Genomic DNA, 115,343 nt, shown 5'->3' on the forward strand with positions numbered 1-115,343 from the left:
CTGTACAAAAGTGCCACCCCATGGAGCCCCTGAACCACTCCCAGCAGGTGACTCCCTGGGTGAAAGAGGAAGAGAACAATCCCCGGATGAAAACGAAGTAGATGAATATGGAGGTGAATCTGACGATCTACGGTCCTGTCAGTGCTCGGGGGACGATGGAAGGGAAGCCGGTGGCGGTGATCACTCAACGCTTTACCTATATGAAAGAGCTGAACATTGCCATCGGGTTTAAACGGGTCAACGACCCCCGGTATATGAGCGGGGGAGCAGTCTCCTTCCAAACTGCCTTTGATCGAGTCGACCAGATTTTCAACTGGTTCTATGTGGACAAACAGGATTTCGCTTGTAAGTATTCCTGTTTGTGCCCCGTCCGCGATAAAAGGACGGATCCATTATATGAGCGGGAAAAGGGGGGACAAGCGAACAAGGGAAAGATCAGGTAACAATACACAAAAAAGTGGATCAAACACCTGCATAAAGGTGTTTGATCCGCCCTCTGACACTAATTTATTCTTACTGGTGGTGGGACGAACAGTCATCCTAGGATGAAGGGTGCCATCCTACCCAGCGGAAAAACTGGAGGGAGGGCGTTTAGGGACAACATCCTTCCTTGTAATGTTTCCGAACGGCTTTGAACACGATCTTTCTATCCAAAATGTGGCTAATCAACACGCTTGGAGTAATACTGTATTTTTCAATCAGAAGAGTCTATCTAGTTCGGAAGCTGACAATTTACTCAAGTCATTCAGCAGTAACTCGGATAGACGAAGGTCAGGGTTTTCCAATACTTGCTCTGTAATAGATACAAGATCCTGCAGCAATTCTTGAATCGTTTCATGCTTGAATACATCAGTGCTGTATTCAAATGAAACCTTGATATCATTTTTTATTTCCGTTACATACATAGTGAGATCAAATTTTGATTTTCCGCGGTCCAAATCAACAAAATCAGCCTCAATTTCAGGTAGTTTTAATTTGCCGTGGGAATCACTTTCGTATGCAAACATAACTTGAAACAAAGGAGACTGGTTTAAATTCCTCTCGGGAAAAAGCTCCCTAACCAACATATCAAAAGGTAAATCCTGGTTCCGAAGAGCTTCCAGAGTGTTTTCGCGTATTTGCTGTAGAAATTTTCGGTATGTCGGATTATCTGTGACTTCCGTTCTTAAGACCGTTGTATTTACAAAGCAACCAATTACGTGTTCTACTTCGCTTTGATTTCGGTTTGTCAGTGGAGTACCTACCACTAAGTCCTCTTGTCCACTATGGATGTAGAGCAAAGCCTTAAATAGTGACAAAAATGTCATATATAGGCTTGTTCCCTCTTGTACACTAAGTTTTTTCAACGACTCCACCAGCTCGGGAGGATACCATACAGATACTTCTGATCCATTGAAACTCGGTACGGAGGGTCTTTCAAAATCCAAAGTCAAAACAGATCCTTGCGGAAAATTGGAGAGTTTCTCTTTCCAGTAATTAAGTTGACTGAGGAGTGCTGATTGATCCCAGGTTTGCCTTTGCCAATAGGCATAATCCTTATATTGAATTGGGCTATCTTCCAGCTCAGGTATAACGTTTTTGGTATACGCACGATAAAGGGTTGAGAACTCTTGTAAAAAAATATCCATAGACCAACCATCAAACACAATATGGTGTACGACGATCAACAACCAATGTCTCGTTTCATTCAACTTTATGATTTCGAAACGAATCGGCAGCTCTTTTCTGAGATCAAAAGGCACCTTCAGTTCTCGTTTGCAATGCTCTAAGGCAATTGCTTCCCTGTCATTTTCCAAACTGGATAAATCATTGTATCCACAATCGAGGTTTTCCAATGGTAGAACAAATTGTTTTGGAACCCCATCCTTGTTCGTAAACCTCGTTCGGAGGGATTCATGGCGCTTGACAATGGTTTCCAAACTTCGCTTCATGGCAGAGAGGTTCAATTTCCCCTGCAACTCAAGAATAGTTGAGATATTATACAGCGATGATTCTAAATGAAGCTCGGACAAGAACCACATTCTTTCTTGGGTATACGACAACGGATAATAACCATCGGGAAGTTGCACCGGGTGAATAGTTTTGCTCTTTATGAATTCTTCCCCTTTATATTTCCTTATTTTTTCTCCCAACTCACTCACAGTGGGAGATTCAAATAAAACGCGAATCGGTAACTGAATTCCCCATTCATTTTTCAATCGATAAAGCACTTGAACAGCCGCTAGGGAATGTCCGCCTAATTCAAAGAAGTTTTCTCCAATTCCTACCTGATCTAAATCAAGAACCTCTGCAAATATAGCAACCAGTCTGGACTCGATATCATCTCTTGGCTTCTCACTCAGACTTTCATGGTTCACATTTGTAATCGTTAATTCGTTTAGTGCTCTCAGATCCAGCTTTCCACTCGCGTTTATTGGCAGCGAGGGTAACTTTATCACTCGGGACGGAATCATATAGGCAGGGAGAAGGCTAGACAAATGCCTTTTCAACTCTTTTTCTATCACATCGGAATCACTCGGCACGATGGCAGCAACTAGTGAACTCCCATTATCACTATTTTTCACAAAAACCACGGCATCTTTGACTCCAGGATAGGTTTCCAGAGCAATTTTAACCTCTTCCAACTCTATCCTATACCCTCGAATCTTTACTTGTTGATCGATCCGACCGATGTATTCAATCGTTCCATTCGAAAGCCACCGTGCAAGGTCCCCTGTTTTATATAGTTTTTCTCCTTCATCAAATGGATTCGGCACAAATCGCTTCCGGGTTAATTCAGGCCGATTCAAATATCCCCTGGCCACTCCTTTTCCACCAATGTAAAGTTCTCCTGGAACCCCCACCGGGACAGGCTTCATCTCCTTATCCAAGATGTAAAGCTGCTGATTATCACCGGATCGACCGATGGGAACAGAACGGCCTGTATGCTGGTTCGGATCAAACGGATACGCAGTACATATCACTGTCGCTTCTGTGGGGCCATAAGCGTTATATAATTCGACCTTATGATCAAATTGATTCAAAATTTTTCGGGCAAAGGAAACTTCTAACTCTTCTCCCCCCAATATAATCCGTTTCTTCGATGAGATTTTGATAGGATTGTGCTGGATCATTTTCAAATGGGAAGGAGTTGTTTTCAATATTCCTACTCGACTATCTTCCACCGCTTTCAACATTAATTCTTCAGCATGCTCTTCCTCATACAATACAACTGCGCTACCGGAAACCAAAGGGGCAAACACGGCAGTCACTGTTGCATCAAATGATAATGAGGTGATAACAGGCATGTTTAACGGCTCGCCCTTCATCAGCGCTTTTTTGAACCAGTAGAGATAATTCACAACCGATCGATGTTCGATTGCCACTCCTTTGGGTTTTCCGGTTGAACCTGAGGTATAGATGACATAAGCCAGGTCATTTACTTGACCAACTTTTTTCGGATTGAATACAGCTTCAGAGGTTAGATCCAATTGTTCGAAGTATAGTGTCTCACCGGAATATGAGTGAGGAATTTCCATGTGGTTGTGAAGAAGCCACAGGGAAATACCTGAATCTTCCATGATATATTCCACTCTTTTAGAGGGAAGGGAAGAGTCGATCGGTACATAACCACCACCTGCTTTTAAGATGGCTAAAATTCCCGTCACCATATCGAGTGAACGCTTTACAGAAATTCCAACTAAGCTTTCGCGATGAACACCTTTTCTTCGCAGCAAATGCGCCAGTTGGTTTGCCTTTCTGTTCAGCTCTTGATACGTGATTCCCTTCTCCTCAACGAAGACTGCCGTTTTCTCCGGGGTTTGCTCTACTTGTGCTTCAAATAAATCGACTAGTGTCAAATGATGGGGATAATCGGTTTTGGTTTGATTCCAATCCACGACTACTTGTTGTTGTTCTTTCCTTGTTAATATATCTAGTTTTGAGATTTTTTGATCTGGATCCTTAACGATTTGCTCAAGTAAATATTGATAATGACCGACCATTCTCTCAATAGTCGATCTATTGTAAAGATCCGAGTTGTATTCCCAATCAACGGTGATTCCCCATTCTGCCTCCTTCCTCTTTCCTTCATACCGAGGCGTTACAACGATATTTAAATCAAATTTGGCAGAGCCATTGTGTAATCCCGTCCATACATCAGCGCTTAATTCCGGCATGTCTAGTTCAGGGAGGGGAGAGTCGTGAAAGCTGAATGCCACTTGAAAGAGTGGATTAAAACTGAGATCCCTTTGAACTCGCAAGCTTTCCACCAATTTATTTAATGGGTATTGTTGATAATCATACGCTTCCATTACAACATCTGATACCCGATTTAACAATTCTTTGAAACTAATCTCACCAGAAAGATCCGTTCGCAATGGCACCACATTAACTAGCATGCCGATCAGATTTTCTGATTCTCGCAGGCTTCTGTTTGCAAATGCGGAACCAATCAATATATCTTCTTTGCCTGTATATCGGTACATTAAAGTTTTAAATACAGCCAAGGTTGTCATAAATAAAGTCGTTTTCAACTCTGTGCTTAGCTTTCGCAAAGATTTACACAAGTTGAGCGGCAGTTCCATTCTAATTTGTGATCCGCGAAAACTTTGTTGCTTTTGACGCGCAAAATCGGAGGGAAGTTCCAACACAGGTGGACGGTCACCTATTTTTCGTTGCCAATAATCCAGTTGCTTCTTAGCTTGATCGCTGTTGATCCATCTTTGTTGCCATCTTGTATAATCAGCAAACTGTAGGGGCAAATGTGGCAGTGTTGGCTGGTTTCCGTTATGAAGTGCTTGATAGCTGGTGTATAGCTCTCGTAAAAACTGGTGAAAAGACCATCCATCATGGAGCAAATGATGTTCCACATGCAGTAGCACATGTTGGTCATTAGACAGTTTTAATAGTGACCACCTTACTAGAGGGAGTTTTGATATGTCGAATGAACGGGATATTTCATTTTTCACATATCGATCGATTTCCGACGCTTGCTCCCTGTTGGATAACGTACTTAAATCAATCACTTTCAGATTATAACTCATGGATTGATGAACTTTTTGATAGGGTTTTCCGTTTCTTTCATGAAATGTGGTGCGAAAAATTTCATGACGTTGAATAATCAGATTTAGAGCTTTCTCTAGAGCTGGAACGTTCAAGTTACCTGAGAAAGCGATACGTGCCTGAAAATGATAAGCCAAATTATCAGGGTCGAGATGATGAGTGAACCACACGCCCTCCTGGGGACAGGACAATGGAATATCCGAGTCATCATCATTTATCGGATACATTGCAATTTTCGTTTGGGGATTTTTTCTTGCTGTTTTTTGCACTTGTTCCGCCAATAAAGCAACGGTTGGCAGTTCAATAAGAGTCCGTATCGGTAGATCGATATCAAATCTATCCCTAATTCGTGAAATCACTTGTATAACCAACAACGAGTGGCCACCCAAATCCAAGAAATGATCATGAATGCTGATGTTCTTCTTTTGCAGCACTTCTTCCCATATTTCTATAATGGCTCTCTCTATTTCATTTCTTGGAGCATGATCCTCACCTTTACGACCCTTCTTCTCTGTATCCATCCCTATTAACTGCTTTCGATCAACTTTTCCACTCGGAGTGAGAGGAAGCTCAGGAATAAATATAAAAGTGGACGGTACCATATAAGAAGGAAGTTTGGTTTTTAGGTATTTTTTCAATTCTTCAGCAACAGTATGCTTATTTTTTAATACGATATATGCGTTCAAATAGTGAGATTGGCTCAAGTCTTTTTTAGCTAGCAAAACAGCATCTTTCACATCAGGATGTTGCTTAAGAACAGACTCTACTTCTCCCAGTTCAATCCGGAAACCACGGACTTTCACTTGGTCATCGATTCGACCGATATACTCAATGTTCCCGTCCGCTAAAAATCGAGCCATATCTCCTGTCCGGTACATACGTCCTCGCTTTTGAAACGGATCGTCTAAAAAACTCTCTCTTGTCAAATCTTCTCGGTTTAAATATCCCCTTGCTACACCTTCACCACCGATATACAGCTCCCCTATTACACCAGTGGGGACTGGTTTCAATTGTGCATCCAAAATATATGCCTTTGTGTTATGTATCGGTTTTCCAATGGGAAGTTTACTGTCCTTTTCTTGTTCCCCGCTGGAAGTCCCTTTCGTGTATGTCGTAGCTGTGACCGTTGTTTCCGTAGGTCCATACGTATTGATCAATGTTATAGACGAATTGATTTTTTCCCAACGCTTCACCCGCTCTTCCGAAGCCTTTTCACCCCCAATAATAACCAAGCGAACCGAAGCCGGTGGAGATTGTGTTGAAACAGACATTTCATATACCCATACATGCCAAAAAGCAGTAGGTAAGTTTAGAACCGTAATCTTTTCTCTTTCTATAACATCTACAAAATTAGATAGGAGCTCATCTTTTGTTTCTAATACAAGCGTAGCCCCACTTAACAAAGTTGGGAAGATTTCTTCTACGGACGCATCAAAACTAACGGAAGCAAACTGCAATACACGATCATGTGGTGTTAAATCGAATATTTCTGATACGGCATTCTGGTGATTCACTACTGAGCGGTGCTCAATCATCACTCCTTTCGGTTGGCCTGTTGAACCGGATGTATAGATGATATAAGCCAAATGTTGTGGTAGTGGTAGAATGCTGAGAGGATCCGAATCCATACTGCTGATCGCATCCTGTTCCCGGTCAAGACAAATTATTCTCTGCTGTTCAATCGGAATGTTATTTGTTAGTTCAAGTTCGGTTAAAACATAAGAGATCTTTGTATCCTCAAAAATAAAGCGAATCCGTTCTTCTGGATACTCGATATCAATTGGCACATATGCTCCGCCCGCTTTTAGTACTCCTAAGATTCCGATGATAAAGTTCGGCGAGCGCTTCGTAAGGACTGCCACCAGTGATTCAGAAGAAATTCCTTTTGCACGTAAATAGCGAGCCAGTCGGTTAGTTTTCTCGTCTAGTTCTCGATATGTCATTTTCGTCCCTTGAAACGTTAATGCAATTGCTTCAGGTGTCTTTTTTATTTGCTCCTCAAACAGATGGATAATGGTTTGATCTGGATTTTCCCTTTCCTGAAAATTATTTATCATGATCATCACTCCAATTTTTTTTGGCACAGTCATTCGTTTTCAATTGAGAAGGGGGAGGGGGCATGGCTGGTTGACTTCCGTTGATACGAAGCTAGCCATACCGACCCGGAGCCTTGCCCCAGGCATATCAGACACGCCCAACATAGATGGTAGTCGTCTTTCTAATTGCTATTGTCAAAATGAAGAAGAACCACTCAACTTTTCGTTATCCGCCAAGCCGATTTTTGTTTAAAATACGGCATTACTCCCTATTTTACTTATGACGCGAATCCTCATTCCCCTCGAATTCAGTGTCATGCTCGCCGGCACCGACATGAGTCCAATACTCCTCAATTATCAGTTGGTATAAATTCCGAAAAAGGTTTGAAGAAGTCAGTTAAGTGGTTGTTATTTTTATCTCTAAGCAACAGAGATAGTATTATAAAAATCACTCTATTTCAACTATTAAATTAGTGCAAAATTCCATATAGGTAAAAATGGATATCGAACGGCGGTATTTGACTATAGACAGAAATTCTGGTTTATTGGTATACCCTAAATCAAGGGGGAATTCAGATGACTTCGATGCAACAGAAGGGTTCCAACTCCACGCCTATTAGTGACGAAGATCTTCAGAAGATTACGTTGGGGGAGCGGAAGCCGCACAACGCGCCAATCACTCTCGTCGAGTACGACCCACGCTGGCCTGAACTTTTCGATCGGGAGGCGAATCGGATTCGCTCTGCACTCGGCAACAAGGCATTGCGGGTAGAGCATGTCGGTTCGACCTCGGTACCAGGGCTGTGTGCCAAGCCAATCATCGACATGCTGCTGGTCGTGGCGGACTCCGCCAACGAAACGTCCTATATCCCGGCCTTGGAGACAGCAGGTTACACGCTATGGATCCGGGAGCCTGAGTGGTTCGAGCACCGTCTGTTCAAGGGATCCGATATCGAAATCAACCTACACGTGTTTAGCGCAGGCACATCTGAGATTGAACGAATGATACGCTTCCGTGATTGGCTACGGGCCCATGATACCGATCGGGATAAATATGCGCGGGTCAAGCGCGAGCTGGCTCAGCGTGTGTGGCGGCACGTGCAGCACTATGCGGAGGCCAAAACCTCGATTATCCAGGAGATCATGGATCGGGCGAACGCAGCCGACGGCACGCCCGACATCACCGGAACTTAAGCGCCCAGACCCTCGCAACCCTCATGTGGCGATGAAGGGGGAACAGAAGCATGCTTTTGAGAACCGGAGATTGTAACTGGATCGAGGGGAGTGTTAGGGCCGGGGATTCGCGGATCATTAAGCGGTAAATTGAAGCCAGACGGGTTTATACCCGCCTGGCCAAAAGCGCAAACCAATTTTTCCATCGTCTCCATACAGGTTAAAGGGTTGATAAAAGTTGTAATTTGTGGGTGAGATCAAATGCCTGCCCCCACACTCAGGGCCAACAGATACTGGGCGGTGAAATAGGTGCTCATCACCCCGAGGTCTCCCCGGGGGAAAGGATGGACAAACCGATTCCAGCCGAGAATGGCGTCCGAGAGATAGAAGAGCAGAGCTCCGATCAGGAGGAGGGAGGAACCGGTGAACCAGGCCGTCCAAACCATCAGGGAGATCACCAGCACATAGGAGAGGACAGCAAACTGCAATCTCCCCCCGCCTTCTTCCTTGACCCCGGGTCGTAGAAAGTAGATATAAACCGCACCGAACAAAATCAGCACCAAGGTGAACCCAACCCATCCGGAGCCGTCTTTCATCCCGAGGAAGAAAGCGGTGACATAGCAGAGATGAGCGAGAAAAAAAGAGGAGAGTCCCTGGATGAACCGATTGGACGGCAACATGAGGAAAACATCCCCGACAAGGGAAAACAGAAGGCCGATCAAAATCAGCCAACCGTAGCTTCCGGGTTCCTTCGCCAACCCGACGGCGGCGAGCAGGATGATCCAGATCATCGTTCCCGGCTTCAAAAGAAATTTCCACAGTTGCCGGTCTTTGTACAAGGCCAACCAGAGATAGGCGAGGCCGGAGACGAGGGTTGCGATGGAAAGAAACAGAATCACGCCGATGACCTCCTTCGTCCTCTTGCTAACCTGTATTCGATCCACTGATGAGATATCCTTTTCTTTTAAGAATGGGAATATTATTGATAAATGGATGGAGTCGGCTTTTCGCTTACTCAGATTATGGGCGGTGGGAGAGGGACGTGTGCTGTGTCAAGCCGGGAGCCAAGGAATCCAGAGAGACTGGGCGCCTATGGGATGCGCCGGCACACTGATTCATTCCGTGGTCTCCCTGGAATGGCTGGAACCTGAGGATTTGTAACAGCCAATAAATGTTTTGTCCATACCGGGCAGACGAATAAAGAGACGGCAACGCACCGTCTCTTTTTCTTTTAACTGTCCGCTTTCCAGGTGAGATATCTCGTCATCAGATCAATCGCTGTTGGAATGGCCTCTTCATTGGGGAGAAGGGAAGGATGATGCAGGCCGTGGGGGCTGTCGACCCCCAACCAGAACATCATGCCGGGAATCTCCCGCAGAAAGTAGCCGAAGTCTTCTCCGGCCATCGCCTCCCGGCATTCCACCACGTGAACGCCACCTTCTTCGCCGGCCCAGTCCATGAATTGCCGGGTCAGGGTCTCCTCATTTTCCACCTGGCAGTAGTTGGATCCCCAGTCAATGCGGGATTCACAGGCAAAACCGGTCTCAATCCCCCGGACCAGCGCCCGAATACGGTTTTTGATCTGTTCCATGGAATCCATGGTTAAGGTGCGGATTGTGCCCTCCAGTCGGGCTTGGCCGGGGATGATATTTTGTTTGGTGCCGATGCTCACCTTGCCCAGGGTGAGGATGGCGGCGTCCAACGGGTCGATGTTGCGGGAGATGATCGTCTGCATTTGCATCGCCAGCTGGGAGGCGGCGATCACCATGTCATTGGAGCGATGGGGCAGGGAGGCATGGCCGCTCACTCCGATCAGGTCGATATATAGTTCCGAAGTATTGGCGAACAAGATCCCCGGCCGGGTGGCGATGGTTCCCACCGGGTACTCGGGTCCGATATGAAGCCCGAAGATCTGATCCGGTTTCCAGGACTGAAATTCTTCACTCCGGAGCATGGGGAGGGCGCCTCCGGGGCCCTCTTCCGCAGGTTGGAACAGAAACAAAAGATCATCCCTGATCGGGTGTTCCACAAAGTGATGCAGGATCCCGAGGGCGATGGCCATGTGAAAATCATGTCCGCAGGCGTGCATGCGGCCGGGGTGCTCCGAGGCGAACTCCAATCCGGTCTCCTCCCCGATGGGAAGGCCGTCGATGTCGGTGCGCCAAGCGAGGGTGCGGCGGGGACGGATCCCCTTCACCTTGGCCAGCACCCCGGTGCGCCAGGTTTTCACTTCCAGCCGCTTTGGGGGATAACGGGAGAGAAACTCCAAAATGAATTTCTGCGTTTTAAATTCGGCAAATCCCAGTTCGGGAATGCGGTGAAGCCGGCGGCGGATCTCCACAAAAGGGTGCAGATTGTTGCCCATGGACTCGCTTCCCTCCTTTAAACCAAGATCTGTTGCAGTCTGGATTGCAACTTTTGGATAAATCCATCGGTCTCCTCCGGTGTGAGTGTCAGGGGCGGCAGGAGGCGGATGACGGTCTGCTGGGTGATATCGATCAACACGCCGTCAGCTGTCAGGTTCAGCTGCAACCGTGCTGTTTGTTCCGGAGTGAGCGTGGTGTCGACCCCGATCATCATCCCCCTGCCGCGGATGTCTCCGATCACCGCCGGAAAACGACCCCGGAGTTCCTTCAGTTGTTTCCAGAGGTATTGGGCGTTTTTTCTGCCTTGCTCCAATTGCCCCTGATCCAGCAGAACATCGAGGACAGCATTGCCCAGGGCGGCACTCAAGGGGGAGGGAGCGAAGGTGGTGCCGTGGTCTCCCGGCCGGAAGAGCGCCTCCAGTCTGTGTCCGGCGATGATCCCACCCAGAGGAAGGCCGCCGCCCATCCCTTTGGCAAAGAGGATTAGATCCGGCTTTAGCCCCGCCTGCTGGTATGCGAACAATGTTCCGGTCCGCCCCACTCCTGTCTGAATCTCGTCCATGACCAGGAGTATTCCCTTTTCCCGGCAGAGACGGGCCATCTCTTGCAGATAGCGAAGATCCAGGGGCTGCACTCCGCCGGAGCCGAGGATGGGCTCTGCGAGCAGGGCTGCCGGGCTTTCCCGCTCACAGACTTGCCGCAACTCTTCGATCCGGTTGGGCTCCACCTCATGCACGGGGAAATCCGGTTGCGGAAAATCCTGATAAACACCCGGCTGCCGGGTGAGTCGTACCGCTCCCAGCGTGCGCCCGTGGAAGCTCTTTTTCATCACCACAAATCCGCTTTTTCCATCTCCGTGTTTCCCGGACCATTTGTGAACCAGCTTTACCGCCGCTTCCGTCGCTTCCGCCCCGGAGTTGACAAAAAAGACCTTGCCCTCGATGCTGTGGGCGGTAAGGCGTTCCGCCAACCGGATGGCAGGCGGATTGAGAAATTTGTTGGAGATGTGGAGGAATCGATCGCCCTGCCCGTGAAGGGCTTTCAACACCGTCGGGTGGGAGTGGCCGAGAATGTTGACAGCCAATCCCGTGAACAGGTCGAGGTAGGGCTTTCCTTCTGTGTCGTACAAATAATTGCCTTTCGCCTGGGCGATGGCGATGGGTAACCGATGGTAAGTGGGCATCAGGTATTGTCGGTCCAGTTCCAGCCAGTCGGTCATCGTGGCCCCTCCCTGTATTTCGGTTCGCCGGAAATGAAAAGGAGGGCCGCCCTTGGACGGCCCGGTCTTTAAAGCTGGCGCAACTCTTGTTTGATTTCCGTTTTGGCACGGGTTTTTTCATCGATTTTCTTGATCACCCGGGCCGGGGTGCCGGCCACGACGCTGTTGGGAGGTACATCCTCCACCACGATGGCACCGGCGGCCACCACGGAACCTTTGCCGACGCGGATCCCTTCTAGGATGACGGCATTGGCTCCAACCACGACATCATCCTCAATGATGACCGGTCGGGCCGACGGGGGTTCGATCACACCGGCGATGACGGCTCCGGCGCCGATATGGCAGTTGTTGCCGATGGTTCCCCGGCCCCCGACGACAACATTCATGTCGATCATGGTACCTTCCCCGATGACGGCTCCGATATTGATGGAGGCGCCCATCATGATCACCGCATTTTTTCCGATCTCCACCTGGTCCCGAATGATGGCACCGGGTTCGATCCGGGCCTGGATGTGTTTCAGGTCCAGGAGGGGGATGGCGGAATTGCGACGGTCGTTTTCCACCACCAGATCTTCAATCCGGTCTTTGTGAACCTCCAGGATCGGCTTCAACTCCTCCCAATCCCCGAACAGGACCCCCACATCTCCCGAGATGAAGGAGTGGACCTTCTCCCCGAAATCAATCCCGTCGAGATCCCCTTTGATATGTACCTTGACCGGGGTTTGCTTTTTGCTGGTTCGGATAAACTCAATAATCTGGTTGGCATCCATCATTTCCATTTTTCAAAACACCCTTTCTGTCTTCGGAGCGGGATTCGATGTTCACTTTACCCGAGTATAGCACAACCGGGTCGACCGCTGAAGCTGTCAGGATTCCATTGGAAGCGTAGTGATTTACGATGGACTTTTTCACAACGTTTTTGGATCCATCAAGCAAGCTCCTGAATAGTCTCAGGAGCTTGGGGTGCCGATGGCCGTGGTTTTGAATCAGTTGTTGATAAAGCGTTCAAAGACAAAGCTGAAATCTTTGATCTCGTATTGTTTTTTGAGGTCCGTCAGCCAGGAAAAAGCGTTCTGGTTCAGTTCCTTGAATTGTTCTGACAGAGTTCCGTCGATGTGGCGGATATTGCTTAAGGTTTTGGATGCCAATTCCAGACTCTCTTTTCCGTAATTCATCAACACCTCATTGTCCCTTGTGATTTCCTCGATTTTGAGCAGGGACTTGTATAGGTCCTTCAACTCTTCCAAGTGTTTTTTGTGTACGTCGATGGAATAAGCCTGGGAACCGATGACGAATTTGATTTCCACATCCAAGTCGACGGTACCGGCTGTTTCCAACGTGACATTGGAGATGGGATATTTGAAGTAGTCATAACGACGAAGGGTGCGCTTTTTGCTGGTGGCACTGGTTCCATCCAAGTGGATGAGGGCTTTGTTGGTAAAGCAATATTCATCCGCTTTGGACTTGATCAGGAAGAAAATTTTCTCCTGATATTCGTGCATCACATAGTCGTCTGCATCCACTTTGTCATAATCCTGGGGCTTGATCACGGAGCCGATGTCGCTCAATCCAAGTACATCCGATGCGACTTTACCAAACATGAGATCAGTCCTGTTCTGTAAGATTCTCTCCCTTTGGGGAGTCGATACAATATTATCACAAAATGTGTCGGATCCGGTCCGGTTTTGGGAGGTGGCCGGTTTTTTATTTGTTTATAAACCCTTTAGAAATGGTTGCTACCTTGAAAGAAGGAGGGATGAGACATGAAAACCATGTTGGAAGTGAAGGGATTGACCAAAAAAGTCCAGGGTCGCACCTTGTTGCGGGAGGTCGGGTTTGCGGTTCATTCCGGGGAGATCTGTGGATTGCTGGGTCCCAACGGAGCTGGCAAGACTACTTTGATCCGGGTGATGACAGGATTGATCCGCCCCACCGCCGGCAGTATCCGGGTGGCGGGGGTGGAGGTGCACCGGGAACGGAGTCGGGCCTTACGGAAGATGGGGGCGATTGTGGAGAATCCGGTCTTTTTCCCCTACATGAGCGGACGGGACAATCTGATCAACCTGGCGCTTTTGGACCCGGGTCTTCCTAAGAACAAAATATCATCCCGTGTGGAGGAAGTGCTGAAGGTGGTAGATCTGGTCGGGCGGGCTGATGACAAGGTGGGTACCTATTCCCTGGGCATGAAACAACGATTGGGGATCGCCCAGGCTCTGTTGGGTCATCCGGAGGTGATCCTCCTGGATGAACCGGCCAACGGGCTAGATCCCATCGGAATGCGGCAATTGAGGGAGTTGATCCTGAAGCTGAATCGGGAAGAAGGGATCACCTTTTTGATTTCCAGCCATTTGTTGGATGAGATTCAGCGAATTTGCAAGCGGCTGGTGGTGCTCAAGGATGGGGCTGTGATCTGGCAGGGAGAGACCGGGGAGTTGTCCGGGTCCAGGGATTTGGAAGAAGCTTTTGTGGAGTTGGTGAGCGGATGATCCGTCTGTTTCAGGCCGAATGGAAACGTCTGTGGAAACGAAAACTTCTCTGGGCGATCGTGGGAGTCCTCCCCGTGGCGGCTTTTGCCGCCGCACTCTATTATGAAGGCGCCAACCGGGAGGTTTCTCCGGAAGTTCCCCAATACGCGGTGGTTGGAAATTTTCCGGTGTTGGCGATGGCGGAGATGTTGTTGACTCTGTTCAACTTGATCCTGATGGCCTTGGTTGCCACCCTCTGGACTGAAGAGATCCGGTCGGGACAGTTGCGGTTGGTGTTGCTGCGGGCTCAGACCTTTTCCCTGATCTGGTGGTCCAAAGTCGGGGTTTTGTTGGGAACGGTAGTGCTGCTCCTGATGATTTTTTTCGGATTCAGTTACCTGGCCGGGTATTGGATCCTGCCTCATGAGGACACTTATCCCCTCTTTTACCGGGCGGAGCCGGTGGACATGTGGGAAGGGTTTGGATATAACCTGCAGTATTATGGGCTCTCCTTTCTTACATTGGTTGCCTTTGCGGGTTTTTTGCTGCTGGCGGGAAGTGTGTGCCGGACGGTGACCGGCATGCTGGGAGCCGGGATGGCCTTTCTCCTTTTTTCTGTTTTTTATCCCGAGCTGGCAGGCTATTTTCGCCCTCTGTTCAGTGATGATCAGTTTTTTCTGCTCTATTTTTCGTCCCTTCCCATGATCCAATGGGAAGGCATTGTGAACCTGCTGGCGGATCAGCCACAGTGGCCCGGCTGGCTGATGGGAGTGCTGGCGGGGTACACCAGTATATTTGGCATTCCGGCTTATCTGTGGTTTTCAAGACGGGATCAATGGCATTGAGGAGGATCAGGATGATAAGAATCATTCAAAGTGAATGGCAACGGATGTGGGCGAGAAAAAAGACCAAGGTCCTGCTGTTTGGTTATCTGGGGTTGTTGTTACTGGTCTGTTGGTTCTTGTCTGTGTTCAGGATCTCCTTTTATGATCCGGCCCATGACGTTCCCCTCAACTCACTCAATACAGCCCCCTTTCTGTACCGGGAGCTGTCCTTTTTCCTGGTGTTCATCCTGGTGCCGCTGTTGGCGGTGGACAGCTTCAACGGGGAGGCCCGTTCCGGAGCGTTGCGGATGGCGTTGATCCGACCCCTTTCCCGGTGGAAGGTTTTGATGGCGAAGTGGGCGTTGCAAGGGATGGTGATGACGGGGTTGATGACGGTCACAATGTGGACGGGAATCCTGTTTGGGATGTGGATGATGCCGGAAGTGGACACCACCACTTTTTACAAGACGGAGGTGTTGGGTCCTTTAGGTGCGATGGGGTATATTCTTCGATATTATTCCTTGGGTCTGTTGATCCTGATGACAGTGAGCGGGGTGGCTCAGTGGTTCAGTCTGTGGATGCCCAATGCGGTCTTCTCCTACGGGGGCGTGATCGCATTTTTGATCGGTGGTATCTATATTTCCCCCCGGATGGAATTTTTACTGGGGGGTTCGGATTCGATCTTTAAACAGTTGGCTCCAAGCCCGGAAACGGATTTTATCGGGTTGGCTCTCGGATTTGTTATAATCAGTTTGACTTTCAGTTTTCTGGTTTGGACCCGGCGGGATTTCAAAAGTTAAAGGAGGAGCGGGATGGGGGAGACCATTCTGGTCGTGGATGATGAGCGGGCGATGGTGTCCATGATCCGGGAGGCCCTGGAAGATGAGGGATACCGGGTGCTAACCGCTTATGACGGCGAGAGCGTGTGGAGCATGTTGGATCAGAAACCGGATCTGATCCTGCTGGACATCATGATGCCCGGATTGGACGGAATCCAGGTGTGTCGTTGGATCCGGGATTCCGTCTCCTGTCCGATTCTGTTTTTGAGCGCCCGCCGGGAAGTGGAAGACCGGATTGAAGGTCTGGCTGTCGGCGGCGATGATTATATCACCAAACCCTTCAGTCTAAAGGAATTGGTGGCCCGGGTGGCGGCCCACCTGAGACGGGAACTGCGTTCTCCTGACCAAGAGAAGAGAGTGCTCCGCTTCGGCCGGTTGATCATCGATTTGAAAGCCTGTGAGGTGCGTTATGGAGACCGATTGCTTCCGATGACGGCCAAGGAGTTTGAGGTGGTTCGTTTTCTGGGGCTGCATGCCGGGCAGGTGTTTTCCAGAGAGCAGATTTATGAAGGAGTGTGGGGATTCGCAGAAGGGTCCGATGCGACGGTGACAGAACACATCAAAAAAATTCGGGCCAAGCTGGCCGCCGTGGACCCGGTGACGACCTATATTTCCACGGTCTGGGGGATCGGTTACCGATGGGAAAAAAAATGACGGACACACCCAAACCCCTCCGGCGTCAGTTTATCACTCAGGCGCTGTGGATTCTTTTTCTGAGTGCTCTGGCTTCCCTGGTTTTGTGGGTGGGCCTTTTTTTTCTTGTGACCCACCTGTTTCAGCCTGTCAATTATTACGAGAAAAAAATCCCGTCGATCATTCGATTGGCGGATCAGGAAGGGGGTGCCCTCCTCGACCCGGCGTTGCGCTCCCGGCTGGAAGAGATCGTTCCCCGTGAAGGAATTCTGTATCGGGTGGTTCCCTTGGCGGGGGGCACCGGTTACGGGACCCTGTCAGAGGGGGAGGTTCCCAAGAGGACGGAACTGATCCGTAATCTGAACCAATCTGACCAAAGGAATGGATATATTTATGTTTATCATCCCTTGGTAGATTCAGAGGAAGGATTGATGGGAGTGTTGCTCCTGCGCTACGCTCTCTCCCTCGTGGCCAGCAATCCCACCAAAGGGCCGCTCGCCATCGCTTTTGCAGTGGGATTCATGGCTGTTCCCTTTGTCTGTCTCGCAGGTTTTTCATTTTGGTTCGGACGCCGGTTGGAGAAAAGACTCACTCCCGCTGTCCACCTTTTGATGGATGGGGCTGAAAAAATAGAGAAGTCGGATCTCGACTTTACCTTGGGGCAAGTGGGTGGCTCCCGGGAGCTGGCAGCGATTGGTTCGGCTTTTGAGAGGATGCGCTTCGCTTTACGTTCTTCTCTGGAGAAGCAATGGCGTATTGAACAATCCCGGCGGGATATGGTGGCCGCCCTCGCTCACGATTTGTTCACTCCGTTGACCCTGATTCAAGGGCACGCGGAACAGTTGTCCAAAGGGCAAGGCCACGATGAGGAGCGGAAGCGACGGTATGTGGAGACGATCCACACCAATGCCGACCGGGCGATCCGATTGTTGGAGGAGATGCAGGAGGCGACCCGTCTGGAGTTGCCCACCTTCGTCCTGCACGGGGTTCCTGTAGAGGCAGGGGCCTTCCTGAAACAGAAACGGGATGAATATACCACACTCTGTGTGATGAGGGAGATCCAGTTGCAAACGGAGTTTCGGGATGAGCGGAAGGACCGGCAACAACTCTTTCACCTCGATGAACGAAGATTGTCTCAAGTGTTGGACAACCTGATGGCCAATGCAATGCGGTATACACCTGCCGGTGGTGTCATAAAATGGCGATGCTTGATACGGGAAGGAAGCCTGGAAATGGAGATCGCCGATTCGGGACCGGGCCTGTCGGAAAAGGATCTTCGCTTTTTATTCGATAAATTTTACCGGGGTGATCCAGCTCGCTCCCTGGATCAAGGCCATGCAGGCCTCGGCATGTTTATCGTCAAGACCCTGGTTGAAAAACACGGCGGCTGGATCACCGCCGGCAATATGCCCCAAGGGGGTGCCTGTTTCCGTTTCCGGATCAGGGAGTTGGACGGAGAAAGGGTATAAAGGCAGGCTTTTCGCGCTGCCTGCCTGTATGATAGATACATGTGAGTTCCTCCGATTGCGGGGGATTTTTTTATGTGATTCGGCTCAGGTTTTGGTACCATTAGAAGTGTTGTGATTTAGTCTGTTTTCAGACGATCGGGATTGGGTTTTCCACTGCGTTGCGTTGTTCTGACGAGCCAAAGGCACTCCGTGGAATCCTAACCCTCCCTTTGATGGACTTTTTCACCACGCTTTTCAAATGGCAGACATAGCCTTGAGGAGATCGACTGTCATATTTGTGTGCTTTTTTGCTGACTCGTGATCATAGGGATATCATAAGGCATGGTTTTGGATAAAAGTGATAAAGGGGACTATCATTGAATGACGATATTCAAGGAGTTATTTCAAAACCAGGGGATCAGAAGGTTTTTGGTCTTGGTGATCTTGGTGCTTTTCCTTCTGGCATTCAAAAGCATGCTGAATATGATGCTGATCACATTTATCATCGCCTATTTGATGAACCGTATCAGCACCTATCTGACGGGACGGCTTCAGAATGTCATCCGGGTGGGCCAAAGGGCAGTGGCTGTGGGGCTGTATATTTTCCTGCTGACGCTGATGTCAATCGCCATCTATTATTATATTCCGAAGCTGGTTGCCGAGTTGCAGGAACTGGTCCAACAATTGATATCATTTTATAAGAAACCGGCTTTCACCGGCAATAATCAAGTTTTCAAATATGTGATGGATTCACTGCAGGAAATGGATCTGGCCCATTATATCAATCAGAGTCTGGACTTTCTCGTGAAACGGATTTCCGATATCGGGAAATGGAGTCTCAATTTTTTCATCGCGGTGATTCTCAGCTTTTTCTTCTTGATGGAGAAAGAAAAGGTACGCCGTTTTATTTCCAATATGAAGCGGAGTAAAGCGGGTTGGTTTTTTCGGGAACTGGAGAGTTTCGGGGGGAAATTTCTTCAGTCCTTCGGCAAAGTGATTGAAGTGCAATTTATGATCGCAACAGTGAACTGTATTTTGTCCACTCTGTTGTTATGGTTGATGGGATTTCCCCATTTAATCGTTTTGGCCGTGATGATTTTCGTGCTGGGTCTCATTCCTGTCGCCGGAGTGATTATTTCCCTGATCCCACTCTGTGTCATCGCCTTTAAAATCGGAGGGATCATCAAAGTGGTGTATGTCATTTTGATGATTGTGCTTCTGCATGCCTTTGAAGCATATTTTCTCAACCCGAAATTCATGTCCTCCAAAACCCATCTGCCTGTTTTTTTCACCTTGTCGATTCTGATCGCCTCTGAGCATTTATACGGTGTATGGGGGTTGATTCTCGGCATTCCGATTTTTATCTTCTTGTTGGATTTGTTTGAGGTGCCTATGGTCGACGGGAAGAAAGAAGGTTGATTCTGGCGCCGGCATTTTTCAGAAAACACTCGATTCTGCAGGTGATTTGGATCCGTTTTTTCACTGAAATCTGATGGATTCATGAAAGGCATTAGGCTCCCTTTTGTGGGAGCTTTTTATTGTTCTTCCGTTACTGCAAATCCATCAGAAGTGTTGTGATTCAGTGTTTTCGAGTCGGTCGGAATCGGATTTTCCATTCCTCGCCCGGCTTCATGTGAAACCCAAACTTCCGGGTGACGCACTTTTCACAACACTAATGTGGGAAGTCAGGTTCAACAACCGCCTGCTGGATCAAAATCACACCTGTTATATCACAAGGGAGCCGCTCTTTTCGGGGTTGAATCCCTTTTTACAGTTTAAATGGCTAATAAAAAAGGTTTTTTGTAAAGAGGGGAAAAAGTCTTGTCAATTTCAGCATCTCTGTTATATAATACAACACAAGTTAGTTAGTCTGTATCTTAACAGAAGCTCACCCGCAAAGGAGTGACTCCCGTGAACGCACAAACCCATTCCATCCCGGGGGATGTGAAGATCAAGGGAAGGATGACCGATGAATTCAAGGAGATTCTGACTCCCGGGGCGCTGGAATTTGTGGCGAAGCTCGCCCGGAATTTTACGGATCGCCGGGACACCCTGTTACATAACAGGGGACAACGTCAGAAAAAGCTCGACGCAGGTGAAAAATTGGATTTTCTGAAGGAAACAGAAGAGATTCGCAACAGTTCTTGGTCGATCGATCCGCTTCCTCATGACTTGCGGGATCGGCGGGTGGAAATCACCGGCCCCGCCTCCGATCGGAAGATGGTGATCAATGCCCTTAACTCCGGCGCCAAGGTTTTTATGGCAGACTTTGAAGATGCCAACACTCCAACTTGGGAGAATTGTATCCGGGGCCAAATCAATATGCGGGATGCCATCAACAGGAACATCGATTTTACAGAACCCCGGGGAAAAAGGTACGAGCTGAAGGAAAAGACGGCCGTGCTGGTGATCCGCCCGAGGGGGCTCCATTTGGATGAGAAGCATGTCACCGTGGACGGACGGCCGGTTCCGGGAGGCTTCTTTGATTTTGGACTCTACTTCTATCACAACGCAAAAACATTGCTTAAAAAAGGATCCGGTCCTTATTTATATCTTCCGAAATTGGAAAGCCATCTGGAAGCCCGTCTGTGGAATGAACTCTTTGTCTTTGCCCAGAAGGAGCTGAAGATCGCCCAGGGAACCATCAAAGCGACGGTTTTGATTGAAACCATCACTGCCGCCTTTGAGATGGACGAAATCCTGTATGAGCTGCGGGAACACTCCGCGGGTCTCAACTGCGGTCGCTGGGATTATATTTTCAGTTTTATCAAGCGCTTCTCCCGCCACCCCGAGGTAATTCTGCCTGATCGGTCCCGGGTGACGATGACGGTGCCTTTTATGCGGGCTTACACCCTGCTGGCAGTGAAGACCTGTCACAAGCGGAAGGCTCCCTGCATCGGAGGAATGGCGGCCCAAATTCCGGTGAAGAACGATCCGGAGAAGAATGAAGTTGCCCTCTCCAAGGTTCGGGCAGATAAAGAGCGGGAGGCACTGGATGGTCATGACGGAAGTTGGGTGGCTCATCCGGCCCTGGTGCCAGTCGCCATGGAAGTATTTGACAGACACATGTTGCAGCAAAACCAGATCGATAAAAAGCGTGAGGATGTGGAAGTGACCGCCGCAGATCTCCAAGAGGTTCCCGAAGGTCCAATCACCGAAGACGGACTGCGCGAAAATGTGAGCGTCGGACTGCAGTACATCGAAGCTTGGCTCCGGGGCTTCGGTGCAGTGGGGATCAACCACCTGATGGAAGATGCGGCGACGGCGGAAATCTCCCGCGCCCAGATCTGGCAATGGATTCGCCACCCCGAAGGGAAGTTGGAGGACGGCCGTAAGGTGACGGTGGAACTGTTCCGGCAAACCCTGGAGGAAGAGCTGGTCAAAATCGAGGCTGCGATCGGAAAAGAACGTTTTGCCGCCGGTCGTTTCCAGGAAGCGAAAGAGCTTTTTGACAAGCTGACCGTTTCAGACGAATTCGTTGAATTTTTGACTTTGCCGGGGTATGAATTGCTTTGACCTGACAGCACGGATGATTTAATCATGATCAATCCAAAAGGAGAGATGGAGAATGACTTACCAAGAGGAAGCCAGAAAGCTGAAGGAAGCCTGGGAGAAGGAAGCTCGTTGGCAGGGGATTGAACGCCCCTACAGCGCAGAGGATGTACTGAAGCTCAGAGGATCGGTTCAGATTGAGTATACGCTGGCCCGTCGCGGCGCGGAAAAGTTGTGGAAGTTGCTTCATGAGGAGCATCATGTGAAAGCCCTAGGTGCTTTGACCGGGAATCAGGCGGTGCAGCAAGTGAAGGCCGGTCTGAAGGCGATCTACCTCTCTGGATGGCAAGTGGCCGCTGATGCCAACCTGGCGGGACAGATGTATCCGGACCAAAGTTTATATCCGGCCAACAGTGTTCCCCATGTGGTGAAGCGGATCAACCAGGCCCTGCAACGTGCGGATCAGATCGAACATGCCGAAGGAGGCGCCAAACGGGACTGGTTTGCGCCGATCGTGGCTGACGCCGAGGCCGGGTTTGGCGGACCGCTCAATGTGTTTGAACTGATGAAGGGCATGATTGAAGCCGGTGCCGCAGGGGTTCACTTCGAGGATCAACTCGCCTCGGAAAAGAAGTGCGGCCATTTGGGAGGAAAAGTGTTGATCCCTACTGCTCAGGCGATCCGCAATCTGGTTTCCGCCCGTCTGGCAGCTGACGTGATGGGAGTACCCACTCTCCTGGTGGCCCGCACCGATGCCAATGCCGCGGAAATGATCACCAGTGACGTCGATCCCCGGGATCATAAATTCCTCACTGGAGAGCGGACTTCGGAAGGTTTCTTCCGCCAGCGGGCCGGTCTGGAAACGGCGATCGCCAGAGGGCTTGCCTATGCACCCTATGCCGATCTGATCTGGTGCGAAACCTCCACACCGGACCTGGAGGAAGCCCGTCGTTTTGCGGAAGCGATCCACGAGAAATTCCCAGGCAAGATGTTGGCGTACAATTGCTCTCCTTCCTTCAACTGGAAGAAACATTTGGATGACGATACTATTGCCCGTTTTCAAAATGAACTGGGTGAGATGGGTTATAAGTTCCAGTTCATCACGTTGGCAGGGTTTCATTCCCTCAACAACAGCATGTTTGAATTGGCTCACAGCTACAAAGACCAGGGAATGGCCGCCTACTCCATACTCCAGGAGCGGGAATTCTCCAATGAAGCGATCGGTTATACCGCCACCCGTCACCAGCGGGAGGTGGGAACCGGATATTTCGACGCCGTCTCCATGGTGATCTCCGGCGGCACCTCTTCCACCACCGCTCTCAAGGGATCGACAGAAGAAGAACAGTTCACCGCTGCCAAATGACGAAACAGTAAACCGACCGCCACTCCAAAGGGGTGGCGGTTTTCCCTTTGCTGATGTTATGCTGGATATAGACCTTTTTCCCTAGTGACGAACGGATGAAAATTCCATAGGATAGAGATGGGAATTCTTACTTTGATAAAGAGGTGTTTGGATTGCCGTTCAGATGGCTTGCTGTGATGATCGCGATCTCCGCGTTGGTTCTTGGTAGCGGTTGTTCTCTGGTAGCCAGGGAATGGATGGATCTCAACCAAAAACAGATCGCGGAACAGCAACAGGAAGTCAAGAAAGAGAAACAGCCGGATGAAGAAGATCCCGCCGGCGAGGAAGCTGAGCCGCAAGCTCCCACCAATTCCGGAGGGACGGATCCGCTGATTGATGGGAAAGAGTTGGAAGTCAGCAACATCACCATTTTGGCAGACGACAAGGATTGGGAAAAGGCGGACCATGGAACCGTGGATTCCAAACATGAATACACAGCGTTCACGCCGAATGGGGAATCTCCGGATCGGGCTGAGGAATTGTTGGGGGTTCACTATTTTGAGGGGTTGCAGAAACAGGCTACAGTTGCCCAAACCGCCATGTTGATGAGAAAGGGAATGGAGGAGGAAAGCAAGGGTACTCTGGAGTGGAAGGTCATCTCCCAAAGCCGGGAAGATCAGCTCGTTGGGTTGAAAGTCAAGGATCAGAACCAAGGGGAGATGGAAGGGTTTGCCCGCTTTTTCGCAACGGATGATGGAATTTATATGGTGATGTATCTGAGCGCTTACACCTTGAGCGATTCGGAAAGGGAACAATGGATGCATCTGCTGAAACAGGCTAATAACACAAATCTGACATTGTAAACCAAAAAGGGACCCTTCGGAGGAAGGGCCTTTTTTCCTTGGAGTGGCTAATACCATCACTTTTAGATTCGGGGGGGAGAGAAATGAATCGTCTGGCTGGCAGGGTTGCCATGGTGACAGGCGGCGGAAGAGGCATCGGCAGAAAGATTGTTGAAAGCTTCGCTAGGGAAGGGGCAAAAGTGTGCTTCATAGACATCCATGAGGAAGCATTGAGCGCAACGGAAACAGAGTTTCGGAAACAGGGTTTGGATGTGTTCGCCTGCATGGCCGATGTGACGAATCGAGCTCAGGTGGAAAAAACGGTGGATTCCATCATTGCACGATGGGGCAGGCTGGATATTCTGGTCAACAATGCGGGTCTGATCCGTGACAATCTGTTGTTCAAAATGACGGATGATGACTGGCACCAAGTGTTGAACGTTCATCTGACGGGCTCATTTTTGTGCAGTCAGATCGCGCAAACACAGATGGTGAAGCAAAATTATGGACGCATCATCCAACTTTCCTCCACCTCGGCACTGGGTAACCGGGGACAAGCCAATTATGCCGCGGTGAAAGCAGGGTTACAGGGATTCACCAAGACCTTGGCGATAGAGTTGGGAAGGTATGGAATCACCTGCAATGCGATTGCACCGGGCTTCATCGAAACCGATATGACCCGGGCGACGGCGGAGCGGATGGGCATCTCTTTTTCGGATTTCTCTGCTGAACTTGGAAAACAGATCCCTGTCGGCCGGATCGGCAAACCGGAGGATGTCGCTCATGCAGCTCTCTTCTTTGCTTCAGAAGAATCCTCCTTTATCAATGGACAGGTGCTCTATGTTGCCGGCGGTCCGGTGGGATGAGGGGCTATATGAATGGGGGAAGGTGCGATCCAACCCGAAATCAGGAGCCGGATCACTCCTTTAGACCGCGAATATCCTGCGCTCCGGGTGGCAGCAGGTCTTGATTCACCGGATGGGGATGTTTTGTCAGCCGGGTTTTGTGTTGATTTTCAATGGCGGACAAGGAGCCTTCGAGATTTGGCCCGTCATACCCTTTGGTATCTGGCTCAGGCCTGTCGGTTTTCTTTTGATCCAATTGAAACGCCTCCTTCATAAGGGAGGATTTCCTGGTGTAGGTGCAATATGCATGATTTTTAAGAGTTCAGTGGAGGAGATAGAATGACCATCAGGGAACTGACGACGGAAGCAGAATAGTGCCGGGCATATTCGGTCATGAAGGAACTTCGGACACACCTGGATCTGGAGACATTTCTCCAACTGGTACAGGAGATGAGGGAGGAGGGATACCGTCTCTTTGCCTTGGAAGAAGCCGAGGAGATCTAGGCGGTGACGGGAGTGACGATTCGGACAACTCTCTACTATGGGAAGCATCTGTTCGTCCATGATCTGGTGACCCGGGCAGATCATCGGTCCCGGGGCTGTGGGAGACAGCTGCTTTCTTGTGTAGAAGGATGGGGTCGAAGCCAAGGGTGCGGATCGCTGGTACTCACTTCCGGCCTGGTTCGCCGGGATGCTCATCGATTCTATCAGGAACGGATGGGGTATGACCGGGTTAGCTATGTGTTTCGGAAAATATTTTGATTCTGCTCCATGATTTTGTGGAATTTTTGGATCAAGAGTTTTCTTAATTACCCAAATTCGATTATAATCTGTGATGGTGATCACATGTATAAAAAGGATTTGGGGGTGCTCTTTTGTCTACCACCATTGGAATGACGTTGAGGAACCGGGCGGTGATGAGTCCAGAACTGGAAGCAGTCGTCACTGCGGAAGTTCGCTGGACCTACAGGGAATTTAATGAACGGGTGAACCGTCTGGCCCATTTCCTGTTGGAATGCGGAATCCGGAAAGGAGATCGGGTGGCACTATTGTGTCTGACGGACCATCCTTTTGCCACGATTTTCATGGCGACGGCCAAGATCGGGGCGATTGCTGTTCCTCTGAACTATCGGTTGCAACCGGCGGAATTGGAAGGGATTGTGGGGGACAGCAAGCCTAAAATTCTTTTCTACGACGGTGAATTTTCGGACCAGGTGAAAGGACTGGAATCGATAGATTCCTTGAAGCATTTGGTACAAGTGAGCTTTGGGGAGGAACTTCATCCGGATTACACCGTCATTTTTGGGAAATATCCGGTGACGGAAGCCGGGGTGGAAGTATTGCCGGAGGATCCCTTCTGTCTGACCTATACTTCCGGTACCACCGGAAAGCCGAAAGGGGTGATCACCACTCATGAGAATTGGTTCACCTCGTCGGTCAACACCTTTGTTCCCATGGGTTTTCGTTATGGGGACCGGTTCATGATCCCCACCCCCCTCTTTCACATCAGTGGGATCGTCATCTTGACCAGTTTGTCTATCGTGGGCTATACCTTGGTTTTAATGCCCCGTTTCCACCCTGTTCACGTCTGGGAATTGGCGGAGAAGGAACGGGTGACCCATATGTTTGCCGTGCCGGTGATGCTCAAATTCATGTTGCCAGCACTCATCGAAAGTGAGCGGGAAGTGGAGAGCCTGCGGGAGATTATCACCGGCGGTTCCCTTGTTCCCGTCGAACTGATCCAGCAGTATGAATCCTTGGGCTTCCCATTGACAGTGGTTTACGGAGCGAGCGAGTTCTCGGGGCTCGCCACTTTCTGGAATCAGGGAATGGGAGAGGAGAAGCGGGGATCCGTCGGGAAAATATTGATTGGTGAAATCAAGATCATCGACCCCGAGAGCGGGGAGGAACTGCCTGCAGGTGAGATTGGGGAAGTGTTGCTCAAGGGACCGCAGATGTTTAAAGGCTATTGGAACAACCCGGAGGAGACCCGCAAGGTGATTCGGGACGGCTGGTATCATACGGGGGATGCAGGAAAACTGGATCGGGACAGATTTCTCCATGTGGTGGATCGATACAAAGATGTGATCCATGTAAGCGGGGAAAAGGTCTTTCCGGTTCAGGTGGAGGCGGTGATTGGCGAGATCAAAGGCGTGTCGGAGGTGGCCGTAGTCGCGGTCAAAGACCGGATGTGGGGAGAGCTCTCCAGGGGTTATGTGGTGAAGCAGGCGGATGTAAATTTAACCGAGGAGGAGGTTCTCCAGTATACCCACTCCAAATTGGCCCGATATAAACTTTCTGAGGTGGTTTTTGTGGACGAGCTCCCCAAGAACAGCGTCGGAAAAGTGTTAAAGTACCGATTACGGGAGCAGGCGGATGCGGAAAAGGGAATTTCGGCTTCATAATGGATCAGCACGTGGCTTCTGCGGAAGCACGTGCTTTTTTGTGGTTCCCGGGGGAGAAAGGAAAAACGGGACTTCGTCTGTCCACAAAAAGAGCAGGACGGTACAATAAGAAAGGATAGATAATCGAGAAAGGGGAATTCCGTTGAAGGATAAAGAGAAGTTGAGTGACTGGATAAAAAGGATTCCATCGTTGGATGCAGAGGCACAAGAGTTGGCCCGGGTCCATATGGATCAGTTGACAAAACCCTTGGGGGCATTGGGGGAGCTGGAAACGATCTGGATTCGACTGGCGGGGATCACTGGGCAAATCCAGCCACAGATCGGGAATAAACGGGTGGCCGTCTTCTGCGGGGATCACGGAGTGACAGCGGAGGGAGTCAGTGCCTATCCTGCTGAAGTGACAGCCCTGATGATGGAAAATTTCAGCAGGGGCAAAGCGGCGGTTCATGTATTCGCCAGCCGTTGTGGAGCTCGAGTGACGGTGGTGGATGTGGGAAGCCGGTCAGAAAGCTTGCCGGATGGGGTCATGGACCGGAAGGTGCGCCAGGGTACGGCCAATATGGCTCAAGGTCCCGCCATGAGCAGGGAAGAGGCTCTTGAATCCATTCGCATCGGGATGGAAATCGCCGCGGATCTGAAGGAAGAGGGTGTGCAACTGGCGGCGACCGGAGAGATGGGAATCGGCAACACGACCCCTGCCGCCGCCGTGGCCAGTGTTCTGACCGGGAAACCGGTGGAGCGGGTGACCGGCCGAGGCACCGGTCTGGATGAGGCAGGGCTGCGGCGAAAGCAGGAGGTGATCCGCCGCAGTCTGGAGGTGAATCATCCGGACCCGATGGATCCTCTGGATGTCCTGGCCAAGGTGGGGGGGCTGGAGATAGGGGGGATGGCCGGCTTTGTTCTGGGAGCAGCCCGCCACCGCATGCCGGTGGTGTTGGACGGGGTGATCTCCACTGTGGCTGGATTGGTGGCAGTTCGGATCGCTCCACAGTCACGTCCGTATCTGTTTGCTTCCCATCTGTCAGTGGAGCCCGCTCATGGTGTATTGCTGGAAGAATTGGGTCTGCAGCCGCTGATCACAGCCGGAATGCGGTTGGGAGAGGGAAGCGGTGCAGTGCTCGCTTTTCCATTGTTTGATGCGGCAGAGACGGCGGCCCGGGAGATGGCCACGTTTTCGGAACTGGGATTGTGAAAATGAAATGCGGGGAAAGACGGGAGGAGTTCGACTCCCGTTTCCCGGACGCTTTCCCGACGGTGGAGATTTTTTTACGGTGGAGAGGATGTGATGACATGGATGGACTGGAGCGGTACGGTCACGGAGGGGATCGGTGGACTGCCGGGGAGCGCTTTGGTAAAGATCCGGACTCTTTTCTCGACTTCAGTGCCAATATCAATCCCCTGGGGCCACCGTCTCAGGTGGTGGATTCCCTGAAAAAAGCATTGTCGGAGACGAATCTGCCGGTGATTTCCCGATATCCCGATCCCATCTGCCGTGGACTGACCCATCAGCTGGCCCGGCGGTTGGGTGTAACTCCGGAAGAAGTCCTGATTGGAAACGGCGGAGCGGAATTGATCGATGGGATCCATTCGGTGGTAGCTCCTCGGCGGGTGGGGGTAATTCATCCCTCCTTTATTGAATATGAGAGGGCGGCTAGCAAACGGGGGCTGGAGATTCTTCCATTGAAAACCGGCTGGGAAAGGAGATTTCTCCCCGAGAGGGGGGAACTGTTGGACTGGATCCGGGAGGTGGATCTGGCTTGGGTGGGCCATCCCAACAATCCATCAGGCACCCTGTTGTCTCTGGAGGATCTGGCCGCCGCTGCTGAAGAAGCCGCCCGGTGGGAAACTGTACTGGCGGTGGATGAGGCCTTCCTCGATTTTCTGCCGGAGCCGGGGGAAGCCAGCTTGCTACCGCAGTTGCGGGAGTTTCCGACGACGATCCTGTTTCGGTCCATGACCAAATTTTATGCTTTGCCGGGGTTGCGGTTGGGGTATGCTGTCGCCTCCGAAGAGTGGATTCGTCGGTTGAGGCGACGGCAGGCCTCCTGGAGTGTCAACGGTTTGGCTCAGTTGGCGGGAGAGGCGGCACTTCAGGATCGGGAGTTTGAAGAGAAGACCCGGGCCTGGCTGGCGGCGGAACGTCCCTTTCTGTTGGAGGGTCTTCACACTCTTCCACAGGTAGAAGTGCTTCCGGGAGAGGTCAATTACCTTTTGTTCCGGTTGGAGCTGTCCGATGCGGGGTCGGAGCCTCCTTCCCTCTGGTTGCAGCGGAAGTTGGGAGAGCGGGGAATCATGATCCGGGACGGAGCCACTTTTCCGGGGTTGGACGGCCGCTATGTTCGGGTGGCAGTCCGGAGTCGGAAGGAGAATCGGCGGTTGCTGGAGATATTGTCAGAGGTCCTTTCCTCTGCGGGAGGGACCCCGCTGTGATCCGGCTGGTGACAGGTGGCGTCCGTTCCGGGAAGAGTCGCTTTGCCGAGGAATTGGCAGAGGGAATCGGCAAGAGGATTTTGTATGTAGCCACGGGAGTGGTGACCGATGAGGAGATGGAGAGGCGGGTGCGTCGTCATCGGGAGCGCCGGCCGAGGGAGTGGGGGCTGGCGGAGGAGCCGCTGCATCTGGTTCGGGCGCTCACCGGGCCGCAAGAGATGGATGCAATCCTAGTGGACTGCCTTTCCACCTGGGTGGCCAATCGCCTGATGCAGTTGCCGGAAGAGGACTGGGAACAGAGGCGGTACTCTTTTGAAAGAGAAATGGAAGAGGAGATGGAGCGGGTGTTGGATGTGTTGACTGGGCGGGAAGCGGTGCTGGTCACCTCTGAAACCGGTCTGGGAGGCGTGGCGATGTCTCCCTTGGGCCGCCTTTTTCAAGATACACTGGGTGGTATCAACCAACAGGTAGCGCAACGGGCGGGGGAAGTCTGGATGGTGGTGTCTGGGGTGCCTTGGAAGGTGAAAGGATGAATGCTTTTTTTTCCGCTCTCTCCTTTCTGACTCGCATTCCCGTGCCGATCCGGCCCAACTCCCGGAGTTGGGCCTTAAGTGTCCGCTATTATCCTGCCGTGGGCCTGGTGATCGGCAGCATTTTGGCAGGCTTTGATTGGGCGGTGGCGGCCTGGTTTCCTTCTTGGGTGCGGGGCGTATTGATTCTCGGGCTATGGGTGTGGTTGACCGGTGGTCTGCACTTGGACGGATGGATGGACACTGCCGACGGATTCGGTTCTTACCGCCCGCGGGAACGCACCCTGGAGATCATGAAAGACAGTCGGGTGGGAGCTATGGGGGTGATTGCGGCAATCCTCCTCTTGTTACTGAAGGCATCTGCACTGGCTTCCACTCCCGGCCCTCTGTGGATTCCCCTGGTAGTCGCCCCGGTGTTCGGACGCTGGGCGTTGTTGCCGGCGATTCGCTTGTATCCCTACTTGACTCAGGATGGGATCGGGCGGGGGTTAAGAAATGGATTAACCCCCCTTTCCCTGGCGGCAGCCACAGCACTCACCCTCTTGGTCGCCGTGGGGAGTGCCGGGTTCCGAGGAGTGTGGTTTTTTGTCATCACACTGGTCTCGGTTCTCCTCTTTGGCAGGGCTGCCCGCAAACGGTTGGGGGGCTGGACCGGGGATATGTACGGAGCCTTGGTGGAGGCGACGGAAGCGGGAGTTCTCCTGCTTTGGTTGTTGCTGACGGAGGTGTCGGTATGATTCTGGTTTGGCTTCGCCACGGGGAAACCCGGTTCAACCGGGAGCAGCGTTATTGTGGCTGGTCGGATCCTCCTCTGAACCGGGTGGGGAGAGAGCAAGCGGAACAGGCGGCGGAAGCATTGTCCGGACTACGGGTCCAAAGGCTCTGGACCAGTGACCTTCTCCGTTGCCGCCAGACTGCAGAACCGTTTCCGAAGCGATTTCCGGGGGTGGAGGTGGAACCGACGTCCCACTTGCGGGAGCTGTCCTTCGGAGAGTGGGAAGGGTGGACCTATGATGAGATTCGCTCCCGGGCTCCGGAGAGGTTGCACCGTTGGCTTTCTGATCCGCACCGGGTCTCCCCACCAGGAGGAGAGACGTTAAGCGGAATGGAGTCCCGGTTGCAACGCTGGTTGGATCAGACGACCCGGGAACTGGTCCCGGGGGATGTGGGGGTGGCGGTCAGTCACGGGGGGCCGATACGCTGGTTTATCTCCCGGCATATAGAGGGGGAGCCGGGGATGTTCTGGGATCGTTCCATCCCCCACGGTGGAATCCTGGCGGCCGAATGGGAGCAGAAAAAATGGCGCGAGCTTTCCATTATTGGGCTGAAGAAAAGAGGGGACACAGAATGATTAGGATCAGGTTGCAGGGAACTGCATCGGAGCCCGGGGTCAACTCCCCTGATAGGGTTGGTTATCGATGGGATCTCCCGGTTTTCCCGGGAGAGAGGGGGAGAAAGGGATGAGGCCGATTGTTCGTCGTTTGTTTACTGAAGACAATCTGTTCCTTCACATGGAAAAAAGCCATCTTTGCCTCTCCTCCGCCACACCACTGGCGGTGCTCTCCAACGCTCCCGTGGGCGGTGGGAGGGGATATTGGCGGAATTTGGTGAATCGCCATGTAGACAAAGAATACCGGGAATCAGATCCGATGGGTGAGACCCGACGCTGGTTGGCGGAGAAAGGCTATGATCCAAAACAGACTCCGGCCATGCTGACAGCTGCCCGGGTGGAGGACGCATCCGTGATCAAAATGGGGGATCTCCTGGTACAGGTGGCTGCCATCGTCACCGCCGGTGTGGGCAATGCCGCCAGGATGGGATCTCCGGGACCGGTTTTCACCGAGGGGCCCAATCAGGGAACGATCAACATCATTCTGGTGGTGGACGGAAAGCTGACAGAGGGAGCGATGGTGAATACAGTGATCACCGTCACCGAGGCGAAAGCGGCAGCTCTTCAGGAACTGGATGTGAAGGATGGGGAGGGGCGGGTTGCCACGGGGACGACTACGGATGCGGTGATGATTGCTTCCACCCAGCGAGAAAGAGAGGGATATGTGCATGCCTATGCCGGTGCAGCCAGTCCTCTGGGACAGGCAGTGGGGCAGGCAGTGCGGGAAGCGGTACGGGAAGCGGTGCTTCGGGAGCGTCGGCGGAGATGATCCCGGCTTTCACTTTGCTTCTCGCTTGCGCTGTGGACAGTTTGGTGGGGGATCCACGCCATCTTCCCCATCCGGTGGTGGGAATGGGGTGGCTGATCACCCGGGTGGAAGGAATCCTGCGCCGGGTGATGGAAAGCCTTCGGGAAGGTTGGTCGATTCGTCTGCTTGGTTGCCTTCTTCCCGCTACTGTATTGGGAACGGTCTATACTGTTTCTTATTTCCTGTTGGCCGGAGTGGAGTCTTTTTCCTGGTGGGCTGCCCGCCTGCTGGAGGTGTGGATGATCTCCACCACCATCGCTGTGAAAGGGTTGGCGGATGCGGGTCGTGGGATTTTTCACGCATTGGAAGAAGGGGACCTGCCGGGAGCCCGGAGAGCGTTGTCCATGGTGGTCGGACGGGATACGGATCAACTGGAGGAACCCGAAGTGGTTCGGGGGGCGGTGGAGACCGTGGCGGAAAATATTGTGGACGCCGTCACTTCTCCCCTCTTCTATGCCGCCCTGGGAGGTGCGCCTTTGGCATTGGCCTATCGGGCCGTCAACACCTTGGACTCCATGGTGGGGTACAAGGATGAACAGTATCGGGATCTGGGCTGGGCTTCCGCCCGGTTGGACGATCTGGCCAACTGGGTGCCGGCCCGCCTCACCATCTTGCCGATGCTGGCAGCCCTCGCCCTGAAAGGTCACTCCGCCCGACGAGCCTGGCGAATACTTCAAAGGGATGCCAGAAAACATCCCAGTCCCAACAGCGGGATCACTGAGTCCCTGATGGCGGGCGGACTGGGGATTCAACTGGGAGGGGAAAACCGTTATCGCGGAATTCTTTCCCGCAGAGCCACCCTGGGGGATTCCCTGTGCCCGAAGACCCCGGACAACATCAGGGAGGCTGTCGGGGTATTGATTCTTTGCAGCTGGCTTTTTGCCTGGGCGGCAGCCTTTTTCTGTTACACTGTAGAAGCATTGTGAAAAAGCTGTTCACAAGGAGGGGTGGGTTTTAAATGAAGTGATTTTGGATCCGCAAGAACAACGAGAAAGTCATGTGAAACCCTGTCCCGACCAATCGGCCAGCACTGCATAACGCATCTAGGTTGAAGAAGGGATGCACTGGTGCTGCTCCCGTCGCTCATCCGGTGCCATCCGATCCAGGAGGTGCATGTGATTTGAACAGGAATCCGTTAGTCACTCCGGAATGGTTGTATGAACATCTGAAAGACCCTGATCTGGTGGTGGTGGACTGCCGGTTCGACCTGACTCGTCCCCAGTCCGGAAAAGAGGGGTATCGCAGGAACCATATACCCGGGGCATTGTATTTGGATCTGGAAAAGGATCTGTCTGCTCCGGTTGGGATTCACGGGGGGCGCCACCCCCTGCCGGATGTGGATCGGTTTGCGGATCGGCTGGGGGAGGTGGGGATCGACCGCCGCCGGACTGTCGTCGCTTATGATGATCAGGGAGGGGCGATGGCCGCCCGTCTCTGGTGGATGTTGCGGTGTCTCGGGCATGAGGCGGTGTTTGTCCTCAACGGAGGCTACACGGCCTGGACAGAGATGGGGTATCCGGTGAATGACGAAGTTCCCCGGCCGGAGCCCACCCGGTTTGTACCCAATCCAAACAGGGATCTTCTGGTGGGGATGGAAGAAGTGAAAGCCTGGGACGGCTTGCTGATTGACTCCCGTGAGCCTGCCCGTTATGAAGGGAAAGCGGAGCCGATCGATGCCAAGGCGGGTCACATCCCGGGTGCGGTCAATCGCTTTTGGAAGGAGAACCTGGGGGAGGATGGACGTTGGAAAAACCCTGCTGAAATGAAAAAAGAATGGGCCTTCGCTTTGGGAAAACAAGCCATTGTCTATTGCGGATCCGGTGTCACTGCCTGTGCCAATCTACTTGCCCTTCACGCCGCCGGAATCACAGACGCCCGTCTTTACGCAGGCAGCTGGAGCGACTGGATCAGTTACGAACAGAATCCGGTGGCGACGGGAAAAGAAAATAACATCAGCGACTGATTAATAAGAGAATGGAAGTCGATCAGGGAGTCGTGTACAGTCGTAGCGAGAGCGGGAGCGAAGAGAACCAGGCGAAACTGGTGCCTATAGGTGCAAGGGTCGCGGGGTAGAACAGGACTATCCCAAAATATGGTGACCAACACGCTTATGGAATCAGGAAAATCCATCCCTTCGACGAAATAACTATGAAACAAGTGAAGAAAAAGATCAAATCCTCCCGACAGGGAGGTTTTTTGGCTCACAGGGCTTGTTTAACTCTTGTTTATCTTCTGTTTTGCTGTCGTTCACTCTTCCTTGCTATTCTCTTTTCTGAGTGGCTGGAAGGGGGAAAAACGAAGATGAAGCCCTTGGAGATTGGTTTGTTTGTTGTCACAAGCATTATATTGTACGGATCTGTTTTCGGTTGGTTGAGGGGGAGAAAGTGGTTTGGTTTTGCTGCGTCGGGAGTCGTTTTTTTGGTTTTTCATGTGGTTGTCGATGGGGTCAGGGTGCAAATGATTCCATTGTATATGCTGTTTGCGGTATGCGGGCTCAGCTTTTGGGTCCGTCGGGTTCGGGGGAGGGGGTTGAATCAGGACACCAAGCCGAAAAGGTGGAAGTGGATCATCGTAGGAACTGCGGGAACCTTGGCGTTGGCTATTGCGCTGATCGTACCCTTGTATTTGCTTCCCATCGTGAAATTGGAAGAGCCGACAGGGCCTTATGCGGTGGGCAGGACCGATTACCATTGGGTGGATGAGCAGCGGGCGGAGGGTTTTACCACCGACCCCGACGATCACAGAGAAATCATGGTGCGGGCATGGTATCCTGCGGAGCTGACGAAAAAAGCAAAAAAAGCATCCTATGCCTATGAAGCGGAGGAAGCCAGGTTGGTGGAAAGTTCTCAACCGTTCTATATTCGGGCAGTGCTCCGTTCCGTTTTTCAGGGGAAAAATCACTCCTATGCGGAGGTTCCTGTGGCAGAGGGGGAAGAAGAATATCCGGTATTGATTTTTTCATCTGGGTATGGTTTGTCCAATTTTATGTATGCGAATCAGGCTGAGGAGCTGGCGAGTCACGGTTATATCGTTTTTGGTATAGAACATCCGTACTACACGCTTCTCCCAACGGTTTTTCCCGATGGTCGGATCACAGAGGGGATGGTGGAGTTTACTGATGATTGGAAGTCCATGGATGAACACATGAAGGTGTGGGTGGAGGATGTACGATTTGCGATCGGAAAATTGAAGGAACTGAATCAACGGGACCCGCAAGGTTGGATGACGGGAAGGCTGGATTTGGAACGAATCGGCATGTTCGGCCATTCCTTTGGAGGGGCGGCCACCGTTCAGGTGATGGATCAGGATCTCCGGATCCGGGCGGGGGTGAATATGGACGGGTTCCCGGCCGGAGCTGTTATAGAGGATGGGTTGCAGAATCCTTTTCTGTTTATGATTTCTTCAGATCTCAAAAGGCTGGAGGTGGAGCAAGTATCAAAGAAGGGATTCGACCCCGCTGGAGAAGAGTACATGAAAAGAAAAAAGGGAATATTGAAAAATGGCGGAACTGAAGTGGTAATCGCGAAGTCAGATCATATGAGCTTCTCCGATGCGATGTTATACTCACCGCTTCTCGGTAAACGGGATCTTTCCATACTGCGTGAGATCAATCAAGAGCTGTTGCAGTTTTTTGATGAATACGTCAAGGGAGCCCCGTCAGAACGTAAATCATCCAACCTCCCGATCGGGAGGTTTTTTCATATGGAACTGAAGGCTCTGTTATGGGACCCGGACTTGACAAACATATACCTATAGGGGTATATTGACCATGGAACCTTTTTTCACAAAGGGGGTTGTGGAATGAAAGCCGATTTGACTGTTGATGCCAAAGGACTCTCCTGTCCCATGCCCTTGGTGCGGGCCAAAAAAGGGATGGATCAATTAAATTCCGGCGACGTGCTGGAGTTGATCAGCACTGATCCGGGTTCAAAAAATGATTTTAAGGCCTGGGTTCAGACTGCTGGCCATGAACTGATCGATATTTATGAAGCGGACGGGGTCTACACCATCTATGTAAAGAAAAAGTAAAGGGGGGATTTCATATGACCGAAGAACAAAACAACACGACCCTGGTGGTGTTCAGTGGTGATTTGGACAAGGCGATTGCCAGCTTCATCATTGCCACCGGGGCGGCTGCCATGGGCGGCAAGGTGACGATGTTCTTCACTTTCTGGGGTCTGAATATTCTTCGGAAAGAGAATTACACCTCATCCAAGAAAAAGGATTTTATGGAAAAGATGTTCGGAAAGATGATGCCCAAAGGACCCAGTAAACTGGGAATTTCCAAGATGAACATGGGCGGAATGGGCTCCAAAATGATGAAAAAAGTGATGGAGAAGAAAAACATCTCCACCCTGCCGGAACTCATGGAAATGGCCAAGGAGTTGGATGTCAACATAGTCGCCTGCACGATGTCCATGGATGTGCTGGGGATCGGAAAAGATGAACTGATCGACGGCATCGACTACGGTGGAGTGGCTGCTTACCTGGGTGATGCCTATGAAGCCAAAGTCAACCTCTTTATCTAAATAAACAGGGCCTGGGGATGGAGATCCTCAGGCCCTTTGATCCAATTGGAAGGGAGGGATGACCTGTGAAATACGAGGAAAATGTGAGAAATCGGCTGCGCCGGGTGGAAGGACAGATCGGCGGGGTTCTGCGCATGATGGAGGGTCAACAGGGATGCAAGGAGGTAGTCGCCCAGCTGTCGGCTGCCCGTAATGCAGTGGACCGCATCATTGCCTTGCTGGTGGTTGCCAATCTGCAGCAGTGTCTGTTGGATGAATTTCAAAACGGAGAAGAGGGGGAGAGCAGTCAGATGCTGGACGAGGCCGTCCGGTTGCTGATCAACAGCCGATAAAGGTTTTTTACCTTACCATCCGAAACTGCTTTTCCAGAAGCGCTTCCCCCTGCGGGAAAAGCAGGCCCATCTGCCATCCCCCCATCCCCGCCCATCCCATATTACGAACCAATTGAAACTTGTTGGAGAGACTGCGGGCATCCTCAAACCAAACCGTGCGGGTTTTACCTTTCTCCCGGTACCGAAACCAGGAATTTCTGGATTGGACGTCAAAATGGATGACACTTCCGTGATCCACAGCCTTTTCTATGGCCTTCGACTGAGAGTAAGCCGTGCCCTGATTGGTCCCCGTCACCCATTCATAGGCATATAAGGGAATCCCCAGGTATAGCTTGTGGCGGGGAATGACGGAAGACGCGTATTTCATGGTAGCTTTCACCTCAGCGTAGGGTGCAGACGGACCGGAGCGAGTGTAGGGCGGGATGTACCAATCATAGGCCATCACAAAGATCCGGTCGGCAAATCGTCCGATCCATGGGTAATCGTAGGCTCCTGAATGGGCCGGTGCGCCGGGACTCTGTTTGGGTGGAACGGAGATGGTGACTTCCATGCCGGATGCATGCAACTTGTGACTCAATTCCCGGAGGAATCGATTGAAAATCTTTCGGTCCAGGGGTTTCAATCCTTCGATATCCAGCATGACTCCCTGAAATCGGTTGGCCTTCAGCAAGTGCCAAATACTGTCCACCAGAGTTTTCCGTGCTGTCGGGCGGGAGAGAACTTTCCGCGCTAGGTTGTCGTCAAATCCTTGGTCGGTCAGATTGGTCACCACCGGGTAGGCGAATTGACCCTGTCGCCGAATTTGAGAGGTGGCTGTCCCGAAGGAGCGAACTCCCAGGGCTCCGTTGGGTCGGATGGGAATATGGAAAAGTCCCACCCGGGAAACCTGTCGATATCGGCGGAGGAGTTGCCGGTCCTTCTCCGGAACTCCCGTCGGAACAAAAAATTGTCCGGTGGAAATGTTTCTTTTACGGGGTTGGGGAATATTCAGCCAGGTGCCCGGTCTTAAAGAAGAAAGTCTTTTACCGGGGTTTGCTTTTTTGAGCTGACGAAGATTCAAACCGTGCCGCAGGGAGATGTCCCATGCACTGTCCCCATTCCTGATTTTCAATCGGGTTCCGGGGACAAGGAGAGATTGTCCGGGAACCAACCCGTTTCGGGTCAACCCATTGATCCGTTTCAAATGCTTCCAATCCGTTCGGTAACGAAGGGCCACCTTTTGCAAGGTATCCCCTTTGCGAACGGTTTCGATCACAGTCCCCTGAGCCCGCGGAGTCGCTGACACCATCTGGAAAGGGGGGAAGATTCCGTTGAGCAACAGAGCAAAAACACTCAGAATCCGAATTGCAAACAAACCCATCCCACCTCCTCCTTGATCCGATAGTCTGAGGGATAAATGGGAAGTTCATACATCGCTCTGAAAAAATTTATTTTATGTATTGACATCATATACCCATAGGGGTATACTCTAAACCAGAGAAGGGGTTATTTTTTGCCTCACAACATACCTATAGGGGTATTTGGGGGGTGGAGAGAGGAGTAGCAAGATGTCCAATTGGAAAAATATTTTCGCCGTTGAGGTAACGCGTCGAATGGAGGCGGTCTCCATCTCATCGATGTGCGGGAGGATGAAGAGTTCGCCTCTGGGCGGATTCCCGGTTCCCGTTCGGTGCCTTTGAGCCGCTTGCCCTTGGTGTGGCGGGAAATGGATCCGGATCAGGAAATGATTCTGATCTGCCGCAGCGGAAACCGCAGCGGACAAGCTTGTGAATACTTGTCTCTTAAAGGATTTACTCGCCTGTACAACATGGAAGGGGGTCTCCTGGAGTGGACAGGGGACTTGGAACGTTGACCAGAGAGGAGTGATGGGATGTCTGCATACAAAGTGGACCACAAATTGGACTGCAAAGGATTGTCCTGTCCGATGCCGATCGTGAAGACACGGAAGGCGATTCAGGAAATCCTTCCGGGAGAAGTGCTGGAGGTGGAAGCCACCGACAAAGGTTCCCTGGCCGACATCAAGAGTTGGGCGGAGCGAACGGGTCATCAATACCTGGGTTCCACTGAGGAAGATGGTGTTCTGCACCATTTCCTCCGAAAAGCCTCTGAAGGTGAAGAACAAGAGGAGAAGAAATATCCTCATGTGATCTCTCTGGATGAGGTAAAGTCCCGTTACAAAGAGGCGGGCGTGCAGTTGGTGGATGTACGGGAACCCATGGAGTACGCTTTTGGCCATATCCCGGGAGCCATTTCGATCCCTATGGGTGAAATGGGGGAACGATTCGGTGAGCTGGACTCCAACCGGGAAATCTGGGTGATCTGCCGCAGTGGAAGCCGGAGCGATCATGCCTGCCAGCTTCTTGCGGAAAAGGGGTTCCCCACTGTTAAGAACGTGGTCCCCGGTATGAAGGATTGGGACGGGGAAACAGAGACGAACTGAAGTTTTTGGAGGAGTTACAGAATGGCTGACAAACGCGTGGCAATCATTGCAGGAAACGGTGCTCTTGACGATGCTTACAAAATCTTGAACATCGCATCGGCGGCCGCGGCCACCGATGCGGAGGTTTCCATCTTCTTCACCTTTGAAGGGCTGAATATCATCCATCGCCAAAATCATCAACATCTGCAAATGGGTTCAGGGAAGGAACATTTTGTCCAAGGCTTCAAACGGGCCCATGTGCCTTCGATTGGAGAAATCTTGGAGATCGCCCGGGAATCCGGCGTTCAGATGATCGCTTGTCAGATGACGATGGATGTGATGGGGCTGAAGAAAGAAGAGCTCATCGACGGTGTGGAAGTGGGCGGGGCGGCCACGTTTCTTGATTTTGCTTACGATGCTGACATCACACTGACTTTTTAAAATCGATAAAGGAGGATCAATACGATGGCTGTGTACAACCTTTCCGCTGAACAGCTTCGCGACAAAATGAACAAAGGTGAATCTTTGTTCATCCTGGATGTCCGGAATGAAGGGGATTACGAAGACTGGAAAATTGAGGGGAAAACTATTGAATCCCTCAACATCCCGTATTTTGAATTCCTGGATGATGAGGATGTGGCTGATGACCGTCTCCCGAAAGACAAGGATATTGTGACGGTTTGCGCCAAAGGTGGCTCTTCCGAGTACGTGGCGGAAATCCTCGATGGCAAAGGATTCCGCGCCGCTTCTCTGGATGGCGGGATGAAGGCTTGGAGCCAAGTTTACAATACCATTCTGGTTCACGAAGAGGAACAGTTGAAGTTGTATCAAATCAATCGGCTGGCCAAAGGCTGCCTCTCCTATATGATCTTCTCCAAGGGAGAAGCAGCGGTGGTGGACCCTGGTCGCCATCTCGATGTCTATACGGAACTGGCTGCCCGGGAAGGAGCCAAAATCACCCACATCCTGGACTCCCACGTCCATGCGGACCATATTTCCGGTGGGCCGGCTCTGGCCAAGAAAACGGGAGCCGATTATTTCGTCACCACCAGTGATCTCCAGGGGACACCTCCCTTCGCGTACAAGCCGCTGGAGGAGAACAAACACATCCATTTCGGGGATGTGGAAGTGGAAGTGTTGGCACTTGAAACCCCGGGACATACACCTGGAAGCGTCTCCTTTTTCATCAATAAGCGTTTCATGCTTTCCGGTGACACCATCTTTGTCGGCGGACTGGGCCGTCCCGATCTGGGAGGAAAAGCACGGGAATGGGCAGAAATGCTGTACGACACTGTGTTTAACCAATTGAATGATCTGGCTGATGATGTGCTGGTACTTCCCGCCCACTTCGCTGACCTCAGCGAGATCAATGAGCAAGGAATTGTCGGAGAGAGATTGGGAACGATCCGTCGTAACAACAAAGCTATGCAGACCACGGAAAAAGCGGCTTTCACCGAGATGGTCGCCGGAGCGGCCTCCACCGAAACCCCGCCGAACTATGAGGCGATCATTGCCATCAACCGCGGTGAAAAGTCAGTCGGCGAAGAAGAGGCCACAGAGTTGGAAATCGGCCCGAATCGGTGTGCGGTTCACCATCACGGTTAACAATCACAAGGAGGTTTTATCACATGAAAGCAGATCTGACGGTAGACGCCAAAGGACTTTCCTGCCCGATGCCGATCGTGCGGGCCAAAAAAGGAATCGATCAACTGAATGCCGGGGAAGTGATGGAGTTGATCACCACCGATCCGGGTTCCGTGAAGGACTTCCAGAGCTGGGTAAATCAAACCAGGCACGAACTGCTGGAACACAGGGAAGACGGGGGCGTCTACACCTTCTATGTAAAAAAGGCAGAGTGAATCACCGCCACCAGATCGGGAGAATCCCGATCTGGTTTTTTCACGCCGGGAAGCATCGCGAAGCGGGATTGTGTTATGTATCCTTGTAAGGTATAATATACGCATGGGGGTATATGTATTTTCGACAGGGAGCGGAGGAAAAAATATCTACAAAATCTGCGATTCTTTCATGAAAGGAGTCCGGAGGGCAAGGTTTTTGGGGAATTTTACAGGGGATTTCCGTCTTCTCACTCTCCGATATTCAATTGGAGTCTGTCGGCGCTCTCCTGCCCTTTCATTGGGGTCAAGTGAGAGAGAACAAATGGGTTCCGATTCATGCAGTTTAAAACAGATTTTATATATTTTAACGTTCAGGGAGGGTTTTTAAGATGTCGATCGAGTTGATCACAATCCTGTTTCTGATTGGCTTTATGGGTTCGCTGCTTTCGGGGATGCTGGGAATCGGAGGCTCCATCGTAAAATACCCGATGCTTCTTTACATCCCAGCCTTTTTCGGTGCGGCGTATTATACGGCCCAGGAAGTTTCGGCGCTGGCCATGGTTCAGGTGTTGTTTGCCACCTTGGCCGGGGTGCTTGCCTATAAGAAGAGCAATCTGATCAACGGCCGCCTGGTGCTGGACATGGGTGTCAGCATCGTGATTGGGAGTTTGCTGGGAGGTTATGGATCCAAATATCTTCCCGATGATCTTATCAACGTGATTTACGGCCTGTTGGCCGCTGTTGCGGCTGTCATGATGTTTCTTCCGGACCGCGGGAAGAACAGGGAGATCACTGACGGCGTGGATACCACCGATCTTTCATACAACCGGCTGATTGCCATCATTTCTTCTTTCATTGTCGGACTTCTCTCCGGAATTGTGGGGGCGGGGGGCGCTTTTATCCTGATCCCGATCATGATTTCGATCCTTCACATTCCAACCCGGGTCACGATTGCTTCATCCCTGGCGATTGTGTTCCTGTCCTCCATCGGGGGAACCCTTGGCAAGGTGATGACCGGTCATGTCCTGTGGGGACCTTCGGCCATTCTGGTCATCGGAAGTTTGTTGGGGGCACCGGTGGGTGCTTTCATCGGGAAAAAGGCCAATATCCGTATTCTGCAATATGCTTTGGCCATCTTGATTTTGGCCACGGCGGTCCAGGTCTGGTGGGAGATCCTGGTGTGACGGAAGATAGAGCTTGGGTAAAAAGTCCCATTTTTCTTCAGGGTAACTCCTTCCCTTGTTCCTCCCGTACAGGATTGGAAGAACGAATTTCCGAGCTGAACCCGGACAAAAAATATTATGTGATTTGCAGGACGGGCAACCGGCCTCCTGTCAACTGTTGAATTAAAAATGTGATCACCGGAATGAAAGAGTGGACCGGGAAAACTGAAACCGACTGAGGAGGGAACCAGGTTGGGAAACCGTCCTGTGGCCACCATCGCGAGCAACGGAGGGCTGGATGATGCTTACAAGGTGCTGAACATCGCCACAGCCGCCGCTGCCACAGAAGCCGAAGTCTCCGTTTTTTTCACGTTTGAGGGTCTGAATATTATCCATCGGGAGGGCAATCGAGCCTTGACGATGGGACCGGGAAGGGAACATTTTGTTGAGGGGTTTAAGAGAGCCAATGTTCCCGGAATCCCGGAGATGTTGAATATGGCCAGGGAATCCGGAGTCAAGATGATCGGATGTCAGATGACGATGGATGTGATGAACATCAAAAAAGAGCAGCTGATTGACGGGGTCGAAATCGGAGGAGCAGCCACTTTTCTTAATTTCGCCTATCATCGCGAAACATGGAATTACCAGACACACCCTGATAAGGAGGGCCTGAACAATCTGACAATTGGAGTGTCTGCTGTGGTATACTGTTTCTGTGGTCGAAATTATTTCGAAGGAGTTGATCGATATGATTACGGTTACATTGAACAACGGGTTGAAAATGCCTCAGCTCGGGTTTGGTGTGTGGCAAGTCGAAAACGAAAAAGTGACCGCAGCCGTGGCCAAAGCGCTGGAAGTCGGCTACACCTCCATCGACACGGCCATGATTTACCGCAACGAAACCGGTGTCGGCAAAGCGATCAAGGAATCCGGCATCCCGCGGGAAGATCTCTTTGTGACGACGAAAGTCTGGAACAGCGACCAGGGATATGAGAAAACGTTAAAGGCCTATGATGAGAGCTTGGAACGATTGGGAATGGATTATGTCGATCTGTATCTGATCCATTGGCCGACCCCAAAATATGATCAATATGTGGATACATACAAGGCGCTGGAAAAGCTTTATAAAGACGGCAGGGTGAAGTCGATCGGCGTGTGTAACTTTGAAGTGGAGCACTTGGAGCGTCTTTTGAACGAGTGTGAGATCAAGCCGGTGCTCAACCAAGTGGAATGTCATCCTTACTTGGCCCAAAAAGAGCTGAAAGAGTTTTGTGCCACTCATGATATTTTTGTTGAGGCGTGGAGTCCCCTGAACCAAGGCGGGGAAGTGCTTCATGACAAGGAAATTGAAAAGATCGCTGCCACTCACGGCAAGACCCATGCCCAAGTGATCCTGCGTTGGCACCTGCAAAACAACACCATTGTCATTCCAAAGTCGGTGACACCATCACGGATTGAAGAAAACTTTGATGTCTTTGACTTTGAGCTGACTGCAGAAGAGATGAAGGCGATCGACACCCTCGACCGTAACGCCCGCAAAGGCCCGCATCCCAACGAAATGAACGTGCGGTAACCCGTCCGTCTTTTCACTGTGCCCGACTGGCTCAGGTAAAAGACTTTTATCGGCGGATTTTCAAAAAGCAAATGGTAGCACAATAAAAAAGCCGGGAAGACCGGCTTTTGGTTTATGACTTTCCATTTCCGTTGCCGTTTTCGGTGCGGATCTGCTGATAGATCTTCCGAATCAGGTTTTGTTTGGTTTCCCACAGTTCGTCGCTCAGATCCACCGGAAACTCTTCCGGGTTCAACAGACGAAGGTACTCCTCCCAAAACAAGGTGCGCTGTTCCTGATAGTGGGCCTTGATCTCTTCCAGGGTGGGCAATTCATACACCCGTTTTCCGTTTTCAAAGATCGGCTCCAGGAGGGGGACCGCCCGAAAGTGACGCACTTTTTTCTTCCGGTAGGTGTGTATCGGATGAAACAGGGTGAGAGTTTTTCCTTCATCCACCTGTTGGCCTGCCGGGGTGATCAGGTCGGCACGGGCCTTGTTGGTGTGACGGTCGATAATGCGATAGACCGATTTCAGTCCGGGGGTGGTCACCTTTTCCGGATTGGAAGAGATCTTGATGGATGGGACCCACTCGTTATTTTGGTACCGGGCCACCAATTTATAGACGGCCCCGAGGGCGGGTTGATCATAAGCGGTGATCAAACGGGTTCCCACCCCCCAGGCATCGACCTGAGCACCCTGGGATTTCAAGTTGAGCAGGGTGTCTTCATCCAGATCACTGGAAGCGACGATCCGGGTGTCGGTCAGTCCCGCTTCATCCAACATCCGGCGGGCTTCTTTGGAGAGATAGGCCAAATCCCCGCTGTCCAGCCGGATTCCTGCCAGGCGATGCCCCTGTTCTTTCAGTTCCAGGCCGACTTGGATGGCGTGGGGAACACCACTGCGAAGGGTATCATAGGTGTCCACCAATAGCACGGAATCGTCGGGATAGGCTTTGACAAAGGCGCGAAAAGCCTCCAGTTCGCTGTCAAAATCCTGCACCCAGGCATGGGAATGGGTTCCGCTGACGGGGATGCCGAAACGTTCACCGGCCTGAAGATTGGAGGTCCCGTCAAATCCCGCCAGATAAGCGGCCCGGGCTCCCCAAAGGGCTGCATCCTTCTCCTGTGCCCGACGGGTGCCGAACTCCAGCAACGTATCATTGCCCGCCACGGACTTGATTCGAGCCGCTTTGGTGGCGATGAGGGTTTGGTAGCCGATAAAGTTGAGCAGGGCCGTTTCCACCAGTTGCAATTCCAGAATGGTTCCTTCCAGGCGAAGCAGGGGTTCATTGGGAAAAACCACAGTCCCTTCCTTCATCCCCTGAACATTCCCGGTAAAGCGGAAGTTTCGTAGCAAATCCAAAAAAGCGGGGTCAAACTTTTCCGGTTGATCCGCAAGATATTGAATCTCCTCAGGGGAAAATTTAAGGTTATCCAAATATTGGACAGCTCGTTCCAAGCCGGCAAAAACAGCGAAGCCGTTGCCAAAAGGGAGTCTGCGAAAATAAAGGTCAAAGGCTCTTCGCCGGAGGTGGGTGCCATTTTTCCAGTGGGCGTACATCATAGTGATTTGGTACTTGTCCGTGTGTAAAGCCCACCCCTCTTGGGTTTGCATTGAGTTCACTCCATTCAACTCGAGTCGGAGGCCGGACCGGACACCAGATACATGACCGGAAAGACCTCCCCGTTTTGGATACAGTAGGCGGATAATCGGGGCTCATGGTTTTTGAGAGACAGGATCCAACTGGTCAACTCGGGGTAATGCCATTCTTGAATATCCTTGGCGGAGGGACGGGGGTCTGAACAAGGATGGGAATGTACAATTCCGAGAAGATCCAGACCGAGCCTTCGCATCTCTTTCAGGGTTTCCAGATAAGCTCGTGGCTCAAAGGAAAAAGAGTGAAGGCAGGCGTCTCGATTGGGTATGGGAAAAAAGCGGGTGATTTCCCGGCCGTGACCGGCCAGGAGTCCGCAACCTTCCCGCGGCAATTCCCGCAGACAGTGTCTTTCAATTTGATGGATCACATCACTTCGGATCGAGATCGTCAAAAGAGCCACCGCTTCCACCTCATAGACAGGATCGGGAGAACCCTAACCCCCACATTTTTTCGGAGTCCGTTCATTGACTTCTCTATTTTACTCCGAAATGTCTGGTTGGGCAAAAAGGATCGAGTTTTGGAGTCGTGACCTGTGATACAATGTCGGAATGAAAAGGGGGTGAATCCCGTTGTTGAATCCGATCCAGATCGGTGTTTGCGGATGGGGGGATCACGACCTGTATCCTGCCGGGACTGCCGATCGAAGGAAATTGCCCCTTTATGCCGGTCACTTTCCAGTGGTGGAGGTGGATACGACCTATCATGTGATCCCTCCCCCGGAGCGGATGGCGCAATGGGAGGAGGAGACGCCGGAAGCATTTCGGTTCGTGGTGAAAGCTTACCGGGAGATGACGGGTCACGGCCGGCGGGAAGGGGCGCCGATCCGTTCGATGAAGGAGATATTTCAGGAATTTGCCGCATCCATCCGTCCGATGGAGAGAGCGGGGAAATTGACCGCGGTGTTGTTTCAGTTTCCACCCTGGTATGAGTGCACTCTGGAGCATGTCCGGTACATCCGGTGCTGTCGTCAGGCCTTCCCCGACATTTCCCTGGCGGTGGAATTTCGAAACCGGACTTGGTTTGAACCCCGGTTCCGGGAGCGGACGCTTCGCTTTCTCGAAGAGGAAGGATGGATCCATGTGATTTGTGATGAGCCTCAGGCTGGCATCGGTTCGGTTCCGATCGTTCCCGCTGTCACACACCCCCGTCAGGCACTGATTCGTTTCCATGGTCGCAACCGGTCGGGCTGGAACCAAAACGGCCGGTCAAATGCGGACTGGCGGAGTGTTCGCTATGCTTATCGATATACTGGGGCAGAGTTGATGGAGTGGGTGGACCGCGTTCAAAAACTGAAGGAACAGGTGGAACAGGTGACCTTGCTGTTTAACAACAACTCTCGGGGAGATGCAGCGGACAATGCTAAACAGATGATGGAATTGATGAATTTGGAGATGAAAGGATTGGCACCCCGGCAGTTGGGGATATTTTGAGGTTTTCTTCTATGGGATAACTCAGAACGTCTTGGAGGGAGTATGCTTTTAAAACTGATTCTGTTTCTTGTCATCGGTCTCGTATCCGGTACCGTGGGTACCATCGTCGGGCTGGGAGGAGGAATTATCACAGTTCCAGCCTTGCTGTTCCTCGCTTCCCGCTTTTCCGAGGTGGAACATATCACGCCTCAAATAGCAGTGGGAACATCCTTGATGCTGGTGATCATCACCGCGCTTTCATCCACTCTTTCCTACGCCCGACAGAAGCGTGTCGATTTTTCAAGCGGTTGGAGCCTTTTTTTGGGGAGTGGCCCCGGAGCGATTTTGGGGGCGTGGTTGACCCGTTATTTTACCGGGGGCCTGTTTTTTATCATCTTCGGAGTGCTGATGATTTCCATTGCGCTTCTGTTGACATTTGGCGACCGGCTGAAAGTGGGAAGGGTAAAATGGAGCGTTCGGCGGGAATTTACGGATGCGGAAGGGAATATATACCGTTACGGTTACCATCGCACCATCGCCCTGACCGGTGGTTTTGGGGTAGGGTTGCTCTCTGGTTTGTTTGGGATCGGCGGCGGAGCGCTGTTGGTGCCGCTGATGGTGCTTTTGTTCCGGTTTCCGCCCCATGTGGCCACCGCCACGTCCATGTTTGTCATTTTCCTGTCATCCATCACCGGCTCCATCACCCATCTCTTTCAGGGAAATATCGAATGGATGGCGGTGCTTTTGATCGCTCCCGGTGCCTGGGTCGGTGGAAAGTTGGGAGCCTGGATTTCCCGCAAAATGAGCAGTACCGCCCTGATGTGGGCCTTGAAGTTGGCGATCGCGGTGGTGGCGATCCGGATGATCGTCGAAGGTCTTTCCTGACCGAGGAGGTGGAGTGAACTGCATGAGTCGGGTGCATATCCTCTATACAAATGATCTTCACAGCCATTTTGAATCGATGCCGGCCATCCATACCCTTCTTCACAGGCTGTCCGAACAGTTGGAAGGCGAAGGGGAAAAAGTGTTTCGGGTGGATCTGGGCGACCATATGGATCGGTTCAGCTTGGAGACGGAAGGAACCCTGGGCCGAGCCAACCGCGCGGTGATGGATGTCACGGGGTATGAACTGGTCACTCTGGGTAACAATGAGTTGCTCACCTTTTCCAAAGAGGAGCTCCACGATCTGTATGAGAAAGCCCCGTTTGAAGTGTTGGCACTCAATGTGGAAGAGGTGAACGGACAACGTCCTCCTTGGATCAAGTCTTGGGAGATACGGGATGTGGATGGATTTCGCATCGGATTTCTGGGAGTGACGATCCCGTTTCCACAGTTTTATAAATTGCTGGGGTGGCAAGTGTCCGATCCTTTTGAGGTGCTGCCCCGGGTCGTCAGCCATCTTCGGAAGGACGTTCATGCTGTAGTGATTCTTTCCCATTTGGGTCTGGGTAACGACCGCCGGTTGGCGGAGGTGGTTCCGGGAATCGATGTGATCCTGGGCTCCCACACCCATCATCTGTTGGAGGTTCCGGAACGGGTGGGGAACACTCTGATCACCGGGGCGGGAAAATTCGGCGGCCATGTGGGACATGTCATGCTGGATTTTGATCCGGTTCGACAAAGGGTGACCGGCCGGGAAGCTCGGTGTTTGCCGGTGGCCAACATCGATCCCGACCCTCGGGTGAAGGATCAAATCGACTTATTTCGCAGGGAAGCGGAGAAACGGCTTTCCGAAGCGATCCGGGAGCTGAACCGCCCTCTTCCCATCGATTGGTATGCAGAATCCCCCCTGGGCAATTTTCTGGCGGACGGATTGCTCCAATGGGTGCCGGATTCCGACTGTGCCTTGGTGAATGCCGGCCAATTGCTGGGAGGGTTGCAGGCGGGTTGGGTCACCCGGGCACATCTCCATCGGATCTGCCCCCATCCGATCAACCCGGTGCAACTCGTGTTGTCCGGAAGACAGATTCGGAGGATTTTGGAAGAATCCCTAATCCGGGAACAGCAGGAACGGGAGATCCGGGGGTTTGGTTTCCGCGGCAAAAAGCTGGGGATGATGAACCTGGCGGGGATGGAAGCGGAGGTGAACCCGTTGAAGCCACCCGGCCAACGTTTGGAACGGGTTCAGATCAACGGGGCATTGTTGAAAGAAGATCGGAACTACCGGGTGGCCACCATCGATATGTTCACCTTTGGGGCCGGATATGGGGAGTTCAAAAAGGGAAAAGAGATAAAGTATTTTTTGCCGGAATTTTTGCGGGATGTACTGGCTCATCATCTCCGGCAAACCGGGGCGCCGGAGAGGAGCTTTCGTCCCCGTTGGCGCGATTCCGGTTGATTCAGGAGCGGGGACGGGCACCGGGAATCCGGTCCTGGAACCGCTCCATTACATATAGGAAGGGAAGGCCCAGACCGTAACAGATGACCAATTGGCCGACACCCACATAAAACATGGCCGCAGGCAGGGTGACGTCGAGATTGCTGACAGTTTTCAACAAAGTTCCGACGATGACGGCATTGACCAAAACCGGGGGCAACGGGGCCAACCACCGGGTCGGCATCCGTGCCGTCAACCAAGCGGCGATCAGGGAAGCCAGACTTCCGAAGACAACATCATAAAAACCGACTGGGCTGAACAGGTTGGCGATCAACGCTCCGACAAACAGTCCGGGGACGGCCAGGGGGGTCAGATAGGGAAGGACGGTCATCACTTCTGAGATGCGAAATTGAATCACTCCGTAAGAAAGCGGATAGAGCGTCAAGGTCAGCACCGCATAGATGGCGGCGATCATGGCAATAGGGGCGATTTTTTTTGCTGACATGCTTCGGTGCCTCCTCTCCGCCCCTTAGTATAACCCATGTTCAGGATGGTTTCTTCCCCCGAAGGGAAGATTAAACAGGGATTTTTCCGCCATCCAGCTCTTTTATCATATTTGTGCTTCGCACAGGCTTCCCAATCGGTTAGAATAACCTCAGGAACGAAGGAGGTACGAACATGCGTTTTGTGGACGACCTGTTCTCCCTTTACCGGGAGCATTTGGCGGATGACGAAGAAAACGCCGTTTCGGTGGTTCTCAATATCCTGGAAGATCAAACCCGGGAAGATATCATGAAGCTGATCCGGGAGATGGATGACGAAGAAGTGATTCAGATGGTGGGGGTTTATCTTGTGGAGATGCTCAAGATGAAAATGGCCCAGGAAGGGGAGAGAACCGACTGGGAATCGCTCTTCAACCGACCGCGTTACCACTAGAAGCGTTGTGAATTAGTGCTGGCCGGGTCGGTCGGGATTGGGTTTCACATTGTTACGCGGAATGTGAAATGATCCCGACAGATTCGGAGCACTATCTCACTGAACCACAAACTTCCTACACCCCTTCTTTCCCTTCGACATAGGGTATAAGAGATCTGAACAGGACAGGAGGGGTCGGTATGGTCCGGTTGCAACCGATGCAAGTGGAAGGGCACTCGGTGATCGGGGTGGAGGTGGATCTGCCCAAGACCCATCTCTTGATAATCACCACGGAGAAGGGGTACATCATGTGTGGTGCGTTGGATGTGGGCTTGCTGAATGAAAAATTGGCGCAACGGGGTATCCTGGCGGGTCGGGCGGTTGGGGTGAGAACCCTGGAAGATTTATTGGAAGCCCCTTTGGAGATGGTGACCACCCAGGCGGAGCAACAGGGGATTCATGCGGGAATGTCCGGGCGGGAAGCCCTGCTGAAGATGGTATAACGGTTGCGATCAAGGTGCTGGGAGAGCACCTCTTTTTTTTGCGAAAATTGTCGGGGAGCTTCAACCCCGCTATACTGAGGCTGGATGGTTGAGATTTTGGAACCGAAAGGCTGGGGACTCTGATGGCAACCTGGTATGGAAGCAAAGGCAGCCGGCCGGTGACAGGATCGCCGGAGGCCATGAAACTGATGGAAGCCTATTTTGTCGAAATCGTTGCCGCCAAGCAAGTGACCAAAGCGGAGATCAAGCTGATGGGTTACCTGGTGCGCAAGTACCTCCGCCTCGGGGAAGGGGGAGATTCCCTACGCATCGGCACCAAGGATTGGGTCCGGGAAGCGGGCCTGGCCGCCCACGAGGTGGACAAGACTTTGGCCAAATGTCAAGAACGAGGCTGGCTCTCCATCGACCCCCACTCCAAACCCGCAGCTCTCCGTCTTCGGCTGGCATCCAGGGCGGAGTAAACCGGCGAACCCCCCGGGATTTCCCGGAGGGGTTCTTCACATAAACGGATCGCTCTTTACCGAATATCCAATCCCAAAAGATCACTTTTCCTGAACACCTTGGATAATCTCCTCAATCATTTCCTGGGCGCGAATTCCCTCCCGCCCATTGACGGAGGGTGGGGTGTCTCCTTTCAGGGAATCCACGAAATGTTGAACGGCATCCACAAATCCCCGCCGTTTGAGAACAGGTTCCCAGGCTCCCGGTGGTCGGATGAACTTTTCGCCGTCCCGCTCCATTTCCATGGTTTCCAAATGGAGAACCCGTCGCGTTTTTCCGCCGGTGATCGCCTCCAGCCGTTCCATATTTGTCCCCGCTTCCCGGTGCATGGCGGTGTGGATGGAGGAGCCATTGGACAGGGAGAAGATATGGTTAGCAAACAGCAGAGATCCATCCTCTTTCACTTTCACCTCACCATGCAGGGTGAAAGAGTCCGTTTCTGCCAACCAGATCGCGGTGTCGATCAAGTGAATATAGTCATCCAGCAGGGTGAAACCAAATGGATGACGGGAGGAACGGATCCGGTGTTTGTCCAGACGGATCAGAACAGGGGGATGCAAACCGTCCTTAATTTCCTGATACAAGGGGGCAAAGCGGCGATTAAATCCGACCATCAATTTCCGTCCTGTCTTTTCACTCAATTCCACCAGCCGCCAACCTTTTTCCACAGTGGAGGCCAGAGGTTTGTCGACGTAAACATCCACACCTCTTTGCAAACATTCGGAAACAATGTGATCATGGGTGTCTGTGGAAGTATGGACAAATATGGCATGGCAATCCCGGATCAGCTCCGGAAGGCTTGAAAAATTCCGGATCCGGTATTCCCGGCAGATCCTCCGGGCTTTGGAGCGAGTCAGGGAGAAGGCACCAACCAACTCCCAATCGGTTTCCTTGGTAAGAATCGGCAAATAAGCTTTTTGTGCGATGTTTCCCAACCCGACGATTCCGATCTTGGGTCTCTCCATGGTTCCCCTCCTTTTGGGCGTGGGATGATTGCACGTATATGTTATACAATTTAGGTAGTTCCCGCGTTTTGTCCTTTTTTAGGATTTCCTGAACAAAGTGGAAGGCCCCCTCAGGCCCTCACCAAAGAAAAAATGATGTGGTCGATTCAAGACCCACTTTGGCGGCACCTGCCAGGACTGCAACGGCCCGGCTGTATGGCTTCCAGAAAACCAAGGGTGATGGCGACAGTGGTGATCCCGTGTACCTTCAAATCCGGGATCATGGCTTGGGCTGAGGATCTTGGCCAGGCAGTACACTTTTGCCGATTGTTGTTTTGGTCACCACGATTGCCGGGAGGTTTACTGGTCATCGCCGTCCCAAAAGGATTTCTTTACTCCATTGGCAGCGGCAATCTCAATTCTTTGGCCAGGCGGGTCAGGTCTTGGGGCAGGGGGGAGTGGACGGTGACCGGTTCTCCCTGGAGGGGATGGCGGAAACTTAACTGGCAGGCGTGCAGGGCCTGACGGCGGATGAGGGGACTGGTGCTCCCGTAGAGTCCGTCCCCGAACAGGGGAAATCCCAGATGGGAGAAGTGGACGCGGATTTGATGGGTCCGTCCCGTTTCCAGCTCCACCCGCACTAAAGTAGCATCAGGGTTCCGGGCCAAGACGCGGTAGTGAGTGATGGCGGGATCTCCCGACGGGGAGACCCGGCGCCGAAGGGGGTGGCCCGGCTCCCGGTCGATGGAGGCGTCGATCGTTCCCTCCGCCTCCGGGGTGTTTGTCAGGGATCCCTCCAAAAAAGCATAGTAGACCCGTTTCAGCCGCTTTTCCCGCAGTTCCCGGTCCATCAGTTGATGGGCGTAGGCGGATTTGGCCACCACCAGCAGCCCGGAGGTATAGCGATCCAGACGGTGGACAGGGCGGACCTTCCCTTCCCATCCTTGCTCTTTCCACCAGTGGACAATGCCGTGGGCCAATGTTCCTGTCTCATCGGGACGTACAGGATGGACGTTGATTCCGGCGGGTTTGTTCACCACCATCCAGTCCGCATCCTCATAGGGCACCTCCAAGGAGATCGGTTCCGGTTCCAGATCGGCACGTTCCCGGGGTCGGACGGCCACCTGAATCCGGTCCCCCTCTTTGACCACCCGTTTCAGGAAGGGCATCTGGCGATTGAGACGGATGCCGCGGGATCGAGTGAGCCGGTTGATCATCCGGTTGGAGAGGAGGAGAGGGCCTTTTAAGACCTCCTCCACAGTCCGATTGTGCCACTCTCCGGTAATAATATAGGTGATCCATTTGTTGTGTTGCATTCGACACATTCCCCGCTTTCAAGGAATTTCTTATCTACTTCTCTCAAGGTGTCCAGCTAGAAGCATTGTGATTTAGTGCGTTCTTGGACGGTCGGGATTGGGTTTCACATGTCGTTTTCGTTGTTCTTACGATCCAAAATCACTCCATGTGAAACCCAATCCTCCCTGTGAATGACTTTTTCAGAACGCTTCCAGACGGATCGGGAGAAAGCTTGCCAGTCCGTGCCATTTTGTTCCTCAGTTTAAATCCTATCTTTTTTTTCGTTTTTGGCAAGATGAAACGTCCGGGGTTTGTCACTAGGTGTCATCTGTGGTATATTGTTTGGCGACAAGGACAAAGGGGAGCCGGAGGGACCGGTTGAGAGGGTGCTGCACCGCACCGACCCACTGAACCTGATCTGGATGATGCCAGCGTAGGGAACATACGGAAGATGTGGCCAAAAGGGCCGCTGTATGCATGCGTATGGAAAACTCGCAACCAATCCGGACAGGGTTGGTTTTTTTATGTATCCAAAGGAGGGAATCCCATGGCCAATGCGAATGTCAGTCTGCAGATTCTGCCCCAGGGGGCGAGTGATGAAGAGGTGTACGCCCGTGTGGATGAAGCGATTCGGGTGGTTCAAGCATCCGGTGTCAAATACCGGGTGGGTCCGATGGAGACCACGATGGAAGGGGATTATGACCAGTTGATGGCCATTGTGAAAAAGGCCCAGGAAGCAGCGGTGAAAGCGGGGAGTTCCCGAGTGCTCTCCATCATCAAGGTGGACTATAAACCCTCCGGCGTCACCATGCAAGAGAAGACGGGTCCATACGACACCGACGATTCCCGGTGAAAAAGTGGGTGAGGAATCGGCTTCGGGGGATATTTCCCCCTTTATTGACCCTTTTTTTGCTGCTGGCAGTCTGGGAAACAGGTGCCCGCCTATCGAAGGTGGAGGCATGGCTATTGCCCGCTCCAAGCCGAATCGCAAAAACACTGGTGGATAGCTGGGAGTTGCTCCTGCGCCATACCGGACCCACTCTGACGGAAGCCGCTCTCGGCTTTGGGCTGGGAATCGGGGTGGCCCTCCTGCTGGCGGTGGGGATGGAGCTCTTTCCCTGGCTCCGGCGGGGAGTGTATCCGCTCCTGATCACTTCTCAGACGGTTCCGGTGATCGCCGTCGCCCCGCTCTTGATTCTCTGGTTCGGGTATGAACTCCTTCCCAAGGTGCTGATCGTCGCCCTGGTTACCTTTTTTCCGGTGGTTGTCAGTACGGTGGACGGGCTGCGCTCCGCCGATCCGGATATGGTGCGACTGTTGAAGTCCATGGGGGCGGGCGAGTGGCGGGTGTTTCGGATGGTCCGTTTTCCCCATGCCCTGCCTTCCTTTTTTTCCGGGATGAAGATCGCCGCCACTTATGGGATCCTCGGGGCTGTGATCGCCGAGTGGCTGGGGGCGAGTGAAGGGTTGGGTGTCTTTTTGATCCGTTCGCAAAATTCCTTCGCCGCCGACCAGGTGTTTGTGGCGATCGCTGTCATCACCTTTTGGAGTTTGATCCTGTTCGGGTTGGTACAGGTCCTGGCCCGGTGGACGGCCCCTTGGGCTTATATCGATAGAGAGGAAGATCGGAGAGGAGAGCCAAAAGGATGAACAGATACAGACGAGGTTTCCGGTGGATGGTTTTGCTGTTGGTGCTGGCTTTCACACTGACCGGCTGCGGGACTCCCGATGACAAGGGCGGAAGCAGTGGGAAAAAAGTGACTTTGATGCTGGATTGGGTGCCCAATACCAACCACACCGGGCTGTATGTGGCTCAGGAGAAAGGCTACTTTGCCGATGAAGGGCTACATGTTAAGATCGATACCCCGGCGGAAACGACAGCCAACCAGCTGGTGGGAGCGGGCAAGGCGGATTTTGGGATCAGCTCCCAGGAATACGTGATTCAGGGTCGGGCCCAAGGGGTGCCGATTGTCTCCATCGCCGCCATTTTGCAACATAACACCTCCGGCTTTGCTGCCCCCAAGGAGAAGGGAATCAAGCGGGCCCGGGATTTTGTCGGCAAGACCTACGGTGGTTGGGGAACTCCCATTGAAAATGCCTTTATCCAAACGGTATTGCAGATGGACGGGGTGAAGACGAAACAGGTGGAAGACAAGGTGAAGATCGTCAATATGGGGGAATCCGATTTCTTTGCCGCCACCAAACGGAACGTGGATTTTGCCTGGATCTACTATGGCTGGACAGGTATCCAGGCGGAGATCCAAGGGGTGGATCTCGACTTTTTGGAGTTGAGGAAGCTGGATCCAGTACTGGATTTTTACACCCCCACCCTGATTACCAATGAACAAATGATCCAAAAGGATCCGGATACTGTTAAAAAACTGGTCCGAGCAGTCAGCCGGGGTTATCAATATGCCATCGAGCATCCGGAGGAAGCGGCGGATATACTGGTGAAGGCCGCCCCCGAGACGGATAAAAAGCTGGCCCGGGCCTCCCAGAAATGGATGAGCCGTCAGTATCAGGCGGAAGCTGAGCGCTGGGGTGAACAGAAGGAAAAGATATGGGTCGATTTCAGCGGCTGGATGTGGGAGCACCGATTGATCGAGAAGAAGATTGACCCGGAGAAGGCTTATACCAATGACTTTTTGCCGGAGAAGTGATGATATGTTACAACTGGAGAAATTGACCCATTCATATCCCTCCCCGGAAGGGATGCGGCAAGTGGTGGACGGCATCGATCTGACGGTGGAGATGGGGGAATTTGTCAGCATCATCGGTCCCAGCGGGTGCGGGAAAAGCACCCTGTTCAATCTGATCAGCGGACTGGAACGCCCATCGGCGGGCCGGGTTCTGATCGGGGGGATGGATATCACCGGCTGCACCGGTCATGTCAGTTACATGCCCCAGAAGGATTGTCTGTTTCCCTGGCGAACCGTGCTGGAAAACGTCACCCTGGCTGTGGAAGTGGCCGGGGGAAAAAAACAAGATGCCCGGCATCGGGCGGAAGAGCTTTTTCCCGTCTTTGGATTGGAGGGATTCGCCCATGAATATCCCGCCCGTCTCTCCGGGGGGATGCGACAACGGGCGGCGCTTCTGCGGACGGTGATGGCTGATCAGGAGCTGTGGCTGCTGGATGAGCCGATGGGGGCCCTGGACGCTCTCACCCGGGAACGGATGCAGGATTGGCTGTTGGGCATCCTGAAGCGGTTTCCCCGTACGGTTCTATTCATCACTCACAGTATCGACGAAGCGATCTATCTCTCCGACCGGGTGGTGGTCCTCACCCCTCGCCCGGCCCGGACCCGGGCGATTCTGAATGTGGAACTTCCCCGCCCTCGACGACGGGAGCAGATGGCAACGGAAGCTTTCCTCCGCCATAAACAATGGCTGTGGGAGAAACTGAACCCAGATATGTGAACCCGGCCACCCTTTTTGGGGTGGCTTTGTATTCCGTCTGCTGCAGTCTCCGGATGGTCTTCAAAATCATCCTCAATTCAAGAGGGAACATGCCGACTTCTACGGGGTAGACCCGATTCATGCAGTGGGGGCGTTGAAAAACCGACCTCTGATCCGGGGGATTCCGCTGCCGGCAGATCTGATTCTGATGCGGCAGCCAAAGAGTTTGAGATTTACCGAATCATACACATGTGCCTGAGATGTTTTCATTCGGGTGCATGTGTGGTTTTATTGAGAAATAAAGTCAGTTTTGCGCTATAATATATCTGTTATCAAGAGTTGGAGGAATTCGTGGTACTCCCGGTGTTGAGGGGAGCTTTTTTAATGGTCGCATGTAGTTCCCCCGACTGGGATATACAGAAGATGAGGTGGTTGTATGATGAATGATCACAAGACCCGCAAGTCCACATCGGGGGAATTCGGAAGCGAGACGGATCGACGGGAAAAGCAGACGGTTTCCCCCGAGACGGAGAAAACCTATACAGCCGCCATGCAGCCTTCCGTTCCCGGCGGCAGAACCTCCACCAACAAATTGGGTGCAGTCCTGCAAAGGGAGCCGAAACCCAGCCTTGGGGAGCAAGAAGAGAAGGGGTCCATCGACTTTTCAAAACCCTTGTGGCAATCCATGATCATCTTCTTTATTCCGTTGATGCTCAGCAATATTTTGCAATCCCTTGGGGGAACGGTCAGTTCGGTCCTGTTGGGGAGAGGGTTGGGGGAACATGCGTTGGCCGCCGCCAGTGCCATCTTTCCCTTGACATTCCTGTTGATCTCCTTGGTGATCGGGCTGGGCAGTGCCAGTTCCGTATTGATCGGGCAAGCTTATGCCGGCCGCAACTGGGAACGGATGAAAGCCACTGTGGGAACCTCCCTCACCTTTGCTCTGTTGTCGGGGCTCGTCTCCGCCGTGATCGGTAATCTGTTTCTGTATGATCTGTTGAAACTGATCGGAATTCCGGCGGAAATCATGGAGGAGGCGGCCCGGTTTGGGCGGGTTCTCTTCAGTGGGTTGCCCATCCTCTTTCTCTATATCATCTACACTACGTTCTTGCGGGGGACCGGTGATTCCAAGACACCCTTTTACTTTTTGTTGATCAGCACCGCCTTGACGATTCTATTGACCCCGGCCTTCCTGTTCGGCTGGATCGGGTTTCCCAGGCTGGGAATCGAAGGAGCCGCCATGGCCAATGTGATCGCATCCCTGATCACTTTAATCCTGTTGATCATATATTTGCGCTGGACGAAACACATCTTGGCATTGGATCGGACGACCATCAAAAAATTGCGCCTCGACCCGTCGATCCTGAAACTGATGATCGGAATCGGACTGCCCACTGGTGCACAGATGATTTTTATCTCCGCATCGGAGATCGCCATCGTCTCCTTTGTCAACCGGTTTGGGGCTCATGCCACAGCCGCGTACGGAGCGATCAACCAGGTGATCAACTATGTTCAGATCCCGGCGATGAGCTTAGGGATCGCCATCGGCATCTTCGGTGCCCAACTGATCGGTTCCAACCGGCAACACCGGTTGCCGGAATTGATTAAAAACACAGTGGTCCTCAACTATGTGATCGGTCTGGCCCTGACGGGTCTGGTCTATCTGTTCAGCCGGCCGCTCCTGTCCTGGTTTTTGACCGATCCCGATACCCTGGATGTGGCGGAAATCTCATTGTATATCACTCTGTGGTCCTTCATCATTTTGGGCAATGTCATCATTCTCACGGGATTGATGCGATCCAGCGGAACCGTATTCTGGCCCACCCTGATCGGAATTTTGTCGATCATTCTGGTGGAGGTTCCCGCCGCTTACATCCTCTCTCACACCGTCGGTCTGCAAGGAGTGTGGATGGCTTATCCCATCTCCTTCAGTTTCAATCTGTTGGCTCAGTATCTTTACTATCGCCTGTATTGGAAGAATCGCACTCATCAGCGTTTCTTCGAGGAACCGGAAGGCTCCCTCACATAAGAAAACCGGGTGGATTTAATTGATTGAAATGGCTGGTCATCCACGTTATGATGGGAAAAGAATCTAGGTTTTTCGACAGCAGACGAAGGGGGAAAAACCGGATGGGAAAGAAAAAACAGGCCAAATCCAACCGGATGCAAAATCTGACCCTGGTGACCGTGATCGTTCTCTTTCTCGGATTGGGTGTGTTCGCCCTGGTGAACAACATCATCGGCGGGAACAAAGAGACGGGGGAACCCGGTCAGGAGGCGAAGGTGGATGAGAAGGTGTTTGTCTATGATAAACAGCCTGTTTTGGGAAACAGGGATGCACCGGTCAGGATCGTGGAGTTTGGTGACTATAAATGTCCCACCTGTAAAAAGTTTGCAGAAGAAATCTACCCCAAGTTGAAAAAGGATTACCTGGACAACGACAAAGCGGGTTTCTACTTCATCAACAATCAATTTCTCGGTAAAGATTCCATTACAGCGGGAATCGCCGGAGAAGCCGTCCATGAGCAAAACCCGGAAATCTTCTGGAAGTTTCATGATGCGATCTTTGAACATCAAGGGAATGAGAGTGAAGCTTGGGCTACCAAGGACTTTTTGGTGAAACTGGCCAAACAGGCGGCACCGGGGATTGACTACGACAAGTTGGAGCAGGCGATCGATAAGGAAACATACAAGCAACAGGTCGAACAGGACAAGGCGATTGCCGTCCAGTCCGGAGTCCGTTCGGTACCCACCCTGTTTATCAATGGGAGGCCGGTGCCCGACAGTTTTGATTACGAAGGGATCAAAAAGATGATCGAAGAAGAACTGAAAAAAGCCAAATAACCTTTCAAGGGAGAAGTGAGTTGTGTCCTGGGTCAAAACCTACAACCTTTATCTGGCATGGTTGGTGGCATTGATTGCCATGGGGGGTAGCCTTTGGTTCAGCGAGGTGGCGGGATATGTCCCTTGCGAATTGTGTTGGTATCAGCGGATCCTGATGTATCCTCTCGCGTTGATTCTGGGAATTGCCAGTTATCGTGGGGACCGGTCAGTCACAGCTTACGCATTGCCTTTCAGCATCATCGGTGCCGGTGTTTCACTCTTTCACTATGCCCAACAGAAGGTTCCGGGGATGGCGGACGTGGCAGGGTGCACCCAAGGGGTTCCCTGCAGCGGACAGTATATCAATTGGCTCGGTTTCATCACCATCCCATTTTTGGCATTGACGGCGTTCATCCTGATTTTGTCTTTGTTGTGGATTGGACGGAGAAAAGCGGACTAAAGTGACCGGGTGCCTCCTTTCGGGGCACCCTTTATTTTTGAAAGCGGACATTTTACCAATTTATTGGAAATCATTGAACCTAGAAGATCACTTTTGATACATTGATTTTACAAAACCGGGACAGATGTGCAGAACAAACAAAAGATAAAGGAGAGGTCGCGGTGAGCGATGCATTACTCTTGTATGTATTACGTGTGATCGATCTGGACAGAAGTCTGACCTTTTACCGGGATATGCTGAGATTCAATCCCGTCTCATACGATCCTGAACAACGGACAGCCCGGCTGTTAACCCCGGATGGCGTAACCCTGTTTTTGACCGCTGATCCGGAGCTGGATGTGGCTGCTCTGTTGAGACGGGAGGGAGCCGTCAGGCCCGGGGAGACTCCAGTGCCTCCGGAGGAAGAGGGGGAGACAGAGTCACCTGTGGCCCCTCCACCGAAAAGGGAGTTGGAGACCGGTGGTGAGGAGCCTGTCGATCTGAGGGTGACCCCGGGATCTGAGCCAGAGTCATCCCCGCCCTTTTACGAGATTCGGGAAGTGGACAAAGAGGGGGCACTCCATTTCCCCGGTGAGGATTTGTTGGTTTCCCAAGAGCGGTTGGCCGCCTTTGGAATTCCCGACTTGCTGCTGGAGGAAACCCCCGGGGTGGAGCAAGTGCTCAAAATGCAAGACCCCGATGGATATCGGGTGTTCCTTCATGAGAGTCTGCGCCTGCCCGATGAAGAGGTGATTGCTCTCTATCGCAAGGGGCCCGATTTACTGGAGGGAGCGATTCTGGGCTTGGAGGAGGAGGAGTTGGATCTGAAAACACCGGGGGGAGAGTCCCTTCGGCAACTGGTCCTGCAAATCGTCGACTTCGATTTGGAAATGATGCAAAGGGTCAAATGGGCCATGGCTGAAAATGGCCGCTCCTACACCATCCCCCTCTATCAACCGGATGAATGGGCGCATGCGCTTCGGTATGACAGTCGATCCGTTCAAGTGGAGGTCCATCTGTTTCGTCTGTTGCGGGAACACATCCTGCATCAGGTGGAAGCGGTTCCCGAAGCGATGGATCATCATTTGGTTTCTGAACAGGGGAGTGTGGAGGTTCGCACCATGCTTCAGGTGGTGGCGGAAACTGCCCGGGAGCAGATCCAGACGATCCTGAACACTCGGCATCACTATGGTAAATGAGGGATACGGATACGAAACCCGGTCCGGGACGGGCCGGGTTTTCATTTTTGATTCTCTTTCCGCAGTTGTCGGTTGACCGTTTCACGGCTCAGCCCCACCAGTTGCCCGATCTCTTCCTGTGTGAGGAGTTGTTCCACCGGCTGTCCTCGGAAGTGACGGGATAACCATTCACGGAACAGGGAGATCCGGTCCCGGGTGGGTGCGGTGACAAAGGCCATCCGTTGTTGAACAAGCCGGAGGGTGTTCTGAAGGGAGAGCGCCACCTCCCGGTATTGGGCCGGATCCTGTTCGAGATTTTTATACCAGGATTGGGCGGGGATGGGTTTCACTTGGCTGTCGGTGACGGCGATACAAGTGGCAAAGTAGGGTTGCGGGCTGATCAGGGAGTGATGAGGGAACATCTCTCCCGGAACCAGCAGATTGAACAGAAGGGAGGAACCGTCGGGCCGGATCCGGACCACTTTGAGCAGGCCACTTTCCAGACGGTACAGGTTTCCGATCTCCCCCTGTCGGAACAGAATTTCTCCCCGATGCAGTTGCAAGTGGTTTCACCTCATTGTCAAAGTTGATGTGCTTGAAATCACAGCGGGGAAAACCTTCCCTCGGTTATGTTGGAAATGGAAAGAATGATTTCAACCAAACACAAGGGGGCGCAGATTATGCTGGATTCAAAAACGATGGAGATCATCAAGAGTACTGCTCCGGTTTTGAAACAACAGGGTGCCATGATCACCCGCCGGTTTTACCAACGGATGTTTTCCCGCCACCCCGAATTGTACAACATTTTTAACCGTTCCAACCAGCGGGAGGGGAAACAGCCCCAGGCCCTGGCAGATACAGTGTATGCGGCGGCGGCCCATATTGACCGCCTGGAGGAGATTCTGCCGGTGGTGGAGCGGGTTGCTCATAAACACCGTGCTCTGGGGGTTCTTCCGGAACATTATCCCATCGTCGGGGAGAACCTCCTGTGGGCGATCGGTGATGTTCTGGGAGAAGCGGCCACGGATGAAGTAATCGACGCCTGGGAAAAAGCTTACAACGCCATTGCCGAGGTTTTCATCCAAGTGGAGGAGCGGATGTATGAAACAGCCCGCAAACAGCCTGGCGGTTGGGACGGGTTCCGGGAGTTCATAGTGGATCGCAAGGTGAAGGAGAGTGAAGTGATCACATCCTTCTATCTCAAACCCCGGGACGGGGGTTCGTTGCCCCTTTTCCAACCCGGACAGTATATCACGGTCAAAGTCCAGATTCCAGGGGATGACTATGTTTCTCTCCGTCATTACACTCTTTCCGATTCCCCGGGCCAAGAGACCTTCCGGATCAGTGTGAAGCGGGAGGACGGTGGAGAAGGAAAACCGGCAGGGGCAGTCTCCACCTATCTGCACCGGAATGTCCAAGAAGGGGATACAGTGGAATTGACGGCACCGGCCGGGGACTTTACCCTGAAACGGGAAGGAGCGGACCCGATCATTCTTTTGAGCGGGGGAGTGGGGTTGACTCCGATGGTCAGCATGCTGACCACTTTGGCGGAGGAACAGGCCGATCGCGATGTTACCTATATCCATGCGGCTCTCAACGGAGATGTCCACGCCATGAGGGATTACACAGACAAGCTGGTGAAAGAACATCCCCGCTTCCGCTCCTTTGTATGCTATGAGCAGCCGACGGAACAGGACCGGCTGGAAGGCCGGTTTGATAAGGAGGGCTTTATTGACGGTCCTTGGCTGCAAAGTATTCTGCCTGACAATCGGGGAGATTTCTACCTCTGCGGACCGCTTTCTTTCATGAAAGCGATGTACCGGATATTGAAGGAATGGGGAGTGGAAGAAGATCGGATTCACTACGAAGTCTTCGGTCCCACCCATCACCTGGATGAATCTCAGCAGGTGACCCCCGTGGCGGCGATCTAAATGATCATCTGAAACGAAAATTTTTCACCCCGGCCTCCCGCCGGGGTTTTTCAGTCGATTCGGCTTGGGATGAGGATGGGAGTTTGATGCCATGATAAAACCCAAATCCCTGCCAAAGGTGTGAGTTGGATGCTGGAGATTGTGCTTCGGGCGTTGATCACGTTTCCGGTTTTGCTTTTGTTGACCCGCCTGATGGGGAAAAAGCAAATGAGTCAATTAACTTTTTTCAACTATGTCACCGGAATCACTATCGGTACGATTGCCGCTTCGATGACGATCGATCGGGATGTTCCCTTTCTTCACAGTCTGACGGGACTGATCAGCTGGGTGTTATTAACGATTTTGGCCACCTGGCTCACCCTCAATTCCCATCGGGCCCGAGTGGTCTTGGATGGAGGTCCCACTTTGGTCATTAAAAAAGGGAAAATCCTGAAGAGGTCCTTGAAATCTTTACGTCTCAATATGGAAGATTTGGGAATGATGTTGCGGGAGAAAGACATCTTTTCGATCGCCGATGTGGAGACGGCGGTGTTTGAGGCCAACGGAAAACTGTCCGTGATCAAAAAGCCGGGAAAGCAAGGAGCAACCAAGGAAGATCTGGGGGTGGCCCTCGTGCAGCCTAAATATATTCCCACCAATTTGGTGGTGGACGGGCAAATCCTGCAACGAAATCTGCAGGAGCTCAACTTGTCCCCCGGTTGGCTGGAGACGCAGCTGAAGCAAGCCGGCACCTCCCTGGATCAGGTGTTCTACGCCCAAATCAAAAGCGACGGAACCCTTTACATCGACAAACGACAGGATCCGGCCCGGCCCACACCATAACCGATTCCCCCGAGACCAGCTCTCTGTTGAAAAAACGGGCTGGGGTCCCGCCAGCAATTTATAAAAAGTGTACGCTAAGAGGAAAATGGGAGGAGAATTTCCGCTGCTCTCTACTCAAAGACAAAGCCCCGCCAATGGCAAGGGGCTTCGGTGTTTTATGTAAAGTCACGAAGGAAACCCGCGGGAGTGTAGAGGGAAAAATACTCCCGGATCTCCTCCGTTCCGTGTGAAAATCCATGTCGCCGGTGACGAGGATATCCGGTTGGGCAAGGATCGCCGAGACCAAGATAGGACGGTCCTTCTCATCCTGGATCGGAGGAGCCTAAGTTGGTAGTGTCTGATGGGGCATAACTCCAGGCGTGATAGATACTGATCCCACAGAGGGATTTTATCCGGGAACCGGCGGTTAATCACCCGGGAGGCTTCCGAAATGGTGTAACTGCAAATCATCAGGTGATGATCCTCCATCAGATGATCCACCAGTTGATAGGGTCCCGTCAGCAATTTGAGAAAATCCTACGTTAAGCCGACGATCGGTGAAAATTTCTCTCCGATTGCTACTCTAAGAGTCTGGAAGCGAAATGAATACAGTGGAAAAAGGAAAATCGTACGCTTAAATCAATTTTTTAGCAATCCCGGGAAGGATTTTTTCGGATTCTTGCATAATAGGTTCATTGAACCGAAAATATCCAATGAAGGGATTAGATTGAAAAAAGCGCAGTCCAAAATCCTACTGGTGTTTTCTTTGACATTGGCCATCAGCTCTTTGTTTACCTTTCCAGGTGTAACATTTGCTACCCCGGATTTTTCCAAAGGTACGGCAACTCAGGCATCCTGTGGTTGTTGTTCGGAAGGTAAAACGGTACCTGACGGATCTCCGGCTAAAACTGTTAAAACGATAAGTGAACCCAGCAAAGAAATTATCGATTTGGCGAAAGAGTCTTTGCAATCCGCTGCTTCTCAGAGTCATTATCAGGTTGAAGAATTTAACTGGGATGGAATCCAAGTCACCGTGAGCGGCCTCGTTATCCATTCACTTTTTATCGCCTTTGGGCGGGGGAGGGTTTGTCCACCCTGGGAGGTGCCTTTGGAACCTTGGCCAACGGGTGGGTATTATTTGAGTTGACGGGATCGGAAACAGCCCTCAGCACCCTGTGGATTCTCTATTTCCTGCCGTCCCTGGTGGTCCAGTTGGCCGCGGGGTCTTATCTGGACCGCTGGAGACGGACCCGAATCCTCTTTTGGTCTCACGGACTCCGGGGGATGCTGTTTCTTTTTCCGGCTGCCTTGTGGTGGGCAGGTGCTCTGGAACCTTGGCACCTCTACGGGGTATCCGCCGTCTCCGGAGTGATCCAGGCGGTCTATGCTCCCGCCAGCTTGGCGGCGATTCCCTCCGTGGTCCCTTCGATGTTGCTGCAAGGGGCTAATGCCCGGTTGGACGGAACCTTCCGCCTGCTGTCCATGCTGGGTCCGGTGATCGGAGGCGGAGTGGTGGCGGCCTGGGGACCGACTCTCACCTGGGCGGCCGTCGTCTGTTCGTTTCTGGGAGGAGCGTCGTTGCTGGCGGGAATAAAGGAGGAGCGTCCCCCCCGACAGCCGCAAGGGACTACCTGGGTGAAACAGTTTCAGGAAGAGATTGATATTTTCCGCAACCAAAGTATCTTCTGGGTGCTCGCCCGCTTTCTGGCGGTGGTCCAGCTGGGGGTCGGGGTGCTGATGGTGCTGGGTCTTCCCTTTGTGTCCCGGGAACTGGAGAGGGGGCGCAGCCGCCTATGGCTGGTTTGCGGCAGGTTTTCCCCTGGGATATGCCCTCGGCTCTCTGCTCCTTTCCCGGATGGGGCCACCGGTCCACCTGCAGCGGGTGATGCTGGGCGCCAATCTGCTGGGCGGTCTCACTTTTGTCGGGCTTTCCCTGGCGGGAAATATCGGGATTGCCGTGGTGCTGGAGATCATCGCCGGGATGAGTGCCCCCTTTTTTCATGTTTACTCCACCACGCTCTTTCAGAAACTGGTCCCTCCGCCGGATGGAAGCCAAGGGAAAAAGTCCCCGAGGTGGGAGTCGGGATGAAGGTGGAGGAAGGGCTGCAGGAGAGTTACCGCAAACGTCTGTATTAAAAAAATTCCTCCGAAATTGCTTCCGGAGGAATCCCCATTCACTGCAATTGTCACTCATCCCTGGACCGGCGGTGTCCGGGATAGGGAGGACGATGCGGATAGTGGGGATGGTAGGGATGGTAGGGGTGGTACGGATAATAATGGTGGGGAGAATAATAGTGAGGGTAATAGGGGTACCGCGGATAATAGGGGGGATAATACTGAGAAATGTCGGCTCCGTTCATGAACCCCGGGGATGAGGCGATATGGGCTTCAGAGCAGGGGAAAGAATAGGAGGCCGTCCAGCCGCCGTAGGGTGTCGGCTGGGGGGAAGCTCCCGGTGGTTGCCAATATCCCTGATCATACCCGTACTGGTTGACTGAGGCATCGGGCCATCCGTTCCCATAGGGGTCCCACCCGTTTTCCGTTGACACTTTTTCCTGCCCGGCAGGGGTCTGGGCCTGTTCTCTTTCTTTTTTCTCCTGGTCCGCCACGTTGCTTCTCCTCCTTTTTTTGCAATAAAGGGTGTACAGTAGAAATGTATGTGAGAACGACCGGTTCTTGTTTGTCCCATTGGAAGTCGGAAGAGTTTTTCGATGGGCTTCTTTATACCATATTTTTTATCATAGAATGCAAGTGGGAGGGAGAACATGCTGCTCACGATCACCGCAGAGCAGTTTCGCCGTCCTGGCCCTGGAGAGCGAGCCAGTGGCCCCCCGGTTGTAGAGTCTGTCGTCAGGGAAAAATATCCCCCGCCGAACAGTATAGGATAAAAGGTGCCGCACTTTGGCGGAGGGAAAGGGGTGTTGGAGGTTGATCCTTCGGGAGCGGGAAGATCGATTCATCTTGATCCGCCAACATGACCATGGGAGGATCTCGGGAGATTTTGCCGATCGTTGGAAGGAGCCGATCGACAGGTCCACACGGATCGGGATCCGGTTCCATGATGTGGGCTGGGAAGCCTTGGATCGGGAGGTGCGATGGAATCCGGCGACGGGGAAGCCTTATTCCTTCGAAGACTACCCCCTGGACGAAAAACTTCCCTCCTATACAGCGGGGGTGGACCGGGTGGAGGCGAAGGATCTCTTTGCCGGCTGTATCTGCAGCATGCACTTTGTTTCCTTTTTTACCGATCTAAAGGAGCCGGAGGCGATCCGGTTTGTGGAGCGGGAGCAGGCCCGGCAGAAGCGGTTGATCGCCGCGATGGGGGAAGGGGAGCGGAAAAAGCTGAAGGGAAGTCTGGGGCTGTTGAAGCTGTGCGATGACCTCTCCCTCTTCCTCTGTCTGAACGAGCCGGGTCAAAACGAGCACCCCTGGTACCGGGAGGGATTTCGTCGGGAAGGTGAGTTTCTGCAACCGGTCTGGGAAGCGAGGGATCAGTTGCGAATCGATCCCAGTCCCTTCAGATGCTCCTTCGAAGTGAGGATTCCGTATCAGATGGTGGCCCGGGACAGACAGTTTCTGGAGCATGGAACTTATCGGATTCGCATCCTCAATCGGGGATGAGGAATCCAGTTTTACCTGGACATCGGTAGTGTGGACTGTTATCCTGAAAGGGATGTAAATCGATTACAGGAGGGATTTCCCTGTGTTAGCGTCCATCCGACTCCGTTTTTTTTCTTTGAGCCGCTAATTGAATAGCTCAAAGGCTCTGCCTGTGTGCAGAGTAAACGGGATCGGTCTGCCCATTTTCAGGGAAACCCTTTATATAGTTGAATAATTCAAAGGGGGGCCATCTGCCCTCCTTTTTTGGGTGTTCACCCGGATCGGGAAGTCCTCTTTGCCAAGAAGAACAGCTGGTTTTGCGTCGTGGCAAAACAAGTGTTCTATTGGCTTTTTGCAACTCTCCGTTACTCAAAACACAGGCAGACTGCCTGTGTTTTTTAATGGAACGGAGGGTGAAAATGAACAGAGATTACCGACGACATCCAAAGAAGCAAAGGCATAAAGAGGGAGCTAACTTTCCAGGTCAGCACCTGATGCATAACAAGGGTTTGATCAAGGAATTGATCAAAATATCCGGAGTCAATCGACGGGATCTCGTCCTCGAGATCGGTGCGGGAACCGGCAATCTGACCTTGCCTCTGGCTGAAAAATCGAAGAAGGTTCTGGCAGTGGAGAACGATCCTGTTTTTGCGGAAAAGTTGCAACGAAAGATCAAACTGGATTCAAATATCGAGGTGATTCAACGGAATTTTTTACAGATGAATCTCCCGCGGGTGCCCTTCAGTGTTGTTGCCAACATTCCTTACTCCATCACCACTCCGATCCTGGGGAAGCTCTTCGATCAACCGGGGCTTCCGATCCGGCGGGCTGTACTGGTTGTGGAGAAGGGAGCGGCCAAGCGCTTTACTGCTGATCCGATCACCAATCCGCGCATCCTGAAATGGAGAATGTGGTTTGAGATGAAGATGGGACGAACCATCCCGCCGAGAAATTTCTCGCCGCCACCCCGTGTCGATTCTGCCATCCTGATCCTGCAGCGCAAGGATCAACCTGTGGTCGCCCTGCACCACCATTCCCGATTCATGGCTCTGGCCACATATGGACTGAAGTCTCCACACCTGTCTGTCCCCCTGGCTCTGAAGGGGGTGTTTACCCCACCCCAATTGAAACATTTGCTGAGGCACTTAAAGATGGACCGGGACACCCCGATCTGTTCGCTGACAGAAGACCAGTGGGGGGTGGTGTTCAATACGATGATACAGGTTGTTCCGCCTTTTCGCTGGCCCAAGTGAAAAATCGGAAAAGGGGGCGTCTTAAAAAATCCCGGGGCACCTCTGATTGGATCGACTTGGTATAATGGGGGTGCAAAACATCCGTCCGGTCCGACAAGGAAACAGAGGGGGACCGGTTTCCCTGTGACGGGGTCCGTGGTCCCAATAAGCGCAAGGGGGAGGAAAAACAGGATGCTCCGAGCGGTGATCTTTGATTTTGACGGTTTGATTCTGGATACGGAGACAGCCGGTTACCGGACCTTTGTGGACATGTTTGCAGCGTATGATGTACAACTGCCTTTGGATCTGTGGGCCCGGGTGATCGGCAGTTCGGACCATCATGATGAGATTTATGACTATCTGGAAGCCTGCACAGGTCACAGTTTGGACAGGAAAGCCCTGGAGAGGGAACGCGCGGAGAAAAAACTGTCCCTCATCGCCCGGGAGAAAGCCTTGCCCGGAGTCCGAACCGTGTTGGAACAGGCCGACAAGCTGGGATGGAAAATCGGGTTGGCCTCCAGTTCCGATCGGGCATGGGTGGAGGGACACCTGGAGAAGTTGGGCCTGCGGCATTATTTTGCATGTCTTTGCAACCGGGAGGATGTGGAGCGGACCAAGCCCGACCCGGCCTTGTATCTGCAGGCGGCAAAATGTCTCGGGGTGGAACCTTCGGAGGCGGTCGCCCTGGAGGATTCACCCAATGGGGCTTTGGCCGCCAAAAGGGCGGGCATGCGATGCATCATCGTCCCCAACCGGGTTACCCGTCATCTCCCCTTTGGTGAGGTGGATCTCCGATTGTCCAGCCTGGAGGAACTGAATCTGGGGGAATGGGCGAACCGGATGAACCGGAAACTGCCTGTCAGCCCGGAGAGGAGGAGCAATCATGAAAGTTATCGGATTTAACCATGTGACCATCCGCGTGTCTGATCTGCAACAGTCTCTGGGTTTTTACCGGGAGATTCTCGGGATGGATCTGATTCACCAGGGACGTCGGGATGTCTATCTGGAATGGGGAACCGCCTGGGTCTGTCTGATGGAGAAGAAAGGGGAACGGAGAGACGACATGGCCGGGCTGGGGGTGGATCATGTCGCCTTCACCATCGCCGAAGAGGATTTCGATGAAGCTGTAGAGAAACTGCGAGAACACCGGGTGACGATCCTCCGGGGGCCGATGGAACGGGGCGGAGGACGGGTGATCAACTTTCTCGACCCGGATGGAGTCCAACTGGAGCTGTACACGGGAAGCTTGGAGGAACGGATGAAAGTTTGGGAGTAGGGAAGAAAGGGGGAAGGTTCCTTGAGGTGGAAATGGGTTTCCCTGATCATCTTTTTTATGATCAGTTTCGGGGGAGCTGGACTGAGAGCATCGATTACGGATATGGGGCCGGGATCTTGGTACGATCAGTTGCAGAAACCGTGGTTTCACCCACCAACGGGGGCCTTCCGGCCGGTCTGGATTCTTCTTCACTTTTTAATGGCGGTCTCCGGATGGCGGGTCTTTCAGCAACGGAGTTCGGCCGAACGGAGGTACGCCCTGCTGTTTTGGATGGTCCAGTTGGCTCTGCTCCTGCTGTGGACCGGCCTCTTTTTCTCCCACCATCTGACCGGAGGGGCGCTGTTGGAAAGCCTGGTGCTTTGGTTTTTCATCGGTTCTTTTGTGATCGCCGCTTGGAGTGTCGACCGGGTCGCTTCCATCCTGTTTCTGCCCTACTGGGCCTGGATCACTTTCACCGCATTGTTGAATCTGGCTATCTGGTGGCGGAACTGATCAACCAATTCGTCGGTCATCCACCCTGTCATCTGATGATCCACCATCTTCCGGCTCTCTCCGATATCTCGTACAAAAACAGGCGACGGGAAAAGTCCGTCGCCTATTTGTATTCTTGACAGGAATCCGCCGAGTATCAGACAAAAGTGGCGATGCGATCCAGAGAATGCCGGTGGTGAGGACGCCCTGGTTCCGTTCCTTTGCCCAGAGCCACTAACGCCGCGATTCGGACATGGTCCGGTAGTTGGAAGAGAGCCTTTACTTTCTCGGGATCAAACCCCAACATGGCGGAGGTGTCATACCCTTTTTCCTGGGCGGCGAGCAGCAGGAATCCCAAACTTATGTAGGTTTGCGCCACCGCCCATTGACCCCGCTGCTCCACGCTTTGGGAACCGAAGGTGTTTTGGATGGTGTTGACCAGATGATCCTTTTGTTCCTCGGACATTTCAGGATGGGCAAACTCCCGGGGATTGGCGAGCACATCCTCCATGTCACTGGCCACCACAATCACTGCCGGGGCATTTCCTACCTGCTTTTGGTTGTTGGCCGCTTCTCGGAGCTTCGATTTTTTATCCGGGTGGGTCACCACAATAAAGCGCCATGGCTGAACATTCCAGGCGCTGGGAGCCAGACTCGTCAGGCGGAGGATTTCTTCCAGGTCGGCCCGGGGAATGGGTTCTTGAACATACTGACGGATACTGCGTCGGTTTTGGATCGCTTCTGAAACGGATTTCAATCGGATGCTCCTCCTTTTACAATCAACGGATGGTTTTCTGTGATCATTATATATCAGTGTAACAACGAAACGTAACGGAAAACTCAGGTCCCGACCGACCAGGAGCTTCCGGGGGTCTCTCCATTGTCCTGTCCACAGAACATGGGGTAAAATGAAGTCCATTTCATGGACAGGGAGGGAGCAGCGGTTGGATGATACACTTCAAACCGCTCGCAGAGTGGCGGCGGAGACGGCGACGGCGGCGGGGCGCCTCGCCAGGGAACGGTTTTTCGGCGGATGGACCCGACGGGAAAAAGGGAACCGGGGGGACTGGGTGACGGATGTGGATTTGAAAGCGGATCATCTCATCGTGGACCGGATCCGGCAACACTTTCCGGATCATCAAGTGAGGAGCGAGGAGCAGGGAACCGTCGGTCCGGAGAGCGATTGGCTCTGGTATGTGGATCCGCTGGACGGGACCAACAATTATGCCATGGGACTTCCCGTCTACGGGGTGAGTATCACATTGCTTCACCGACGCCGGCCGGTATTGGGTGTCATCTATGATTCCCCGCTGGACCGGTTGTACATCGCGGAAAAAGGAAAAGGAGCCCAATGCGGGGAGGCTTCTCTCCAGGTGAACAAGGGTGACTCCCTTGCCAAGATGACAGTGGGCTGGATCCAGGGACACCAAGTGGGGAATGATCCCGCCGCCGGGATCTTGAGACAACTGATGGACCGAAAATTTAAACGGGTCCTGCGGCTGTGGGCTCCTTCACTTCTGTGGTGCATGTTGGCCCGGGGGGATTTGGACGGGATCATCCTGTATAACTCCGAAGGGGAGAATCTCTACGTGGGTCTCCTGATGGCCAAAGAAGCGGGAGCCACTGTGGTTGATTACCAGAGAAACTCTTTCACCGTGATGGATCCCGAACCTTATCTGATCGCCTGTCATCCGGAGTACAAAGAAGAGTTTCTCGCCCTGATCAGTGACAAAAGAGAGGGGGATGCAAGGGATGTTTGCACAGAGGGTGAGGGATGAGGTGAGTCTCCGCTGGTTGGAGCCGCACCATGGTGAAGCGCTGTTTCGTCTGATCGACGCCAGCCGGGAACATCTCCGTCCTTGGTTTCCCTGGGTGAATTCCACGCGGGAACCGAAGGACACAGAGGAGTTTATCCGTGGGGCCCTTCGCGGGGTGGCCGAGGGGCGTGAGGCCCATTTCGGGATCTGGGTGGATGGACAGATCGCCGGGGTGACGGGGGCCCATACCATCCATCGGCTCAATCGCCACGCCGAGATCGGGTACTGGCTGGGACAAGACTTCGAAGGAAAAGGGATGATGACCGCCTCTGTCGGAGTCCTGCTGGATTATCTGGTGGAGGAGAGAGAGATTCATCGGATCGAAGCCCGCTGTGCGGCAGGCAATGACCGCAGCCGCCGGGTGATGGAACGTCTCGGCATGCGCCGGGAAGGGGTCCTCAGGGAAGGGGAATGCCTGGCGGACGGCACCTGTGACGATACATTGATTTACGGGATCCTGGCTTCGGAGTGGAAGGGGAGGAGGGGTGCCCGATGATTCGATGGGAACCTTTAACCCCGGCGGATTTCCCCCGTCTGATTCAGTGGAGTGGTTCCCCCGAACTTCTCATGCAATGGGCGGGTCCCCGCTTTCATTATCCCTTGGATGAAACCCAGCTGGCGAAACACTTGAAAGGAAACGAGGGGGAAGGACCGGAACGCCTCAATTTCAAGGCAGTGGAAATCGGGACTGAAGAGATGGTCGGCCACATCGAATGCAACCGGATTGACCGTTCCAACGTTACATCCAGACTGTCCAGGGTGTTGCTCAATCCCGTTCGCAGGGGCGGCGGGTTGGGAACAGCCATGGTTCGGGAGGCGGTTCGTTACGGATTTGAGGAATTGGATCTCAACCGGTTGGAACTGGTTGTGTTCGACTTCAATCGCTCCGCCATTCGTTGCTATGAGCGGGTTGGCTTTCAATTGGAAGGAACTCTGCGGGAAGCACGCAAGTCGGGAGATGAATACTGGAATCCGTGTATCATGAGTCTTCTGAAACGGAAAGCCGGCCGAGGGTTGTAAAATATGTGACGGATAGGCTCGAAACGGCTTATTGACTTGTGTTAAATTTGATTTTATCAGCTATTGTCCGAGCCGCTAAGGAGGGGAATCAAGTGGGGGATTTTGATGCTTCCCGATTCATGAAGTTTAAGGCAGAACCCTTTAACGCCAAAGGTTCAGAGCCGCTAAAAAACGCGGTGGGAGCCGGTGCGCTGAAAGAAGAGGATATTGTGATGGTGGTGGAACGGGGCGGCGAACGACTCTCTTTCTGGATGTACCAGATGGCCACTCACCATGTGGCTCAGGGGAGTCTGGGTGGGTTACCCTATCTGGTGAACTACTGTGCTCTCTGTCAAAGTGCAACCGCCATGGTTCCCGTCATCGACGGCGAGGTGTATCATTTTTCCTGCGCGGGGATTTTCAACGGAATGGCCATCCTGGAGGACCGGGAGACGGGATCTTACTGGAACGTTCATGGAGAGTGTGTCGAAGGTCCTTTAAAAGGGCAGAAGATGGAGAGTCTGCTCCTGGGGCAGATGACGGCGGGACAAGCGCTGAAACAGTGGCCCGATATTTCCTTGGCTTTGCCGGAGCAAACCTGGGTCCAACGTTGGCTCATGCAACCGGTGAAAAACTTCTTTGGACGGTATGGATTCTTCCCCCCCTTTATCAAAAAGACGCTGGTCCGGCGGGATACCCGACTTCCGGACATGATGAGTGGAGTGGGAATTATAACTGAGAAAACAAAAAGGTTTTACCCGCTTCAGGAAATTAAAAAGGCCGGCGGGAAAATCCGGGATACCCTGGAGGGTCGCCCGCTGGCGTTATCAGTTGATGAAAAGGGGTTCCCGGAAGTCCATTATGAAGACACCGAAGATCCGATGGATGCTCCCCAGCACTTATTCACCCGGTGGTATGGTTTTGCACTCACATATCCAGGTTGTGCAATATACGGTGAAGATGAATCATCAACAACCCCATGATGAACCGGCCGCTCCCCATGAGGAGCGGCCGGTTCATCATGACCGGGGTTAGTCGTAGTCTCAGAAAGATGGGTAAGCGGAATCCCCGAATCCACCGATTCCGGGGAAACCGACGCCGGGATACCTCCCGTACCCTCCATACCAGGGATATCCATACCCACCACCGAAGGCACCGTATCCGCCAGATCCCCCGTAACCTCCATATAAGGGGAATCTCCCGTGCCTGCCGTATCCTCCGTAACCGCCAAAGGGGTCTCCGTATCCGCCGAAAGGTGTGCCCCATCGGTATCCTCCGTATTGGGAAGTGATCGCATACGCACCGGCAGTGGCGGGATCAGCTTGAGCACCGTTCATTTTTGTCACCTCCCATCGTCAATAACGATATATCCTATTCCCAATCCTTTTGGGTGCTTGTCCCGGGAGGAATCCATGAAGCATCGGCGAAATGAAAAAAAGAGTGGAAGGGAGGGGTTGAGAATCCAGGAGCGGGTTGGTTATTGTACCGATTGTGGCAGGTCGGTGGATTGCCTGGATGGATTTTTAAACGGAGTGATTTTCGGGGATGGCCGGTTGCGCTGTTTTCCTTGTGACGAAAAGAATAAGGAAAAAGACGATCCCATGTAAGGGACCGTCTTTTTTCCTTTTGTGATCAGTAACGAACAGCGCTGTTGGCGTTGACCCGTCCGTGAATCCAGTAGCTGCCCGTTCCGCTGATGCGGTCGGCGGAGTTCTGAATAGCTGCCCGGATGTTGCTGTTGCTGCGTCCTTGGGCAGCCAGCAGACCTGCCACTCCAGCGACATGGGGGGTGGCCATTGAGGTTCCACTCAGGGAAGCGTAGCGGCTGGTCGGATAGGTGGAGTAGATGCTGGAACCGGGAGCGGCGACATCCACCCAAGAACCATAGGTGGAGAAGGAAGATTTGCGGTCATTTTGATCCGTGGACGCCACGGCGATGGCATTGGAATAGGCGGCAGGGTAATTCCTGACGGTGTTGCCGGCGTTACCGGCAGCGGCGACAACCACGGATCCTCTGTTCCAGGCATAGTTCACAGCGTTCTGCAGGGTGGTGCTGCTACCGGTGCTGCCCAGACTCAGGCTGATCACTTGGGCGCCATTGTCGGCAGCGTGGACAATTCCATCGGCCACATTGTTCAGGGATCCGCTTCCGCTGGCATCCAACACGCGAACCGCGTAGATGGAGGCATTGGGAGCCATCCCGGCGATCCCGATTCCATTGTTGGTGGCGGCGGCGGCGATTCCGGCACAGTGGGTGCCATGGCCGTTCAGGTCACTGGGAGTCCAATCCCGGTCCACAAAGTCATATCCGTTGATTACTTTGCCGGACAGATCGGGGTGGTTGGCTTGAACCCCGGTGTCCACGATGGCGATCCGGACACTGCTGGAGCTGCGGGTAACATCCCAGGCAGACTCCGCCTGCATGATCTGCGGTCCGTACTGTTGGGTACGGAAATAGGGGTCGTTTGGAGTCCATTGGGTTTTCACGATGTAGTTGGGCTCCGCATACTCCACATTGGGGTTGTTCTCATAGGCTTTAACCGCCTCTTCCACAGAACCCTTCACTTCAACCAGCTCATAGCCGGCCTTCCGGTGGTCGTTCCGTTGGATCACCTTGGCGTTCACCTTTTTGTGGGCATTGGATTCGGCGGCGGTGGTTACCCCTTTATCCTTAAACTTGACGATGACCTGTCCATCCACATAGGGGGCGGTTTTCTCTTTACCGGCGGCTTTCACATCCATGCCGGGGGAGATGAACATACCCGCGGCGAGAGCCAGGATGGCCACTAGAACCAGAAAGCGTCTCATTTGATTCCCTCCATTTGCAATATTCCGATTTCCGTCACTCCGAAACCGGTGTCGGAACCAATCCAGTCAGTTAGCTCCGAATCTCCGACCTATTCTTCACCCGGGAACCGATTCATGCTTGTCCATCCAGGCCGGATGGACAGATTCATCTTCCGTCATTGGCCGACTTCTCACTCTTCAGAAAAACTACGGGGTGGATTCCACCAATCCTTTTTCAAATTCCCCTCCTTCTGAAAAAATATTCAGAGGATATCCTCAATAAGTACTATATCATAGTCGCTTATAATTTGTATATATTTAATTGATTAATAATAAGAAATTTTTATTTTACCATTTAACGCGTCATATCGCCGAAATTATATTGTAATTTTATTTCTTGAAAAGAAGTGGACTGGCTAAGTCATATCACCTATGGATTAGGATGATGTAGGGTGTATAAAAGTTGTGATTTTTGCTGAGGCCAGTGCGTGAAGCTTGAAAAAGCTGTTCACAAGGGGGATTGGGTTTCAGATGGAGTGATTTTGGCAGTTCAGAACAACGAAAAGGTCATGTGAAACCCAATCCCGACCCACCCGGCCAGCACGAATTCACAATGCTTCGAGGAAGGATGGATGGATTTTGGGGGGATGGGAGGGTGCAAAGACGGACAGACGGACATAACTTAATACAGGAAAAATCAACGTCACCTGTCGAACTTCCGATCATCAGATCTTGGAGGGATGCTTCGGTGTCCACTGCACAGATACTCAAATGGATTTCCGGTATTTTGGAAGCGCTTCTGGCCATCCCGGTGCTGGGAGGTTTGATCATCCTGGGAAATGGTTATGTTCCCCTGGGGGTCATGTTGATCCTCCATATCATCACCATGGTTGTCAGCTCCCAGGCCGGGGTGAAAAAACACGGCAGTATCCTGGGGATCATCACCTCCTGCCTCGGGTGGATTCCCGTTCTGGGTTGGATGCTGCATGCAGTCACCGCCATCGCCTTGATCCTGGATGCAGCAAAAAATGACACCTCGATCAAAGCAGATTGAGCGGGCCTTGGTTCCCGCTTTTTTTTCGGGTTCACAGGAACGTACGATCCTGATGCGATCAACTAAAAGAGGAACTCATGTTCCGGAAGAAGGGATTTGGATAATTGAAGAAGTGGAAGCCTTGATTCATATTTTGGAGAGCGACCGAAGGGATCAAGTGCATTTTTGAGGAGGATCCATACAATTAATCGGGCTTAACAAACACCGACACCGCATCCGATGACCCAACCGACTGACGAAGTGAGCAAGGAAGTCCTCCTCACTTATTTTTGCCAGTCAAAAACCTTCATCCCGAAAGGGTGTCCAAAAATGGGCACCCTTTTTTGGTAGGCGAATCATACGGCGATCCAGGGATGCTTGGATTCAAGAGCATATCCTGGCGATTCATCGTCTCCACCCGTATTACGGGTATTCCTCTTCGACGTGAAGGAATCGTGGTCAATCGAAAACGCCTCCGTAGGCTGATGCGCGAGCTTGGAATCCGGGTTATTCGCAAAAAACGGCCCTTTTACGGACGAAAGGCATCCATTCTCTTTCCGAACCGGTTGAATCAAGAGTTTACTGCTGAGGCTCCGTTGCGTCGTCTCGTGACGGATATTACTACGTTCGAATCGGGAACGACTTTGCCTATCTGTCGGCGGCGCAGGATTTGTACAACCATGAGATTGTTTCGTGGTCCTTGTCGAAGCGAAATGATCTGGTTCTGGATTCGTTGGAGCTGCTTAAGGAGAAAGGATCTCTGGAGGATGTACTTCTGCACTCGGATCAAGGTTTTCAGTATACCTCCCGGACGTATGCCCACCGTTTGGAGACCTACGGGATGTTAGGAAGCTATTCGCGCCGTGGGAATTGCTTTGACAATGCTTGTATCGAATCCTTCTTCTCCCATCTGAAAACAGAGAAGCTTCACCTCACAAACCCAAAGACCTTCGAGGAAGCTTACAAAGCCGTCGAGGAATACATTACCTTCTACAACAAAGAGCGTTTCCAGAAAAAATTGGGCGACCTTTCCCCTGTAGAGCATCGGGAAAAAGTCGCCGCATAACCGTTCTTTTTTTCATTGTCTACTTGACGGGGTCAAGACCACTTCGGTGAGGTTTTCTGATTATAATCTAAGAATTGTAGGTGTAGTTGTGCACAGGGGCCTCCCGGGTGGTGGGGGGTTCCTGTGTTTTTGCTCTCGGTTCTGTCGTATCATGAGTTCAACCCATCCAAAAAAAGAAGCTCCGAAAGGCCTCGCTCAGGATATGATTTCATCATCTCTCCGTCCACCATGACGGGGGTTTTCCTTTGATCCCATCGACTGTGCATATCCTCCGGGATCTATGTCCAGTTTCTTATCCTCTTGCTTCTGGTCTCACAGCTTTCAGATAGACTTCAAGACTTGGCAAATCAGGTCGGATATCCGGCTGTTGTCCATTAGTCGCGGTTTTTACTATAACAAAAGACTTAACAGGAAAAGAGTAGATATCTAGACTGTTTCTGATCCCTTTGATATAATTATCCGGCAAATTAAATTTTTCCGTAAAGGGGTTACATAATCAAATTCAAAAAAGTAAGTGTTCTACTTGTTGCATTCGTGTTTGCCTTGTTTGTTCCTACCACAGTATCGGCAGAAGTCGGAACGATGGGAGCTGGAGAGTGGGATTATCTCGGACACTCTGTTTTTCACAATCAAAGCATTGTGTTCAAGTCCGGTGGAGGCAATTTTAAGGCTTGTATCAGTACTGGCTCAGCCGGTGGAAGGTACAGCTTGATGGAGCAAGATCCTGTTAATCCAGATGATGAGGTAAACACTGAATATATTCCTCCTGGTGGTTGTCATACATGGAATGTTGCTTCTTACGTGGATGGAACTAATGGGAAAGCAGAACTATATCTTGCCATCTGTAATTGGTGTAAGGATCGTGATTACCAAACAAGAGCTGATTTTTGGGATTAATAACATGAGGAATCATAGACGTGACCTGCTAAATGGACCAGGCAGGTCACCTTTTTAATTCTGTAGTGGGAAACTTCATTGATTCCCTCATGTTAATATTTATATTGGACAAAAGATATAGAACGATTGGTGATATCTAAGGATGGAAGGATGGGACCATGGACGTTTTGGTGTTGGAGGAAGTTTCAAAAAAAATCGGTTCGCGATGGATTGTGAACAATGTCAGTATGCGAGTCAGAGAAGGGGAAGTATACGGGTTTCTTGGACCTAACGGTGCCGGCAAAACCACAACCATTCGTATGATCGTAGGATTGATCCAACCGACTCGTGGAACAATCCGTATTATGGGCCATGATGTGGAAAAAAGATCCGCACAGGCGATGGAGTATATTGGTGCGATTGTTGAAAATCCGGAGACTTATTCCTATCTCTCGGGACGGAAGAATCTGATTCACTACGCACGCTTGGCAGGATTAAGCAAAAAGGAACGGGATCGACGAGTGGAAGAAGTGACTGAACTGGTCCGATTGACTGACAGGATCGATGATAAAGTAAAAACATACTCTCTCGGAATGCGTCAACGTCTGGGTGTGGCCCAAGCTTTGTTGGCTAAGCCTCAATTGTTGGTGTTGGATGAGCCAACCAACGGTCTGGATCCGTCAGGTATACGGGAGTTTCGTGACCTGATTCGACGCTTAGCGGACGATGGGATGTCCGTTTTTGTTTCCAGTCATCTATTAAGCGAGATACAGATGATGTGTGACCGAGTGGCAATTCTGAACCAGGGCCGCTTATTGAGGGAAGCGGATGTATCAGAGATGTTGGAACAAGATGTCAACGTCTCTTTCCGTGTACGTGACTCGGCCCATGCGCTACAGGTTTTTCAACGTGAAGGAGTGAAAGCCAAAGAGGGGGAACGCGGAATCATACATACCTATTTGGAAGAAGAAGCTATTCCGGAAATGATCAAAATGTTGGTAAATCAGGATGTAGCGATCTATTCTGTTCAATCACAGAAAAATACGCTGGAAGAGACGTTCTTACGATTGACGGAAAAGCCGGTAGATGTGGAAGGGGGAGAAGCCGGTGCGTAAATGGGGATATGTATTTGCTAACGAATGGATGAAGCTGATTCATCGTCGCCGATTTTGGATCACCTTGCTACTGGCTGTGTTGATGAGCATCGCTTTATCAGGGACTTTGTATCAGTGGGAGAAAGAGAATGTCTCCGGCAACTTGATTGTGGAAATGAAACAGCGAATCGAAATGTACGAACAAAATCTGAGAGAAAAGAAAAAAGAGTTGTCAGAAGGAACATCAGAGGAAGCAAACTTATCGGATTTAAAGAATCAAATCCAACTGGAAGAGGAAATCCTTGAGGGTCTCAAAAAGAAATTACATCGGATGCAGCAATTGAAATCATCAGACTGGGATCAACTGACGAAAAGTGATTTAATGAAGTTGAAACAAACGATGGAAAAATATCAAACCGACTCACAGAAAGAGATTTCGGAAGCTAACCGTGAAAGCCAGTGGCAGAAATACCGTGCGCAACAAATGGAATTGCAATATCATCTGGAACGAGATATTCCTCCCCTTCTGCCGGGTGAGCTTACCGCTTGGAAAGCGATGAATCAACTGATGCCGCTGGCGTCCGGATTGTTCCTGCCTATGTTGTTGGTCATACTCGTGGCGGACATGGTGTCCGGAGAGACTTCAAGTGGTACGATGAAACTGTTGCTTGTTCGTCCCGTCTCCCGGGTGAAGATCTTACTGGGAAAATGGGCGGTCAGTCTCACGGCAACAGCATTACTATCACTGTGCTTTTTTGCCACAATGCTGGCCGTTCATCTGTTGCTGTATAATCCGGACGGGGCCAATCAGCCACACTTTGTGAACGTGGATTATATTTTCGGCATGGGGAAGGAAGCACAAATAGTTCCCATTCCACTTTTTGAGGAGGCCTTATTAATACCTGAGTGGCAATATATCATGGGCTCTATGTTGTTAACCGTTTTTGCTATGATGGCCGTGGCCTCCATTACGTTTTTATGTTCCACTGTGTTCAAATCACCGATGATCAGTTCAGGAGTAGCTCTCGCCATGGTGATTCTTGGACAGACACTTCTGCAACAGGTACAAAACGGGAAATGGATGTTCTGGTTGTTCTCCGTTCATTTAAACCCAGGAAGTAATTGGAGTGGTGAGCTTTCGGCCGCAATGGATGCAAGTTTGCCCCTGACAACTGGCATCGTAGTGTTGACTATTTGGATCGGGGTGACTCTTCTGGCATCGTTACTTTATTTTCGGAAGAAAGATATCTTAAACGCATGATTGGAAGAGCGGTGCTTAGTTGGAAAGACGGACACCGTTCTGTTTTTCAACCTTGGATCATCATTCAGTGGGATGTTGTGATGTGAAAAAAGCCCGCCTGCAGGCGAGCAATGTGGTATTATCCCCATACGGTAGACAGTGAAAAAAGTCCATCTGGTAAGATGGGCAAAAGCACTGAACTGCTGGAGGGGATTTTCTTATGGCGAAAAAGGGGCAAACATTCAAACGGTATACATTGGAAACTAAATTGGAGGCTATTCGCTTTCGTCTGGAGGAAGGCTTATCCTACCGCTCGATTTGTGAGCACTTGGAGATCCGGTGCAAGTCTCAGGTCCGTGACTGGGTTCAACGGCATCAAAAAGGAGAGTCGTTAAAAGATCATCGGGGGTTATGGAATCGGAAACACTCTGACAGTTTGGAGGGGGAGAATGCTTACTTGAAAGCACAGGTGGATTTCCTGAAAAAGCGTCATCCAAATCTGTTGGGGGAGTGATTTCCAAAAGCTGTCGTTTTGCCATCATCGATGAACTGCGCCATCATCCCTCCTTGGCACAATTGCTACAGATCGCCAAGGTTTCCCGCTCCGGTTATTACAAGTGGAAGAAGACCCGGTCTCTTGCTGAAGAACACGATCCAGGAATGCTTGGATTCAAGAGCATATCCTGGCGATTCATCGTCTCCACCCGTATTACGGGTATTCCTCTTCGACGTGAAGGAATCGTGGTCAATCGAAAACGCGTCCGTAGGCTGATGCGCGAGCTTGGAATCCGGGTTATTCGCAAAAAACGGCCCTTTTACGGACGAAAGGCATCCATTCTCTTTCCGAACCGGTTGAATCAAGAGTTTACTGCTGAGGCTCCGTTGCGTCGTCTCGTGACGGATATTACTACGTTCGAATCGGGAACGACTTTGCCTATCTGTCGGCTTGCAGGATTTGTACAACCATGAGATTGTTTCGTGGTCCTTGTCGAAGCGAAATGATCTGGTTCTGGATTCGTTGGAGCTGCTTAAGGAGAAAGGATCTCTGGAGGATGTACTTCTGCACTCGGATCAAGGTTTTCAGTATACCTCCCGGATGTATGCCCCACCGTATGGAGACCTACGGGATGTTAGGAAGCCATTCGCGCCGTGGGAATTGCTTTGACAATGCTTGCATCGAATCCTTCTTCTCCCATCTGAAAACAGAGAAGCTTCACCTCACAAACCCAAAGACCTTCGAGGAAGCTTACAAAGCCGTCGAGGAATACATTACCTTCTACAACAAAGAGCGTTTCCAGAAAAAATTGGGCGACCTTTCCCCTGTAGAGCATCGGGAAAAAGTCGCCGCATAACCGTTCTTTTTTTCATTGTCTACTTGACGGGGTCAAGACCACTTCGGGGAGGTGGTTTCTTTGGGAGTCATTCACAGCTGGTCGGACAGGACTGCTTCCATTGCGTTCCATGATTTAGGGGTTGGTGGCTTCGCTGTGCGGTAACGTTTATTTCTCAACTGATCCATGAAGCAGCAATCCAGGTCCGCATTCTGTGGGCTTTTTGCTGTTCGCGTGAAGGAGACTCTATCCATTCCGAAAGGGTTTTTTCATAGGTAACAGAATTATCTATTATATCAATTCACTTGTGATAGAAATAGAAAACCTTATCATCTATCATTAAAATAGAAAATGAGGAGATGGCCAAGACGGGAAAAGGGGGATCCAGGTGGGACAGGGGGAGCCGCGGTATTCATTGTTGCTGTTTGTTTCTGATGTGGAGGAAGGTTTGTTTGAGGATGTGGTGGACCGAGTCCGATGTGGGATCAAGGTTTGGCTGTTTGCGATGGACTCTCTGGAAGCACTTGAAAAAACGGCAGAGTGGCAACATCTGAAGAAAGCGGGCATGCTTCGCTGGTGGGAGGTTCCATTTCAATCCAACTTTGCCGGTATCAGAGCCCAGTTTGTCGACGGTCAAGTAACGGATTCGGTTCTATATGAGTATCTTTGCCGGGAGACGGATTTCAACCGGGAGCAGTATGAAGTGGAGCACAGTGATCCGAAGGCCCACTTGTTGGTGACGGCAGGGGCGGGTACAGGCAAGACCACCGTCCTGATCGACCGCCTGCTTTTTTTGTGCCATACAGATCCGGAGTTTTCCTTTGACTCCACGGTGATGATCACCTTCACCAACTTGGCCTCCTTGGAGATGCGTAAACGGTTGGGGAAACGACTGATGACTTACTTTGAGGTGACCCGGAATCCCCGTTATCTGGGATGGTTGGATGAGACGAGGGATCTGTTTCTTTCGACCATCCACTCCTTTGCCAAAACCCTGTTGGAAGAGGGGGGGACGGCCGCCGGACTTCCGGTCGGACTGCAGCTGCGCAGTTTCCGGGAACAGAAGAATCGGTGGATCGAGACCTGTGTGGACGAATTTGCCGAGCAACATCCGGAGGTTTTTCGTTCCTTCCGCTGGATCCCTCACCATCAGTTGGTACACGCTCTGTTGCGGATCCACGAAGCGGTGGAAAACCGGTCATTGACATTGGAAGAGTTGAGCACCCTGGAATGGGGTGAGGATGAATCCGGTTTTCACCATTTGGTTCAATATGTTCTCGTTCAACTCTCCATGAAGTTGGAACGGGTCAAGGAAGAGAACGGGGAGCTGGAACTCTCCGATCTGATTCGCCGGCTTTCCTCCCTGAAGGGGAATTTTGGACTCTTTGGGGACCGGCGGGTAAACCATCTGTTTGTGGATGAATTTCAGGATACGGACACTGTACAGGTGGATCTCCTCCTCTGGATGCAGGGACAATGGGATTGCCGAGTATTGGCGGTGGGGGATGTGAAACAGAGTATCTATCGCTTTCGGGGCGCGGATTATACGTCATTTCAGCAATTGCAGGAAGGTCTCCAACACCGGCCCCGGTCGGTGGTGAAGAAGGGGTTGGTCAAAAACTACCGGACCATCCGTCCGCTGTTGGAGGAGATGTCCCCTCTCTTTGAGAACTGGGGCCGACGGGTGAAGGGATTTATGTATGAGCGTAAGGATCAGCTGGAGGGGATGAATCGGGGAGACGGTCCCGGCTTGATTTTAAAGGATCTCAAACTGAAGGCAACTTTCCGGGAACTCCTCGGGGAACTTCAAGGGACAGACACCTGCATCTTGGTCCGTTCCAACCGGGAAGTGGAGGAGATGATTAAGCAACTGGAGGAATGGGGATTTTTCTGTGAGGGAGGAATACAGGGGAATTTCTTCCGATCTTTGCCTGTGCGGGAGTTGTACCTTCTGGTCAGTCTGCTCACCCGGCCGGTGACCCCCTCCTTGGCTTATGCTTTCCACTGTTCTTCCTTTGGTGCGGGGGAACTGGGAAATTCCTTGATTCTGAAGGATTTCCATCCGGATCATCCATCCTTTCTCACCCTGTGGGAAAAACATCCCGAGTCCCGATGGGTGCGGGAGTTGCGGAAACAGGCCCTGGAACAACCGATTCTCCCTCTGTTAAGGAAGGCAGTCCGGGAGATCCGACCCCAGGACCGGCTCGCCTGTCGCTTGTATCAGGAGTGGGTCAGGCGTTTTCCTGATCGGGATCCCGCTGATTTTCAAAAGGAAGCCGTCACCCGTCGCTTGGAGTACGAGGCCGGGCTGGATCATTTGTTTTTCTTGTTGCAACGGGAATTTACTGACGCGGTGGCCACACCGGCCAGAGTAGAACGGATGCTGCGTCTTCATATCCTCACTGATCGAGAGGAATCCCCTGTCACCATCGCAGCGGAAAAGCGGGAGCACCGTTTTCGGTGCATGACGGTTCATATGGCCAAAGGACTGGAGTTTGATTATGTGATCTTGCCCCGGACCGATTTTGCCTTTACCGTTGCTGGGCGCCCCCAGGTATGGTTGGCCAGGGAAGGAGAGCGTTGGAAACTGGGTTACCGATTGGGCTTGGATACCCGCACGATCCGCAACAGCCTCTTTGAGGATTTGCGTCACCAGGAGGAGGAGGAAACCCGGGGGGAGGAGACTCGCCTTTTGTATGTGGCGATGACTCGGGCCGTTCAGGGACTCTATGTCCATGTGTCGGAGACCTTGTCCGACTCCTCTAAGGTCAATCGTTGGGTGGATCTTTTGAGGGGAGGAAAAAAGTCCGTTGCTGTACGTTGAGACTTATCCGGATCCAAACCGGTTTTTCGAAGAACTGACCTTCGACGAGGAGAGTCTTCATGTCACAGGAATCCAGTCCTTGCAGGTGGTTCTTCAAAAGCAGGCAGGCCCGTATCGGGATCGGATCATGCACCTGGATGAGCTGATGAAGTTTCTCTATCCCTACTGGTACGGAATCGTGACGGATTATGTCTTGGCCTCAAAGATGCGTCGCTTCCTGGAAGAAGAGGGGCTGGAGGAACAGTGGAAACGTCGGATTCACCGCTCACTGCCGGTATGGGTGAAGGCCTTCCGCTTCGCCGCCGCCCTCCGGTTAGATCGGCTGACTTGGGAGGGAGGAATGGAGGAGCGCTGTTTTGCCCGCCTGTATGAGCGGATGATGACTGAAGATACAGGAGTGCGGAAGCTGGTGGAGGGGCGCCGCGTCCTTGCCGGAAACATGCTCCGGAAGAAGCGGGGGGAAGTAAAGACCCTGTATGTTTACCATCTTCAGCAACTGGATGCCGAACGGATGCTTTTTTTTCGGGAGTGTGAACGTTCCGGAGTCCGGGTGGTGTTCCGGTTTCCCTACCATGCGGGGTACGAGTCTTTCTTTCGAGGATGGAAGGATTTGTACGAACAGGTCGCTGGAACCGTTGATCCCACCCTTTGGTCGACAGGAGAGGAGTTACGGAGGGGGGGTGACTGGATTCGCCACCGAATGGGGGAGTCGGGAGGTGGAGAAGAGGATCCCATCTCTGTCCAGGTACTTCGTTTTCCTTCCCCGGCCCGCTTTCGGGAGTATGCCAAGATGGAGGCGGAGAAGAAGTCCGGGGTGCGGGTGGTGGCTCCCTCCTATGACGAATTGAACCAATCCCTCCGCGATCTGCCTCCCACCGATCCACCCTCTGCTGGGGACAATACACCCCGCAAACTGGACCTTCCCCATCATCCGGCGGTCCGCTTTCTCCATCATCTGTATGAGGCCCGCAAAGTGGAGGGGGAGATTCAGCTCTCCTATGAAACCTTGGTGGAATGTATCACTTCGGGATGGGTTCAAGCCAAGGGAGTCTCCGGTACCAAGGCCCTCCCGTTGTTGCTGGAGCTGGAACCTTACCTGAAGACCCCGTCCCTCCGATTTTCCATCGGAGAGATCAAGGAACGGCTGCAAACATTGGAAGTGTTGCAGGCTGCAGGGCGAGAGTTCGATCAATTGGGCAAGGACCAATCCGGACGCAATCGGATCAAACGGTATCTGTCCAATCCGTTGCGGGCTTTTTCCTTTGTCCATGAGGGACGGAGCGGGGTTACGGTTCGGCAGCTGTCCGACTTGGTAGGAGATTTGGAGGATAAGCTGAAGCGGTTGCTTCCCGAAGAAGGGAAAGGGATGCTGACCTGGGATCATTTCGGTGCTCTACGCCAGATCTGGCGGGGGGTGAAAGGAAGGTTGGATGCTGATGGCGAGGTGGTCCGGGAACTAGAAGAGGTTCTTCGCCATCCTGTTACTCTGAACTGGAGGGCAGAGCGGGAGGAACTCCATGGCTTGGTGAGTCTATTCCTTCGCCGAGAAGGGGAAGAGGAGCACCGTTTTCACTGTCGCGGATTAGAGCAGTTGGACGGCCTCGCCTTGTCGGAAAAGCCGCTCCATCTGGCTGATCTGTCCATCCGGAGCCTGGTGAGGTTTCACCGAGGATACCGCTCTCTGCCGGCACCCTTGACCCTCTCGTGGCTGAAAAGCTCGATCCGTCAGGAGCGGGAAAGGGGCAGCTTGACGGAAGCGGGCGCCTCCTGGCTGCTGCATGCCTTGTTGGTTCACCATTATTCGGACCAGGCCTGGCAACGGTTTGTTCCCTTTCAGCTGTTTTACACCCTGGCCTATGGGCGGGGAGAGCTGACTGTGAGCTGGACGGAAGGGTGGAATGAACATGACGGTCCCTCCTCCGACTGGGAACTCTTCGCCTTGCTCTATGGAAAGGACGGAAAAGGAAGCGACTGGGCAGAGGAGACGGAGGAAGTGGATCACTTATGGGGAGATCCGGTGACGACCCGAGAGGAAACCGAGATTCCTTCCCCTGATACATTCCGGGAACAGATTCCGGGGGTCTATTGGACTGACCTCGACCTGTGCCCGCGAAAATTCTTTTTGACTGGTTTCCTGGAGCATTTTCCGGTCTACACCCAGGACTTTCATCACCGGCTGGTCTTTGCCCAACTGGGTTCCCTTTTCGCTCAGCAAGCGGAAGGGGAAGAGGGAGTGCAACAGCATTTCTCCCCTCTTTTTCCCCAATGGACGGCCACACTGAAGCAGAACCTGATCCGCACCAACCGGGCGGCGGATCTGCGAGATTACCGCTCTTTTCAGAACCTGGTTTATCCCCTGGCGATGGAGCGGTTGCAACGCCTGCGCACCTCCTCCCGCCGGCGCAAATACCGGGATGCCCACCGGAAAGGGCGGATCCAGGAGAAGGAATGGCTGAAAGAGTGGATTCCCCGCCTTGCGGAGGGGGCGGAGATCCGCCCCGGTTCCCACTGCAGGATGTGTCCCTATTTGATGCAATGTACGGAAGGAGAGTTTCCCATTGACGACCACAGTCGCTTTGTCTGATGCCGCCCGTTCCTTTTTTCTCCGTTCCGCTAAAGCTTGGCAAAACTACTTTGATGCTGTGGGACTGTTGCCGGGAATCGATCCTTCCGTCGAGCAGAAGGTGGTGATCCAACAGGAGGAAGACCAGCTGTTGATCAACGGTTCCGCAGGCAGCGGCAAGAGCATCACCCTGATGTATAAGTTGATGAAAGTGATGGAACAGGTAAAGGAGCGACACCGGATCCTTTACGTCACTTTCAACAGGACACTGTTGGATGACACTCGCAAGCGAATGGAACAGTCGGAAAGATTCCTAGAGTTGAAGGAACGACATGAGCTTCATCTGGAAACCTTTCACCAGATGGCTTACCGGCTACTGAAGAAAATGGGGGTGCGGGATATCTGTCCCTTTTACACCTCCCTCGATTCGATCCAGAAGCATCAGGCCAAGATCCGGGCCCGTATCATCGCGTTGCGTGATGCATTTATGGAAAGTGAGACCTACCAACGCCTTCCCGAGGCGGAAAAGTTGTACAAGACCCATACCGCTGCCTTTTTCTACGAGGAATTCATGTGGATGAAAGCCAACGGTTATGTGAAACGGGAGGATTATCTGGAAGTGGAACGAACCGGACGCAGCCAGACCCCTCGGCTGACAAAGGCTCAGCGGAAGACAGTCTTCACCTTGTTCGAAGACTACCGGGAGATGATGCGGACAAAGTACAAGAATGACGGATACGACATGGAGGATTATGCCCTGCTTCTCTTGGGGTATCTGGATCAACTTCCGGACTCCCACCACTTTGATTATGTCTTTGTGGATGAGGTGCAAGATTTGCAACCGATGCAGATCTTGGCTCTAGCTCGTTTGCGCAAGAAGGGGATTGTTCTGACCGGGGATCCCAAACAGCGGATTTACCGATCCACTCCCCACTCCTATGCCTCCCTCGGACTGAACCTCCAGGGGCGGCGCAACCGGACCCTGAGACAAAACTTCCGCTCCACCCGGCAGATCATGACCTTGGCCAACTCCCTCCGCTTTGACGATACTGAAAACGACCGGGAGAATAACCAAGTTTATGTCAAAGAGGGACCCAAACCGGAGATTCGTTACTTTCCCAAGATAGCAGTCTTGGCCCAATGGCTGACGGAAACAATCCAGTCCATTCACCGACGGGATCCGGAAGCCACCCTCGCGGTCATCCACCGTTATGATGATGAGCTGAACCGGGGCCGTCCATTACCGTTACAATCTTTTCTGGAGAGAAACTTTTCCCTGGTCACCACGAGGGATTACCACAAAAAGTTTGATCCCGCCGCATTCCGAAAACCGATCTTTTTCACCGATGTGGCCAGTGTCAAGGGATTGGAGTTTGACTACGTCTTCATTGTCCACTTTGACCGGGATCACTATCCGCTGAAATCCAGGTTGAAGGATCTCCGGGAACGTTCTAACGATCCTTCCTCCGAAGCCTTTCAAAAGGACGAAAATGCCATACTGAACGACGAGAAAAAATGGCTCTACGTCGCCATCACCCGGGCCAAAAAGGAAGTCCGCCTCCTCTATTCCGCCGAAAAGGCACTGCGAATCTCCCAGTTCATCAGGGATTTTGACACGGAGGATTATGTGGCGGTGGGATTTGATCAGAGGAGGTATGGGAAGTAGGGGGGGAGATACGAGGCTGGATCGACCAATTTTGGGATAGAGAGCTGTCGTTTTTTCATGATGAAAATGGTAAAGTATAGATTGGGTAGAAAATCATTTTAAATAAAACCGGTGAACCGCGGTGAATAGGGGAAGCCGGTCGAAGCTTTTTATAGATGAGGGGGAGATGGTTCATTGTCCACGGCTCGAATCATGAAGTGGATATGTGGCGGCTTGGAAGGGATTTTGGCCATCCCGGTGCTGGGTGGTCTGATCGTGGTGATGAATTCCTATATTCCGCTGGTTGTCATGTTGGTGCTTCATATCATCACTCTGATCATCAGTATCCAAGCACAGGTGAATAAGTACGGGAGCATCATGGGAATCATCACCTCCTGTCTCGCTTGGATTCCCATCCTGGGCTGGTTCCTGCATGTCCTCGCCGCAATCTTGCTCATGATCGATGCGGTGAAAGATGACAGGAAAACAGTGGAGATCGGCTGAACAGACGGGCCCTTTGGGCCTGCTTTTATTTGGTGAGGCAGTAATTGATATATGCTTTCTGTTGCAGTGTTCAGTTTCGATTCGTGTTAAGAAGACTAAAAATACACGGGATATTGCATTCCATTTTGATATAGATTAGGCTGAAATTGAGAATTGAATTCCGGGTAAAGGAGCAGTTCGATGGGCTATGAAATGTCTGAAATCGGTGAATTAATACGCAGGGTTCGAAAGCTGAAAGGGTTGAGGCTGGAGGATTTAGCAGATGAAAACATTTCTCCGGCCACCATTAGTAATGTTGAACGTGGTGTTTCTCATGTTCGACAAGACAAGATGTTTTATCTGTTGGAGAAGCTGGGAATTTCCATTGAGGAGATCCCCACATTGTTGTTGGAGGAAAAGAAAGAAGCAGATACCTTGAAGTTTGAGTTATTATTCGCTGAATCACTGCAAAGAATGGGTTTTCTGGATGAAGCAATCCAGGTACTAAAACGTCTCAATTTACCCAATGATCATCCATTTGCTCCTTCTGTATATTGGTTGATCGGTGGAACATATCTTCTTCAAAAGAGGTACCAGAAGGCTGAAAGATCTTTATCTGAGGCGATTCGTTTGTCCAAGCAAAGTGACTACGCCATGAATGAAAACATTGAGGCGTACAGTTTTAATGACCTTGGGCTGTGCAGTTATCATGAAAACAACATCGAACAGGCGATCCAATACACAAGAAGTGGGCTGGATGCTTTTAATGTGAATGGAAAAAACAAAATTGTTAAATACAATTTAATACGGAATTTGGCTGTTTACTTGGAGAGGACAGGCCGTGTGGTGGAAGCGCTCCGAGTCGTGCAAGATGTATGGGAAGAGGTACCCAATATTGGGCAAAAGGAAACTGTGCTGGGATTCTATTGGTTAAAAGGAGAACTGCTACGGCGAAGTGGATCACTTAAAGAAGCAGAAATCACATGTCAGGAAGGCTTAAAATTGGCGGGATACAATGAAGACTACTCTTCATCATTTGACCTTTGGGTTGTCCTGGGGAGTATTTTCATGGACAAACGCAATTGGGAAAAGGCGGAAGGGTGTTTTGAGATTGCCTTAAAGATCGCTGAAAAGTATGTGAGTGACAGCCGACTTGTCCGCGGTTATATACAGCTTGGACAGTTGAAAACGAGAAGAGAGGGATGGGAAGAAGCTGAACAGATATTGAAAAAAGCCATTGGCAAGGGAGAAGAGCTCTCCTGTGTTCCCTACCTACTGGATGCATACCTTGCCATGGGTGATTTGTACTTAATCCAAAGAAACTTGGAGAAAGCAACGTATTACTACAAGATGGTTATTGCTAAGCCGCATGGGTATAAAGAGAAGGAGAGACAGGCATGGTTTCAGCTTGCGAAATGTTGGAAGGGTCGTGATGAAGAGGAATTTAGACGGTGTACAGAAAATATGTTTGAATTAGAAGAAGAGATGGAAGGTGGTGAGTTAGCGTGAGGAAGATCATTTTGATCATGTCTGTGGCATGTGTGTTGGCCTTTTCAATGTTCTACGCGACTGAATCTTCTGTCGTAAAAGTATCGGCAAATAGTGCAGCTGAAAACAGTGAACCCGGACGCTGACAATACTTCCCCCCTGAGTGGGGGGAGTATTGTTTTTAGCGGCTTCGGATGAGTTGATTCAAACGTGACAGGTATGGAGTTTGACGACCGACGGGCGGTATGAAAGGGCTGAAGCAGGATGTCCGTACCGGATTATCAATCTTTGATGTTGCCGTTTTTGAAGATATTAGCAGATGGTCAGGTGCACAGTTTGGGGGAAATCAAGGATTGTCTCGCAAAAGCATTAAAGCTTACCGAAGAGGAACTGAAGGGATTGTTACCGAGCGGACGGCAACGAACTTTCGATAATCGGGTGGGCTGGGCTCGTACCTATATGAAAAAAGCTTTGCTCTTGGAAAACACAGAACGAGCCAAATACAGAATCACCCCCCCGGGGACAGGAAGTCTTGGCGATGGAACCAGTTATGATTGATGTTTAGTTCCTAACCCAATTCCCTGAATTTGTTGAATTTATAAATCCATCCAAGAAAAAATCATCTTCCTCAGTAAGGCAGAGAGAGTCGGATAAAACCCCGGAAGAAACGCTGGAGATCGGTTACCAGGAACTTCGGAAAGAGTTAAAAAAGGAAATCCTTGAACAGGTGATGATGTGTAGTGCCGCATTTTTTGAGAAGTTGGTCGTCGATTTGCTCGTGGCCATGGGTTACGGAGGTTCACGGTCCGATGCCGGGCAGGCTATTGGGCGAAGCGGTGACGAGGGGATCGATGGGATCATCAAAGAGGATAAATTGGGTCTGGACACCATTTACATTCAGGCCAAGCGGTGGAACGGTTCGGTGGGGCGTCCGGAGATCCAGAAATTTGCCGGTAGCTTGATCGGGCAAGGAGCTCACAAGGGAGTTTTTATCACAACCTCCACATTTACCGATGGGGCCTTGGATTATGTGGATCGGATCGATCGGAAAATTGTGTTGATCGATGGGGAACGGTTGGCCGACTAACATGGTTGAATTTGACATCGGAGTGAACGAATATGTCCGGTATGTGGTGAAACGAATCGACACTGACTATTTTGTTGAGGATTGAGTTGAACGGATTGACTTTATGTGCGGTCTCTTACCTTCATATTTCCGGATCATTCCTCTCCTGGGATGACTTCCACAACACACAAATCCCCGGCCTCTTCCTTTCAGGATGCCGGGGGTTGTGCTGTCATCCCATACTTACTTCTTCATCAACCATTTCTCCAAGAAAGAAAGTGGCGATGGCGCCGTAAGCCTTCACACGGTTTTCCTGTTTCGCCAGGCCGTGGCCTTCGTCTTCATAGCGAAGGTACTCCACCGGGTGGTTGCGCTTTCGGAGGGCAGCGACGATCTGTTCCGCTTCGGAGACGGGGACGCGGGGATCGTTGGCGCCGTGGACGACGAAGAGAGGGGCCCGGATGTGGTCCACATGGTGAATGGGAGAGATCCGGTCGAAAAAGTCACCGTCTTCCTCGATGGTGCCGTACTCCGACTCCCGCAGATGGCGACGATAGGGGCTGGTGTTTTGGATGAAGGTGCGCAGGTTGGCGATCCCCACAATATCCACCCCGGCGGCCCAGAGATCGGGATGGTGGGTCAAGGCGGCCAGCACCATGAATCCGCCATAGCTTCCGCCCATGACGGCGATGGCCTCCTCCCGTGCGTTGCCGTGTTTCTTCAGCCAATCGACGGACCGGGCCAGGTCGGTGACGGAATCCATCCGCTTGCGCACATCATCCAGATGGACATAAGTGCGTCCGTATCCGGAACTGCCCCGGACATTGGGAACCAAGACAGCCATGCCCCGCTGCAGGAAAAACTGGATCACCGGGTTGAAACTGTTCCGGCTCTGGGACTCCGGCCCCCCGTGGACCCATACAATGACGGGGTGGGGACCCTGATGACCCGAAGGCCGGTAATAAAAGGCGGGAATCTCCAGCCCGTCAAAGGAGGGATAGCTCACCTCTTCCGGTGAGATAAAGGTGTCCTGGGGAACGCCGGAGATGGAGGCATAGGTGATTCGCTCCGGCTGGGGTTTCTCCGGATGGATCTGCCAGATCTCCGTTCCGTGGCGGGGGCTGCTCAGGGTGAGGGCCAGCCTGTTTCCCCGTCGGTTCCATGTCGTGCCCAGAATCACCCCCTGCGGCAGTTCGGGAAGATTCAGGGAACGGGAAGATTCCGCATTGAGAACCTTCAGCCGGGAGTTGCCCCCTTCATTTTGAGTGAAAGCGAGGAGGCCACCGTCGGGGGACAAGGACAGGTCTTCCGCATCCCAACGGTCCTCCGTCAGCCAGGTCCAGTCCAGGGTGGCCAGATGGATCCGGGCCACCCGCGTAAACTCGCTTTCCCGGTTTGACAGGAGAAACAGAGTGTCACCGTCGGCGGAAAAACGGGCTCCGGTATAGAGGGCCTGCCCCTTGTGAGGTGTGAGCAGCCGGGTATTCCCGGAGTCCAGGTCCAGGAGATAGAGGTCGCGATCCATATTGGTGTGAATCCGGGAAAAGAGGATTTTCTTCCCGTCAGGGCTGAACCGGCCGGCGTAATTGGTGTGGTCACTCCGGTGCAGAAGCCGGTGGCTGTCCGTCTCCAACTCATACAAATATACGTCGAAGTTTTTTCCATTACGCCGGTTGGAAGCGTATGTGAAGCGTTTTCCATCAGGAGACCAGGCACCGAAAGCATAGATGTGTTCCGGGTCCTGGGATATATCCTTTATATCCAGCCCGTCTCCGTCCATCAAAAAGAGCTGCGCCCGCTCGTCTCCGCCTCGGTCCGCGCTGACCAGGATGAGGTCTTCCCGGGGGGAGGCGGCCACTCCCATCACCCGCTCCGGGAAAAAGGTGATCTGTCTCGGCCACGGGAGGTCCACATCCTGTCGCCATACCTGGGCGATGCCGCTCATCGTGGACAGAAAGTAGATCCCCCGGTCGTCATGGGCAAAAGAGGGACCAAAAGCTGAACGGATCTCCATATACCTACGGATATCGATCGATCTCGCATCAGATGTCACTGGATCTTTCTCCTCCTGTTGAGTGGAGTCCCTTTCCAGAAAATCGTACCTTCCTTTCTGCCTTTTCACAACCCCCGGCCAGAGGAGTGCCATTTTTGGCACCCCTTTTTTGATATGGTGGAATTTGGACTGAAAAGGTTGAATTTCATACGAATAATGGTAGTAGAGGATGTTTTAATTTTTTTAGGTATATTATGTTCAGATCATAGGAGGATGTACAAAGTTGGAAATCTATCAAATGATCAATTCGGTGAAGGCCAAACGGGGGGGGACTGACCCGAAACCTGTTGACAAGGGCGAAGCTTTTGGCAGAGGAGCTCAACCGGAGGATCCATGTGGTGACCTTTGACTTCAACCCGGACTATGACCAAGTGAGACAGGATTTGTTGCGCCTGCAAATCATCAACGAAAAAGTAATCATCCATAATCTGTATGAGTTTTTATGCCCGCAACTACCCTCTCGTCCCCAGGTGGACCGGATCCTTCATCCTGTGGAGGAGCCCGGCTTTGTCGTCGTGAAGGATGAAGAGAAAAGAGGATATCATTTTTTTCAAAACGGGCTCTATGTCAAGTACAAGGAGTATGGCGAGGACGGTCGACTGAAGTTTATTGATTTTTTCAATGAGAACCACTACCGGATCCGTCGGGAACATTTCGATGCCAAGGGGCGGCTCAGACGGACGGTATATTTGGATCAGATCTTGGACAAGCCCCGCCAGACCCGTTTTTTCGATGAAGAGGGACATTGCTTTCTTTCCAATTGGTATGAACCCGAACAGGGGAAATGCTACCGAGTTCATTGGTTTGACCGGGGTGGGCAACTGATTCGGACATTTCAAAGCGAAAAAGAGATGAAACTGTTTTGGTTAAATCGATTGGTCCAAGAAGAGCCGACGGTGATCCTTCAGTCGGATGATCCCAAAACCAGCCGTCTACTGCTTGAAGCCGACCCGAGGGCTGTCAAGGTGAAGATGCTTCACAGCAATCATCTGGATGAGCCATACGTGTATGGTGCACCTGTTTCCAAGCAGAACGAACTGGCACTGAAACAAGCCGACGGGTTTGATGCTTTTGTTGTGATCACGGAAGAGCAGAAGCGGGATATTCAGCGCTAGTTTGGCATGCGAACAACCTTTCACGATATCCTTCATGCTGTCCCCCGGGTGGAACCGGATCCCCATATCCAACGGGATCCGTGGAAGGCGGTGGTGATCAGTCGGTTTGTCGCTTCCAAACATTGTGATCATGCAATCCGTGCTTTCCAAAAGGTGGCGGAACGATTCCCCCAGGCTCGGCTGGAGTTGTGGGGTTTCGGGCGTGAAGAAGCAAATCTTCGCGAATTGATCAGGGAATTGGGCCTGCAGGACCATGTGTTCATCCAAGGAGCCACCCAGGATGCCCAGGCTGTCTTCCAAAGTGCGGCGTTTTCCTTACTCCCTACGGAAAGGGAAGCCTTTGGCTTGGTGATTGCCGAAAGTTTGGCAGCGGGTGCACCGGTGATTGCTTACGATGTCAATTACGGCCCCCGGGATCTGATCACCCATGATGTCAACGGCTTCCTGATTCAGCGGGATGATCTGGACGGGATGAGTGAGGCGATGATCACGCTGTTTCAAGATCGGGAAAAGTGGGCGGCTATGTGTCGGGAGGCCCGGAACATCAGCGAGAATATCAGTGAGGAGAGGTTTGTCCGACAATGGATTCAGGTTTATGAGGAAGCGGTGAAACAAAAACAAAACCGGGTTCAGATGAAAAAACCCACCTGCCGGATCACCGATTTCTCTTGGGCGGACCCCTCCACCGGCACATGGAGACTGGAGGGGGAGGTGGTTTTCCGGCAGGAGATGGAGCGGTGGAGGGAAGAGGTGCAGATGGCTCTCTATCTGCGAAAACGGACGGAATGGATCGATGGATATTTCCCGGCTGTCATCCAATGGAAAGACGATCGTAGCATTTTTTTTCAATCTGAACTCACCCTCGCCAAGTGGATGGAGCAGAGCAAGACTTTACGGGGCAGATGGGATGTATATACAAGCATCACCGTCCGGAACGCCCATCACTTTGTCCGTCTCGGAGGAACGGAGGAGAATCCGCCCGACACCGAAGTGGAAGTGCCAAACGGGATTATTTGTCCTTATTACACCGAACACGGAAATCTCAGCTTGTGGTGCAAGAAGGCGGATCAGAAGAAAAGTCTGCTCTCTTTGCTCGTTGGGAATTGAATCAACCTGTACAGAGGCTGTCGAGGAGTCTTGACAGCCTTGATTTTTATCTCAAATCTCTTTCAACCACACAATTGATATAAAACATCATTGATTATTCGATTATTCTCATAAATGGAAAGTGATTCGGGTTGAACTCTTTGGCAGATGGGGATTTGAATTGAATCCATTGTTTTATGGTAAAATTGCATCATTTCCGATACAATCATATCCAGAAAAAGGAGGGGTGTGATTGATTGAAACGATGCGGCAGTGGGGGACCGCTTGCCTGCAATATGGGGAACAACGGTGGAAACGGTGGAGAGAAGCCCACCCCGAACTGCTTCGCTGGGGGAGGAAGGCATACATCCTGTTGGCCTGGGTCCTGATCCCCCTTGCCATCCTCGCCTGGATCTTCATCCCGCAAGCGAGGCAGGCGATGGTTCAGTTCTTGTGGAGCTACTACCTGCTGTGGCAATTTTGGTTCCTCGCCCGCAGCAAGACGATGACCTGGACGGGGACCGCCCCGTTTTTTTGCGGTGGGTGCATGGCTGATCGCCCCCTTATCAGCCTTGATCATCTACTTCACTCATGGCCTGTTTGCTGAGGGAGCCCTTTCCGTGCGGGCGGACTGGAGCAGTGAGGTGTTGGGGCCCTTCGTCGAGGAGACGGTGAAGCTGTTCCCTTTCTTTCTCCTCTTCCTGTGGACCCGGCGTACCCAAACCTTCAGCCTGACCGACTATCTGTTGGCCGGTGCGGCGGTCGGGGTCGGGTTTGACTTTATGGAGGAGATGTTGCGGCGTTGGGTGACGGCGGATTCCGGAAGCGGGTTGTTTGGTTTCCTGGCGGAACTGTTGTCCGACACTGAGCAGAATTGGGGGGTATTCACCCTGTTTCCCGGCTCCTTTGAAAGCCATGAGGCCTTCTCCTCCGGGCATGGGATCTGGAGCGGGTTTGTCACCTTGGCGATCGGACTGGGGATTCATTTGCCGAAACGGTGGGGGAGGAAGGCTTTCCTCCTTCCGTTGGCGGTCTTCGCCTGGGCCGTGTTCGACCATGGGGCCTGGAACGCTCACAGTGACGGGATGCCGTTACCCTTGGAGTGGCTGTATCTGTTGACAGGACAGGGACACTTCTTTAAATGGGTCTTCGTGGCGGCGTTTCTGTTGGCGATCGGGCTGGACTACCGCCGGTTGAACCGGGTGGGGGAAAGGTTGCCCCTGCTCCCCGGTGAGCGCCTGTTGGAGCCCTTGACGGAGCTGTTGACTATTCTGCAGGCGATCCCCCGGGGGCGACAAGTATGGGGCCACATGGTCTTGTTCACCCGGGAACGAAGGCGCCTCGGTTTCTCGTTGCTGGCGCCACGGGATGATGACATCGAGATGGAACAGGAATCCCTGTGTCAGACGCTCCACCGGCGTTCCCTGATTCTGGGGAGTGCCTTGGCTGCTTTGCTGTTGCTGTGGCTGTCCGCTGATGTTTACATCCTGCATGAGGGACCGGATGCCTATTTCACAGGTCTGCTGGACCGTCTCGCTGACTGGTGGCAAGGGCTGAACGGCTGGGAAAAGGCGGGGGTGATCACCGCCGTCACCGTGCTGGGTGGCATGCTGACGGTGGCGACGGGAGGCGGTTTCCTGGCGGGAGGATTCACCGCTCTCGGTGCCGCACTCACCGCCCATGACATCCTGCAAAACCCGGAGCCGACAAAGGCTTTTCTGAAAGATCCAGTCGGAACCTTGAAACAGTGGGGAAAGGAGTTGCTCCGGCGCCCACCCCAGGAAGCCGGGGTCCTCGTCCTGGCTGTGGCGGCGGATCAGCTTTCCCGTCGCGTCCCTGTCATCCGGGTGGTGGATGAGCTGATCCACCGGGGAAAAGCGGCCCTCCAGCGTTTTGCGCGGAGATGGATGCCCGGCCGCTCCATGCAGGAGGCCGGCACGGGAGCAAGAGTGGACTGGACCGGACCGGATGTGAGGCAATCCCGCGGGACCGGGAGTTCCGGCGGAGGAGATGGGAAGGAGCCGGAGAAAAAGAAGACAGGATGGGAACGCTTTGAAGAAGAAGATCCCCTGCCGGGAAGTCTGGGGACGAGTAAGACCAGGAGTTTGTTTAAAAGCGTTTTGGATCAGGCTTATAAAGAAGATCCCGGGCGAAAAACCACCTTTGGGATTCCGGATGATATAGTGGTCAAAGATGGAAGAATTACGATCGTGGAAGAAGCGAAGATGTATTCGAAAAAGGAATTTGAGCGGCTGGCTAATCTGGCGGAGGATGATCCTGATCGATTTATTAGGCGAGGTATTCCGGCAAATACTGATGCAAGGCAGATACGCTATATTCAATTTAAGAAGCATAAGGAGTCTGTAAACTATCTCCTCAACAATCTGGACAAGATTTCCTCAGCCAAGGAGCTGGGAATCACTCATTCCGATGCGAAGGTGGAATATATGCTGAAAGTGCCGAAATGGGCGTCCGAAGACATGTTGGAGAAGATGAAGAAGGCTTTTGAAGAGCAGCTCAACATCACGGTGAAATATCGCCGCATCGACTGGGGTGGGAAAAGATAATGGAAGAGATCGAAAGATGGCTGATGTTTTCTTATTGGGGCTCCTATCTGAAGGAAGATTATATGCAGGTGGGGCTGGATGTGACGGAAGTCCTGATGAAGCACTGGGGTCAGGTAGAATGGCTAAGGGGAACTTTATTTAGCTATGATGAAGGGCTGAAAGATGTCGATTCCTTCGACAAGATCAGGGATGAGGTCTTGAGTAATCAAAAAAGATATAGATTATATGATGTTACATTCTTCAATCCCACTGTGACAGAAGAAATCTATGTGAACCGGTTGGATATTTTTGATGCAATGTTAACGATTCAAGAATACGATGATCTGAAATATTTCCAAACCGAGGATCCTACCTTGAATGAACAGAGAACCCGGGCGCTGTTGGAAGTGTTCACCGATGTGGCCAGTCTGCCCGCCATTGAAGAACTGTGGATGCCGGATCGCGATTTAAATGCCTTCATGGGCCATCCCGCTTATCTGTACCGGCCCCGTCCGCTGTATGAACGGGTGGAGGATTCGCTTTATACATTGAAGACAAAAGACGAAGTAACCCGATTGGTGGAGGAGTTTCATACCTATGTGCCGATGGAATGGGTGATCGACTATTTGCAGGATCACCTGGGGGCAGATGCGGTACAGGTGATGGCGGACGGCAAGGTCCGGGTCTTGTTTTATGATCGGGAGCTAACCAAAAGCAAAGTGGATACCCGGGAGTTTCTGAACAACTTTGAAGCAGATGTGGATCGGTTTTGCCGGGAAAAGGGTGTAACGTTGTACAAGGGTGAGGCGTCATAACAGTTTGAGACGAACGGGGAATCTGTTGATTCCCTGTTCGTCCTTTTTTGCAGGACTCAGGCATGGCAGCCGTTTATTTTCTTAGCAACCTCGATAAGTTCCCCTGGCCAAGGAGCTGGGAATTACTCATTCCGATGCACAGGTGGAATATATGCTGAAAGTGCCGAAATGGGCTTCCGAAGATGCGTTGGAGAAGATGAAGAAGGCTTTTGAAGAGCAACTTAACATCACGGTGAATTATCGCCGGATCGACTGGGGTGGGAAAGGATAATGGAAGAGATCGAGAGATGGCTGATGTATTCCTTTTGGGGTTCTTATCTGAAAGGGGATTATATTCAGGCAGGATTGGATGTAACGGAAATTCTTATGAAACACTGGGGTCAGGTAGAGTGGCTAAGGGGGTTTGCATTTAGCTATGATGAAGGGCTGAAAGATGTCAATTCCATCGACATTGTTCGAAAAGAAGTTTTGAGTGATCGGGATCGTTATGAATTATACGATGTTACATTTTTCAATCCCACTGTGACAGAAGAAATCTATGTAAACCGGTTGAATGTTGATGATGCCATGTTAACAGTCGCAGAATTTGATGATATGAAATATTTTCAAACGGGCGATTCCACCTTAAACGAACAAAGAGTTCGGAAACTGTTGGAAGTATTCACGGAAGTAGGCAGTCTTCCCGCCATACAAGAGCTGTGGATGGTGAATCCTGAGCGATTCGCCTTCATGGGCCATCCTGCCTATCTGTATCGTCCCCGTCCACTATATGAACGGGTGGAGAATACACTTTATACACCGAAAACCAAAGATGAGGTGGCCCGGTTGGTGGAGGAGTTTGAAGCCCATGTACCCTCAGAATGGGTGATCGACTATGTGCGGGAACGCCTGGGAGCGGATGCGGCACAGGAGATGGCGGACGGCAAGATCCGGGTTCGCTTCTATGACCGGGAACTGACCCAAAGCAAGGTGAACGCCCGGGAATTTCTGCGCACTTTTGAGGAAGATGTGGATCGTTTTTGCCTGGAAAAAGGGGTGACGCTGTATAAGGGTGAGGTGTCATAACAGTTTGGGACGAACGGGGAAATCCGCTCCCGGAAGAAATGAAAACAGTCACCGCCTCCACCTAACAGGTGGTGGTGACTGTTTTTTGTTGCGCTTCTATTTCTCATGGAACACGGTCACATTGCGACCGGCACCCAGTCCCGCGATCAACATGAAGAAGCTGACGAGGAGGAAGGTAAGGATCGGCAGGGTCCAGGAATGTGTGGCGTCGTAAAGGAAGCCGGTTAAAATCGGTCCGATGGCGGCCAGCAGATAACCAAAGGATTGGGCCATGCCGGAGAGAGCGGCGGCTTGTTTCGCGTGGTTGGCGCGCAAGCTCAGCATTGTGAGGGACAGACTGATCGTCGCTCCTTGAGCCAAACCGATGAAGATGACAGACAGGATCGCCAGGATCAGGCTTCCACTGGCAAATAACCCGAGCAAACCCAGGAAGTACAGGAGACTGACCACCGCCACGATCCCTCTCTGGTGGGAGAAACGATCCGCCAAGACCGGTGCCAAGAAAGTAGCTGGAAGCCCGATAAACTGCACCCCGAACAGCATCCAGCCGGCCATTCCCCTGCTCATGCCCTGACTGCTCAGGATTTCAGGAAGCCAGGCGACAATGCAATAAAAAAGAAAGGACTGCAACCCCATAAAAAAACTGACTTGCCAGGCAAGGGGAGATCCCCACAGGGGGACGGAGTCTTCTGCAGATCGCGGGATATCGGGGGGGGCTTTTCTCCCAAGCTGTGCCACCCACAGGAGCAGGGCGATAACTCCGACGATTCCCCACAGCAGCAATGCCCTTCGCCAGCCCAGGTGTAAACCCCGGGACAGGGGGATGCTGACCCCGGAAGCGATGGCGGCGAACAGACCCATGGAGGTGGAGTAAATGCTGGTCATCATCCCCGTTTTTTCAGGGAAGCGATGCTTGACGATCCCCGGCAGCAATACATTGCCGATGGCCACCCCGACTCCGATCAGGGCTGTACCGGTAAAGACAGCTGCGATCGGACCGCTGGAACGGATCACGATCCCGGAAGTGAGAATGATCAACCCCAGAAACACCGTCCGCTCATTTCCCAGGTGATTCCCTATTTTGGGTGCCAACAGAGAAAAAAGAGCAAACCCGAGAACGGGAAGAGTCGTCAGCAATCCGGCCAACCCGTTGGAAATACCCAGATCCTGACGAATCTCGCCAATCAGCGGACCGACGGAGGTGATGGCCGGCCGCAAATTAAAGGCAACCCAGATCATGCCGACCATGAAAAGGGCTGTGTTCCCTTTTGAGATTTTTTCCGTTGCCGGCACAGAATGCTCGTTCATATGAAGCCCCTCTCTTTCTGCCTTCACGATTGCACCGGGTGGGGATCCAGCGTTGACGGGCGTGAACTGATTCTTTTAAGCCTAATGGTTTGCCGGACGTACAGTCAAGGGGATCACTTTGGAGAAGGGTTCTTCCCGTTGGGATCAGGATGACAAGATGGAATAGGTTGTCCTTATTTAAAAACAATTTTTCTAGCGACTCGGCCAGCACTAATTCACAACGCTTTTAGTAACAGGACTTTCGCACATCAGTAAAAAATTTCCGAAGAAAAGCCCTCTCAAACAGATTGACATGAAGAGAATCTCGTGTAAATATAAAAGTACAATATACTGTATATTGGGGAATGCTCATGGACACACAAATCGAACGTATTTATACGAAGAACGGGAGAGTGGCCCAACAGATTGCTGTGCAGTTGCTCCGTTTGAAAAAAGGGGAGCAATTACCCCGCATCGACGATTTTGTAAGGGTTTTCAATGCGGCCCGGGGAACGATTCAAGGTGGGCTCAGACTTTTGGAGGAAATGTCAGCGGTACGTTTGGAGTCCAGAGGTCATTTGGGAACTTTCCTGGTTGACAAAGATCAGTCCCTGCTCTGGAAAATTGCCGATCGCGGTGCATTGGTGGCAGCGATGCCTCTTCCCTACTCCCGAAGATACGAAGGGTTGGCTACCGGATTTGTTCAAATCTTTGAAGAGATGAAGCTGCCTTTTACCATCGCTTATATGCGCGGTGCCGACAGCCGGATTGAAGCCCTTCGCTCCCGGCGAATTGACTTTGCGATTGTCTCCCGTTGGGCTGCGGAAAAAGCTTGCCGCCAGTATAACGACCTGTCTCTTCAACAATTCCTGGGTGAGAAAACCTATGTAGAGCATCATGGAGTTTTATTTGCCGATCGGAACAAAAAGCAAATAGAGCCTGGAATGCGGGTGGGAATCGACCCTTCTTCCCCGGATCAGCGGGACCTCACCTATGCGGAATGCAAGGGATTGGATGTCCAATTGGTGGAGGTCAACTATATGCAACTGTTCAACCAGTTGGAAAGCGGACAGATTGATGCGGCCATCTGGAATCTGGATGAAACGGCAGACGGATCTCATTGGGGAAAAGGCCGGTTTCAAAAAGAAGATGCCCAAAATATGAGTCTCTCCCTGTCTGAAGCCGCCTTATTGATCCGGCACCCTGGAGAAGAGGTGGCGCAAGTATTGGATGCACTTTCCGTTCAAAAGATTAACCAGATTCAGAAGGAAGTATTGCAGGGCCGCAGGATCCCACATTATTGAGGGGGGAAAGAGACATGCTACCGGAGGAAGTGAAAGAACGATTGGACTTGCTTGTCAACAGCAAGCAAATCAAACCCGATACCCGCAAAAAGGTGTGGGAATCCCTGTGTCAATTGGAAAGACAGGGGTACCTGGATCCGACCAACGAAAGCATCGGACCCTTTACCAACCATTTGGCCATCGCGGCCGAGCGGATTTCCAAGGGGGAACCCATCACCGAAATCAATGAGCAAGTAAATGAGGTTGTAAGAGATCACCCTGAATTAAACCGAGAAGCGGAAAAGATCTTACGCCAGTGTATTCAGGATTCAGAGGCAGAGGTTCCCACAGCGGAAACCGGTTTTGTCGCTTTGTACTTAGCACTGTTACGTAAACATCCCAAAGTGGACTGATGTCGGGTACGAATACAAATATGGAGGGATATTTCATGATTCGCATTGTAATTGGTGGCTTGCAAAAGGACCTGATAAAAAAGAAGGTGGATGAAACTGGAGGGGATCGGGTAGAAGCTGTGATCACCTCTGACTTTGAAGGGGCCAAAAAAGTGAAAGCCGGACAGGCAGATTACTATTTGGGCGCCTGTAACAGCGGTGGAGGTGCAGCTCTGTCCGTAGCTATCGGCATCTTGGGTTACAACCGTTGCGCTACCGTCGCCAAAGCAGGAGGCCGACCCAATCCCCAAGAGATCGAAAAGCTGGTCCAGGAAGGGAAAATCGCCTTCGGCATGTCTGTGGAAGCCATCGAAATGACAGTCCCAATCTTGGTTCAAAGTTTTCTGAGACATTCTGATCAATAATCCGGAGGAGGAACCTCTCATGGAATTCTCCCTGATGAAAATGATTTTGGTTGCCTTGTTGACTGCCAGTACAGCTCTCCTCTCCTTCTATGGGCGGGCGGTTTTTCACGATGGAATCCGTCCCATCATGCCTGAATTTATCGAGGGGAGAATGAAACGTCCCGAACTGGCTTCCATCTCCTTTGGATTGAGTGTGGGTTTTATCGCTTCTGTCGGAATCGCCTTCACCCTGTCCACCAAACTGCTAAACCCCTGGTTGTTGTTTTTGCCCACCGATATCCTCGGGGTTTTGGCCACACGGGCTTGGATGGCCGCTTTGTTTGGAGGCGCTTGGGGAGTGGCTGTCGTTTCGGGATTGACAGTTGTGCAATCCGCCTTCGGGTTCTTTCCCATCGATTTCATCGGTGCTTTGGGAGAACTGAGCTCTCCAGTGCTGGCCGGGTTCGCCCTCTTCCCGATTTTGGCCATTGCTTATCAATTCGGGTGGAAAAAGGCGACTTTCTCCGCAGCTCTGGTTTTGCTGGTGCGACAACTGGTGGAGCTGGGCCTGATCCTGCCGAAGGACTTTAAACTCCTTCCGGAAGCCGGTCAGCTTTTCGTGGGGACTGTTTTGCTGGTGATATTTGCGCTGATGAAGGATCGAGGCGAGACTTCCTCCATTCCCGAAGGCGAATCTCTGTTTGAAGAACGGACACAGCGGATCCGCAGAGGCCTCCCCTTCTTCGCCGTCACCGGAGCATTGATCGCAGTCGTTGCCAACCTGGGTTACTTTGCCGGTTCCGAAGTTTCCATCTTTACCTTGAAAGAAGCCTACAACGCCACCGATCCGGCCCAGACCCAATCACTGATCCAGCAGGCGGCACTGGCCGATTTCCTTCGCGGGATCGGTTTTGTGCCACTGATCGTAACGACTGCGCTGACCACGGGAGTATACGGTGTCGTGGGACTCACCTTTATTTTCCCCATCGCCTACCTCGCTCCCAACCCTGTAGTCGCCGCCATCGGAGGGGCACTTATCATCTCTTTGGAAGTTTTGCTTCTGTCCAAGCTCGGAAAGGTCCTGGAACGCTTCCCATCCTTGCGGGAAGCTTCGGACAGCATCCGAACGGCCATCTCCAACGTGATGGAAATTGCCTTGCTGCTGGGGTCGGTGCTGGCTGTGCTCAAGATGGGGGAATTCACCGGATTCAGCATCTTCGTCGCCCTTTACGCACTGAATGAGGCACTGGGTCGGCCTGTCATCCGTCTGGCCGCCTCTCCCCTGGCCGCTATTTTGACCGGGTTGATCTTAAATCTGCTCTATGTATTGCAGCTGTTTACGCCGGCTGCCGGTTGATCTATCGGGAGGAATGACACGATGGGTTACGCAATCAGAACCGTCACTGGAGATATTCTACCCAAAACACTGGGGCCGACTTTGATCCACGAACACGTCGTATTGGATCTCTCCCGGATCCGGAAAGATCAGGATGCCATACTGGCCGACTCCGATCCACTGAACCGGGAGCTGCAAAATCTCCGCGCTGCCGGTTGCGGCGGGATCGTGGAAGTGACCAACCGGGGAATGGGCAGGGATGTCCAATCCCTGGCCGTTCTTTCCCGGAGACACGGGATTCCAATCGTTGCTGCAACGGGCTTTTATAAACAGTCCTATTACACAGAAGAGGTATTTCAAAAAACCGAAGAAGAGCTGACAGAACGGTTTGTGAAAGAACTGACGGTGGAAGTGGAGGGCACTGGCATTCGCGCTGGAATCATCTCCGAAATTGGCAGCAGTCTCCATGAGATCACACCGGATGAATACAAAGTGTTCCAAGCAGCTATCCAGGCGCAAAGAAAAACCGGCGCCCCTCTTAGTACCCATTGTGAAATGGGCACTATGGGATCTGAACAGCTCTCCCTCTTTTCCCGAGCCGACCTGGATCTTTCCAAAGTTTCCATCGGCCATCAGGATCTGAACGGAAACCGCCAAGAATATGAAGCTCTGCTCAGGTCAGGCGTCTACATCCAGTTTGATACCATCGGAAAAAATGCTTACCGTCCAGATGAAGAACGGTTGGATGATCTTCTGTGGATCCTGGACAAAGGATACGTAAAACAGATCATGTTATCCACAGACATCACCAAAAAGTCCTACCTGAAAGTAAACGGGGGATTCGGTTATGAACACTTGTTTACCGATTTTCTTCCCCGATTGAAAGAAAGGGGCGTCCACCAAAGAGAAATCGATACCATGATGGTGGACAATCCCCGGCGCTTCCTGTCATTTACGCTGTAAATAAAGAACACAAAAAGGACTGACAAGGGCGGTTGTGGTCGGCGTGATCACTGGCATCGGGGCTGTGGCCGGTTGTTTAAACCACCTCAATAACATGCACATATAGGGAATATCTAGGGTTGCTGTTTAGCTTCTGAGGAGGAGGATCATGGGACCTGCAAATTTGAACACAATGACGGTGAATGAAGCGAAGGAAATGCAATTCCGACTGACAGAAGCGATCGCTTCAACATTCCGGGGAAATGAGTTTCTGAATCTCGGAGACCTGGGGGTGGTCCCCGGTAAGGGCAGGCCTTTGCAAACGGAAAAAGTGGAGGAGGTTTTGGCTCGATTTTTCGGGGTTGAAGCATGTGCACTTGTAAGAGGAGCCGGAACAGGAGCCATTCGCACGATTTTGGCGGTATTGACCGAACCGGGAGACCCATTGATGGTACACACCAGCCCGATGTACCAAACAACAAAGGAGACGGTTCGTTTGATGGGGTTAATCCCCAAAGTTGTGGATTACAACAATTCAGAGGCATTGAGAAATGCTCTTAAGGAACAACGGGATTGTAAAGTGTTTTATGTGCAACATTCCCGACAACACCCGGAAGATACCTATGATCTGGACTCTGTGATCCAATTGGTCCGCAGTTACCGTCCCGATCTGCCCATTGTGGTGGATGATAACTACACAGCCCTGAAGGTGCCCAAAATCGGGGTTGAACTGGGAGCCTCCTTTTCCTGTTTTTCCGGGTTTAAACTGCTGGGCCCTCCCGGCATCGGAATCGTCGTGGGGAAAAAGGAACCCATCGATACCCTTAAGAAACGCAACTATTCCGGTGGCGGACAGGTTCAGGGGTTTGAAGCCATGGAGCTTCTCCGCTCCCTGGTCATGGCTCCGGTGGCCATCGCTGTTCAGACGGAACAAGTGGATTTTTTGTGCCGGGGATTGAACAATGGGGAAGTTCCACTGGTAGCCAAAGCTTATATCACCTTTTCTCAATCCAAGAATGTCATATTGGAACTGGAGGAACCCATCGCCCCCCAGGTGATTGCCGCCAGCGAGAAATACGGCGCCGCGATCTATCCCGTAGGTGCCGAGTCCCGTTACGAAGTGCTTCCCATGATCTACCGTCCGTCGGGAACCTTTTTGGAAAGCCGTCCGCAACTGGCACAAACGGGAATCCGCCTCAATCCCATGCGGGCAGGAGCGGAACTGACCATGGAAATCTTGCGCAAGGCGATCGCCGATGTGACCGGGGAGCGGGTATAACATGTTTCTTTCCACAACCATCTCCCAAAACCCCCGGTTGGCGGAGTATGCCGTTCATCTGCACCAAAGGGGAACGATTCGTCCCAACACCTATGTTCTCGACCTGGATACCATCAGTGAAAATGCCGCCAAACTGGCTGAAACCGCCCGGAAAAATGGAATGAAGCTCTATATGATGACCAAACAGGTCGGACGTAATCCTGAAGTGGCACAGGCCGTTGCCGACTCCATCCCCAGTGCGGTGGCAGTCGATCCTTGGGAGGCGCTCCATCTGGCCAAAGCCGGGATTCCACTGGGACATGTCGGACATTTAGTGCAGATTCCCTCTTCCATGGTGGAAGCAATTCTCGATTACCACCCAGAAGTGATTACTGTCTTCTCCCTGGAAAAAGCTCGGGAAATATCCGAGGCGGCCCGTGCCCGCCACTACCGGCAAGACCTTTTGCTGAAAGTGACGGGAGAAGAGGATTACGTTTATGAAGGTCAATGGGGAGGGTTTAGGGAAAAAGAATGGATCTCAGCGGCCCGGGAAATCGAAGCCTTGCCAGGGGTGCGTATCGCCGGCGTCACCGCCTTTCCCTGCCTGCTGTATGATGGAAAAGAGATCGTCCCCACGCCCAATTTTGAAACCCTGATTCGCGCTAAACGCACCCTGGAAGAGGGATTGAACCGCCCGCTGGATCAAATCAACGCCCCCAGTGCCACCTCCTGTGCCAGCCTCTCTCTGCTGAAATCCATGGGAGCTACACATGGAGAACCTGGACACGCTTTGACGGGGACCACTCCCTTACACCAGCACCCCGGTCAACCGGAGCAACCGGCCATCGTCTATATCAGCGAGATTTCCCATCGCGAGGGGGACGTCGCCTATGCCTACGGAGGAGGCCACTATCGTCGCTCCCGGATGCGACTAGCCATGATCGGGCGCAACTTGGAGGAGATGATGAACCGGAAAGTACCCCTGATGGAACTGGCACCGGAAGCCATCGATTATACCATCGGACTCCATGTGGGAAAGATGCCGGTCGAAGTGGGCGAAACTGTCTTATTCGCTTTTCGGACCCAGATTTTTGTCACCCGCAGCGAAGTCGCCGTGGTATCGGGGTTGCATTCGGGAAGACCTGAGATCAAGGGAATCTATAACCACTTGGGAGAGTCACTTAGTTGAGAGAAGGTCGATTGGGATGAAAAAACGGGCCATCTTACTCATATTGGACAGCTTGGGAGTCGGAGCCATGGATGATGTGCCAAAGGTACGTCCCCGTGATGTTGGGGCCGATACCTTTCGCCATATCCTGGATCAGGCGGAACAGATCGAGATCCCCAACCTGGAGAAGTTGGGGATCAATCAACTGCTGCATCATCCCCGTCTCCGGAACCAACCTCCCCTGGCCAGCTGGGGCACCCTGAACTTACAGCATGAAGGGGCGGACAGCTATGCCGGTCACCAGGAAATCATGGGAACCCGACCCCGAAAACCGGTGCGGGAGCCTTTTGTGAAAGTTCTCCCCCGTGTGAAAAAAGCGTTGCAAAATGAAGGATATCGCGTGGAAGTCCCGAATCCCGATCTCCCATACCTGTGGGTGAATCCCGGAGTCGTCATCGGAGACAACATCGAAACCGACTACGGACAGATTTACAACGTCTCCGCCGCTTTGGACGTGATTTCCTTTGCGGAGGTACTGAAAATCGGAAAAGCCGTCCGGGAAGAAGTGCGGGTCAATCGTGTGATCGCCCTGGGCGGAGAAGGAATCTCCCCCGAACATCTCCGACAGAATGTGGAACGCCGGGAAGACGGCCTGATCGGTCTCAACTCCCCAAAATCGGGTGTTTACAGGAAAAATTACCAAGCACGCCACCTTGGCTACGGTGTCGACCCGGAGAAACAGATCCCCACACTCTTGGTCCGGGCCGGCTGGCCCGTCCATCTGATCGGAAAAATGCAGGATGTGATCACATGTGAAGGGGCCGAAACCCTTCCCGGCGTGGATACGGACCAGGTGATGCGAAATGTGAGAAATCGTTTCAGTCAGCTGGAGCGGGGACTGATCGCCGCAACCGTTCAGGAAACCGACCTGGCAGGTCATGCGGAGGATGTCAACCGCTATGCCCGGAAAATCATGCAGGTGGACCGGCATTTAGGCCCACTTCTGGATCAGATGGGAGAAAACGACTTGCTTCTGATCAGCGCCGATCACGGCAATGATCCCACTGCTGGCCACAGTCAACACACCCGGGAAAAAACGTTTATCTTGTCATACAATCAAAAAAGGCCTGCCGCCTTCCTTGGCCATCGGTCCACCCTGTCCGATATCGCTGCCACCCTGTCACAGTTCTTTCGCGTTCCGCCTCCGGAAAACGGAACTGGATTTTATAAAGAGAGGAAATGAATCGGGAAACCTTTATTAGAAGCATTGTGGAAAACAGGGAGGGTTGGGTTTCACATAGAGTGACTTTGGCTCGTAAGAACAACCGGAAGGTCATGTGAAACCCAATCCCACTTCAAACGCAGTAAATCACAATACTTTTAGGTCCTGGCTTCTATAAGCCAGTTTTTTTTTGCGTTAAGTTTAAGTGTAAACTGAGAGGTGATCCTTGATCCCGGGTTCGGTCCTGGAAGCCTTCAGCAGATTGGGAAAACCCTTAAGGAAGTGTCACGAGGAAGAATGTGGCCCCTAAACGCACTCCCGAAGACCACTCACTGAATGGAATAGAAACCTTCATCCCGAAGCACCAGCCTATTTTCACATGAGGTCAGGTGAGTATAACATGTCGACGAAGAAGCGGTTGCTTCTGAATAATACCGGAAGACGGGTGTGGGTGTGGTTCCTTCTCTGCGTCCTGATCTTTGTATATTTCAATAACAGCTCGTTATTTGTACAATCCGGTTCCGGGAAGCCGAAGCTGCTGGCCCATCGTGGGCTGGCTCAAACCTTTGACATGGAGGGGGTGACCAATGAAACCTGCACCGCGGAGCGGATCCATCCGCCGGAGCATCCTTATCTGGAGAATACGATCCCCTCGATGCGGGCGGCATTTGCGGCCGGTGCCGATGTGGTGGAACTGGATGTTCATCTGACAGCGGATGATCAGTTTGCCGTGTTTCATGACTGGACTCTGGATTGCCGGACCGAAGGCACAGGGGTCACACGGGATTACACGATGGCGAAGCTGAAGCAACTGGATGTGGGCTACGGTTATACTGCTGATGGGGGCAAAACCTTTCCTTTTCGCGGGAAAGGAGTCGCCCTCATGCCCTCACTGGATGAAGTCTTGTCCACTTTTCCCGATCGTTCTTTTCTCATCCATGTGAAAAGTGAGGATCCGGAAGAGGGGGTGAAGCTGGCAAAGCGCCTCTCCGCTCTGCCACAGGAGCATCGGAAACGCCTCAGTGTATACGGCGGAGATCAACCGATCAAAACGTTACACCGACACCTTCCGGATGTCCGTGTCATGTCCCGGGAAACGATGAAAGATTGTCTGATCCCCTACATCGGGGTCGGTTGGACCGGGGTCGTTCCCTCCGCCTGCGAGCAGACACAACTGCACATTCCTGAAAAAATCGCCCCTTGGCTTTGGGGCTGGCCCGACCGTTTTATGGAACGGATGGATCGGGTCGACACACGTGTTATCCTGGTGGCCGGCAGCGGGGGTTTCTCTGAAGGATTCGATACAGGCGAAGATCTCAACCGAATCCCCTCCGGCTACTCCGGTTGGATCTGGACCAACCGCATCGACCGGATCGCTCCCAGGGTGAAGGGGGAGGGAGATTCAGATTAGGAAAGTTTGGTCGGTATGGGGGAACAAGTCGTCCCTTGGGGAGGGGGCCAACCTGTGATATGTGATAACAAATCAGGAAATCCATTAACCACCCCATACAGGGTGTTGCTGACAAACCTGATCCGTGCTTTGCAGACAGGAGGGACAAACCTATGAGACCATATTCCATCGCATTGATTCCGGGGGATGGGATCGGAGTGGATGTGATCCGGGAAGGAAAAAAAGTGTTGGATACGATCGCGGACATCGACGGATCCCTTGCTTTGTCTTACCGCGAGTTTGACTGGAGCTGTGAATACTACCTCCAACATGGCAAAATGATGCCGGAAGACGGACTGGAGATCCTGAAAGACTTTGATTCCATCTATCTGGGGGCCGTCGGTTATCCCGGCGTGCCGGATCACGTTTCTCTTTGGGGGTTGTTGTTGCCGATTCGCCGTACCTTTCAACAGTATATCAACCTTCGGCCTGTAAAGTTGCTCCGCGGCATCCGTTCCCCCCTCGCCGGACGCGGAGCGGAGGACCTCGACTTTCTGGTGGTCAGGGAGAACAATGAAGGGGAATATTCCAACATGGGCGGTCGCATCTACGAGGGAACCGAACAGGACATGGCGATTCAGAACACCGTCTTCACCCGGACCGGTGTGGAGCGGGTGTTGCGCTATGCTTTCCAGGCGGTCCGGGATCAGGGGAAACGTAGACGGCTGACGGCAGCCACCAAATCCAACGGGATCAACTATACGATGCCGTTCTGGGACGAATATGTGCGCAAGATTCAGCAGGAGTTTCCCGATGTGGAAACCCGTCTTGTTCATATCGACGCCTTGTCCGCCTTTTTTGTCACCCAACCGGACACCTTTGATGTAGTGGTGGCTTCCAATCTGTTCGGAGATATCCTGACCGATTTGGGAGCCGCCATTGTCGGCGGAATCGGAATTGCTCCGTCGGCCAACATCAACCCGGAGAAAAAATATCCCTCCATGTTTGAACCTGTTCACGGTTCAGCCCCGGACATCGCTGGCAAAGGCATCGCCAATCCCGTGGCCGCCATCTGGTGTGCCTCCATGATGTTGGATCACTTGGGGGAGTGTGCGGCGGCGGAAGCGATCCTGGAGGCGCTCCAGGACGTTTTGGAAGAGGGACAAAAAGTGACGCCGGACCTCGGCGGAAGCGCCCGGACGGAAGAGATGGGAGATGCGGTTTGCGACAAGCTGAAGGAAAAGTTGGGCTAGAAGCGTTGTGAAAAAAGCTATTCGTGGGGAGGGTTGGGTTTCACATGGGGTGATTTAAACGACATGTGAAACCCAATCCCGACCGCCTTCAAACGCAGTAAATCACAACACTTCTCATATACGGTAACAGGGCTGTTGATTAACCAGAAATGGGCGGCGGAAGGGAGTCGTGTGCTGCCAAAGCGACCTTTGTACCACAGGCACTACAGTCCGGATGGGCTGAAGCCCTGGATTTAAGGAAGCCATCCTACCCAGCGGAGAATCTGGAGAGAGGGCGTTTTGGGGCAACATTCTTCCTTGTGTTGCTTCCGTAAGGCTTTGCCCCTGCCCGATCGGAAGATTTGGAGCGGCCATCATTACTTCCTTGCTGGATGGCAACCAGAGCGTGTAGAACACGATCTCCCCACCCAAAATATGGCTAATCAACAGCCTGATACGGTGAGAAAACAATGAAGTTGCAGGTTGGCGTTTGTACTCCACAGGCGTCAACTTTTTTAATTTCGGGATCTGTCCGCCCTCGCTTTGCATGATCGCTGCCACCAGTACTGCAGAGGTATAAGAAATTCTTATGTCAGAAATAGAATATCTGTCTTTCACTGATCGGGATCGATCATGTTAACATCAGATCGAGAAGATCAAAATTTTCCGGAGGACGAAAAGGGTGGATCAGTTCTCAATATTATCGAAAAAGTACCTTGCCATTGTAAGGAATGGAAAGTTGATTTTGTTGGTCCGTGACAGAGATCCACGTGAATTTCAGATTCGGGACATCGACACCATTGAAATCCACAAGCCTTTTCTTGGACTTAAAGGGTACATTCAAATCCGCCTCAAGAAAAACAAAGAGGCGAAGGATGTTTGGACAGCAGGGGCTCCCAGTGCAGTTCTTCTGATCTCCAAAGGGGAATACTCGGGATGGAAAACCATGGAGCAAATCATCAGCGGGTACCTCAAATCCAAGGATCAGGCCGGATCATCGGACACCAGGTGCTCCAACACATAACGTAAAAAGGTTTCCGCCGCCGGAGACAGATAGCGTCCTTCGACGAAAAAGACAGCGATGGGCCGCGAAATTGGCGGATCAAGAGAGAGGGGGACGACGGGTGGTCCCGGTGGTTCGGTCATGGTGCGAGGAAGCACCGCCACTCCCAGTCCCGCCGCAACCAGCGTTCGCGGTTCGGCACACTCGTAGAGAATGCGCGGCTTAAATCCCTTCTCCGCACATGTCGCCAGCAGGACGGCACGGACCCAGGAACCCTCCTTGAAGCAGATAAAGGTCTCTTCCTTCAGCTCCTTGAGGGAAATATGGTTTCGATCCGCCAATCGATGCCCTTTCGTGACCGCGAGGACCAGCTCATCCCGGTACAAAGTCTTTACCGCCAGATTGGCCGGGGGGTTCAGGCTGTCAACTTGTTCAGCAGACACTCCGTCCAATCTGGCGGCGATTACAAGATCGAGCTCACCCCTTTTCAAAGCGCCGAGCAACGGGATTGTCGTCTCCTCCCGGATGGATACCTCCACCCCTGGATACATCCGTCCGAACTCCACCAGAATGCGTGGCAGTCTGGCCTGCACCAAAGAGTCCAGTGTACCGATTCTTACCTTGCCGTGGGGAAAATCGACAAACATCCTGGCCTCGTCCTCGGCCCGCCTCACCTCGGCCAAAGTCCTTTCCGCACCGATAAAAAACGCCTCCCCGGCTCTGGTCAGGGTCACTCCCCGACCGGAACGCTCAAAAAGCCTGATTCCCAATTCTTGCTCCA

Annotated in this window: 110 protein-coding genes, 3 pseudogenes and 1 riboswitch (2 of these 114 running past the window's edge); of the genes and pseudogenes, 92 read left to right on the plus strand and 21 right to left on the minus strand. The window is 52.2% G+C overall.

What is annotated here, in order from left to right; genetic code table 11:
- Positions 1-101, plus strand: the final stretch of a protein-coding gene (locus tag IEV46_RS18335) for a hypothetical protein (RefSeq protein WP_268235877.1). Its footprint begins 124 nt before the window's first position; 101 of the gene's 225 nt are visible here — the last part of the coding sequence; the start codon falls outside the window, past its left edge; its stop codon occupies positions 99-101.
- Positions 102-443 (plus strand): hypothetical protein, encoded by a 342-nt coding sequence (locus tag IEV46_RS07100; RefSeq protein WP_188431407.1) that lies wholly within the window; start codon positions 102-104, stop codon positions 441-443. It begins immediately after the preceding gene.
- 255 nt (positions 444-698) lie between these two features.
- On the opposite strand, the gene IEV46_RS07105 is transcribed toward IEV46_RS07100, so the two are convergent.
- Positions 699-7,100: a non-ribosomal peptide synthetase gene (locus tag IEV46_RS07105; RefSeq protein WP_188431409.1), complete on the minus strand. Its 6,402-nt coding sequence runs from the start codon at positions 7,098-7,100 to the stop codon at positions 699-701.
- 555 nt (positions 7,101-7,655) lie between these two features.
- Between IEV46_RS07105 and IEV46_RS07110 the strand changes: the two genes are divergently transcribed.
- Complete coding sequence (locus IEV46_RS07110) at positions 7,656-8,273, plus strand: GrpB family protein (protein ID WP_373284570.1); 618 nt, start codon at positions 7,656-7,658, stop codon at positions 8,271-8,273.
- A gap of 236 nt (positions 8,274-8,509) precedes the next feature.
- Here the strand turns inward: IEV46_RS07110 and IEV46_RS07115 are convergent, their stop codons facing one another.
- From IEV46_RS07115 to IEV46_RS07135, 5 genes are all read right to left on the minus strand, one after another.
- Positions 8,510-9,151 carry a lysoplasmalogenase gene (locus IEV46_RS07115; RefSeq protein ID WP_188431411.1) on the minus strand — a complete coding sequence of 214 codons (642 nt, stop codon included), beginning with the start codon at positions 9,149-9,151 and terminating at the stop codon, positions 8,510-8,512.
- Positions 9,152-9,483: 332 nt separating this feature from the next.
- Positions 9,484-10,617, minus strand: coding sequence for an N-acetyldiaminopimelate deacetylase (locus IEV46_RS07120; protein WP_188431413.1), 1,134 nt, complete (start codon positions 10,615-10,617; stop codon positions 9,484-9,486).
- A 17-nt stretch (positions 10,618-10,634) separates the two neighbouring features.
- Entirely contained in the window at positions 10,635-11,837 is a 1,203-nt protein-coding gene (locus IEV46_RS07125) for an aspartate aminotransferase family protein (RefSeq protein ID WP_188431415.1), read from the minus strand.
- A 68-nt stretch (positions 11,838-11,905) separates the two neighbouring features.
- On the minus strand, positions 11,906-12,616 hold the full coding sequence (gene dapD, locus IEV46_RS07130; RefSeq protein WP_188431417.1) for a 2,3,4,5-tetrahydropyridine-2,6-dicarboxylate N-acetyltransferase: 711 nt from the start codon (positions 12,614-12,616) through the stop codon (positions 11,906-11,908).
- 207 nt (positions 12,617-12,823) lie between these two features.
- A complete protein-coding gene (locus IEV46_RS07135; protein WP_188431419.1) occupies positions 12,824-13,438 on the minus strand; it encodes a PH domain-containing protein in 615 nt (204 codons plus the stop codon).
- Positions 13,439-13,600: 162 nt separating this feature from the next.
- On the opposite strand from IEV46_RS07135, the gene IEV46_RS07140 reads away from it, so the two are divergent.
- From IEV46_RS07140 to fabG, 10 genes are all read left to right on the plus strand, one after another.
- Complete coding sequence (locus tag IEV46_RS07140; protein WP_188431421.1) at positions 13,601-14,323, plus strand: ABC transporter ATP-binding protein; 723 nt, start codon at positions 13,601-13,603, stop codon at positions 14,321-14,323.
- Positions 14,320-15,147 (plus strand): DUF2705 family protein, encoded by an 828-nt coding sequence (locus IEV46_RS07145; protein WP_188431423.1) that lies wholly within the window; start codon positions 14,320-14,322, stop codon positions 15,145-15,147. Before IEV46_RS07140 ends, IEV46_RS07145 begins: the two co-directional genes overlap by 4 nt.
- A gap of 11 nt (positions 15,148-15,158) precedes the next feature.
- Complete coding sequence (locus IEV46_RS07150; RefSeq protein ID WP_188431425.1) at positions 15,159-15,926, plus strand: ABC transporter permease; 768 nt, start codon at positions 15,159-15,161, stop codon at positions 15,924-15,926.
- 12 nt (positions 15,927-15,938) lie between these two features.
- A complete protein-coding gene (locus tag IEV46_RS07155) occupies positions 15,939-16,619 on the plus strand; it encodes a response regulator transcription factor (RefSeq protein ID WP_188431427.1) in 681 nt (226 codons plus the stop codon).
- Positions 16,604-18,067, plus strand: coding sequence for a sensor histidine kinase (locus tag IEV46_RS07160; protein WP_188431429.1), 1,464 nt, complete (start codon positions 16,604-16,606; stop codon positions 18,065-18,067). Before IEV46_RS07155 ends, IEV46_RS07160 begins: the two co-directional genes overlap by 16 nt.
- Before the next feature lie 360 nt (positions 18,068-18,427).
- Entirely contained in the window at positions 18,428-19,465 is a 1,038-nt protein-coding gene (locus IEV46_RS07165) for an AI-2E family transporter (RefSeq protein ID WP_188431430.1), read from the plus strand.
- A gap of 543 nt (positions 19,466-20,008) precedes the next feature.
- On the plus strand, positions 20,009-21,562 hold the full coding sequence (gene aceB / locus IEV46_RS07170; RefSeq protein ID WP_229735991.1) for a malate synthase A: 1,554 nt from the start codon (positions 20,009-20,011) through the stop codon (positions 21,560-21,562).
- Positions 21,563-21,614: 52 nt separating this feature from the next.
- Positions 21,615-22,901, plus strand: coding sequence for an isocitrate lyase (gene aceA, locus IEV46_RS07175; RefSeq protein ID WP_188431432.1), 1,287 nt, complete (start codon positions 21,615-21,617; stop codon positions 22,899-22,901).
- Between the two features lie 152 nt (positions 22,902-23,053).
- The gene (locus IEV46_RS07180) at positions 23,054-23,743 is read left to right on the plus strand and encodes a hypothetical protein (RefSeq protein ID WP_188431433.1); all 690 of its coding nucleotides are present in this window, start codon (positions 23,054-23,056) and stop codon (positions 23,741-23,743) included.
- Positions 23,744-23,826: 83 nt separating this feature from the next.
- On the plus strand, positions 23,827-24,588 hold the full coding sequence (gene fabG, locus IEV46_RS07185) for a 3-oxoacyl-ACP reductase FabG (protein ID WP_188431435.1): 762 nt from the start codon (positions 23,827-23,829) through the stop codon (positions 24,586-24,588).
- Between the two features lie 52 nt (positions 24,589-24,640).
- On the opposite strand, the gene IEV46_RS07190 is transcribed toward fabG, so the two are convergent.
- A complete protein-coding gene (locus tag IEV46_RS07190; RefSeq protein WP_188431437.1) occupies positions 24,641-24,823 on the minus strand; it encodes a hypothetical protein in 183 nt (60 codons plus the stop codon).
- Between the two features lie 251 nt (positions 24,824-25,074).
- Here IEV46_RS07190 and IEV46_RS07195 point away from each other — a divergent pair, with 251 nt between their 5' ends.
- The 14 genes from IEV46_RS07195 (at position 25,075) to IEV46_RS07260 (ending at position 36,991) form a co-directional block, all read left to right on the plus strand.
- Positions 25,075-25,329: a GNAT family N-acetyltransferase gene (locus IEV46_RS07195; protein WP_373284571.1), complete on the plus strand. Its 255-nt coding sequence runs from the start codon at positions 25,075-25,077 to the stop codon at positions 25,327-25,329.
- Between the two features lie 113 nt (positions 25,330-25,442).
- The gene (locus IEV46_RS07200; protein WP_188431439.1) at positions 25,443-26,972 is read left to right on the plus strand and encodes a class I adenylate-forming enzyme family protein; all 1,530 of its coding nucleotides are present in this window, start codon (positions 25,443-25,445) and stop codon (positions 26,970-26,972) included.
- A gap of 142 nt (positions 26,973-27,114) precedes the next feature.
- The gene (gene cobT / locus IEV46_RS07205; protein WP_188431441.1) at positions 27,115-28,164 is read left to right on the plus strand and encodes a nicotinate-nucleotide--dimethylbenzimidazole phosphoribosyltransferase; all 1,050 of its coding nucleotides are present in this window, start codon (positions 27,115-27,117) and stop codon (positions 28,162-28,164) included.
- Positions 28,165-28,262: 98 nt separating this feature from the next.
- Positions 28,263-29,402, plus strand: a complete 1,140-nt coding sequence (cobD, locus tag IEV46_RS07210; protein WP_188431443.1) for a threonine-phosphate decarboxylase CobD — start codon at positions 28,263-28,265, stop codon at positions 29,400-29,402.
- Complete coding sequence (gene cobU / locus IEV46_RS07215; RefSeq protein ID WP_188431445.1) at positions 29,399-29,935, plus strand: bifunctional adenosylcobinamide kinase/adenosylcobinamide-phosphate guanylyltransferase; 537 nt, start codon at positions 29,399-29,401, stop codon at positions 29,933-29,935. Before cobD ends, cobU begins: the two co-directional genes overlap by 4 nt.
- Positions 29,932-30,669 carry an adenosylcobinamide-GDP ribazoletransferase gene (gene cobS, locus IEV46_RS07220; protein WP_188431447.1) on the plus strand — a complete coding sequence of 246 codons (738 nt, stop codon included), beginning with the start codon at positions 29,932-29,934 and terminating at the stop codon, positions 30,667-30,669. The genes cobU and cobS overlap by 4 nt, the downstream gene beginning before the upstream one ends.
- Complete coding sequence (locus tag IEV46_RS07225; RefSeq protein ID WP_188431449.1) at positions 30,666-31,283, plus strand: histidine phosphatase family protein; 618 nt, start codon at positions 30,666-30,668, stop codon at positions 31,281-31,283. The genes cobS and IEV46_RS07225 overlap by 4 nt, the downstream gene beginning before the upstream one ends.
- A 109-nt stretch (positions 31,284-31,392) precedes the next feature.
- Entirely contained in the window at positions 31,393-32,091 is a 699-nt protein-coding gene (locus tag IEV46_RS07230; RefSeq protein ID WP_188431451.1) for an adenosylcobinamide amidohydrolase, read from the plus strand.
- Positions 32,088-33,056: an adenosylcobinamide-phosphate synthase CbiB gene (gene cbiB / locus IEV46_RS07235; protein WP_188431453.1), complete on the plus strand. Its 969-nt coding sequence runs from the start codon at positions 32,088-32,090 to the stop codon at positions 33,054-33,056. Before IEV46_RS07230 ends, cbiB begins: the two co-directional genes overlap by 4 nt.
- A gap of 194 nt (positions 33,057-33,250) precedes the next feature.
- Positions 33,251-34,093, plus strand: coding sequence for a sulfurtransferase (locus tag IEV46_RS07240; protein ID WP_009711452.1), 843 nt, complete (start codon positions 33,251-33,253; stop codon positions 34,091-34,093).
- Positions 34,094-34,431: 338 nt separating this feature from the next.
- Entirely contained in the window at positions 34,432-35,886 is a 1,455-nt protein-coding gene (locus IEV46_RS07245; protein ID WP_188431455.1) for an alpha/beta hydrolase family protein, read from the plus strand.
- A 45-nt stretch (positions 35,887-35,931) separates the two neighbouring features.
- On the plus strand, positions 35,932-36,159 hold the full coding sequence (locus tag IEV46_RS07250) for a sulfurtransferase TusA family protein (protein ID WP_009711454.1): 228 nt from the start codon (positions 35,932-35,934) through the stop codon (positions 36,157-36,159).
- 14 nt (positions 36,160-36,173) lie between these two features.
- Positions 36,174-36,659 carry a DsrE/DsrF/DrsH-like family protein gene (locus tag IEV46_RS07255; protein ID WP_188431457.1) on the plus strand — a complete coding sequence of 162 codons (486 nt, stop codon included), beginning with the start codon at positions 36,174-36,176 and terminating at the stop codon, positions 36,657-36,659.
- Positions 36,660-36,724: 65 nt separating this feature from the next.
- Entirely contained in the window at positions 36,725-36,991 is a 267-nt protein-coding gene (locus IEV46_RS07260; protein WP_009711456.1) for a metal-sensing transcriptional repressor, read from the plus strand.
- A 7-nt stretch (positions 36,992-36,998) separates the two neighbouring features.
- On the opposite strand, the gene IEV46_RS07265 is transcribed toward IEV46_RS07260, so the two are convergent.
- Positions 36,999-38,351, minus strand: a complete 1,353-nt coding sequence (locus IEV46_RS07265; protein ID WP_188431460.1) for a glycosyl hydrolase family 18 protein — start codon at positions 38,349-38,351, stop codon at positions 36,999-37,001.
- A gap of 258 nt (positions 38,352-38,609) precedes the next feature.
- On the opposite strand from IEV46_RS07265, the gene IEV46_RS07270 reads away from it, so the two are divergent.
- From IEV46_RS07270 to IEV46_RS07305, 8 genes and pseudogenes are all read left to right on the plus strand, one after another.
- Positions 38,610-38,843 carry a rhodanese-like domain-containing protein gene (locus IEV46_RS07270; RefSeq protein WP_229735958.1) on the plus strand — a complete coding sequence of 78 codons (234 nt, stop codon included), beginning with the start codon at positions 38,610-38,612 and terminating at the stop codon, positions 38,841-38,843.
- Positions 38,844-38,861: 18 nt separating this feature from the next.
- A complete protein-coding gene (locus IEV46_RS07275; protein ID WP_009711459.1) occupies positions 38,862-39,431 on the plus strand; it encodes a sulfurtransferase TusA family protein in 570 nt (189 codons plus the stop codon).
- A 21-nt stretch (positions 39,432-39,452) separates the two neighbouring features.
- Positions 39,453-39,851 (plus strand): DsrE/DsrF/DrsH-like family protein, encoded by a 399-nt coding sequence (locus IEV46_RS07280; RefSeq protein ID WP_188431462.1) that lies wholly within the window; start codon positions 39,453-39,455, stop codon positions 39,849-39,851.
- 24 nt (positions 39,852-39,875) lie between these two features.
- Positions 39,876-41,015 carry an MBL fold metallo-hydrolase gene (locus tag IEV46_RS07285; protein WP_188431464.1) on the plus strand — a complete coding sequence of 380 codons (1,140 nt, stop codon included), beginning with the start codon at positions 39,876-39,878 and terminating at the stop codon, positions 41,013-41,015.
- 23 nt (positions 41,016-41,038) lie between these two features.
- On the plus strand, positions 41,039-41,269 hold the full coding sequence (locus IEV46_RS07290; protein ID WP_188431466.1) for a sulfurtransferase TusA family protein: 231 nt from the start codon (positions 41,039-41,041) through the stop codon (positions 41,267-41,269).
- A 368-nt stretch (positions 41,270-41,637) separates the two neighbouring features.
- On the plus strand, positions 41,638-42,432 hold the full coding sequence (locus IEV46_RS07295; RefSeq protein ID WP_188431468.1) for a sulfite exporter TauE/SafE family protein: 795 nt from the start codon (positions 41,638-41,640) through the stop codon (positions 42,430-42,432).
- 231 nt (positions 42,433-42,663) lie between these two features.
- Positions 42,664-43,032, plus strand: a pseudogene (locus IEV46_RS07300) (DsrE/DsrF/DrsH-like family protein); the annotation flags it as partial.
- A gap of 127 nt (positions 43,033-43,159) precedes the next feature.
- Complete coding sequence (locus tag IEV46_RS07305) at positions 43,160-43,984, plus strand: aldo/keto reductase (protein WP_188431470.1); 825 nt, start codon at positions 43,160-43,162, stop codon at positions 43,982-43,984.
- Positions 43,985-44,096: 112 nt separating this feature from the next.
- On the opposite strand, the gene IEV46_RS07310 is transcribed toward IEV46_RS07305, so the two are convergent.
- A complete protein-coding gene (locus IEV46_RS07310) occupies positions 44,097-45,578 on the minus strand; it encodes a nicotinate phosphoribosyltransferase (protein WP_188431472.1) in 1,482 nt (493 codons plus the stop codon).
- A gap of 14 nt (positions 45,579-45,592) precedes the next feature.
- A complete protein-coding gene (locus IEV46_RS07315) occupies positions 45,593-46,021 on the minus strand; it encodes a M67 family metallopeptidase (protein WP_188431474.1) in 429 nt (142 codons plus the stop codon).
- A gap of 172 nt (positions 46,022-46,193) precedes the next feature.
- Here IEV46_RS07315 and IEV46_RS07320 point away from each other — a divergent pair, with 172 nt between their 5' ends.
- From IEV46_RS07320 to IEV46_RS07330, 3 genes are read left to right on the plus strand one after another with little or no spacing between them, the layout of a single operon-like run.
- Positions 46,194-47,051: a DUF72 domain-containing protein gene (locus IEV46_RS07320; protein ID WP_188431880.1), complete on the plus strand. Its 858-nt coding sequence runs from the start codon at positions 46,194-46,196 to the stop codon at positions 47,049-47,051.
- Between the two features lie 42 nt (positions 47,052-47,093).
- Positions 47,094-47,915, plus strand: coding sequence for a sulfite exporter TauE/SafE family protein (locus IEV46_RS07325; protein ID WP_188431476.1), 822 nt, complete (start codon positions 47,094-47,096; stop codon positions 47,913-47,915).
- Between the two features lie 22 nt (positions 47,916-47,937).
- Positions 47,938-49,368 (plus strand): bifunctional metallophosphatase/5'-nucleotidase, encoded by a 1,431-nt coding sequence (locus IEV46_RS07330; RefSeq protein ID WP_188431478.1) that lies wholly within the window; start codon positions 47,938-47,940, stop codon positions 49,366-49,368.
- A 1-nt stretch (position 49,369) separates the two neighbouring features.
- Here the strand turns inward: IEV46_RS07330 and IEV46_RS07335 are convergent, their stop codons facing one another.
- Positions 49,370-49,852, minus strand: a complete 483-nt coding sequence (locus tag IEV46_RS07335) for a QueT transporter family protein (RefSeq protein WP_188431480.1) — start codon at positions 49,850-49,852, stop codon at positions 49,370-49,372.
- A gap of 173 nt (positions 49,853-50,025) precedes the next feature.
- Between IEV46_RS07335 and IEV46_RS07340 the strand changes: the two genes are divergently transcribed.
- The 3 genes from IEV46_RS07340 (at position 50,026) to IEV46_RS07350 (ending at position 51,226) form a co-directional block, all read left to right on the plus strand.
- Positions 50,026-50,283: a DUF6154 family protein gene (locus tag IEV46_RS07340; RefSeq protein ID WP_188431482.1), complete on the plus strand. Its 258-nt coding sequence runs from the start codon at positions 50,026-50,028 to the stop codon at positions 50,281-50,283.
- A gap of 179 nt (positions 50,284-50,462) precedes the next feature.
- Positions 50,463-50,765 carry a YunC family protein gene (locus tag IEV46_RS07345; protein ID WP_188431484.1) on the plus strand — a complete coding sequence of 101 codons (303 nt, stop codon included), beginning with the start codon at positions 50,463-50,465 and terminating at the stop codon, positions 50,763-50,765.
- 122 nt (positions 50,766-50,887) lie between these two features.
- Entirely contained in the window at positions 50,888-51,226 is a 339-nt protein-coding gene (locus tag IEV46_RS07350) for a hypothetical protein (RefSeq protein WP_188431486.1), read from the plus strand.
- A gap of 81 nt (positions 51,227-51,307) precedes the next feature.
- On the opposite strand, the gene IEV46_RS07355 is transcribed toward IEV46_RS07350, so the two are convergent.
- Positions 51,308-52,231, minus strand: a complete 924-nt coding sequence (locus tag IEV46_RS07355) for a Gfo/Idh/MocA family protein (protein WP_188431488.1) — start codon at positions 52,229-52,231, stop codon at positions 51,308-51,310.
- 371 nt (positions 52,232-52,602) lie between these two features.
- Positions 52,603-53,526 carry an RluA family pseudouridine synthase gene (locus tag IEV46_RS07360; RefSeq protein WP_188431490.1) on the minus strand — a complete coding sequence of 308 codons (924 nt, stop codon included), beginning with the start codon at positions 53,524-53,526 and terminating at the stop codon, positions 52,603-52,605.
- A gap of 328 nt (positions 53,527-53,854) precedes the next feature.
- A riboswitch (TPP riboswitch) is annotated at positions 53,855-53,963 on the plus strand.
- Between the two features lie 90 nt (positions 53,964-54,053).
- Here IEV46_RS07360 and IEV46_RS07365 point away from each other — a divergent pair.
- The 8 genes from IEV46_RS07365 to IEV46_RS07400 all read left to right on the plus strand — a co-directional run bounded on the left by IEV46_RS07365 (position 54,054) and on the right by IEV46_RS07400 (position 61,363).
- Positions 54,054-54,359 (plus strand): MTH1187 family thiamine-binding protein, encoded by a 306-nt coding sequence (locus IEV46_RS07365; RefSeq protein WP_188431492.1) that lies wholly within the window; start codon positions 54,054-54,056, stop codon positions 54,357-54,359.
- 113 nt (positions 54,360-54,472) lie between these two features.
- Positions 54,473-55,156 carry an ABC transporter permease gene (locus IEV46_RS07370; RefSeq protein WP_229735960.1) on the plus strand — a complete coding sequence of 228 codons (684 nt, stop codon included), beginning with the start codon at positions 54,473-54,475 and terminating at the stop codon, positions 55,154-55,156.
- Positions 55,153-56,166 carry an ABC transporter substrate-binding protein gene (locus IEV46_RS07375; RefSeq protein ID WP_188431496.1) on the plus strand — a complete coding sequence of 338 codons (1,014 nt, stop codon included), beginning with the start codon at positions 55,153-55,155 and terminating at the stop codon, positions 56,164-56,166. The genes IEV46_RS07370 and IEV46_RS07375 overlap by 4 nt, the downstream gene beginning before the upstream one ends.
- A gap of 4 nt (positions 56,167-56,170) precedes the next feature.
- Positions 56,171-56,923 (plus strand): ABC transporter ATP-binding protein, encoded by a 753-nt coding sequence (locus IEV46_RS07380; RefSeq protein WP_188431498.1) that lies wholly within the window; start codon positions 56,171-56,173, stop codon positions 56,921-56,923.
- A 664-nt stretch (positions 56,924-57,587) separates the two neighbouring features.
- The gene (locus IEV46_RS07385; protein ID WP_229735992.1) at positions 57,588-58,931 is read left to right on the plus strand and encodes an MATE family efflux transporter; all 1,344 of its coding nucleotides are present in this window, start codon (positions 57,588-57,590) and stop codon (positions 58,929-58,931) included.
- A 101-nt stretch (positions 58,932-59,032) separates the two neighbouring features.
- Entirely contained in the window at positions 59,033-59,746 is a 714-nt protein-coding gene (locus IEV46_RS07390) for a DsbA family protein (protein WP_188431500.1), read from the plus strand.
- A gap of 22 nt (positions 59,747-59,768) precedes the next feature.
- Complete coding sequence (locus IEV46_RS07395) at positions 59,769-60,185, plus strand: disulfide oxidoreductase (protein ID WP_188431502.1); 417 nt, start codon at positions 59,769-59,771, stop codon at positions 60,183-60,185.
- 161 nt (positions 60,186-60,346) lie between these two features.
- Positions 60,347-61,363 (plus strand): VOC family protein, encoded by a 1,017-nt coding sequence (locus tag IEV46_RS07400; RefSeq protein WP_188431505.1) that lies wholly within the window; start codon positions 60,347-60,349, stop codon positions 61,361-61,363.
- Positions 61,364-61,404: 41 nt separating this feature from the next.
- Here the strand turns inward: IEV46_RS07400 and IEV46_RS07405 are convergent, their stop codons facing one another.
- Positions 61,405-61,905 carry a Crp/Fnr family transcriptional regulator gene (locus IEV46_RS07405; protein WP_188431507.1) on the minus strand — a complete coding sequence of 167 codons (501 nt, stop codon included), beginning with the start codon at positions 61,903-61,905 and terminating at the stop codon, positions 61,405-61,407.
- A gap of 117 nt (positions 61,906-62,022) precedes the next feature.
- Here IEV46_RS07405 and hmpA point away from each other — a divergent pair, with 117 nt between their 5' ends.
- From hmpA to IEV46_RS07425, 4 genes are all read left to right on the plus strand, one after another.
- Positions 62,023-63,273, plus strand: a complete 1,251-nt coding sequence (gene hmpA / locus IEV46_RS07410; protein ID WP_188431509.1) for an NO-inducible flavohemoprotein — start codon at positions 62,023-62,025, stop codon at positions 63,271-63,273.
- A gap of 129 nt (positions 63,274-63,402) precedes the next feature.
- On the plus strand, positions 63,403-64,095 hold the full coding sequence (locus IEV46_RS07415; protein ID WP_188431511.1) for a DUF421 domain-containing protein: 693 nt from the start codon (positions 63,403-63,405) through the stop codon (positions 64,093-64,095).
- A gap of 706 nt (positions 64,096-64,801) precedes the next feature.
- On the plus strand, positions 64,802-65,221 hold the full coding sequence (locus IEV46_RS07420) for a hypothetical protein (protein ID WP_188431513.1): 420 nt from the start codon (positions 64,802-64,804) through the stop codon (positions 65,219-65,221).
- Positions 65,161-66,210 carry an MFS transporter gene (locus IEV46_RS07425; RefSeq protein ID WP_188431515.1) on the plus strand — a complete coding sequence of 350 codons (1,050 nt, stop codon included), beginning with the start codon at positions 65,161-65,163 and terminating at the stop codon, positions 66,208-66,210. Before IEV46_RS07420 ends, IEV46_RS07425 begins: the two co-directional genes overlap by 61 nt.
- 50 nt (positions 66,211-66,260) lie before the next feature.
- Here the strand turns inward: IEV46_RS07425 and IEV46_RS07430 are convergent, their stop codons facing one another.
- Entirely contained in the window at positions 66,261-66,683 is a 423-nt protein-coding gene (locus tag IEV46_RS07430; protein ID WP_188431517.1) for a hypothetical protein, read from the minus strand.
- Positions 66,684-67,002: 319 nt separating this feature from the next.
- Between IEV46_RS07430 and IEV46_RS07435 the strand changes: the two genes are divergently transcribed.
- The 5 genes from IEV46_RS07435 to IEV46_RS07455 all read left to right on the plus strand — a co-directional run bounded on the left by IEV46_RS07435 (position 67,003) and on the right by IEV46_RS07455 (position 70,674).
- Entirely contained in the window at positions 67,003-67,695 is a 693-nt protein-coding gene (locus IEV46_RS07435) for a DUF3891 family protein (protein ID WP_188431519.1), read from the plus strand.
- 398 nt (positions 67,696-68,093) lie between these two features.
- Positions 68,094-68,927, plus strand: coding sequence for a 23S ribosomal RNA methyltransferase Erm (gene erm, locus IEV46_RS07440; protein WP_188431521.1), 834 nt, complete (start codon positions 68,094-68,096; stop codon positions 68,925-68,927).
- Positions 68,928-69,098: 171 nt separating this feature from the next.
- A complete protein-coding gene (locus tag IEV46_RS07445) occupies positions 69,099-69,809 on the plus strand; it encodes an HAD family hydrolase (protein ID WP_188431523.1) in 711 nt (236 codons plus the stop codon).
- The gene (locus tag IEV46_RS07450; protein ID WP_188431525.1) at positions 69,790-70,182 is read left to right on the plus strand and encodes a VOC family protein; all 393 of its coding nucleotides are present in this window, start codon (positions 69,790-69,792) and stop codon (positions 70,180-70,182) included. The genes IEV46_RS07445 and IEV46_RS07450 overlap by 20 nt, the downstream gene beginning before the upstream one ends.
- A 21-nt stretch (positions 70,183-70,203) precedes the next feature.
- A complete protein-coding gene (locus tag IEV46_RS07455) occupies positions 70,204-70,674 on the plus strand; it encodes a TspO/MBR family protein (RefSeq protein ID WP_188431527.1) in 471 nt (156 codons plus the stop codon).
- A 136-nt stretch (positions 70,675-70,810) separates the two neighbouring features.
- Here the strand turns inward: IEV46_RS07455 and IEV46_RS07460 are convergent, their stop codons facing one another.
- Positions 70,811-71,410, minus strand: coding sequence for a nitroreductase family protein (locus tag IEV46_RS07460; protein WP_188431529.1), 600 nt, complete (start codon positions 71,408-71,410; stop codon positions 70,811-70,813).
- A 187-nt stretch (positions 71,411-71,597) separates the two neighbouring features.
- Between IEV46_RS07460 and IEV46_RS07465 the strand changes: the two genes are divergently transcribed.
- From IEV46_RS07465 to IEV46_RS07480, 4 genes are all read left to right on the plus strand, one after another.
- Positions 71,598-72,431 carry an inositol monophosphatase family protein gene (locus tag IEV46_RS07465; RefSeq protein WP_229735961.1) on the plus strand — a complete coding sequence of 278 codons (834 nt, stop codon included), beginning with the start codon at positions 71,598-71,600 and terminating at the stop codon, positions 72,429-72,431.
- Complete coding sequence (locus tag IEV46_RS07470; protein WP_188431533.1) at positions 72,406-72,966, plus strand: GNAT family N-acetyltransferase; 561 nt, start codon at positions 72,406-72,408, stop codon at positions 72,964-72,966. The genes IEV46_RS07465 and IEV46_RS07470 overlap by 26 nt, the downstream gene beginning before the upstream one ends.
- Entirely contained in the window at positions 72,963-73,490 is a 528-nt protein-coding gene (locus IEV46_RS07475; protein ID WP_188431535.1) for a GNAT family N-acetyltransferase, read from the plus strand. Before IEV46_RS07470 ends, IEV46_RS07475 begins: the two co-directional genes overlap by 4 nt.
- A 92-nt stretch (positions 73,491-73,582) precedes the next feature.
- Complete coding sequence (locus IEV46_RS07480) at positions 73,583-74,452, plus strand: DUF3179 domain-containing (seleno)protein (protein WP_188431537.1); 870 nt, start codon at positions 73,583-73,585, stop codon at positions 74,450-74,452.
- Positions 74,453-74,512: 60 nt separating this feature from the next.
- Here the strand turns inward: IEV46_RS07480 and IEV46_RS07485 are convergent, their stop codons facing one another.
- Positions 74,513-74,806, minus strand: a complete 294-nt coding sequence (locus IEV46_RS07485) for a hypothetical protein (protein ID WP_229735962.1) — start codon at positions 74,804-74,806, stop codon at positions 74,513-74,515.
- A gap of 75 nt (positions 74,807-74,881) precedes the next feature.
- Between IEV46_RS07485 and IEV46_RS07490 the strand changes: the two genes are divergently transcribed.
- The gene (locus IEV46_RS07490; RefSeq protein ID WP_188431915.1) at positions 74,882-75,076 is read left to right on the plus strand and encodes a hypothetical protein; all 195 of its coding nucleotides are present in this window, start codon (positions 74,882-74,884) and stop codon (positions 75,074-75,076) included.
- Positions 75,077-75,101: 25 nt separating this feature from the next.
- Here IEV46_RS07490 and IEV46_RS07495 read toward each other — a convergent pair whose 3' ends face one another.
- On the minus strand, positions 75,102-76,277 hold the full coding sequence (locus IEV46_RS07495) for a S8 family peptidase (RefSeq protein ID WP_188431539.1): 1,176 nt from the start codon (positions 76,275-76,277) through the stop codon (positions 75,102-75,104).
- Between the two features lie 727 nt (positions 76,278-77,004).
- Between IEV46_RS07495 and IEV46_RS07500 the strand changes: the two genes are divergently transcribed.
- From IEV46_RS07500 to IEV46_RS18475, 13 genes and pseudogenes are all read left to right on the plus strand, one after another.
- Complete coding sequence (locus tag IEV46_RS07500; RefSeq protein ID WP_188431541.1) at positions 77,005-77,310, plus strand: hypothetical protein; 306 nt, start codon at positions 77,005-77,007, stop codon at positions 77,308-77,310.
- A 289-nt stretch (positions 77,311-77,599) separates the two neighbouring features.
- Positions 77,600-78,355: pseudogene (locus IEV46_RS07505) on the plus strand (IS3 family transposase); the annotation flags it as partial.
- A gap of 582 nt (positions 78,356-78,937) precedes the next feature.
- Positions 78,938-79,252: a YndA family protein gene (locus IEV46_RS07515; RefSeq protein ID WP_188431547.1), complete on the plus strand. Its 315-nt coding sequence runs from the start codon at positions 78,938-78,940 to the stop codon at positions 79,250-79,252.
- Between the two features lie 158 nt (positions 79,253-79,410).
- Complete coding sequence (locus tag IEV46_RS07520) at positions 79,411-80,346, plus strand: ABC transporter ATP-binding protein (RefSeq protein ID WP_188431549.1); 936 nt, start codon at positions 79,411-79,413, stop codon at positions 80,344-80,346.
- Complete coding sequence (locus tag IEV46_RS07525; RefSeq protein WP_188431551.1) at positions 80,339-81,586, plus strand: DUF2705 family protein; 1,248 nt, start codon at positions 80,339-80,341, stop codon at positions 81,584-81,586. The genes IEV46_RS07520 and IEV46_RS07525 overlap by 8 nt, the downstream gene beginning before the upstream one ends.
- A 199-nt stretch (positions 81,587-81,785) precedes the next feature.
- Positions 81,786-82,917, plus strand: a pseudogene (locus IEV46_RS07530) (IS3 family transposase).
- A gap of 367 nt (positions 82,918-83,284) precedes the next feature.
- Positions 83,285-85,720 carry a UvrD-helicase domain-containing protein gene (locus IEV46_RS07535; RefSeq protein WP_188431553.1) on the plus strand — a complete coding sequence of 812 codons (2,436 nt, stop codon included), beginning with the start codon at positions 83,285-83,287 and terminating at the stop codon, positions 85,718-85,720.
- Complete coding sequence (locus IEV46_RS07540) at positions 85,707-88,304, plus strand: hypothetical protein (RefSeq protein WP_188431555.1); 2,598 nt, start codon at positions 85,707-85,709, stop codon at positions 88,302-88,304. The genes IEV46_RS07535 and IEV46_RS07540 overlap by 14 nt, the downstream gene beginning before the upstream one ends.
- A complete protein-coding gene (locus IEV46_RS07545) occupies positions 88,279-89,949 on the plus strand; it encodes a UvrD-helicase domain-containing protein (protein ID WP_188431557.1) in 1,671 nt (556 codons plus the stop codon). The genes IEV46_RS07540 and IEV46_RS07545 overlap by 26 nt, the downstream gene beginning before the upstream one ends.
- Positions 89,950-90,123: 174 nt before the next feature.
- Positions 90,124-90,432, plus strand: coding sequence for a hypothetical protein (locus IEV46_RS07550; RefSeq protein WP_188431559.1), 309 nt, complete (start codon positions 90,124-90,126; stop codon positions 90,430-90,432).
- A 180-nt stretch (positions 90,433-90,612) separates the two neighbouring features.
- Positions 90,613-91,920, plus strand: coding sequence for a helix-turn-helix domain-containing protein (locus IEV46_RS07555; protein ID WP_009711535.1), 1,308 nt, complete (start codon positions 90,613-90,615; stop codon positions 91,918-91,920).
- Positions 91,921-92,163: 243 nt separating this feature from the next.
- Entirely contained in the window at positions 92,164-92,457 is a 294-nt protein-coding gene (locus IEV46_RS18470) for a winged helix-turn-helix domain-containing protein (RefSeq protein ID WP_308420290.1), read from the plus strand.
- Between the two features lie 175 nt (positions 92,458-92,632).
- Positions 92,633-92,986 (plus strand): restriction endonuclease, encoded by a 354-nt coding sequence (locus IEV46_RS18475; RefSeq protein WP_308420291.1) that lies wholly within the window; start codon positions 92,633-92,635, stop codon positions 92,984-92,986.
- A gap of 211 nt (positions 92,987-93,197) precedes the next feature.
- Here the strand turns inward: IEV46_RS18475 and IEV46_RS07565 are convergent, their stop codons facing one another.
- On the minus strand, positions 93,198-95,111 hold the full coding sequence (locus IEV46_RS07565) for a S9 family peptidase (protein ID WP_188431562.1): 1,914 nt from the start codon (positions 95,109-95,111) through the stop codon (positions 93,198-93,200).
- A 179-nt stretch (positions 95,112-95,290) separates the two neighbouring features.
- Between IEV46_RS07565 and IEV46_RS07570 the strand changes: the two genes are divergently transcribed.
- From IEV46_RS07570 to IEV46_RS07595, 6 genes are all read left to right on the plus strand, one after another.
- Positions 95,291-96,133, plus strand: a complete 843-nt coding sequence (locus IEV46_RS07570; RefSeq protein ID WP_268235878.1) for a glycosyltransferase — start codon at positions 95,291-95,293, stop codon at positions 96,131-96,133.
- A gap of 6 nt (positions 96,134-96,139) precedes the next feature.
- A complete protein-coding gene (locus IEV46_RS07575) occupies positions 96,140-97,240 on the plus strand; it encodes a glycosyltransferase (RefSeq protein ID WP_188431566.1) in 1,101 nt (366 codons plus the stop codon).
- A 232-nt stretch (positions 97,241-97,472) separates the two neighbouring features.
- Complete coding sequence (locus IEV46_RS07580; RefSeq protein WP_188431568.1) at positions 97,473-97,826, plus strand: hypothetical protein; 354 nt, start codon at positions 97,473-97,475, stop codon at positions 97,824-97,826.
- Entirely contained in the window at positions 97,759-99,786 is a 2,028-nt protein-coding gene (locus tag IEV46_RS07585) for a PrsW family glutamic-type intramembrane protease (protein ID WP_188431570.1), read from the plus strand. Before IEV46_RS07580 ends, IEV46_RS07585 begins: the two co-directional genes overlap by 68 nt.
- Positions 99,786-100,580, plus strand: coding sequence for a hypothetical protein (locus tag IEV46_RS07590; protein ID WP_188431572.1), 795 nt, complete (start codon positions 99,786-99,788; stop codon positions 100,578-100,580). The genes IEV46_RS07585 and IEV46_RS07590 overlap by 1 nt, the downstream gene beginning before the upstream one ends.
- A 270-nt stretch (positions 100,581-100,850) precedes the next feature.
- Positions 100,851-101,645: a hypothetical protein gene (locus IEV46_RS07595; RefSeq protein ID WP_188431574.1), complete on the plus strand. Its 795-nt coding sequence runs from the start codon at positions 100,851-100,853 to the stop codon at positions 101,643-101,645.
- A 96-nt stretch (positions 101,646-101,741) separates the two neighbouring features.
- On the opposite strand, the gene IEV46_RS07600 is transcribed toward IEV46_RS07595, so the two are convergent.
- On the minus strand, positions 101,742-102,953 hold the full coding sequence (locus IEV46_RS07600; protein ID WP_188431576.1) for a CynX/NimT family MFS transporter: 1,212 nt from the start codon (positions 102,951-102,953) through the stop codon (positions 101,742-101,744).
- A 350-nt stretch (positions 102,954-103,303) separates the two neighbouring features.
- On the opposite strand from IEV46_RS07600, the gene yhfZ reads away from it, so the two are divergent.
- From yhfZ to IEV46_RS07650, 10 genes are all read left to right on the plus strand, one after another.
- Positions 103,304-104,236 carry a GntR family transcriptional regulator YhfZ gene (yhfZ, locus tag IEV46_RS07605; protein ID WP_188431578.1) on the plus strand — a complete coding sequence of 311 codons (933 nt, stop codon included), beginning with the start codon at positions 103,304-103,306 and terminating at the stop codon, positions 104,234-104,236.
- Between the two features lie 14 nt (positions 104,237-104,250).
- Positions 104,251-104,628: a PRD domain-containing protein gene (locus IEV46_RS07610; protein WP_188431580.1), complete on the plus strand. Its 378-nt coding sequence runs from the start codon at positions 104,251-104,253 to the stop codon at positions 104,626-104,628.
- A gap of 35 nt (positions 104,629-104,663) precedes the next feature.
- Positions 104,664-105,032 (plus strand): DUF2620 domain-containing protein, encoded by a 369-nt coding sequence (locus IEV46_RS07615; RefSeq protein WP_188431582.1) that lies wholly within the window; start codon positions 104,664-104,666, stop codon positions 105,030-105,032.
- A gap of 19 nt (positions 105,033-105,051) precedes the next feature.
- Positions 105,052-106,368 carry a YhfT family protein gene (locus tag IEV46_RS07620; RefSeq protein WP_188431584.1) on the plus strand — a complete coding sequence of 439 codons (1,317 nt, stop codon included), beginning with the start codon at positions 105,052-105,054 and terminating at the stop codon, positions 106,366-106,368.
- 21 nt (positions 106,369-106,389) lie between these two features.
- Complete coding sequence (locus IEV46_RS07625) at positions 106,390-107,310, plus strand: phosphotriesterase family protein (RefSeq protein ID WP_188431586.1); 921 nt, start codon at positions 106,390-106,392, stop codon at positions 107,308-107,310.
- Positions 107,311-107,458: 148 nt separating this feature from the next.
- Positions 107,459-108,568, plus strand: a complete 1,110-nt coding sequence (locus IEV46_RS07630) for an aminotransferase class V-fold PLP-dependent enzyme (RefSeq protein ID WP_188431588.1) — start codon at positions 107,459-107,461, stop codon at positions 108,566-108,568.
- 1 nt (position 108,569) lies between these two features.
- Entirely contained in the window at positions 108,570-109,736 is a 1,167-nt protein-coding gene (locus tag IEV46_RS07635) for a YhfX family PLP-dependent enzyme (protein ID WP_188431590.1), read from the plus strand.
- Between the two features lie 16 nt (positions 109,737-109,752).
- Positions 109,753-110,958 (plus strand): phosphopentomutase, encoded by a 1,206-nt coding sequence (locus IEV46_RS07640; protein ID WP_188431592.1) that lies wholly within the window; start codon positions 109,753-109,755, stop codon positions 110,956-110,958.
- Positions 110,959-111,337: 379 nt separating this feature from the next.
- Positions 111,338-112,348, plus strand: a complete 1,011-nt coding sequence (locus IEV46_RS07645) for a glycerophosphodiester phosphodiesterase family protein (protein WP_188431594.1) — start codon at positions 111,338-111,340, stop codon at positions 112,346-112,348.
- A gap of 152 nt (positions 112,349-112,500) precedes the next feature.
- The gene (locus IEV46_RS07650; protein WP_188431596.1) at positions 112,501-113,580 is read left to right on the plus strand and encodes a tartrate dehydrogenase; all 1,080 of its coding nucleotides are present in this window, start codon (positions 112,501-112,503) and stop codon (positions 113,578-113,580) included.
- A gap of 963 nt (positions 113,581-114,543) precedes the next feature.
- On the opposite strand, the gene IEV46_RS07655 is transcribed toward IEV46_RS07650, so the two are convergent.
- Positions 114,544-115,343, minus strand: the 3' portion of a protein-coding gene (locus IEV46_RS07655) for a LysR family transcriptional regulator (RefSeq protein ID WP_188431598.1). The gene runs 115 nt beyond the window's last position; 800 of the gene's 915 nt are visible here — the last part of the coding sequence; its start codon lies off the right edge, out of view; the stop codon is at positions 114,544-114,546.

The sequence above is a fragment of the Kroppenstedtia guangzhouensis genome (assembly GCF_014637345.1).
Classification (GTDB): domain Bacteria; phylum Bacillota; class Bacilli; order Thermoactinomycetales; family DSM-45169; genus Kroppenstedtia; species Kroppenstedtia guangzhouensis.

What these genes read in the sequence shown, in the direction of transcription:
- IEV46_RS07100 (WP_188431407.1), top strand. Translation starts at nt 102, where the DNA reads ATGAATATGGAGGTGAATCTGACGATCTACGGTCCTGTCAGTGCTCGG.
- IEV46_RS07105 (WP_188431409.1), bottom strand. Translation starts at nt 7,100, where the DNA reads ATGATAAATAATTTTCAGGAAAGGGAAAATCCAGATCAAACCATTATC.
- IEV46_RS07110 (WP_373284570.1), top strand. Translation starts at nt 7,656, where the DNA reads ATGACTTCGATGCAACAGAAGGGTTCCAACTCCACGCCTATTAGTGAC.
- IEV46_RS07120 (WP_188431413.1), bottom strand. Translation starts at nt 10,617, where the DNA reads ATGGGCAACAATCTGCACCCTTTTGTGGAGATCCGCCGCCGGCTTCAC.
- IEV46_RS07125 (WP_188431415.1), bottom strand. Translation starts at nt 11,837, where the DNA reads ATGACCGACTGGCTGGAACTGGACCGACAATACCTGATGCCCACTTAC.
- dapD (WP_188431417.1), bottom strand. Translation starts at nt 12,616, where the DNA reads ATGGAAATGATGGATGCCAACCAGATTATTGAGTTTATCCGAACCAGC.
- IEV46_RS07135 (WP_188431419.1), bottom strand. Translation starts at nt 13,438, where the DNA reads ATGTTTGGTAAAGTCGCATCGGATGTACTTGGATTGAGCGACATCGGC.
- IEV46_RS07140 (WP_188431421.1), top strand. Translation starts at nt 13,601, where the DNA reads ATGAAAACCATGTTGGAAGTGAAGGGATTGACCAAAAAAGTCCAGGGT.
- IEV46_RS07145 (WP_188431423.1), top strand. Translation starts at nt 14,320, where the DNA reads ATGATCCGTCTGTTTCAGGCCGAATGGAAACGTCTGTGGAAACGAAAA.
- IEV46_RS07150 (WP_188431425.1), top strand. Translation starts at nt 15,159, where the DNA reads ATGATAAGAATCATTCAAAGTGAATGGCAACGGATGTGGGCGAGAAAA.
- IEV46_RS07155 (WP_188431427.1), top strand. Translation starts at nt 15,939, where the DNA reads ATGGGGGAGACCATTCTGGTCGTGGATGATGAGCGGGCGATGGTGTCC.
- IEV46_RS07160 (WP_188431429.1), top strand. Translation starts at nt 16,604, where the DNA reads ATGGGAAAAAAAATGACGGACACACCCAAACCCCTCCGGCGTCAGTTT.
- IEV46_RS07165 (WP_188431430.1), top strand. Translation starts at nt 18,428, where the DNA reads ATGACGATATTCAAGGAGTTATTTCAAAACCAGGGGATCAGAAGGTTT.
- aceB (WP_229735991.1), top strand. Translation starts at nt 20,009, where the DNA reads ATGACCGATGAATTCAAGGAGATTCTGACTCCCGGGGCGCTGGAATTT.
- aceA (WP_188431432.1), top strand. Translation starts at nt 21,615, where the DNA reads ATGACTTACCAAGAGGAAGCCAGAAAGCTGAAGGAAGCCTGGGAGAAG.
- fabG (WP_188431435.1), top strand. Translation starts at nt 23,827, where the DNA reads ATGAATCGTCTGGCTGGCAGGGTTGCCATGGTGACAGGCGGCGGAAGA.
- cobD (WP_188431443.1), top strand. Translation starts at nt 28,263, where the DNA reads ATGGATGGACTGGAGCGGTACGGTCACGGAGGGGATCGGTGGACTGCC.
- cobS (WP_188431447.1), top strand. Translation starts at nt 29,932, where the DNA reads ATGAATGCTTTTTTTTCCGCTCTCTCCTTTCTGACTCGCATTCCCGTG.
- IEV46_RS07225 (WP_188431449.1), top strand. Translation starts at nt 30,666, where the DNA reads ATGATTCTGGTTTGGCTTCGCCACGGGGAAACCCGGTTCAACCGGGAG.
- IEV46_RS07230 (WP_188431451.1), top strand. Translation starts at nt 31,393, where the DNA reads ATGAGGCCGATTGTTCGTCGTTTGTTTACTGAAGACAATCTGTTCCTT.
- cbiB (WP_188431453.1), top strand. Translation starts at nt 32,088, where the DNA reads ATGATCCCGGCTTTCACTTTGCTTCTCGCTTGCGCTGTGGACAGTTTG.
- IEV46_RS07245 (WP_188431455.1), top strand. Translation starts at nt 34,432, where the DNA reads ATGAAGCCCTTGGAGATTGGTTTGTTTGTTGTCACAAGCATTATATTG.
- IEV46_RS07250 (WP_009711454.1), top strand. Translation starts at nt 35,932, where the DNA reads ATGAAAGCCGATTTGACTGTTGATGCCAAAGGACTCTCCTGTCCCATG.
- IEV46_RS07255 (WP_188431457.1), top strand. Translation starts at nt 36,174, where the DNA reads ATGACCGAAGAACAAAACAACACGACCCTGGTGGTGTTCAGTGGTGAT.
- IEV46_RS07265 (WP_188431460.1), bottom strand. Translation starts at nt 38,351, where the DNA reads ATGGGTTTGTTTGCAATTCGGATTCTGAGTGTTTTTGCTCTGTTGCTC.
- IEV46_RS07275 (WP_009711459.1), top strand. Translation starts at nt 38,862, where the DNA reads ATGTCTGCATACAAAGTGGACCACAAATTGGACTGCAAAGGATTGTCC.
- IEV46_RS07280 (WP_188431462.1), top strand. Translation starts at nt 39,453, where the DNA reads ATGGCTGACAAACGCGTGGCAATCATTGCAGGAAACGGTGCTCTTGAC.
- IEV46_RS07285 (WP_188431464.1), top strand. Translation starts at nt 39,876, where the DNA reads ATGGCTGTGTACAACCTTTCCGCTGAACAGCTTCGCGACAAAATGAAC.
- IEV46_RS07290 (WP_188431466.1), top strand. Translation starts at nt 41,039, where the DNA reads ATGAAAGCAGATCTGACGGTAGACGCCAAAGGACTTTCCTGCCCGATG.
- IEV46_RS07295 (WP_188431468.1), top strand. Translation starts at nt 41,638, where the DNA reads ATGTCGATCGAGTTGATCACAATCCTGTTTCTGATTGGCTTTATGGGT.
- IEV46_RS07305 (WP_188431470.1), top strand. Translation starts at nt 43,160, where the DNA reads ATGATTACGGTTACATTGAACAACGGGTTGAAAATGCCTCAGCTCGGG.
- IEV46_RS07310 (WP_188431472.1), bottom strand. Translation starts at nt 45,578, where the DNA reads ATGCAAACCCAAGAGGGGTGGGCTTTACACACGGACAAGTACCAAATC.
- IEV46_RS07325 (WP_188431476.1), top strand. Translation starts at nt 47,094, where the DNA reads ATGCTTTTAAAACTGATTCTGTTTCTTGTCATCGGTCTCGTATCCGGT.
- IEV46_RS07330 (WP_188431478.1), top strand. Translation starts at nt 47,938, where the DNA reads ATGAGTCGGGTGCATATCCTCTATACAAATGATCTTCACAGCCATTTT.
- IEV46_RS07335 (WP_188431480.1), bottom strand. Translation starts at nt 49,852, where the DNA reads ATGTCAGCAAAAAAAATCGCCCCTATTGCCATGATCGCCGCCATCTAT.
- IEV46_RS07340 (WP_188431482.1), top strand. Translation starts at nt 50,026, where the DNA reads ATGCGTTTTGTGGACGACCTGTTCTCCCTTTACCGGGAGCATTTGGCG.
- IEV46_RS07345 (WP_188431484.1), top strand. Translation starts at nt 50,463, where the DNA reads ATGGTCCGGTTGCAACCGATGCAAGTGGAAGGGCACTCGGTGATCGGG.
- IEV46_RS07350 (WP_188431486.1), top strand. Translation starts at nt 50,888, where the DNA reads ATGGCAACCTGGTATGGAAGCAAAGGCAGCCGGCCGGTGACAGGATCG.
- IEV46_RS07355 (WP_188431488.1), bottom strand. Translation starts at nt 52,231, where the DNA reads ATGGAGAGACCCAAGATCGGAATCGTCGGGTTGGGAAACATCGCACAA.
- IEV46_RS07360 (WP_188431490.1), bottom strand. Translation starts at nt 53,526, where the DNA reads ATGCAACACAACAAATGGATCACCTATATTATTACCGGAGAGTGGCAC.
- IEV46_RS07365 (WP_188431492.1), top strand. Translation starts at nt 54,054, where the DNA reads ATGGCCAATGCGAATGTCAGTCTGCAGATTCTGCCCCAGGGGGCGAGT.
- IEV46_RS07375 (WP_188431496.1), top strand. Translation starts at nt 55,153, where the DNA reads ATGAACAGATACAGACGAGGTTTCCGGTGGATGGTTTTGCTGTTGGTG.
- IEV46_RS07380 (WP_188431498.1), top strand. Translation starts at nt 56,171, where the DNA reads ATGTTACAACTGGAGAAATTGACCCATTCATATCCCTCCCCGGAAGGG.
- IEV46_RS07385 (WP_229735992.1), top strand. Translation starts at nt 57,588, where the DNA reads ATGATCATCTTCTTTATTCCGTTGATGCTCAGCAATATTTTGCAATCC.
- IEV46_RS07390 (WP_188431500.1), top strand. Translation starts at nt 59,033, where the DNA reads ATGGGAAAGAAAAAACAGGCCAAATCCAACCGGATGCAAAATCTGACC.
- hmpA (WP_188431509.1), top strand. Translation starts at nt 62,023, where the DNA reads ATGCTGGATTCAAAAACGATGGAGATCATCAAGAGTACTGCTCCGGTT.
- IEV46_RS07415 (WP_188431511.1), top strand. Translation starts at nt 63,403, where the DNA reads ATGCTGGAGATTGTGCTTCGGGCGTTGATCACGTTTCCGGTTTTGCTT.
- erm (WP_188431521.1), top strand. Translation starts at nt 68,094, where the DNA reads ATGAACAGAGATTACCGACGACATCCAAAGAAGCAAAGGCATAAAGAG.
- IEV46_RS07445 (WP_188431523.1), top strand. Translation starts at nt 69,099, where the DNA reads ATGCTCCGAGCGGTGATCTTTGATTTTGACGGTTTGATTCTGGATACG.
- IEV46_RS07450 (WP_188431525.1), top strand. Translation starts at nt 69,790, where the DNA reads ATGAAAGTTATCGGATTTAACCATGTGACCATCCGCGTGTCTGATCTG.
- IEV46_RS07470 (WP_188431533.1), top strand. Translation starts at nt 72,406, where the DNA reads ATGTTTGCACAGAGGGTGAGGGATGAGGTGAGTCTCCGCTGGTTGGAG.
- IEV46_RS07475 (WP_188431535.1), top strand. Translation starts at nt 72,963, where the DNA reads ATGATTCGATGGGAACCTTTAACCCCGGCGGATTTCCCCCGTCTGATT.
- IEV46_RS07485 (WP_229735962.1), bottom strand. Translation starts at nt 74,806, where the DNA reads ATGAACGGTGCTCAAGCTGATCCCGCCACTGCCGGTGCGTATGCGATC.
- IEV46_RS07490 (WP_188431915.1), top strand. Translation starts at nt 74,882, where the DNA reads ATGAAGCATCGGCGAAATGAAAAAAAGAGTGGAAGGGAGGGGTTGAGA.
- IEV46_RS07495 (WP_188431539.1), bottom strand. Translation starts at nt 76,277, where the DNA reads ATGAGACGCTTTCTGGTTCTAGTGGCCATCCTGGCTCTCGCCGCGGGT.
- IEV46_RS07515 (WP_188431547.1), top strand. Translation starts at nt 78,938, where the DNA reads ATGGGAGCTGGAGAGTGGGATTATCTCGGACACTCTGTTTTTCACAAT.
- IEV46_RS07520 (WP_188431549.1), top strand. Translation starts at nt 79,411, where the DNA reads ATGGACGTTTTGGTGTTGGAGGAAGTTTCAAAAAAAATCGGTTCGCGA.
- IEV46_RS07555 (WP_009711535.1), top strand. Translation starts at nt 90,613, where the DNA reads ATGGGCTATGAAATGTCTGAAATCGGTGAATTAATACGCAGGGTTCGA.
- IEV46_RS18470 (WP_308420290.1), top strand. Translation starts at nt 92,164, where the DNA reads ATGTCCGTACCGGATTATCAATCTTTGATGTTGCCGTTTTTGAAGATA.
- IEV46_RS18475 (WP_308420291.1), top strand. Translation starts at nt 92,633, where the DNA reads ATGTGTAGTGCCGCATTTTTTGAGAAGTTGGTCGTCGATTTGCTCGTG.
- IEV46_RS07565 (WP_188431562.1), bottom strand. Translation starts at nt 95,111, where the DNA reads ATGGCACTCCTCTGGCCGGGGGTTGTGAAAAGGCAGAAAGGAAGGTAC.
- IEV46_RS07575 (WP_188431566.1), top strand. Translation starts at nt 96,140, where the DNA reads ATGCGAACAACCTTTCACGATATCCTTCATGCTGTCCCCCGGGTGGAA.
- IEV46_RS07590 (WP_188431572.1), top strand. Translation starts at nt 99,786, where the DNA reads ATGGAAGAGATCGAAAGATGGCTGATGTTTTCTTATTGGGGCTCCTAT.
- IEV46_RS07595 (WP_188431574.1), top strand. Translation starts at nt 100,851, where the DNA reads ATGGAAGAGATCGAGAGATGGCTGATGTATTCCTTTTGGGGTTCTTAT.
- IEV46_RS07600 (WP_188431576.1), bottom strand. Translation starts at nt 102,953, where the DNA reads ATGAACGAGCATTCTGTGCCGGCAACGGAAAAAATCTCAAAAGGGAAC.
- yhfZ (WP_188431578.1), top strand. Translation starts at nt 103,304, where the DNA reads ATGGACACACAAATCGAACGTATTTATACGAAGAACGGGAGAGTGGCC.
- IEV46_RS07610 (WP_188431580.1), top strand. Translation starts at nt 104,251, where the DNA reads ATGCTACCGGAGGAAGTGAAAGAACGATTGGACTTGCTTGTCAACAGC.
- IEV46_RS07615 (WP_188431582.1), top strand. Translation starts at nt 104,664, where the DNA reads ATGATTCGCATTGTAATTGGTGGCTTGCAAAAGGACCTGATAAAAAAG.
- IEV46_RS07620 (WP_188431584.1), top strand. Translation starts at nt 105,052, where the DNA reads ATGGAATTCTCCCTGATGAAAATGATTTTGGTTGCCTTGTTGACTGCC.
- IEV46_RS07625 (WP_188431586.1), top strand. Translation starts at nt 106,390, where the DNA reads ATGGGTTACGCAATCAGAACCGTCACTGGAGATATTCTACCCAAAACA.
- IEV46_RS07630 (WP_188431588.1), top strand. Translation starts at nt 107,459, where the DNA reads ATGGGACCTGCAAATTTGAACACAATGACGGTGAATGAAGCGAAGGAA.
- IEV46_RS07635 (WP_188431590.1), top strand. Translation starts at nt 108,570, where the DNA reads ATGTTTCTTTCCACAACCATCTCCCAAAACCCCCGGTTGGCGGAGTAT.
- IEV46_RS07640 (WP_188431592.1), top strand. Translation starts at nt 109,753, where the DNA reads ATGAAAAAACGGGCCATCTTACTCATATTGGACAGCTTGGGAGTCGGA.
- IEV46_RS07645 (WP_188431594.1), top strand. Translation starts at nt 111,338, where the DNA reads ATGTCGACGAAGAAGCGGTTGCTTCTGAATAATACCGGAAGACGGGTG.
- IEV46_RS07650 (WP_188431596.1), top strand. Translation starts at nt 112,501, where the DNA reads ATGAGACCATATTCCATCGCATTGATTCCGGGGGATGGGATCGGAGTG.